This window comes from Roseovarius sp. E0-M6, assembly GCF_037083845.1.
GTDB lineage: Bacteria > Pseudomonadota > Alphaproteobacteria > Rhodobacterales > Rhodobacteraceae > Roseovarius.
The window spans coordinates 1-114,609 of sequence record NZ_JBAPLA010000009.1; the positions used below are offsets into that span (position 1 = coordinate 1).

Genomic DNA, 114,609 nt, shown 5'->3' on the forward strand with positions numbered 1-114,609 from the left:
CATACGGTCACACTTCGGTGAAGGTCAGGAAAACCGGGCTTTGCATCATCGCTCGCGCGATCTACATGTAACAAAAGCGACCGATCCCCGCTTGCCGGACCGGGCGCACCATGAAGGAGCCGATCACGATGCTGACACGCCGTCATTTCATCACCTCGGGCGCCGCCCTCTTTTCGGCAGCCGCGCTCGATCCCCTGCCCGCCTTCGCGGCCTCACAGCGGCAGAAATGGGCCGCATGGGATGCGCAGGTCACACCGCCGAACTATGATCCGGCCACGACAAACCCTTGGGGGCTGCATCCACGCTTCCTCCCGGTTCGGGTCGAAGCCAATGACGGGCTCACTCCGGGCGACATCCATGTCGATGCCACCGCGCGCTATCTCTATCACATTCAGGGCGATGGGACGGCGATGCGCTATGGCGTTGCCATCGGCAAGGGCGACCTTTACGAACCCGGCACCTACACGATCAGGCGCAAGGCGAAATGGCCCACATGGACACCGACCCCGGCCATGATCAAGCGCGAACCCGACCGTTACAAGCAATACGAGGACGGGATGGACCCCGGCCCCAACAACGCGCTCGGTTCGCGCGCGCTCTATCTCTATGTGGGCAACCGCGACACCTATCTGCGCATCCATGGCACACCCAATCCGCGCTCGATCGGAAGCCGGGCAAGTTCGGGGTGCGTGCGCATGGTTATGGCGCATATCATTGGTCTTTACGGTCACGTCGAGACAGGCTCGACCGCCCATCTCTACGCTCCGGCGACCTCTGCGACGGCCCTGAGCTAAGGGCTTTCGCCCCATCCTTGCGCATCTGCGGCCGATGTCTCAGGTGCGGTGTGACACGCTTGGGGCCGCGCGGCGGGCGGGCGGCCCACAGCCATCAAGACGTCACGGGCGGCGCCACCTGTCCCCCGCAGATATGGCCACCATCAGGCGTTCTCAGCGGAATAAGCGTGGTCTCGACCGGGCCGGAATGTTCATACCAATAGCACCCGTCCTCGGGCGTGTAACGCGCGGTCGAAAGATCCTGATACGCGGCCGCCATGGTCCGAACCTGGTCAGGGATAGGAGCCTGCTGGCCGCTCTGCCCAGTCGCGCCGTTCATCGGCTCTGCGCACGCTCCCATAAGAAACATCGCCGCCATTGTCACTGTTACCCGCGCCCGCATCATCACATGTCCTTACGTTCAGCTTTATTGCCAAGGACCATACCCGAACACGGTGCGGCGTCCAGCCCCGGAACGCCGCGAACCGCGCTGACCACGCGGAACATGCCCCCCGGTGTGACCAAATTCCCGCGCCAATCTCAAACAAGAAAGCAAACTCAAGCCCTAGACCGGGCCAGACTGGACCGGGGAAAAGTCATTATAGCATTTCTCGGCGGCCGCGCGGTTCTCTGGGAACATCTGTCAAAGATTGTTCACGGACCCGCCCGCAACCGGGCCGCGTCCCGGGCCAGAGTCTCGATGCCGGCCCAGTCTCGTGCCGCGACAAGGTCAGGCGGGGCCACCCAGCTGCCCCCGGCACAAAGCACGTTCGACAGCGCCAGATAGGTTGCAGCATTGTTCGGACCGACCCCACCGGTGGGGCAGAAACTGATCTGCGGGAGCGGCGCACCGATTGCCTTGATCGCGGCGGCCCCGCCCGAGGCTTCGGCGGGAAAGAATTTGAGCATGTCATAGCCACAGGCGAGAAGGCGCATGGCCTCGGTGGCGGTGGCCGCCCCGGGCAACAGCGGCAGGCTTTCTTCCGCGCAGGCGGCAAGAAGCGCATCTGTGGCACCCGGGGAGACCCCGAAAGTGGCCCCTGCGGCCTTGGCGGCGCGCACGTCGTCCGGCGTGATCAGCGTGCCTGCCCCGACATGCCCGCCCGGCACCCCGGCCATGGCCCGGATCACGTCCAAGGCTTCGGGCGTGCGCAAGGTGACCTCCAACGCGGGCAGGCCACCGGCAACAAGCGCCTCGGCCAGTGGCCGCGCCAATCGTGCATCTTCGATCCTCAAAACCGGGATGATCGGGGCAAGCGCGCAGATTTCTCGGGTCAACGCGCTCGCTTCGGCTGGCGTAAGGGACATTCGGTCACGCTCCAAAAATCGTTGCGCCGGCGGTGGCCGGGCTGACGGTATTGCGGAAACTCGCAAAAAGTTCACGCCCGATGCCCGCCTCGTTCGCGCTCAGATCGGGCATCGCCGCCGGGCGCTCGGTCACACCGGCGGTCAGGATGTTCAACTCGCCCGTCACGGCATCGACCCTAAGGCGGTCCCCGTCCTGCAACTTGGCAATCGGTCCACCATCCACCGCTTCCGGGCAGACATGGATCGCGGCGGGCACCTTGCCCGACGCACCGGACATTCGCCCGTCGGTCACAAGAGCCACTTTCTGCCCCCGCCCCTGAAGGATCGACAGCAAGGGCGTCAGGCTGTGCAGTTCGGGCATTCCGTTGGCTTTTGGCCCCTGAAACCGCACGACAACGATCACATCCCCGGTCAGATCGCCCGCCTTGAAGGCCGCCTTGACCTCGTCCTGGTCGTGGAACACCCGCACCGGGGCTTCGATCACCTGGTGTTCGGCGGCAACCGCAGACACCTTCATCACCGCAGTGCCCAGCGAGCCCGACAGCCGCTTGAGGCCACCAGTCGGCTGGAACGGGTCATGCGCCGGCCTCAGTATCTTGGTGTTCAGGCTCTGCCCACCCCCCTTGCGCCAGCACAATTCGCCATCCGCAAAGTAAGGATCGTGGGTATAATGACCAAGGCCCCTGCCCGCGACAGTTTGCGTGTCAGGATGAAGCAATCCGGCCTCAAGCAATTCCCCGATCAAAAAGCCCAACCCCCCGGCGGCATGGAAATGGTTCACATCCGCCAGCCCGTTGGGATAGATGCGCGCCGTCAAGGGTGTCACGTCGCTCAGCTCCGAAAAATCCTGCCAGTCCAATACGATCCCGCCTGCACGCGCCATGGCGACAAGATGGATAAGAAGATTGGTGGACCCGCCGGTGGCATTGAGGCCAACAATACCGTTCACAAAGGCTTTTTCATCAAGAACATGACAGACCGGCGTATAATCATTGCCAAGCGCGCTGAGTTTCAGCGCGCGCTTGGCGCCTTCGCGGGTCAGCGCGTCGCGCAGGTCGGTGTTGGGCTGAACGAAACTGGCCCCCGGCAGGTGCAGGCCCATGAACTCCATCAGCATCTGGTTGGTATTGGCCGTGCCGTAGAAGGTGCAGGTGCCGGGCCCGTGATAGGCTGCCATTTCCGCGGCCATCAACTCTTCGCGCCCGCATTCCCCGGCGGCGAATTTCTGCCGCACCTTGCTCTTTTCGTCATTCGGCATGCCGCTGGCCATCGGCCCCGCGGGTAGAAACACCGCCGGAAGGTGACCAAATGCCTGCGCGGCAATGACAAGGCCCGGCACGATCTTGTCACAGACACCAAGGAACACAGCGGCGTCAAAGGTATTGTGGCTAAGCGCGACAGAGGCGGCCAAGGCGATCACATCGCGGGAAAAAAGCGATAGCTCCATCCCCGCCTCGCCCTGCGTAACACCATCACACATGGCCGGAACCCCGCCTGCAAGCTGTGCCGTGCCGCCCCCGTCGCGCGCCGCCTCGCGGATAATATCCGGAAACCGCTCAAAGGGCTGATGCGCCGAGAGCATGTCATTATAGGCCGACACGATACCCAGATTGCCCGAGGCGCCACCCGCCAACTGGCCCTTATCCGGGCCCGACGCGGCATAGGCATGCGCCTGACCGCTACAGGAAAGATGCGCCCGCGATGGCCCCTTGAGCTTGGCCGCGTGCATCCGGTCAAGATAGCGGGACCGCGTCGGTTCGCTGCGTTCGATGATGCGGTCAGTCACACGTTGGACAGTAGAGTTCAGTGTCATGGCTCTGCCTTTCAGCCGATTTCGCGCCAGCGCCGCCCGTCACGGTGCAAGAGCATCAATGCGTCTTCCGGCCCGGAACTGCCGGCGTCATAAGGGGCTGGCGTCACGCGGGCCTCTTGCCAGCCTTCGATGATCGGATCGACCCAGGCCCAGGCAGCCTCGACTTCATCACCGCGCATGAACAGGGTCTGATCGCCCCGGATCACATCCATGATCAGCCTCTCATAGGCGTCCTGCGGTTCGGCATGGGTGTCAAGCGCATCCGCGAAGGTCATGTCAAGAGACACCTCGGTCAGCCGGAAACCGCCGGGCCCCGGCTCCTTGATGGTGTTGCGCAGGGTGATGCCTTCGTCCGGCTGAAGCCGGATGATCATCGCGTTGCCCCGCCGCGCTTCCATTTTCGGAAAGATCATGTGCGGCGGGTCACGGAACACCACCGCAATCTCGGACCTGCGCGTGCGCAGTTTCTTGCCCGTGCGCAGGTAGAACGGCGTCCCGGCCCAGCGCCAGTTGCCGATCGTCAGTTTCATCGCGACAAAGCTTTCGGTGCGGCTATCGGGATCGCCGGTATGGTCGCGGAAACTGTCGCCGCCCTCCCGGGCGCGGTATTGGCCAGCCACGATATCATCCTGTTGAACCGGCTCCAGCGCCTCGATCACCTTGAGCTTTTCGTCGCGCACAGCGGTTGAGCGAAATTTCGACGGCGGCTCCATAGCCGTCAGGCAAAGAAGCTGCATCAGGTGGTTTTGCACCATGTCGCGCATCGCACCCGACGCGTCATAGTAATCACCGCGCCCTTCGACGCCCAGACTTTCGGCCACGGTGATCTGCACATGGTCGATATGGGTCGAATTCCAAAGTGGCTCCCACAGGGCATTGGCAAAGCGCAGCGCCATCAGGTTTTGCACGGTTTCCTTGCCAAGGTAATGATCAATTCGGTAAATTTGGCGTTCCTCGAAGCACCGGCGCAGATCGGCATTGAGGGCTTTGGCACTCTTCAGGTCATGCCCGAACGGTTTTTCGACCACGATTCTGCTGTCTGGCGTGGCGATGCCATGGGTCGACAGGTTGGCGGCGATCGGTCCGAACAGGGCCGGTGACACCGAAAGATAAAACGCCCGGATGACATCAGACCGCAAGGATTGCGCCAGTTCGGTCCACCCCCGGTCAGCGGATGCCTCGACGCTGACATAGTCAAGCCGTTGCAAGAACTCTGACAACGTGTCCGCGTCATCCACCGACCGGGGGGCGAAATCTTCGAGGATGTGGCGGGCTGCCTCCGCAAAGGCCGCCCGGTCCATGTCCGACCGCGCCACACCGATAATTCGTGCGTCGTCCGGCATCTGCCCCACCGCAAACCGATGATACAGTCCCGGCAGGATTTTCCTGCGCCACAGATCCCCCGTGGCGCCGAAAACGACAAGGTCGAAGGTCTCAACCGGGATGACGCGCGACACCATCCTGTCAACTCGCCAGATTAAGGGCTTCTCCGGCATGGAGCAGCGCACCGATCCGCCGCCCGGTATCGATCATCCGATTGGAAAAGCCCCATTCGTTGTCATACCAACTGACCACGCGCACCATGCCATCTTCGGTCACGGTGGTTTGCGCGGCCGCGAAACAGGATGAATGCGGATCGTGATTGAAATCGACCGAAACCAGCGGATCTTCCTCATAGGAGAGCACACCGGCCAGTTCACCTGCGGCGGCGTCGGCCAATGCGGCGTTGATCTCATCTCGGGTCGCGGCACGTTCCGGCATGAAACTCAGATCAACGAGTGAGACATTCGGCGTCGGGATGCGCACGGCGGACCCCTCCAGCCTGCCCTTCAGACGCGGCAGCACCAACGAGATGGCTCTGGCCGCACCGGTTGATGTGGGCACCATCGACAGCGACGCGGCGCGCGCGCGGTAAAGGTCGCTGTGATTCGTGTCATGGCTCGGCTGATCCCCGGTGAAGGCATGGATCGTGGTCATATAGCCGGTCTTGATACCAAAGGCCCGGTCCAGAACCATCGCCACGGGCGCAAGGCAATTCGTGGTGCAGGACGCATTGGACACGATCACGTCATCCGACCTCAGGTCACCATCGTTGACTCCATACACAATCGTGCGGTCGACATCCTTGCCGGGCGCCGAGATAAGAACCCGCTTCGAGCCGTTTTGCAGATGCAGCGCCGCCGTGTCCCGGCTGGTGAACAGGCCCGTGCATTCAAAGGCGATGTCCACATCTTTCCAAGGCAAGTCCTCGGGGCTGCGAAGGGCAGTCAGGCGAATGCGCCGCGATCCCACGACAAGCTTGTCACCCTCAACCAGAACCGTCTCGTTGAGGCGGCCATGCACGCTGTCGTATTTCAACAGATGGGCAATGGTTTCGGGCGGGGCGAGGTCATTGATGGCGACAATGTCGATATCTCTGCCACCGCTTTCGACAAGGGCCCGCAGCACATTGCGGCCAATGCGTCCGAAACCGTTGATTGCAACCTTTAGGGTCATGATCCGCTCTCCTTTATCAAGTCGTGATCCGGAACTCGGTATCGGAACCGGTATCGTTACCGTTAACGATAACAATCACACTCGCAACCGAAAATCAACGATAAAACCCGAACTCCGGCCACCGCGGAATGCCCCTTGCGGGCCGGGCCGATCTGGCCAAAGGTCGACGCATGAAAAAAAGAGCGGTTCTGAAGGATGTTGCGCGGCGTGCCGGGGTCAGCGAAATGACCGCCAGCCGCGCATTGCGCGATGCCCCGGACGTCTCGCAATCCACCCGCGAGAAAGTGCAGCAGGCAGCCGTCGAAATCGGCTATGTGCCGAATCGCATCGCGGGCGCGCTATCGTCGATGAGTTCGAACCTCGTTGGTGTCGTGGTGCCGTCACTGGCCAGCTATGTCTTTCCCGAAGTTCTGTCGGGGATATCCCAAGGCCTGAAAGCCAGCCCGCTGAAACCGGTCGTCAGTGTGACGGGCTATGATCTCACCGAAGAGGAAAGCGTCATTCGCGAATTGCTGAGCTGGCGGCCATCGGGGCTGATCGTCGCCGGACTCGAACATAGCGACGCGGCCCGGTCCATGCTGGCCTCGGCCGACTGCCCAGTTGTGGAGATCATGGACACCGATGGTGATCCGGTCGAGCATTGCATCGGCATTTCACATCTGGAAGCGGGGCGCGAAATGGCCGCGACGCTACTGGACTGCGGGTATCGCAGGATCGGTTTCATCGGCACCAAAATGGCGCGCGACGTCCGGGCGCAAAAAAGGTTCACGGGCTTCGCAGAGCGCCTTGACCAAGCGGGAGTTGTCCTCACCGATCAGGAGCTTTACGAAGACCAGTCCTCGTTCGAGACGGGCCGCAACCTCACGGCGCGCATGCTTGAACGGTCGCCCGGTCTGGACTGTATCTATTACTCCAGCGATGTGATGTCCGTGGGCGGTTACATGCATTGCCTTGCCACCGGCCTGAACGTGCCGCAGGACATCGCCCTTGCCGGGTTCAACAACTTGCAAATCCTGCGTGGATTACCTCTGGAGCTGGCCACCACCGACGCACACCGTTTCGAAATCGGCGAAATGGCCGCCGAAATCGTCCTGTCCCACCAGCGGCACCACAAGAAAACACCCCCCGTTCTCAGAAGACTGCACCCAACCGTCTCTCTGGGAGGGTCCTTGGCGCGGGGGGGCTGACAAACGGGCACATCTCATCCCGCGTGATACTCTGCCAGACGCGCCACTTCGGCCGAGGATCCAAGAATGACAGGCACACGCTGATGATGGCTTTGGGGGGATATGGTGAGAATGCGGTCCTGCCCGCCGGTCGCCGCTCCTCCCGCCTGTTCGATCAGATACGCCATGGGGTTGGCCTCATACAAGAGGCGCAGTTTTCCGCCCCGTGCCCGGTTGTCGGCATCCGCAGGGTACATGAAAACACCCCCCCGCATCAGGATACGGTGGACATCGGCCACCATGGACGCGGTCCACCGCATGTTGAAATCGCGTCCTCGCGGCCCCTCTTGTCCGGCGAGGCATTCGTCCACATACCGCCGGATCGGGGCATCCCAGAACCGCTGACGCGATGCGTTGATCGCAAATTCCGAGGTTTCTTCAGGGATGCTCATGCGCGCATGGGTCAGGCGAAACTCCCCGGTGTCGTAATCGCAGGAAAACCCCAAGACGCCGGTCCCGACAGATAGAACCAGCATCATCGCGGGCCCATAAATCGCGTAACCCGCACAGCATTGCGCCGTTCCGGGCTTGAGCAGTTGGCGGTCCCCGTCCCGATCGACGCCGCAAACCGAGAAGATCGAACCGACCGACAAGTTCACGTCGATGTTCGAAGACCCATCCAGCGGATCACAGTACAAAAGATAGTCTCCGGCCTCTGGCGTCTTGAACCAATGGGGGTCTTCGCGCTCCTCGCTGACCAGGGCGGCAAGCGCCGGGGACGTCGCGCAGCTGCGCTGCATGATATCATCCGCGATCAGATCGAGTTTCTTTTGATCCTCGCCCTGAACGTTCGTGTTACCGGCCAGGCCATGCGCCCCCTCGAAGGCCGCATCACGAAGCCTGCTTCCGATCGTCCGACAGGCCGTGGCAATGTCCTCGATCAGGAAAACCAGCTTGGGGTCCAGCGACACCTGACCGGTGTGCCCGTTCAGAACTTGGCGCAATGTTGGCTGATCGGGCATCGCTCAATACCTCATCGTTGCATCGACCGCCCGCTTCCAGGCGCCGTATTTGCGGTCGCGTGTGGCGCTCGACATCTCGGGAGTGAAGGTGCGATCAACCCTCCAGCCCTTTGAAAATTCGTCCATTCCCGGATAAACCCCAGCCCGCTGTCCAGCAAGCCAGCCAGCGCCCAACGCCGTGGTTTCCAGGACTTCGGGCCGGTCAACAGGCGCGTCGATGATGTCGGACAGAAATTGCATCGTCCAATCACTTGCCGTCATGCCGCCATCCACCCGCAAGGTGGGTTGCACCCCTTCCCCCTGCCAGTCGGCATGCATGGCCTCCAAGAGATCGCGGGTCTGGTAGCCCACGCTTTCCAGCGCGGCACGGGCCAGTTCCTCCGGGCCCGTGGCGCGGGTCAGTCCGAATATGGCGCCCCGGCACTCGGCATTCCAATAGGGCGCGCCAAGCCCGACAAACGCCGGCACAAGGGTGACCTCCTGCGCCGGTTCGGCGTTCTCGGCCAAGGGCTGGGTTTCCTTCGCATCGCGAATGATCTTCAACCCGTCCCGCAACCACTGAACCACGGCACCGGCGATGAAAATGGACCCTTCCAGCGCATAGGTCGGTTTGCCGTCGAGTTGATAGGCAATCGTCGTCAGAAGGTGGTTCTGTGAGCTGACAGGCACGTGCCCGGTATTCAAGAGCGCAAAACAGCCGGTCCCGTAGGTGGATTTGAGCATGCCCGGTTGAAAACAGGCCTGACCCACGGTGGCGGCCTGCTGATCGCCCGCGACCCCCAGGATCGGAAGAGGCCGACCAAACAGGTCGGCACGGGTCATCCCGAAATCGGCCGCGCAATCCTTCACCTCGGGCAGCATTTCCATGGGGATATCGAACAGGCCGCATATGGTCTGGGACCAGCACCCTTTGTGAATATCATAAAGCATGGTTCGTGCGGCGTTGGTTGCATCCGTCACATGCGCGGCACCTGCGGTCATCTTCCAGATGAGCCAAGTATCCACCGTGCCAAACAACAACTCGCCCCGGCGGGCGCGGTCGCGGGCGCCCTCCACATGATCGAGAATCCACTTAAGCTTGGTGCCCGAGAAATATGGATCGGCAAGCAGACCGGTCTTGTCGGTAATCGTCCGGTCATGGCCCGCCGCGCGCAGATCGGCACAAAATGCCGCTGTGCGGCGGTCCTGCCAGACGATGGCGCGATGGATGGGTTTGCCCGAGGTCTTGTCCCAGACAAGCGTGGTCTCGCGTTGATTGGTGATCCCGATGGTCGCGATATCGGAGGGCGAAAGCCCGGCCTTTTCAATGACCGCGCGGCATGTTCCGGCGGTCGTCGCCCAGATTTCTTCGGGGTCGTGTTCGACCCAGCCACTTGCGGGATAGTGCTGCGTGAATTCTTCCTGCGCCGTTGCGGCAATCCGCATCTCGCTGTCAAAGACAATTGCACGGCTCGATGTGGTCCCCTGATCAATGGTCAATACAAAAGACATGGATCGCTCCTCCTGAGCGCGAACATAGGTCCTGCGCCAGCGGCGCCCGGATGTCGGAAAATTTCGTGATTGGCCGGAGCGCGAACGCTCCGGCCGAGGGACAGATCACTGCCAGGACTTGATCAGTTCTTCATAGCTGACCGTAACCGGCTCCGGATCTTCATCCGCAAGCTCCGGCTTGGGCGCGCCCGGCTGGCTCAGCCAGTATTCGGGATCACGCGGCTCGTTCATGACCGGGCCCAATTCTCCCTGCACGCCGGCACGTTCGAGGCGCTCAAGAACACGCTCCTGTTGGGCGCAAAGCGCATCAAGAGCTTCTTGCGGTGTCTTGGCACCCGACATGGCATCGCCGATATTCTGCCACCAAAGCTGTGCCAGCTTCGGATAGTCAGGCACATTCAGCCCGGTATCAGACCAGCGCACGCGCGCCGGTGACCGGTAGAATTCGACAAGACCGCCAAGGTTGGGGGCGCGCTCGGTAAAGCTCTCGTGATCAACCGTCGATTCGCGGATGAAGGTCAGACCGACATGCGATTTGCGCACGTCCACCGTCTTCGATGTCACGAACTGAGCATAAAGCCACGCGGCCTTGGCACGATCGACCGGGGTCGATTTCATGAGCGTCCATGATCCTGCGTCCTGATAGCCAACCTTCATGCCCTCTTCCCAATAGACGCCCTTGGGGTTGGGGGCCATGCGCCACTTGGGCGTGCCATCCTCGTTCACCACTGGCAGACCTTCACGCACCATGTCGGCGGTGAACGCGGTATACCAGAACGCCTGTTGCGCGATCCCGCCCTGTGCGGGAACCGGGCCGGCTTCGGAGAAAGTCATCCCCGCAGCGGCAGGCGGCGAATACTCTTGCAGCCACTTGATCGCTTTCTTGATGGCATAGACCGCCGCCGGAGCATTGGTCGCCCCGCCGCGCGCAACGCAGGAGCCGACAGGCTGATAGTCATCGTTGACACGGATGCCCCACTCATCGACGGGGAAGCCGTTCGGCTCACCCTGAGAGCCCATGCCGGCCATCGACATCCAGGCGTCGGTATAGCGCCAACCGAGGCTCGGGTCTTTCTTGCCGTAGTCCATGTTGCCAAAGACCTCACGACCGTCGATCGTGCGCCCGGTGAAAAACTCGGCGATGTCTTCATAGGCCGACCAATTGACCGGCACGCCAAGCTCATAGCCGTATTCCTCTTCGAAATCCGCCATGATCTCGGGATCGGTAAACCAGTCGTGACGGAACCAGTAGAGGTTCGCGAACTGCTGATCCGGCAACTGGTAAAGCTTTCCGTCCGGTCCCGTGGCAAAGGATGTGCCGATGAAATCGTCGATATTGAGCGTCGGGCTGGTAACGTCGGCCCCCTCGCCTTCCATCCAGTCGGTCAGGTTGCGCACCTGCTGATAGCGCCAATGCGTGCCGATAAGATCGGCATCATTGATCCAGCCGTCATATATGTTCTGGCCGGATTGCATCTGTGTTTGCAGTTTCTCGACCACGTCTCCCTCACCGATCAGGTCATGGGTCACCTCGATGCCCGTGATCGCCGTAAAGGCCGGTGCCAGCACGTTCGATTCGTACTCGTGGGTTGTGATGGTCTCGGACACAACGTTGATCTGCATCCCGCGGAAGGGTTCGGCCGCATCGACGAACCATTGCATCTCGGCTTCCTGTTCGGCCCGCGTCAGCGACGAAAGCTCGCCTATTTCCTCGTCAAGGAAGCTCTTGGCGGCCTCCATGTCGGCGAATGCCGGACTTGCCAAGGCCAGAAGCACAGCGGTCGCGGTGCCCCGTTCAAAATAGCGATTCATGTTTGGTTTCCTCCCTTATGAACCATGGTGCGAGGGGGCTTTGATCTGTGGCCGGCGCCCCTCCGTTTCCGGCCTCGACTGCTCCCCCTATACCCAGCGGAAAACCGCAAGGGCATATAGCAGGCAGAGAAAGAGGGCATATGGTTGATGCGCCTCTACGAGTCCGAGCCAGCCCAAATTGATAAAGGCCGAGCCCAGAAGAGTGATGAAAAGCCGGTCGCCCCGTGTGGTTTCGATCCTCAGAATGCCCGTTCTGGGCGTTTCCGGGAACTTGATCGCGAGCACCGCAAAGGTGATCAGCAACGCGGCGATGACCATGAAGAAAATCGCGGTCGGCCAGGTCCATGCCATCCAGTCCATTGGAAATCCTCCCCTTTCAAGCGTTACACGCGACCCAGGGCAAAGCCCTTGGCGATGTAGTTGCGGACAAAGTAGATCACGAGCGCCCCCGGCACGATGGTCAGGATGCCCGCCGCGGCCAGCACGCCCCAGTCGATGCCGGATGCACCTTGGGTCCGGGTCATGATGGCGGCAATCGGCTTGGCATCCACCGAAGTCAGAGTGCGCGAGAGCAGCAATTCCACCCACGAGAACATGAAGCAGAAGAACGCCGCGACCCCGATCCCCGACGCAATCAGCGGCGTGAATATCTTCACGAAAAAGCGGCCAAAGCTGTAACCGTCGATATAGGCGGTCTCGTCGATCTCCTTGGGCACGCCGCGCATGAACCCTTCGAGAATCCACACCGCCAGCGGCACGTTGAAGAGACAATGCGCCAACGCCACGGCGATATGCGTGTCAAAAAGCCCGACCGAGCTGTAAAGCTGAAAGAACGGCAGCGCAAAGACGGCCGGCGGGGCCATGCGGTTGGTCAACAGCCAGAAGAACAGATGCTTGTCGCCCATGAAGTGATACCGGCTGAACGCATACGCCGCAGGGAGCGCCACCGCGAGGCTGATCACCGTATTCATGACCACGTAAATCAGCGAATTCACATACCCCATGTACCAGGACGCATCGGTGAGGATCGTGGCGTAATTGGCAAAGGTCAGATCACGGGGCCAGAGCGTGAACTCGTTCAGGATCTCGGTGTTGGTCTTCAGGCTCATGTTCAGCAGCCAGTAGATCGGCAACAGCAGGAACAAAAGATAGAGCGTCATCACCACGGCGCGGGAATTGATCCGCATGTGGGCCCGGCGGTTGCTGCCGCGCGCGGTCAGCTTGCCGGGAATGTTTGAAGTCGCATCAGCCATGGCTTAGCCCTCCCGCTTATCAAGGTTGACCATCACGGTGTAGAACACCCACGAGATGAGAAGGATCACAAGGAAATACATGATCGAGAAGGCCGCCGCAGGTCCAAGGTCAAACTGTCCCAGCGCCATCTTGACGAGGTCGATCGACAAAAGCGTCGTCGCGTTGCCGGGGCCCCCGCCGGTGACGACGAACGGCTCGGTGTAGATCATGAAGCTGTCCATGAAGCGCAGCAGGATCGCGATCATCAGCACGCCCGCCATCTTGGGCAACTCGATGAAGCGGAACACCTTCCAGCGTGACGCCTGATCGATCTTGGCCGCTTGGTAATAGGCGTCGGGGATCGACTTAAGCCCGGCAAAAGCCAACAGCGCCACAAGAGAGGTCCAGTGCCAGACATCCATCACCACGATGGTGATCCAGGCCGCCAGCGTATCCTGCGTATAGTTGTAATTGATGCCAAGCGCGTCGAGCGTATATCCCAGAAGACCGATGTCGACCCGGCCGAATATCTGCCAGATCGTGCCAACCACGTTCCACGGAATAAGCAGCGGCAGAGACATCAGCACAAGGCAAAGGCTGGACCAGAAGCCGCTTTTCGGCATGTTCAGCGCCACGAAAATTCCCAGCGGAACTTCAATCGCCAGAATGATGCCCGAGAACATGAGCTGACGGCCCAGCGCGTTCCACATACGGTCCGAGTTGAGCATTTGCGTGAACCACTCAAGACCGGCCCAGAAGAACTGGTTGTTGCCGAACGTGTCCTGAACGGAATAATTGACCACTGTCATAAGCGGGATCACCGCCGAGAAGGCCACCAGAAGAAGCACGGGCAGGACAAGGAACCACGCCTTTTGATTCACTGTCTTTTCCATTACGCAGCCTCCCCGCTGACGCGCCAGTCATTGGCGTAGACATTGACATGGGCCGCATCGAAAGTGACCCGGTTCATATCGGCGCTGATGCGGTCATCCTCACCGGCGATGATGTTGATATCGTGTCCGAAAAATTCGGCCCGGATGATCTTGTGGCGGCCCACATCCTCGACTCGGCGCACCTTGACGGGCAGGCCCTCGGATTGGGACAGACGGGCGAATTCCGGGCGCACGCCGATCTCGACCTTGCCATCAAGCGGCTTGTATCCATGGGCCAGGTCCACGGATGAACCGTTCACATAGGCCTTGTTCCCGTCCACTCGCGCCGGGATCACATTCATACCCGGTGAGCCGATGAAATAGCCTACGAATGTATGCTCGGGACGCTCGAACAACTCATCGGGCGTGCCGATCTGCACGACACGGCCATCATACATCACCACCACCTTGTCGGCGAAGGTCAACGCCTCGGTCTGGTCATGGGTCACGTAAATCATGGTGTGACCGAAATCGTGGTGCAGCTTTTTCAACTGGGTGCGTAATTCCCATTTCATGTGGGGGTCGATCACGGTCAGCGGCTCATCGAAAAGCAGGGCATTCACATCCTTGCGCACCATCCCGCGACCCAGCGAGATCTTCTGCTTGGCATCCGCCGTCAGGCCGCGCGCCTTTTTGCGTAGCATGTCCTCCATGCCGATCATGCGGGCGATTTCCTGAACGCGCTCGGCGACATAGGCTTCGTCCCGGCCGCGATTGCGCAGCGGGAACGCCAGATTGTCATGCACGCTCATCGTGTCGTAGACGACCGGGAACTGGAACACCTGCGCGATATTGCGCTCGGCTGTGGGGGCGTCGGTCACGTCCTTGCCGTCGAAAAGGATACGACCCTGTGACGGGTGCAAAAGCCCCGAAATGATGTTGAGCAGCGTGGACTTGCCACAGCCCGACGACCCGAGAAGCGCATAGGCCGCGCCATCTTCCCAGTCGTGATTCAACTCCTTCAGCGCAAAATCGTCTTCGCCGCCCGGATTGGGCAGGTAGGAATGCGCAAGGTTATCAAGTGTGATCTTGGCCATGATGTCCCCCCTCAGGCCGCGAGCGCATAGGCGGCAGGCGCCACGAGCTTGCCGTCTTCGCCGAAAATATAAACATGCCGCGGGTCAAGCCATACGCTCAGCTCGTCGCCAAGGGTCAGGTAATGCACCCCATGGATCAGGCCCACCCAGCGTTCGCCATGGTGATCAAGATGCACAAAGGTCTCCGATCCGGTCAGTTCGGTCACGCTCAGCGTCGCCTTGAATTCCATAGCGTCCGCCGCATGCTGACCGATCTCAAGATGGTTGGGCCGAAACCCGGCGGTATAACGGCCATCGGACAGTTCGGCGATCTTGCCAGTGGCCGCCGTGCTCTGGCCGTTGCCAAACATGATCCGGTCGCCGGTCTTGGAAATCGGCAGGAAATTCATCGGCGGATCGCTGAACACCCGCGCCGTCGTGGCATCCACAGGCTGGCGATAGACCGAGGGCGTCCGACCGAACTGGGTGATGCGCCCCTCCCAAAGCGTGGCGACATTGCCCCCCAAAAGCAGCGCCTCTTCGGGTTCCGTCGTCGCGTAGACAAAGATTGATCCCGACGCCTCAAAGATCTTCGGGATCTCGACACGCAACTCTTCGCGCAGCTTGTAGTCCAGATTGGCCAGCGGTTCGTCCAGAAGCACCAGCCCGGCATTCTTGACCAGCGCGCGCGCCAGCGCACACCGCTGCTGTTGCCCCCCCGAAAGCTCGAGCGGCTTGCGGTCAAGCATCGGAGCAAGCTTCATCAATTCGGCGGTTTCGCGCACGCGGCGGTCGATTTCGGCCTTGTTGGCCCCCATCAACTTCATCGGCGAGGCAATGTTGTCATAGACGCTCATCGACGGATAGTTGATGAACTGCTGATAAACCATCGCCACATCCCGGTCCTGAACGCGCAGGCCCGTCACGTCCTTCCCCTGCCACAGAACCTCGCCGCTGTTCGGCACATCCAGCCCCGCCATCAGCCGCATCAGCGACGTCTTCCCCGAAAGCGTCGGCCCGAGCAGCACATTCATGGTGCCCTTTTCAAGCGTCAGATCGGTCGGGTGGATATGGGTCTGCCCATCCACGGTCTTTGACACGCCCCTCAGTTCCAGCGTCATCTGGTTCTACTCCTTATTCCGCCGCGGCCATTTGGCCCGCGCGCTCACCCATCCACTCGTCCAGCGCCCTGACCTGTGGTGTGTCCAACCGCAGGCCCAGCTTGTTGCGGCGCCAGATCACATCATCCGCACACCGGGCGTATTCTCGTGTCATCAACCACCGGACTTCGGCTTCGGTCAACGTCGCACCGAACTCAACACCCAGATCCTCGGCCCGCGTCGCATCGCCCAGCATCTCTCGCGCTTCGGTGCCATAGGCCCGCACAAGCCGCAGCGCCCAATCGGCCCCAAGGAACGGATAGTCCCGACGCAAGGCCGCACGCAAATCCTCGACCCCGTCCACCGGGAAATCCCCCCCCGGCAGCGGCACCCCGGCGGTCCATCGTCCCTTCTCCACAGTCAGATGGTTGCCGACCTTTACCAAGACACTTTCGGCCAGCCGCCGGTAAGTCGTGATCTTGCCGCCAAACACGTTCAGCATTGGCGCCCCGCTCTCGGTATCGACCTTGAGCGTATAGTCCCGCGTCGCCGCCGTGGCACTGCTGGCGCCATCGTCATAAAGCGGGCGCACGCCGGAATAGGTCCAGACAATGTCGTCATCGCTCAGTTGCTGTTTGAAATACTCGTTGGCAAAGTTGAGCAGATAGTCCCGCTCCTCGGGCTTGCATTCGGGCGTCAGAGACGGATCGGCATGTTCCGCATCGGTGGTCCCGAGCAGGGTAAAATCCCGTTCATAGGGAATGGCAAAGATGATCCGCCCGTCCGTGCCCTGAAAGAAATAGCACTTGTCATGATCATAAAGCTTGCGGGTCACGATATGGCTGCCACGGACAAGCCGGACCCCCTCGCTCGAATTCAGCCGCACCTTGGTCTGGATGATATCGCCCACCCACGGGCCGGCGGCGTTAATCAGCATCCGGGCGAAATGGGTCGCGGTGTCGCCGGTTTCGGTGTCGCGGGTCTCGATCCGCCAACGATCCTCTTCGCACACGGCGCTTGTGACTTGGGTCCGGGTCATGATTCGGGCGCCACGCGCTTCGGCGTCGCGGGCATTCAAAATAACCAGTCGGGAATCCTCGACCCAGCAATCGGAATATTCATAGGCTTTGACAAACCGGTCCTGCAACGGCGCCCCTTCCGGGGCATCACGCAAGTCGAGCGTCGACGTGGCAGGCAGAATCTTGCGCCCACCCAGATGGTCATAAAGGAACAGGCCCAACCGGATAAGCCAAGCGGGGCGGCGCCCCTTGGTCCACGGCATCACAACGGCCAACAATTTCGATGTTGGCGTGTCCGCCTCGAACCGCATATCCTTATGATACGGAAGCACAAACCGCATGGGCCAACTGATATGCGGCATGGCGCGCAGCAGGGTCTCACGCTCGATCAGCGCCTCGCGCACCAATCGGAACTCAAAATACTCCAGATACCGCAGCCCCCCATGAAACAACTTGGTAGAGGCCGAGGACGTGGCCGAAGCCAGATCGTTCATTTCCGCCAGCGTCACCGACAGACCGCGCCCCGCCGCATCACGGGCGATGCCACACCCGTTGATGCCGCCACCAATGACGAAAAGATCGGAAACAGTATTCTCTGAACGATTATCCACGCAGCCCTCCCAAGCGCGATTCATCTATTTATGCTCACACTCGCCCTAAAACGCAAATATTTATTTTCGTTTTCTTTCGTTACAGTAAAAATGATTAGTTTTCTGAAACTTAGCGAACACAAATTGCGCCCATCTTTCTGAGAAACCGGTGTTTGCACTCGTTTTGCGTTGCTATTTGCGATCTACATGCCGATTATTTTCTGCAAAACGCCCAAAGACACAAAAACGCGGAGAAACCGAAAGGACATCGAACTTGTCACAAACGTTCCGGCATCCCGAAATATTGGAGATCGCCCGCAAGGACGGCAAAGTCACGGTTGAGGGGCTGGCCGCGCATTTTGGCGTCACCCTGCAAACGATCCGCCGCGACCTGACCGACCTGGCCGAAGCCGGACGGCTCGAGCGGGTGCATGGCGGCGCGATCCTGCCCTCCGGCACAAGCAATATCGGCTATGAAGAGCGTCGCGCCTTCAACGAGGATGCCAAACGCGCGATCGCCCGAGCATGTGCCGCGGAAATTCCCAACGGGATATCCGTTTTCCTCAATATCGGAACCACAACCGAGGCCGTCGCACAGGAACTTCTTCACCACGAAGACCTGATGGTCGTCACCAACAACATGAATGTGGCCAATATCCTCGCGGCAAACCACGAGTGCGAGATCATCGTGACCGGTGGTCAATTGCGCCGCGCCGACGGGGGCTTGGTCGGCACTCTCGCCGCGGGAACGATCCGTCAGTTCAAATTCGATATTGCGGTGATCGGCTGCTCTGCCCTCGATCACGAAGGCGACCTGCTCGATTTCGACATTCAGGAGGTCAGCGTCAGCCAGACGATCTTGCATCAGTCGCGCCGAACGTTTCTTGTTGCCGATCACACCAAGTTTGCCCGCAGCGCGCCGGCGCGGATTGCGTCCCTCGCTGATGTGGATGTCGTCTTTACGAACAAGGCGCTTCCGGCGAACCTCTCGACGGCATGCAGCGCGTGGAAAACACAAGTGATCTGCACCCCCTGACCACGTGGCGGCGATCATTGGGGGGCGGGCCATATGACCTGCCTGATCGCCCCATGAAAATCCGCGCCAAATTTTCACGGAGACGCCCCAACCCCACCGGGCGGTGCGTTAACGGCGGGGGGCACCGCTCAAACGCACCGACGTGATACCGACGTGAATGCCGACGTGGATACCGACACGAGGTTTTGCGCAATTTCAGTGCGTTAACCACGATTCGCCGCGCCTTTGGCCCGGATGCGCGTCACCTCGCGGAAAACGGGGCTTCCCTGCCCCGCGCGGACATGCCAGTCTCTGCCCGATCCATCACCAAGGGGCGCCGCATGTTCCAGACCTTCACCGAAACCGCCTCGCCCGATCAGGGCCCGCCGCGTCTTGCACAGCTGCGCGCGGCGATGGCCTCCGAACGGCTTGACGGCTATCTCGTGCCGCGCGCGGATGCCCATCAGGGGGAGTATGTGGCACCCGGCGACGAACGGCTGGCGTGGTTGACCGGGTTCACCGGATCGGCCGGGTTCTGCATTGTTCTCAATGATTTGGCCGGCGTTTTCGTGGATGGCCGCTACCGGGTTCAGGTCAAGGCCCAAGTCGATACGAACCATTTCACGCCGGTGAACTGGCCCGAAATGAAACCCGCCGACTGGCTCCGCGCCAACCTGCCTGATGGTGGCGGGGTGGGCTTTGATCCTTGGCTTTACACCCCCGAACAGATCGACGCGATGGAGGCCGGGCTCAAGGATAGCGGCATCAGCCTCATTCCCTGCACCAACCTCGTCGACCGCATCTGGCCCGACAGGCCCGACCCGCCCAAAGGCGCGATCCGCCCCTACCCCGAGGCGCTGGCCGGTCTGACCCACGCCCAGAAACGCGCCACCCTCGCCGCCGAACTCACCGCCAGCGCCCAAGCCGCCGCAGTCATCACGCTGCCCGATTCCATCGCTTGGCTGCTCAATATTCGTGGCTCCGACATCCCGCGGAATCCGGTGCCGCACGCGTTCGCAATCCTGCATGCCACGGGAAAGGTTACGCTTTTTGTGGACCCGGACAAGCTTGATGATCATGTGCGCACGCATCTTGGCGGGGATGTGGTCCTGCGTCCCCCTTCGGCCTTTGGCCCCGCTCTTCACAGTCTCGGCGGGCCGGTTCGCCTTGATCACAAGAGCGTGCCGCTCTGGGTCATGCACGAGCTTGATCAGGGCGGCGTGATCCGGCACTGGGGCGATGATCCGTGTATCCTGCCCAAGGCCTGCAAAACCCCGGCCGAGATCGACGCCACCCGCGAAGCCCATCTTCGCGACGGGGCGGCAGTTTGCGAATTCCTCACGTGGTTCGACGATCAACCTCATGGAAGCATTACGGAAATCGACGTGGTGCGAAAACTTGAGGACTGCCGTCGTGCCACCGGCGTGCTGCTCGATATAAGTTTCGATACGATCGCGGGGTCCGGGCCGAACGGCGCCCTCGCGCATTACCGGGTCTCGACGTCCAGCAACCGGCGCCTCACGTCCGGTGACCTTCTGGTGCTGGATGGCGGGGGGCAGTATCTCGACGGAACCACCGACATCACCCGCACCCTGCCCGTCGGTCCCCCCGGCGATGCCGAGCGCACGGCCTTTACCCGTGTTTTGCAAGGCATGATCGCCATGAGCCGGGTGCGGTGGCCCGCGGGCCTTGCGGGGCGCGACCTTGACGTGCTTGCACGCTATCCGCTCTGGCTGGCCGATCAGGACTATGCCCATGGCACCGGTCACGGGGTCGGCGTCAATCTCTGCGTCCACGAGGGCCCACAGCGTCTGGCCCGGATATCCGAAGTCCCGTTGCGCCCCGGCATGATCCTGTCGAACGAACCCGGCTACTACCGCGAAGGCGCCTTCGGCATCCGCATCGAAAACCTGCTTGTGGTCCATGACGCGGCGCCCCTGCCCGGCGGCGATATGGCCGGCAAGCTTTGTTTTGAAACGCTTAATTTCGTGCCCATCAACACCCGTCTCGTGATGTCTGATATGCTCACCGAGGACGAGCGCCGCTGGCTGAACGAGTATCACGCCACCTGCCGCGCCAAAATTGCCCCTCGGCTTGGCGACGCGGGGCGGCTATGGTTGGAAAAAGCGACCGCGCCGGTCTGAGACCGGACCGGCCGGACAATGACAGACCGAGACCGGCACTGAGGTCATCCAAGGGAGATAGGAAATGTCACAAATCACGATACGCAAAGCACCGGGAAAATGGGTCGTGCGCGCGGGCGGTGCCGTGCTGGGGGAAACCGCTGACGCGCTCGAACTGACCGAGTCACCCTATCCGCCGGTCATCTACTTCCCCCGCAAAGACATCGCGATGGCCTTCCTCGACGCGACCGCCCACAGCACCCAATGCCCCGAGAAGGGCACCGCCAGCTACTATTCCATTGTCACCAAAAGCCAGACACTCGAAAACGCTGCGTGGAGCTATGAGGACCCGAAAGACGACGTCAAACGGATCAAGGATTACCTCGCCTTTCACCCCGGCGACGATGTTGTCGTCGAACAGGTCTGAGCCCTGAAGCCGCATGGAACACAGCCTTTCCGCGGCGCGGGCGGGCTTCTTCTTGCTTGAAATATCCCGGGGTGAAGATTGAATTTTCCCTGAAAATTCAATCTGAGGGGCTGGCCCCTCTCCGCCGCTCTCAGCTGTGCTCCTCCTCGGACACCGCGGCCAAGGCCCGGTTATGCGCCTTGAGCGCGTCCACATGGAAAAGGGCCCCGCGAAGCTCGGGCGCGGCCCCGTCACCAGCCAGCGACACGACCGGCACATAAAGCACGCCCGCCCGGTCAAAGATCGGCATCGCAGCCTCAAGCGTCGCCCCCACATCGACATAAACACCATCCTCGATCAGCTTCCAGCACGCGTCTTCGGGCGCGGCCTTGGGGTGCTGGGGCGTCCGCATCAGGCTTTTGACCGACTGGATCGACAGCAGATAGGCATGCGGCCCCGCCGCGAGATGCACTCCCCGCCGGGCAAGCTGGGTCAGGAAGAATGACCGCTTCACCATCCGCGATGCCAGCGCGGTCGAGGTCGAGACCGCGACCATGACCGCAAGCCCCGTCTGCCAATCCCCGGTCAGCTCAAAGACGATAAGCGTGGTTGAAATGGGTGCGCCGAGAACCGCCGCCGCGACCGCCCCCATACCGGCCAGCGCATAAAGCGTGTGCGCCCCCGACACCTCTGGAAAGATCGCCGTCGCGATCAGACCGAAGGCGAGCCCGGTCAACGCCCCGAGCATCAGCGACGGTGAAAAGACCCCGCCGCCCATACGCCCACCCAACGTCACCGACACGGCAGCCACCTTGAGCATTGCGAACACGATCGCTTCGTGCAGCACCAGCTTGCCGGTCAACGCCGCCGAGGTCGTCTCATAGCCCACACCGATGATGTGGGGAAATCCCAAGGCCATGACACCCAAGGCAACCCCCGCGATCGCGGGCCTGAGCCATCGCGGCAGGTGCAGCCGGTTCTGTATCCAGTCCCCCATGTCCTCGGCGAAAAAGATCGACCGCATGAGCACCGTCGCCACCACGCCGCAGACCAGCCCCAGCAAAAGAAACGCGGGCAGTTCGGCATAAAACTCAAGCACCGTTGCCGTTGGCAGGACGAATTCGGTGACATCCCCGAATTCCAGCCGGTTGATCACCGTGCCCGCCACGCTCGCGATCACGATGGGCGCGAAAGCATGCACAGCGAAATGGCGCAAAATGACCTCGAGCGCGAAGAGCGCGCCTGCGATGGGCGCGTTAAACGAAGCCGAAACCGCCGCCGCGACAGCACATCCCAAAAGGTCGCGTCCGGTGATGCCGTCGGCATTGATGCGTCGGCTGACCCACCCCGAGATAAGCCCCGCGATATGCACCACCGGCCCTTCGCGCCCCGACGATCCGCCCGTGCCCAGCGTGATCATCGCCGCGATCGCCGAGGCAAAGCCGGCGCGCCGCTCGACACGGCCATCACGCAGCGCGGCCCCCTCGATCACGTCAGAGACCGACCGGGCCCGCCCGTCAGAGGTATACCGGTTGAGAACCAGTCCCACCAAGAGCCCCCCCAATGTCGGGGCGAGGATGATCCAGTACCACTCAAGATCGATGATATGTGTGTGCAACCGTGTGGGATCCTTGGTTCCATAGGCCAGCCGCTCAAGCGCCTCGATTCCCTTGCGAAACAGCAGCGCGGCAAAGCCCGCAGCGATACCGATCAGCAAAGCGATCAGCCAGAACTGGAACTTGCTGGGTCCGCGCGTCAGAAGGATATGCCACCCACGGCGCAACTGCGCGCGTGCGCCATGCCATGCGGCCCGCACCGGATGAGCGGACGGGTCAGCCATCCCTGCCCCTCTTCCCGTCCTTTCCCGTCCAAGCCGATTGGCCTAGGTTGAACGGAAAGAAGACATATGAGGGCGACATGGGCACCAATGAGGCTATCGAGGCTTTGACCTCATCTTTAGGGCAACGTGTATCGCGGTCCAAGTCCGATCTCGAGATGCACGGCGCGAGCGAGACACATTTCGCGCCGATGCCTCCCGATGCGGTGGTTTACCCAGACTGCACCGCACAGGTCGCCGAGGTGATACGCATCTGCGCCGCGCATCGCTGTCCGGTGATCGGCTGGGGCACCGGCACCTCGCTCGAGGGGCACGCGTTGGCGGCGCGCGGGGGCGTGACCGTGGATTTCCGCGATATGAACCGCATTCTCGACATCCGTGCCGACGATATGGACGTCCGCGTTCAGCCCGGTGTCACCCGCGAGGCGCTCAACACCGAGCTGCGCGCCACCGGGCTCTTTTTCCCTGTCGATCCCGGCGCCAACGCCTCATTGGGTGGCATGGCCGCCACGCGCGCCAGCGGCACGACGGCAGTGCGTTATGGCACGATGCGTGATCATGTTCTCGGGCTTGAGGTCGTGACCGCCACGGGCGAGGTGATCCGCACCGGCACCCGTGCGCGCAAGTCCAGTTCAGGCTATGATCTCACCGCGCTTTTCGTCGGGTCCGAAGGCACGCTGGGGCTGATCACCGAACTGACGCTGCGCCTGCACGGTCAGCCCGAGGCGATCGCCGCCGCGGTCTGTGCCTTCGATGACGTGGCCGGTGCGGTCGCCGCCACCAATGACGCCATCCAGCTCGGGCTGCCCATGGCGCGGATCGAGCTTTTGGACCGGGCCAGTGTCGCGGCGGTGAACGCCTATGCCGGATCGGACATGCCCGAGGTGCCACACCTACTGTTGGAGTTCCATGGCACCGAGGCGGGTGTGCGCGAAACCTCCGAGACGTTCGGTGAGGTCGCGGCAGGTCACGGCGGACGTGATTTCGAATGGGCCACCCGCCCCGAGGATCGAAGCGCCCTATGGGCCATGCGGCACAACGCCTTTTATGCGATATTGGCGAGCCGGCCCGGCACACGATCCCTTGTCACCGACGCCTGCGTGCCCATCTCGCGGCTTGCCGAAACGATCAAGGCCACGCAGGAGGATTTCGCCCATCACAACCTTACAGGGCCGATTCTCGGCCATGTGGGCGACGGGAACTTCCATGCCGTCCTTTTGTTCGACGAAAATGACACCGGGGCCGTGACACGCGCCCATGAGGCCGCGCACCGGTTGGTCGAGCGCACGCTCGACATGGGCGGCACGGCTACGGGCGAACACGGCATCGGCATGGGAAAAATGCGCTATATGGCACGCGAGCACGGCGGCGGCTGGGACATGATGGGGCAGATCAAACGCGCGCTCGATCCCGACGGAATCATGAACCCCGGCAAGCTGGTGCCGCCGGGAAATTGATCGCGGCGTCCGGGGTCAGCGCGCCCGCCCCGGACGCAAAACCCCCGCAAGCCGCGCGAGCGGACCGGGCGCGCGTCGCGGTGGCTTCGGAAGTGATCCGGTCGGATCGGGATCAACCTTTGGCGCCGCGGCCACAAGCAGGTTCGACACAATCGCCTCGTCGAGAACCCACCGACCGGAACTGTTTTCGCGGCGGTCGATTTTCTGCACGGCCAGCCATTTCTCAAGCCGCTCCGCCGCAACTGGCGTCCGGTCCTCACGCAGCAGGTAAAAGCCGCTATTGACCCGCAGGCAAATATTATCCAGCACCCGGCAGGTGCTTTGAAACTCAGGGGGTACCTCACGCTTGTGCAGGTAATTGAATCTTTCCGGGCAGCCCCCGTAGAACGCCGCGAGCGCCGTATCGAGATCCACACATTTCTGCGCCATGATCCAGCCCAGCACAGTTTCCGGGTATTTATCCCAGTCATAGTTGCGCGCGGCCTCGACGATCCCGCGTTCCGTCAGCCTGCGCACCCTTGCAAGATGCGTTCCCGCATCGCCCGACGTCCAATCCATAGCAGTCATAAGATCTCCTGTGACCTTGCATGCAAACATCCCAACACCCTCGAACATGCCCTCGGAAGTGGTGTTTTCTTTGGAACAAATGTGGCCGTCCTGCGGCTTTACTTTCGCGTCACGTGAAAAACCCGTGACCGCCTCTTGTGCCGCCCCGCAGGCGCCCCTAATCTCGGTCCATGCTGTCCAGATTGTTTTCATTTCAGACCGCCGCGCATGACGCCGCCCCGCCCGAGCCCGACGAGAAGATCGCGCTCGGCGCGCTGATGGTGCGGGTGGCCAAATCGGACAAGGACTACAAGTTCGAAGAGATCAGCGCGATTGATTCCCTTCTGGGTCGCATCTTCGATCTGAACCCCGTGCAAGCGGCCAAGCTGCGCGCCACCTGCGAGAAGGTCGAGGCCAACGCGCCGCCGACCGATGAATTCGGCGACATCATCCGGCGGCACGTGGACAACGAGCACCGGATCGAGGCGCATGAGGCCCTTTGGCGCGTGATGCTTGCCGATGGCGTGCCCAGCGATGTGGAAATGGACATCGTGCTGCGATCGCGTGAGGCGCTTGGCCTGACGGATGCGGAATGCGCCGACGCTCGGGCGCGGGTTGTGGGGGCTGACGCATGATTTTTGCCCGTCTTGTCGATGCCCTGACATCGCCCGAACCCGAACCGCTTTCGGACACCGATGCGCGGCTTGCGCTTGGTGCGCTGCTGGTGCGTGTGGCGCGAACCGACGGCGACTATGACGCCACCGAATCGCACCGCATCGGGCGCATCCTCGCCACGCGATATGACCTTTCGGAACCCGAGGCCGACAGTCTCAAGACCGATGCCGAGGCGCTTGAGGCCGAGGCACCGGATACCGTCCGCTTCACCCGCGCCATCAAGGACGCCGTGCCCTACGATGATCGCATCGCGGTGATCGAAGCCTTGTGGAAGGTGGTTCTGGCCGATGGCGTGCGTGACGATGAGGAAAACGCGCTTCTGCGGCTTGTCGCCAGCCTGCTTGGCATCAACGACCGCGACAGCCACATCGCCCGCAAACGCGTCGAGGACGCCGGCACGTGATTGCCAGCCTGCCGATGTATGACCGGCCCGAAACGGTCGACGCGACTGACAGGTTCTGGAGCGAGATTGCCGCGAGACTTGATCAAGCCCCGGATGCACTGAGCCGCGAAGGCGATCTTTGGGATCAGTGGCTTTCGCCCGATCTCGTCCTGTCCCAGACCTGCGGCTTTCCCTACCGCGCACGCCTGCATGATCGCGTGACCCTGATCGGGACGCCGGATTACGGCCTGCCCGGCTGTCCGCCCGGTCACTACAACAGCGTTCTGGTGGTGCGCGACGATGATCCGCGCGAAACGCTGGCCGATTTTGCGGGTGCGCCCTTCGCCTATAACGAACCCATGTCACAAAGTGGCTGGGCCGCGCCCGCGACCCATGCCGCGGCCCAAAATCTCAGCCTCAACCCGGCCCTGCAAACAGGCGGCCATGCCCGCTCCGCCGTTGCCGTCGCCGAAGGGCAGGCCGATCTGGCGGCCATCGACGCGATGACATGGCACCTGATGCTGGCGTATGGCGACTTCACGGGCAAGCTTCGGGAATTGTCGCGCACCGAGCCGACGCCCGGCCTGCCCTATATCGCGGCCATGGGGGCCGACCGGGACGCCACGTTCAACGCCATCACCGACGCGATTGCCGCCCTGCCCCCCGATCTGCGCCAGAGCCTCGGCCTCAGGGGGCTGGTGGCCATACCACCCGAAGACTATCTGGCCGTGCCGACCCCGGACGCACCTGCCGGACCAAAAGGCGCATAGGTTCCGTTCCGGGGTTCCCATACGTCAATACGGCGGCGAATCTCCTGATTCATCCCTTTTGCAAGTTGCATTGTGACAAAATTTCAGCCCTAGTGTGTGTCGGATTGGCCTACACGAGTGAACTGGACAGCCTTTGACAGACGCAACACCCGTCATTGAAATCAAGGACCTCCACAAAGCCTATGGCGCGCTCGAGGTGATCAAGGGCGTGGACATCACCGCACATAAGGGTGACGTCGTTTCGCTCATCGGCTCGTCCGGGTCGGGAAAATCTACCATCCTGCGCTGCGCCAACCTGCTTGAAGACAGCCAGCAGGGCGAGATCATTTTCAAGGGCGAACCGGTCAAATGGCGTGGTGAGGGGCTCAATCGTCACCCGGCCGACGGGCAACAGGTTCTGCGCATCCGCACCAACCTTTCCATGGTGTTTCAGCAGTTCAACCTCTGGGCGCATATGACCATTCTGCAAAACGTGATGGAGGCCCCGGTCACCGTGCTGGGCCGCCCCCGCGCCGAGGCCGAAGAGGCCGCGCGCGGCTATCTCGACAAGGTGGGCATCGGCGACAAATGCGATGTCTACCCGGCGCAGCTTTCGGGCGGCCAGCAACAGCGCGCCGCCATCGCCCGTGCCCTCTGCATGGAGCCCGAGGCGCTTCTCTTCGACGAGCCCACCTCGGCCCTAGACCCTGAGCTTGAACAAGAGGTGATCCGCGTCATCAAGGATCTGGCCAATGAAGGCCGCACCATGATGATCGTCACCCACGACATGAGCATGGCCCGCGACGTGAGCGATCACGTCATTTTCCTCCATCAGGGCCTGATCGAGGAAGAAGGCGCGCCCGACGCGCTCTTCGGCGCACCGAAATCTGAGCGGCTACAGGGCTTTCTCAGCTCCACCATGGCCGCCTAAAGTCAACCAACCAAAGGGAGAAACCACTCATGAAAAAACTCATGCTTTCCACCGCCGCCTTCGCCATGATGGCGGGTATGGCCATGGCGCAGGACGTTGTCCGGCTCGGCACCGAGGGCGCCTACCCCCCGTGGAACTTCATCAATGACGCGGGCGAGGTCGACGGCTTCGAGCGCGAGCTTGGCGACGAGCTCTGCGAGCGCGCCGAGCTTAACTGCGAATGGGTGACGAACGATTGGGACAGCATCATCCCCAACCTCGTCTCGGGCAACTATGACGCCATCATCGCCGGCATGTCGATCACCGACGAGCGCGATCAGGTGATCGACTTCACCCAGAACTACACGCCCCCCGATCCCTCGGCCTATCTTGCCATGTCCGAGGGCGTGGACGTGACCGGCGGCGTGATCGCGGCCCAGACCGGCACCATTCAGGCGGGCTATGTCGCCGAATCCGGTGCCACACTGGTCGAATTCGCCACACCCGAGGAAACCATCGCCGCCGTCCGCAACGGTGAGGCGGATGCGGTGCTGGCCGACAAATCCTACCTCGCGCCCATAGCCGAGGAAGACCCCGACCTGATGTTCGTGGGTGAAGACGTGGCCCTTGGCGGCGGCGTCGGCATGGGCGTGCGCGAATCCGACACCGAGCTGCGCGAGACCTTCGACGCGGCGATTCAGTCGATGAAGGATGACGGCTCGCTCAACGAAATGATCAAGAAATGGGAAGTCTCCTCGACCTTCGAGTGATCCAATCTCGCCCCCGCGCGCCCTGCGCGGGGGCCTCTCCGCCCGAGGGAGGCCGCCATTTTTTCCTTCTGCGCCGATCCATCGAGTCTTGAGGGCCTGAAATGGCTGTCGTGCTACCTCACCACGGGCAAGCACGCCAATCTCTATATCGCCACCGGCACCGTTCTGCTCTTGCTGGCGATCACCGCGCCCACGGCGCTGGCCTTCGGCTTCGGCGGGGCAATGGCGGCGCGCTCGCGCTTTACACCGCTCAGCTGGTTCGGCAAGGGTTATATCGCCATCGTGCGCGGCGTGCCCGATATCGCGTTCTTTCTCTTCTTCGTGATCGCCCTCGATCAGCTTTTCGAGGCGATCCGCCACAAGATCAAATGCCCCGACTGGGATCAACCGATATGGCAGGGCAATGATTTTGTCGTCTGTCGGGCAGCCAAGCTGCCCTTGGGCAACGATCCGCAATGGATACACGAAACCTACGGCTTCTTCCTCGCCGTTCTGACCTTCGCCATCGTTTTCGGGGCCTTCGCCGCCAACGTCCTCTATGGCGCCATGCGCGCCGTCCCGCATGCCCAGCTTGAAACCGCCGCCGCCTATGGCTTCTCGCGGCGTCAGACCTTCTGGCGCATCCTCGTGCCGCAGATGTGGGTCTACGCGCTGCCGGGGCTCAGCAACCTCTGGATGGTGCTGACCAAGGCCACACCGCTCCTGTTCCTGCTGGGGATCGAGGATATCGTCTACTGGGCGCGCGAATTGGGCGGCACTGCCAACCCCCGCTTTACCGACTACCCGCACGGCGACTGGCGGATGTGGTATTTCCTCGCCCTCATGGTCTTCTATCTCGGCCTCACCCGCATCTCCGAGATCTACCTCGAACGCCTGATGCAGCGGCTCACCCATGGACAGGCCACGACAGGCGGCGAAGCGCAGAGGAAAGCGGCATGAGTTGTTGGCAGACCGTTCAGGACTACGCCTTCCGCTCCTTGGGCTATGGCGAACGCCTGCTCCCGCGTGAGGGTTATACGCTGTGTGAGCATTTCACCCTGATCGGATCGGGGATGATCTGGAACGTCTATTTCGGCGTTCTGGCGCTTATCTCGGGGTTCTTCTTTGCCAATGCGCTGGCTGTGGCCAAGGGCGCGCGCAACCCGCTGGTCCGCAAGCCCGCCGAGTGGTTCATCTTCGTGTTTCGCGGCTCACCGCTCTTTATTCAGTTCTTCTTCGGCTATTTCTTTTTCCTGACGCTCAAGCAATCCTTTCCGATCTTCGAACCCTTCACCGCCGCGTGGCTTGGTGCTCTGGTCGTGCTCTTCCTCAACACCTCGGCTTATTCCGGGGAAATCTTCTATGGCGCGCTACGCTCGATTCCCAAGGGCGATGTCGAGGCGGCGGATGCCTATGGCTTCTTTGGCTGGCCGCGCTTTCGCCGGATCATCTGGCCGACGATGATGCGTCTGGCCTGGCCTGCCTACACAAACGAGGCGATCTTTCTCTTCCATGCCACGGCGCTTGTCTTCTTCTCGGGTTTTCCGACATGGCAACAACGCGGTGACGCGCTGTATTATGCGAACTATTTCGCGGACAAGACTTTCAACCCGTTTGTCCCTTATCCGATTCTGGCGGGATACTTCATCCTTCTCACGCTTGCGGTTATCGGTGTCTTCGGCTTCTTCAACCGCAGGCTCAACCGTCACCTTCCACAGGAAGCACGGCGCAAGATGAAGCCTGGGATCAACCTGTTTCGCTGAGGATCGCACGGCGCCGGGCAATTTTTTGATCAAATTATGTTGCCTTGCCGCGAATCCCGGCCTAGGGTCGCGCAAATTCATCGAATGAACGGGTCGGCCATGTCCAACGATCCCCTTACAGTGCGTGTCGCGGTGAGCGACCTCAACGGCGTGATGCGCGGCAAGCGCGTGCCGGCCTCCTATGCGTCCAAGCTCGGCAAAGGGGCGATTCAACTGCCCCTGTCGGTGATCAACGTGGACGTGACAGGCGGCGATATCGAAAAAAGTCCGCTGGTCTTTGAAACCGGCGATGCCGATGGCGTGCTCATGCCCACCGGGCGTGGCCCGGTCCCGCTGCCTTGGTTGACAGAGGAACAGCCGCTTTATCCGATGGAACTGAGGTGCAGCAAAAGCGAGGCATTCACCGCCGATCCGCGCCGCGCCTTGCGCAAGGTGCTCGACCGTTTCAGCGACAAGGGCTGGACGGTTCAGGCCGCGACCGAGCTTGAGTTCACTCTGGTGGACGATACGGGCGAGGCGCTGGATGTCGTCCGAAACCCCCTCAACGGTCAGCCGGTCAGGATGCCCGAGATCCTCGCGCTCGGCCACATGGACGCGTTCGACGCGTTTCTCAGCGACCTTTACGCGGGCGCCGAGGCGATGAGCATTCCGGCCCAGACGATCACCTCCGAATCGGGCATCGGCCAATTCGAGATCACCCTGCACCACCAAGATGCGCTACGCGCCGCCGACGATACATGGCTTTTCAAGGAACTTATTCGCGGAACCGCGCGCCAACATGGCATGGCCGCGACATTCATGGCCAAACCCTTTGCCGATGATGCAGGCAACGGCATGCATGTGCATTTCTCGATCTGGGACGACGCAGGCAACAATATGCTCGATGAACGCTCGGAGGGCGGTCAGGCGCGGCTTGACGCCGCGATCGCGGGCACGCTTGAGGGGATGGTCGGCGCCACGCTCATCTTTGCGCCCCATGCCAATTCCTATGCGCGGCTGGTGCCGGGTGCGCATGCGCCCACCGCCGTCTGCTGGGGCCACGACAATCGCACTGCGGCGCTGCGCATTCCACGCGGCGGGCCTGAAACGCGGCGCCTTGAGCATCGCGTGGCGGGGGGAGATACCAATCCCTATCTGACCATCGCGGCCATTCTCGGGGCCGCGCTTTACGGGATCGAGGAAGGGCTCACGCCGCCCGCCGCCATAGACGGCAACGCCTATGAACAGGATTGCCCGCAACTCGCGCCGGATTGGGCCACCGCCATCACCGCGTTCGAAACCTGCCCGGTCATGGCATCCATCTTTCCGCCGCTGCTGCGGGATTGTCTCCTGCGCTGCAAACGCCAAGAGCTGGCGCTGATGGACGGCATCCCGACCGAGGCCCACTGGAAAACCTATCTCGACACGGCCTGAGCCCCCGCGCTACGGTGCCGGAGCGGCGCGTCACGGCCCGCTTGCGCCCGCCTCTTGGTGCGGATAGACTGAATTTGATCAAATTAAGGTGCAGACGTGAAAATCGGAATCCTCCAAACCGGCCATGGCACGCCCGAGATGATCGCGGCCCAAGGCGATATCGACCGTATGTTCGTCAAGCTTCTGGCGGGGCGCGGGTTCGACTTCGCGACATATCCGGTGGTTGACGGCACTTTCCCCGCAGGCATCGACGCGGCGGATGGCTGGCTCATTACCGGGTCCAAGCATGGCGCCTATGAAGATCACCCGTGGATCCCGCCACTGGAACGGTTCATCCGCGATGTCTATGCCGATGGGCGCCCGATGATCGGGGTGTGCTTTGGCCATCAGATCATAGCACAGGCCCTTGGTGGCAAGGTCGAGAAATTCGGCGGCGGCTGGTCAGTCGGACACCGCGACTACGAGATCGAGGGCGAGACATGGTATCTCAACGCCTGGCATCAGGATCAGGTAGTCGAGGTTCCCGAGGATGCCCGTGTCATCGGACACAACGATTTCTGCACCAACGCCGCCATGCTGTATGGCGACCGTATCCTCACGATTCAGCCCCACCCCGAATTCGACAGCGAAGTCATTGACCTTCTGATCCGCACCCGCGGTGCCGGGGTCGTGCCTGACGCGCTTCTGGCGCGGGCCAATGACCGGCTTGACCAACCTTCCGACAACGATCGCTTCGCCGATCGCATGGAAGCATTCTTCAAACGAGGTTCCTGATGTCCACCTGGATCGACGCCCTGCCCGAGGCCGCCCGCATCTATCTTGAAGGGCGCAAGCTCGACGAGGTTGAATGCATCATCTCGGACCTGCCGGGAATTGCCCGAGGCAAGGCCGTGCCAGCATCGAAATTCGCAAAGCAGGACTATTTCCACCTGCCGGATTCGATTTTCTATCAGACCATCACCGGCGATTGGGGTGAGGCCGCTGGAGAAGACGGGTTCATCGAAAAGGACATGGTGCTGCGCCCGGACATGACCACCGCCACCGCCGCGCCATGGACCGGCGACTGGACCCTTCAGGTCATGCATGACGCCTATGACGGAACCGGCGCGCCGATCCCCTATTCCCCGCGCAACGTGCTTAAACGCGTGGTCAAGCTCTATCACGATATGGGTCTTGAGCCGATTGCAGCGCCTGAGATGGAATTCTTCATCGTCGCGCGCAACACCGATCCCGCCAAGGAGATCGAGCCGATGATGGGCCGGTCGGGCCGCCCCGCCGCCGCGCGGCAGGCCTATTCGATGACCGCCGTCGACGAATTCGGCCCGGTCATCGACGACATCTACGACTTTGCCGAGGCGCAGGGCTTTGAGATCGACGGCATCACGCAGGAAGGCGGCGCCGGACAGCTTGAGATTAACCTGAACCATGGCGATCCCGTGGCTCTTGCCGACGAGGTGTTCTTTTTCAAGCGCCTGATCCGCGAAGCCGCATTGCGCCACGGTGCCTTTGCCACCTTCATGGCCAAGCCCATTGCCGATGAGCCCGGCAGCGCCATGCATCTCCACCATTCGGTCATCGACGCCAAGACCGGGCAAAATATCTTCTCGGACGAGAGCGGTGGCGAAACTGAGGCCTTTCGGCATTTCATCGGCGGTATGCAGAGACACCTACCCGCAGCGATCGCCGTTATTGCGCCCTATGTCAACTCCTACCGGCGCTACGTCAAAGACCACGCCGCACCGATCAACCTCGCTTGGGGGCGGGACAACCGCACGACCGGTATCCGCATCCCGATTTCGGGCCCCAAGGCGCGACGCGTGGAAAACCGTCTCGCCGGGATGGACTGCAACCCCTATCTTGGCATCGCCGTCAGCCTTGCCTGCGGTCTTCTGGGCCTCAAGAACAAGATCGAACCCGAGCCGGAATTCAAGGGCGACGCCTATGAGGGGAGCGGTGACGTCCCGCGCACCCAAGGCGAGGCGCTCGCTCTTTTTGATGAGGCCACGGAACTGCACGAGATCCTGCATCCCGAGTTTGCGCGCGTCTACTCTATCGTGAAATCGGCGGAATATGATGAATTCCTGCAAGTGATTTCACCGTGGGAGCGTGAACATCTGCTGCTGAACGTCTGATCCGATGAACCTTCTGCACGCCAATGATCGCCCCGGCGAATACCCCCAAAGCTGGTATGCCGCCACGGCCGACGCGCTCGCCCCTTTCGACGTGTTGCGCGGCGAAACGCGCGCCGATGTCTGTGTCGTCGGAGCCGGGTTCACCGGGCTTTCGGCGGCGCTGCACCTGGCCGAGGCCGGTCTCGACGTGGTGCTGCTCGAGGCGCAGCGCGTGGGCTTTGGGGCGTCGGGCCGCAATGGCGGTCAACTCGGAAGCGGTCAACGGCAGGACCAGCACAGCCTTGAAAAGATGGTGGGCAAAGAGGACGCGGCGAAATACTGGACCCTTGCCGAGGATGCCAAGAACCTCGTCAAGTCGCTCGTGTCACGTCACAAGATCGACTGTCACCTCAAGCCGGGGGTCGCCCATGCCTGCTTCTCCGCCGCCGAAATGGAGGAGGAACACACCGACGCGCGCCACCTGCGGGAAGCCTACGGGTATGACCAGATCGAGACGCTGGACCGCGACACCTTTCGCGCGCTCTGCCCGTCCCCCGCCTATCACGGCGGCACGCTCGACATGGGGGCGGCCCATCTTCACCCGCTGCGCTTCGCGCTTGGACTGGCCCGGGCCGCTCGCGACGCTGGCGTGCGGATATATGAGCGCGCCGAGGTCCATGACATTGCCGAAGGCGTGCCCGCCACCCTGCGCACCGCACAAGGACAGGTTAGCGCGGATCATGTGATCCTAGCCTGCAACGGGTATCTGGGCGGTCTGAACCGCGCCGTCGCCGCGCGGGTCATGCCGATCAACAACTTCATCCTCGCCACCGAACCTCTGGGCGATGACGCGGCCCGCGTGCTGACCCGGGACGTGGCAGTGGCCGACACGAAATTCGTCGTGAACTATTTCCGCCTCAGCCATGATAAGCGCCTGCTTTTCGGTGGCGGCGAAAGTTATGGCTACAAGTTCCCGCGCGATATCAAGGCGACGGTGATGAAGCCCATGCTGGAGATTTATCCGCATCTGCGCGATGTGCAGGTCGACTACACGTGGGGCGGCACCCTTGCCATCACCATGAAGCGCCTGCCCTATCTCGCCCGGCTTGGCCCCAACATGCTCAGCGCGTCTGGCTATTCCGGTCACGGCGTCGGCACGGCAACCCATGCCGGGCGTCTTATGGCCGATGCGGTGCGGGGTGAAGCATCGGGTTTCGAGACGATGTCGCGCCTGCCGGTCACGCGCTTTCCGGGGGGATCGGCCCTGCGGTCGCCCCTGCTGGTGCTCGCCATGAGCTGGTATGCGATGCGCGACCGCCTCGGCGTCTGAGCCCGGGCGCGTTCGGGGCTCCCCGTCGCCGCGTCAGTCGAAGGTTCCGACCACGTCATACATCACCGGCTCAAAGCTGCGGCACATCGCGTGAATATCGCGATTGCGGCGTCGCATTTCGTCGCTGCGCAACATCGCCTGAAAATCCTCGCGACGTTCCCATTGCGAATAATTGGCGATCCGGGTCTGGGCATCGTTCACATGAAGCCCCGCAGCGACAAAGCCCGGCTGCTTGGAGATGAAGTTTCTATAGGCATCGGTCAGCGCCTCAAGCAGATCCTGACAGGTTCCGGGCGTCATCTCGAACGTGGTGATGACCGTCTGATGGGTCGGAGATGCGGTGATCTTTGGCATGGTCTGGCTCCCTTTTGCGCCAAGCCTAACAGCAAGCCGCGCACGGACAAACTCCTCTTCCTTTAACCTTGCGTTTACCAATTTTAACGACAGTCCTGGCAGGACGGTGCCATGCTGCGACTGCTGCTCATTTGGATATGCCTTGCCGGCCATGCTCAGGCCGGGGCGTGGCCACGGGATGTAGGTGACGGCTTCCTGTCCTTTTCCACCATCACGAAAGAGCCACGAAGCCTGAGCGATCCGATGATCTTATCCTCGCTTTATGCCGAATACGGGCTTCACCCCGGCCTCACCCTTGGTCTCGATGCCGGCTATGACGATCTGGGGCAATACAAGGCCATCCTTTTCGTCACCCTCCCGATAGATGCGATGGGCGACAGGACAAAACTTGCCTTCGAGTTTGGCGCAGGCGCTGTGAACAACCGCTTCGTGCTGCGCCCCGGCCTCTCGATCGGGCGGGGTGTCACACTCTGGCAGAATCCGGGATGGCTTGCGCTCGACACCCGCGCCGAGATTAGACCCGACACGGGAGATGTCCTGCTTGCCTCGGACATCACTCTGGGGGTGTCGCCGTGGGAAAAATCGAAGATCATATTTCAGATTCAGGCAGGTGGCACATTCGAAAGCCCGCCCTGGATCCGATTCGCTCCGAGCTTCGTTCACGAGATAAAGCCCGGCCGCCACCTCGAAATCGGGGGGACGGCCGGCCTGCAAAACGCCGAAAGCTTCGGCTTCAAGATCGGCTTCTGGCGCGAATTCTGACCAAGGTCACGGAAGGTCGTCCATCCGGACCCGCAGTGACACGGTGCCACGCACCGCCGTTTCCCAACGCAAGCGAATGCGGTCACGGTTGGCCCCTTGCTTGGCCTGATAATAGGGCGACGCGAACACCACCGCCCCCGCGCCGGAGATAAGCGGCCCTGCTGGCAACACCGTCTCGACGGTTTGCGGCCACCCGTTGAACGGAAGCCTGTCAGTGAGGCTGATCGTCCAGTCATCCGAGGCGCTCGTCTGTTCGTATTCCATGCTCAGCGGGCTTGCGACCGGATTCTGGATATTGTTGAAGGTGTTACCGGTGAAATTCACCCCCCTGAACCGATTGTGGTCAAGTTCGGCAAAGGTGGTATCCACGAAATCCGCACGCTCGATCGGGTCATCAATGATCCGAAACGAATTGTTGGTCACGTTGAGACCGTTCAGGTAATGCCCCGCGCCATGCGGCTTGACCACGAGAAAGTTGAACCACGGCGCGACGTTACCGGCAAGGAACACGTTGCCCGAAATATTGAGCGCACTGAACGAGAATTCACTCGAAAATTCCGGCGCGCTGTCATGTTCGTTCGCCCATTCAATGAAACAGTTGTCGATATAGTTCGACGTGATCGTCGACCGCGAGTTGGTCCGCGTCAACACAAGGCCGGCGGTGCGCCCCGAATCATTCGATGTATCCCCCTGAAACCAGTGGTTGCCCGTCACGATATTGCTCGACCCGGCAAGAACGGCGAAGTGGCGGAAATGCGTGATCCGGTTGCCCCGCAATTTCACGTCATTCGCGTTGGCATTGAGCGCGATTGACGACCGGTTCAGCGCGAGCAACGGGCTTTCATTGGACAGAAACTGACACCGGTCCACGATCATCCCCTGATCGCCCTTGAAATACGACGAGATGCCGCGATCCAGCGGGCGCGAGATAAAGCAGTCGCGAAACTGAAAACTTGTCGCCGTGCCCGGCAGCATCACACCGCTGCAATCCCCCGAGCATTGAAACTCGATATTGACCAGAGCGAATTTGCTAAGCTTCTCAAACCCGCTGAAATCCAGAAGATATTTGAAGCGCCGGAAGGTGAATGTCTGCGTGCCTGCGGCATCATAAAGCTGCTGGCTAAGGGTGACCTCCTGCGCGCCAACATCGACCGCGGCGACATACACCTCCCGGCCAACGCCATTGCCCTCGACCAAAGCGCCTATAGGGATATTCGCCACGTTGCTCACATTGGTGAGTTTCAGACTGTTCGAGGGCGAATACGTGCCCTGTGACGTCTCGACCTGCGTGGCCCAGTCGCCGCCTCCGAACGCGCCAAGCTGACCATTCTTGATATACAGGCGCTGCGAATAGTTGTTCTTATTGTGCACCGCCGCCTGCATGTCCACGGGCTCGGACAAGGTTACCAAGCGCCCGCAAAGATCAAGCGACTCGTGTCCCGAGTTGTTCAGAAGCGCCTGAAAAGCCTTGCGAAACGCCAGTTCCTCGTCTCCGAACGCATCGATATAGGCCTTTAGGTTGTAATTTTCCGTCAGCGACAGAATTTTGTCCACGTCCATCGTGACCGTGCCTTCAAACCGCACCCGCGATTGAAACGTGACGCTATCAGCCAGCCGATAAACGCCTGCGGGAACCAGAACGTCACGCCCGTTTGCAGCGGCGTCGGCGGCCTCGAACGCGGCGTGATCGTCGGTCACACCATCGCCGATCGCACCATAATCGCGCACATCCACCCAATCCATGCTCTGTGCAAAGAAGACCGAGGTGACATCCTCGATCTGAATATCATCCACGCGGATGACGCCGCCATTCGGCCCGGTGATGTCGATGCCGAAATGGCCATAGAGCGCGTTGCGCCCCCAAACCATGTCTACGCCGCTGCGATTTCCGGCACCGACGATGGCGCTGATCTCGACCACTTCACCATAGTTTTGAAGGGGTGTCTCAGGGCCCTGTTCGACCACGCCCGAAATATGCGTCCCACCGGCTCCGCCCGCCCATGCGGCAATGCGCACCGTGGGAAAGTTGCCCGAGATCACTTTGACCCGCGCCACCACCCGCAAATAACATCCCGGCAGAATGGGCGTTTCACCCATGTAACGAAGCCGTTGCGTGGTTTGCGTTTTCTGAAGCTCGAGCGCGCCGCCAAAATCCTGATCGGCGGCCACAATGCCCGCATTGGTCGCGCCCTGATACGTGTCCGATCCCGGCGTTCCATCGCCGCTCGACCAAACGTCGAGGCCGCCTGCGAAGGTAGGCGGCATGAAGACCACGCCATCGGTAATTGCCTTGTTCATCCAATTCCCTTTCCGCGTCCCCGGCTGCGCGGACCACTCAGGGTGCCCTCGCCACGGAACAGCATTCGTTTCGCCAGCCCGGGCTACGGCCCCGGTGACGAAGGGAATTATCAATCATGGGTTAACGGTCTCGGGCCATACCGTGACGGTGGTCGCCTCGATCACGCGGCTCGCAAGGGCCGGCAAGACCGGATCAGGCGGTGCCGTCCTGCGCCGGTTTCATCCGCACACCGTTGATTTTCCAACCGCCATCGCCCTCAATCATATCGTATTCCAGGATATGCAGGCGACCATCCCTATCCCGGATCATGACGTCCTGAACCAAGCTGTCGCCCCTCGGCTCCACGCCGAGAAAACGCACGTCGTCGGGACGCCACACCATCGGATAGCCGCGCTGCACCATCTGACCGAACTTCTCGGATGTGCCGAAAATCCGTTGGATCAGCGGGCTGGCATGGGTAAAGGCCTGGTCGAAATCATCGGCCTGAAACGCAGTGATCTGTGCGGTGATCACAGACTGAATGTCATCCTCCTGAGCGTGGGCCGCGGGGACGAGACCGCTCATCAATAGAGTGGCTGCTGCAAAAATCATACGCATGAAACCCATCCTCCTGAGAAAAGAGAATAGCGCGCCTCTATCGGGGGTCAAATTCCATCCCTTCACCGCACTGGTGCCCGGCGCACTTACATGCAACTCTCGCGCCAAACTGACAACTACGGAGGGCACCCATGCCCCAGACCAGCCTTTATGCTCTCATCATGCTTCTTGCCGGGATCGGCATCCCGATCCTTGCCGGCCTCAATGCCGCATTGGGCACGCGGCTCGGCTCTCCCGCCGCCGCCGCGGCCATCCTTTTCGTGATCGCTTTCGTCCTGACGATGATCGTGCTGACGGTTCTGGGCAATCCCGCGACATTGGCCAACGTGACGTCGGCGCCCAAGCATCTGTTTTTCGCCGGTTTCTTCGTCGCCTTCTACGTCCTGTCGATCACTTACGTGGCACCGCATTTCGGTGTCGGAAATGCGGTATTCTTCGTTCTTTTGGGACAATTGATCAGTGCTGCGGCCATCGACCATTTCGGCCTCTTCGGCGCACAAGTCTCCCCGCTATCGATGACACGGATGGGGGGCATCGCCCTCATGGCCGCCGGGGTTTTTGTCACGCAACAGGTCTGATCTCGCGAACGGTCAGTTAACCTGCGCAAAAGACACTACACCGCGCACCGACGCGATACCGATGTGAATACCGACGTTCCGTTCGGCGCGTTAAGAATCAGGATTAACCCATGTAAAACGGTGGGTTGGCGGTCAACTCGCAAGCTGCTGCAACTGCGCCCAAACGGGCTCTTCCAATTGCACCGGATCCTGCTCTTCCTTGCCCTGTCCAGGCATCCGCGCCCCTTCGTCAAGCGCGACACCCGCCGTGATCTGTGCAAGGCGGCCGGCGAATTCGCTTGATGTGGACGGATCAATCAAAAGGTAGAACTGACCCAGATCGTGCGGCGCGCCCTCGGGTGCTTTCAAAGGGTTCACATCACGGCTTACCACCCCGCCGGTCATGCCTGCCGCCAGAATCTCGACCATGAGGCCAAGCCCCCATCCCTTGTAGCCCCCCATGCTGACAAGCGAACCTTTGAGCGCCGCCTCCGGGTCGGTCGTGGGCTTGCCCTCGGCATCAACCGCCCAGCCTTCGGGAATACGCTCGCCTGCTGCCTTGGCCATGGTGATCTTGCCAAGCGCCACGGTCGTGGTCGACTGATCAAACTGCATCGCCACGCCGCCGTCGTCACCAGGCACGGAAAAGGCAAAGGGGTTCGTTCCGATCACCCGCGTCTTGCCGCCGGGCGGGGCCACGATGGGTGACGCGTTGGTCATGCCCAAACCGATCATACCGGCCTGCGCGATCTGACGCGTGAAATATCCCAGCGACGTGCAGGTATGCGCATGCCCCACGGCAAGGCTTGCCACGCCGCACTCCCGCGCGGCCGCAAGCGCGGGCTCAAGCCCCCGGGCAAAGGCAGGTTGCGCAAATCCGAACTTGGCATCGACTTTGACGGTGCCGGGGCGGGGGCGTGACACCTCCGGCTCCACAGTGCCCTTGACCCGGCCAGAGTTCAGCTGAAGGCAATAGCTCTCAAGATAGTAAAGACCGCAGATCCGGTTCCCCACCGCCTCGGCACGGGCAATCGTGTCGGCCACATGCGCCGCCACCCAAGGGGCCGCACCGTGGTTCTCAAGCGCCCTTTGCGACAGACGTTCAATCTCGGACAGGGATACTTCGGGCATAATGTCTCTCCTATAAATGTCAGTCGGGCACAACAGCCCCTGCCTCAAGCCGCACAACGCGGTCCATACGCGCCGCAAGCTCAAGGTTATGGGTGGCAATCAACGCCGAAAGCCCGGTTTCCCGCACCAGTTCCATAAGCCTGTCAAACACCCTGTCGGATGTGGCGGGATCAAGGTTTCCCGTCGGCTCATCAGCCAGAAGAAGCTTGGGCCCGTTGGCCAAGGCCCGACAGAATGCCACGCGCTGCTGCTCTCCGCCTGACATGGCCGAGGGGCGATGCGCGGCGCGGTCTTCAATACCAACATGCGACAGAAGTTCGCGCGCCCGCGCCTCGGCCTCGCGGCGTGGCGTGGCATTGGCCAGTTGCGGCAGAACGACGTTTTCCAAAGCGCTGAATTCAGGAAGCAGATGGTGAAACTGATAGACGAAACCGACCTCGCGCCGCCTTGCCACGGTCCGCCGTCGATCGCCAAGGCCGGTCATGTCCACACCGTCGATCTCGACCTTGCCCGTATCCGCGGTGTCCAGAAGCCCGGCGATATGCAGCAGCGTGGATTTACCGGCACCCGAGGGTGCGACCAAGGCCACGATTTCCCCGCGCCCAAGGCTCAGCCCCGCGTCATCAAGCACCGTCACCTGATTTTCCCGGTCCTTGTTATAGGTCTTGGAAATGCCCGAAAGGGTCAGCACCGCATCACTCATAGCGCAACGCCTCAACCGGGTTCATCCGGGCCGCGCGCCGCGCCGGAAAGATCGTGACGATGAAACTCAGGCCAAGGGACAGCCCCACCGCCGACATCACATCCCAAAACTCGAGCCTTGCAGGCAGGTAGTAGATGCCGCGAATGGCTGGATCCCAAGCCTCACCTCCGGTCGCCCCGTTAACCAGCGCGAAGATCGGATCGATATAGATGGCAAAGAGGCAGCCCAGAATGACCCCCGCCACCGTCCCGATGATACCCGTGAACGCGCCACACACGAAGAATATCCGCAGAATCGAGCTTTCAGTGAGGCCCATCGTGCGCAGGATACCGATATCGCGCCCCTTGTTCTTGACGAGCATGATCAGGCCGCTGGTAATGTTCATCGCGGCGATCAGCACGAGGATCGACAGGATCACGAACATCACCCGGTCCTCGATATCGAGCGCATCAAGAAACCCCTTGCTCGCATCGCGCCATGTCCACAAAAGAGCGCGCTCTCCCGCAGCGGCAATCAACTCGTCGGTCAGTGCATCCACGTGATCGGGCTCAGCCACCATTACCTCAAGCTCGTCCGCCCGCCCCTCGCGGTTGAAGAACGATTGCGCCTCGGCAAACGGCATGTAGACGCGCACCTTGTCGATGTCATAGCGCCCCGCCGAGAAAATATAGCTTACATCATAACTCTTGACCCGCGGACTCGATCCAAGGGGGGTCTTGACTCCCCCGGGCAGGATGATCTTGACCGTATCGCCAAGCGCGACACCCAACTCGCGGGCCACGCCGCTTCCGATGGCGATCCCCTGATCGAAATTGTCGATATCACCCGTGGCCGTGGCGGGGTCCGCGATACGCGGGATCGTCTTGAGGTTTTCTTCGGTGATACCAAAAACCTCGACGCCCGCGTTGCGGTTGCGCGCATTCGCCAGAAGCTGACCGCGGACAAGCGGCGCGACCCGTGTCACACCGTCGACCTCGCGGATGCGGGCCGCCATTTCCTCGTAATTCTCGAGCGTCCGGTCGATCCGGCCGGTCTGCGGGTCCGCATGGCCCGCGCTGTAGACGGTCACATGCGCGTTCGCACCCAGGATCGTGTCCACGAATTCGGCGCGAAAGCCCGAGCGCACGGCCAACGTCACGATCAGCGCGAACACTGCCAGTGTGATGCCCACAAGGCTGATCCACGTCATGACGCTTACGCCGCCTTCGGCACGCTTGGCGCGAAGATAGCGCCACGCGATCATCCACTCGAACGGGGCGAAGGGGGCCGGTGTGCCTGCCATGTCAACTTTCCGAATTCCGGTTCGCGCGCAACCTGCTGCGTGGGCCTCACAGGGTCAAGCCTTGTTCGCTATGGCGCGCGGCTTTCGACGCAGGAAAATCAGGCGCACAAGCGCCCAAACCGCCGCGATCCCACCAAGCCCGGCAAGAAATCCGGTTCCGCCGAAAACCGCCCCCTCAAACGTCAGCGGCATCGCAGGCTTGTAATCGGCCCATGCCGCCCTCGCGATCTCGGGGTCACTGAACCGCGCGGCGTGGTAAGCTCTTGTAAACGGTCCCGCAGACCTGACCGTGGCAAGATCGGCTCGCAGGCGGTCAAAGCGGATCAGCGTTCCGCGCAGTGTCTCGGCGCGTGCCGTGCCCATGGCGCCGCCCTGTTCCAGATCGGTCAACGCCTCCTCACGGCTAAGGTTCAGCTTGGCCGCGTCCGCATCGAACTCCGCAACAAAGCGGTCAAGCTCGTCCACGGCACCGCCAAGACGCTGCACATATTGCTGCGAATACTCGGGGAATTGCGAAAACGCCGCCGCCCCCGTCAACCCGGCCACCAGACCGAGCACCCTGCCCAACATGTGCCCTGCCCTTTATTGGTCCACTCCGCGCCATCATATTTATGGCTCGGATTTTTTCAAATCCCGTCGCGCACGGAGTGGCGGAAAACAGCCCCTTTCGGCTTAGACCCCCTTGCCCGGAAGGTCGACCTCGGCAAAGATCGCGGCGATCTTTTCGATGGTATCCTCGGGCGAAAGTTCCTCGTTTTCCCCGCTGCGGCGGCTGGTCAGTTCCACCACCCCGTTTTTAAGGCCGCGCGGGCCCACGGTGATGCGCCACGGTATCCCGATCAGGTCCATCGTCGCAAACTTGCCGCCCGCCCGCTCATCACGGTCGTCATAAAGCGGCTCAAGCCCCAACGCAGTAAGCGCAGAATAAAGCGCCTCGCATGCGCTATCGGTCTCGCTATCGCCTTGCTTGAGGTTGACGATCCCGACATGGAAAGGCGCTACGGCCTCGGGCCAGATAATGCCCTTATCGTCGTGACTGGCCTCGATGATCGCACCGGCCAGACGGCTTACGCCAATGCCGTGGCTGCCCATATGCACGGCGACCGGCTTGCCATCAGGGCCTTGCACCGTGGCGCCCATCGGCTCTGAATACTTGGTTCCAAAGTAGAAAATCTGCCCCACCTCAATGCCACGCGCCACGCGGCGGCGGTCTTCGGGGATCTGATCGAAGGCCTGTTCATCATGCGTTTCGTCGGTTCGTGCATAGCGGCTCGTGAATTCTTCCAGAACCGCCTGACAGGCCGCGCGGTCATCATAGTCTATCTCGCGGTCGCCGAATTTCAGGTCCGTGATTTCCTTGTCATAGAACACCTCGGATTCGCCGGTTTCCGCCAAAACGAGAAACTCATGAGTGTCGTCCCCCCCGATCGGGCCACTGTCGGCACGCATCGGGATCGCCTGAAGCCCCATGCGCTCATAGGTGCGCAGATAGCTGACAAGGTGACGGTTATAGGCGTGTAGCGCGTCTTCCTTGGTCAGGTCGAAATTATAACCGTCCTTCATATAAAATTCGCGGCCGCGCATCACGCCAAAGCGTGGCCTGATCTCATCCCGGAACTTCCATTGAATATGATACAGCGTCATGGGCAGATCTTTATAACTTCCCACATGCGCTCGGAAAATATCCGTAATCAGTTCCTCGTTCGTCGGCCCGTAAAGCAGGTCGCGCCCCTGCCGGTCGGTGATCCTGAGCATCTCTTCGCCATAATCGTCATAGCGCCCGCTCTCGCGCCAGAGATCGGCGGATTGCAAAGTCGGCATGAGCATCGGAATATGACCCGCGCGGCGTTGCTCTTCGTGCACGATATTCTCGATGTTTCTCAGCACCTTGAACCCCAAGGGAAGCCAAGAATAGATACCTGCCCCTGCCTGTTTGATCATTCCGGCGCGCAGCATCAGCCGGTGGCTTGCAATCTGCGCCTCCGAGGGGGTTTCTTTGAGAACGGGCAGAAAATAGCGGCTCAGGCGCATGGACGAACCTTTCGGCATGGTGTCATATGAACATCTCCGCGCACGTCTAAGACAAAGATCGCGCACAGGCAAGCGCGCGCCGGCGCGAGGAAACCCCTTGAAACGTGGAGCGCGATAGGCAATCTCTGTGCGACCGCGCGGAAAGGAACATGCCGTGGCCCTGCCAGTCAGAACACAGTTAACATACTGGAGCATCGCCGCGGCGGGGTTCTTTGTTATCTTGTGGTTCCTCGGGGATGTGATCCTGCCGTTTGTTCTGGGCGGGGCGATTGCCTATTTCCTCGATCCTGTGGCCGACAGGCTTGAACGCCTTGGCCTGTCCCGCGCATTAGCTGTGGCAACTATAACTCTGATTGCGCTCGTCATTTTTATACTTATGGCGCTTCTTGTGGTGCCCACGCTGATCAATCAGGCCGTCGCATTGTTTGACACGGCCCCGCAACTGACCAGTGATCTGCAGAAATTTCTGACCCGGACATTTCCGCAATTGGGCGATACCGACTCAACCCTACGCAAATCGCTTCTGGTTGTCGGCGAAACGATTCAGGCCAAGGGCGGTCAGCTTCTCGAAACCGCGATCGGGTCGGTCTCGTCCCTGATCAACTTGGTTCTGCTTTTCGTGATTGTTCCCGTCGTGGCCTTTTACCTGTTGTATGATTGGGACAACATGATGGTCGCGGTCGATGATCTTTTGCCCCGTGATCATGCCCCCACGATCCGCCACCTTGCGCATCAAATAGATTTGACACTGGCCGGGTTCATCCGCGGGATGGGCACCGTGTGCGTGATCCTCGGCACCTACTATGCCGTGGCGCTCATGACCGTGGGCTTGCAGTTCGGCCTTGTCGTCGGCGCCTTTGCGGGGCTGATCACCTTCATTCCTTATGTCGGCGCCCTCTTGGGTGGCGTGTTGGCGATTGGGCTGGCTCTGTTTCAATTCTGGGGGGATTGGCTTTCCATTGGTCTTGTCGCTGGAATTTTCGTTGTAGGTCAGGTAATTGAGGGTAACTTTCTCACCCCAAAACTGGTTGGTAATTCGGTCGGGTTGCACCCTGTCTGGCTTCTTTTCGCCCTGTCGGTTTTCGGCGCTCTCTTCGGGTTCGTCGGGATGCTCGTCGCCGTTCCGGTTGCGGCAGCACTCGGCGTTTTGGCCCGCTTTGCTTTCCATCAATACAAGCATAGCCTGCTTTACAGGGGCGTTTCGGAGCAGGACAACACCTGATGCCCAAGCAGCTAAGCTTTGACCTGCCGGCCCGACCGGCGATGGGGCGCGACGCGTTCTTCGTCTCGAGTTCCAATGCCAATGCTGTCGCGATGATCGAAAGCTGGGCGTCATGGCCCGCCCGCAAGCTCATCCTGCGTGGACCCGAAGGCGCGGGCAAAACCCACCTCGCGCATGTCTGGGCAGCACTGTCCGGCGCCCGGATCGTGACCGCGTCCGAGATTGAGACCGCAGACATACCCGACCTCGCCCGAACGCCCGTCGCGGTCGAGGATATCTGGCAGATTGCGGGACAACCCGATGCGGAGCGCGCACTCTTTCACTTGCATAATCTGGTTCTCGCCGAGGGGCATTCGCTTCTTTTCACCACACGCGACGCGGTGCCGCTGGCCGGGATCGGTCTGCCGGATCTGGCAAGCAGACTGGAAGGCACGCCCGAAGTCAGGATCGAAGCGCCGGACGATGCTTTACTTGCATCCGTTCTAATGAAACTATTTTCTGACAGACAGTTACGGCCCACACCCGAGACGATACCTTACCTTGTTCCAAGGATTTCCCGCAGTTTCTCGGCGCTTCCGGCGCTCGTTCAACAGCTAGACGAGATGTCACTGGCGACGGGCCGACCGATCAATCGCAAGCTCGCGGCGCAAGCTCTGGACAATTGACGGCGACAGGGCCAGACTCTGTCACTGAACTGTTGCAAAGGCGTCCTATAGCCCGCTCATGACACAAGCAGATTTCCTTAAATCCGATTTTGCCCCCGCACAGGATGTCGTCGGCCTCGATCTTGCTGGACCGGGCCGTTTTTTCAATCGAGAACTAAGCTGGCTTGGCTTCAACTGGCGCGTGCTCGAAGAGGCGCAGAACACCAAAATCCCGCTCCTTGAACGGCTGCGGTTTCTCTCGATCTCGGCCACCAACCTCGATGAATTCTACAATGTCCGCGTGGCCGGGCTGCGCGAGTTGGCCCGCGCGGGCAACACGATGCCCGCCGCAGATGGGCTTACGCCCGCGGAACAACTTGTCCTGATCAACGAGAATGCGCGAAAGCTACTGTCAAGCCAGCAGGAGACGTATCAGAGTTTGCGTCTGGAGTTAGAAAAGGAAAACATACTGATACTGGACAGAAGTGATCTTGATGACGACGATCGAAGCTATCTTGACGAGATTTTCCTGCACAAGGTGTTTCCGGTTCTGTCGCCATTGGCCATTGATCCAGCCCATCCGTTTCCGTTTATTCCCAATCTCGGGTTCTCCCTCGCACTTCAGCTCGAACGGCGCGCAGACAAACGCACGCTTCAGGCGCTGCTGCCTATCCCGCAACAAATCGCCCGCTTCGTGCCGTTGGCCGCCCGCGATGGCGCTGTGCGCGTCCTGCCGCTCGAGGAGCTTCTGCTCGAGCATCTGGGTAGCTTGTTTCCCGGCTATGCTTACAAGGGGCATTGCGCATTTCGTGTGTTGCGCGACAGCGATCTTGAGGTCGAGGAAGAGGCCGAAGACCTGGTCCGCGAGTTCGAAGTTGCATTGAAACGACGGCGACGCGGTGAAGTCGTCCGCATGAAGATATCTGCGGAAGCACCTGAAAACCTTCGTGAACTGGTGATGGCCGAGCTTCACGTCATTCCCGATGAGGTTGTTGAGGTGGACGGTCTTCTGGGGCTTGCAGATCTCAAGGAACTGGTGCTGGACAATCGGCCCGATCTGCTTTGGCCGCCCTTCACGCCTCGCGTCCCCGAGCGGGTGCAGGATCACGACGGAGATATGTTCGCGGCGATCCGTCAGAAGGACATGCTTCTTCACCACCCCTACGAGACCTTTGACATGGTCATCCGGTTTCTGGCTCAGGCCGCGCGGGATCCCGATGTCGTGGCGATCAAGCAAACGCTATACCGAACATCCAACGACTCTCCCATCGTGAGCGCCTTGTGCGAGGCCGCCGAAAACGGCAAATCCGTCACCGCTTTGGTCGAGCTCAAGGCGCGGTTCGACGAGGCCGCCAACATCCGGCAATCGCGGCGGTTGGAGCGGGCCGGGGCGCATGTGGTATACGGTTTTCTAAACCTCAAAACCCACGCGAAGATCAGCACCGTTGTGCGCCGGGAAGGTGACAGCCTCGTCACCTATACGCATTATGGGACGGGCAATTACCATCCCATCACAGCGCGCGTCTATACGGACCTCTCCTTCTTCACCTGTGATGCGACCCTTGGCCGGGATGCAACCAAGGTTTTCAATTACTTGTCGGGATATGCTCAACCAGAAAAACTTCAGAATCTCGCAATTTCACCGCTGACTCTCAAGCCACGGTTGCTTGAGATGATTGCCGCCGAGGCCGAGCACGCAAGGGCCGGGAAACGCGCCGAGATCTGGGCCAAGATGAATTCGCTTATTGAGCCGGATGTCATCGACGCGCTCTATGCAGCGAGCGAGGCCGGTGTGAAGATCAGCCTCGTGGTGCGGGGCATTTGCGGCCTGAGGCCCGGCGTGAAGGGCTTGTCGGAAAATATCCGCGTCAAATCCATTGTAGGCCGTTTTCTCGAGCATTCGCGCATCGTCTGTTTTGGCAACGGGCACGGGCTTCCGCACAAGAAAGCGCGGGTTTTCATCAGCTCGGCCGACTGGATGGGCCGCAACCTGAACCGGCGGGTCGAAACCTTGGTTGAGATCCAAAATGCCACCGTCAAGGCCCAAATCGTGAGCCAGGTGATGGCTGCGAACATGGCCGATGTCGCCCAAAGCTGGGTCATGGCACCGGACGGAAGCTTTACCCGTGAATTGCCAGCCGAGGGCGAATTTACCTTTAATTGCCATAGGTTCTTCATGGAAAACCCATCGCTCTCGGGCCGCGGATCGGCCGGGGCGGCGGATGTGCCGAAACTAACTCATACCGAAGATTGACCACCCAAGTCCGCTGACGCATAAGGGGGCGAGCTGCTCTTGGGAACCTTATGACTCAGCGCCAAACCGCCTCCAATCCCCCATTCGGACGTCCCCTTTTCGACAAGCCTTCGGCCCGTGCGCTACGCAGGGTCGGAGTCGTTGATGTCGGCTCGAACTCGGTCCGTTTGGTGGTGTTCGATGGGGCCGCGCGGTCACCTGCGTATTTCTTCAATGAAAAGATCATGTGCGCCCTTGGGGCGGGCATGTCGGAGACTGGCCACCTTAATCCGGAAGGACGAAAAAGAGCACTCAATGCATTGAAAAGGTTCAAGGTTCTTGCCGAGCGCATGGACACGGGCCCGTTGACCATCGTGGCCACTGCCGCCGTGCGACAGGCCAAGGACGGACAGGCGTTCTGTGACGAAGTGATGGCCCAGACCGGCCAGAAAATCTGGGTGATCGATGGGCAAGAGGAAGCGCGGCTATCGGCGCAAGGGGTGCTTCTTGGGTGGCCCGGCTCTTATGGTCTTGTCTGTGATATCGGCGGATCATCCATGGAACTGGCCGAGATCAAAGGCGGCAAGGTCGGGCGCAGGGTGACGTCAGAACTTGGCCCTCTCAAGACCCGCGACATCAAGGGCGGTAAAAGGGAGAGAATTAAATATATCAAGCGTGTAGTGTCCGATCTTCATGAATACATGGGAGACCAGAACGATCGGCTTTTCCTTGTTGGGGGATCGTGGCGTGCGATTGCGCGGATCGACATGGAACGGCTCGGATACCCGCTGCACGTGCTGCACGAATACCGCATGAACGCCAAGGCGGTTCGCGAAACCGCCAAGTTCATTGCCGCGCATGACCCCGACGAACTCAGGCAGCGCTGTGGTGTGTCAGCGTCGCGTATGGCGCTGGTGCCCAATGCCATCGAGGTTCTGAAGGAGGTGGTGCGCAAGTTTCGCCCCCGGGATATCGCGATCTCGAGCTATGGCATCCGCGAGGGGATGCTGTATGAACAGATGCCCCAGCGGCTCAAGGATCGGGATCCGCTGATCGAGGCGTGCCGCTATGCCGAACATAAGGACGCGCGCGTGCCGGGCTTTGGCAAGGTGGTCTACACGTTTATACAGCCATTGGTTAAGAATTGGCGACCAGAGCGGCGACGCCTGATCAAGGCGGCCTGCCTGTTGCATGACGTAAGCTGGCGGGCGCATCCAGACTATCGCGCCGAGGTGTGTTTCGACAATGCGACTCGCGCCAATCTGGGCGGCCTCAAGCATTCCGAGAGGGTGTTTCTCGCGCTCGCCCTGATGTACCGCTATTCGAGCAAGCACGACAATGCGCGCTTTGCGCCGCTTCTTGAACTGATCGACGCGAAGGCGCGGCACGAGGCCGAAATTCTTGGCAAGGCCATGCGCTTTGCCGCGATGCTATGGCTGGAGAAAGATGCCGAACCGGGCGAAATGCGGTGGTATCCCAAGAAGAAAATTCTTGAACTCAGACTGTCGAACGCGGCCAAAGACCTGTTCGGAGAGGTCGCGCAATCGCGCTTTGACTCTCTGGCCAAGACATTGGAAGCCGACACGAAGATTATCGCGTAACCAGTTGCATAACTTTACGTTTTTCGCGGAAATGTAGCGCGGCGTCCGATCATTGCGCGCGCTTCGCTTTTCGCTGATATCTCAGGATAAAGGCGAACCCTTCAATGAATCAGCGTTAGATTTCTATCTCTTCATCCTCGTGCGGGATGGCCATCTCGACGGGTGTCTTCTTGCGGATGATAATATCACCGTTGGGGAGCATCTCTGGCGGGTGGTAGTTCGAAATATCCTCGATCTGGCCGAGGATATCGGCCAGCGCGGGCCCCATCTCGGCCACGAATGCGCGCATCCCCGGTTCAAGATCGCGGGCCAGATCGCGCAGTTCCTGCATCGCCGGGGCCATCTCCTGAGCCAAACCTTCGAAGAGCATGCGCGCGCCCTCCTCCATGAGAGAGAGCCCGTCCTTGGCCTCATCATCCTGAGCGAAAGCAGGCGTGGAAAGCCCAATCGCGAGGGCAGTTGCTGTGGCGGCGATGAAACGTCTCATGTCATGCATATAGGAGCGATACGGGACATTTGAAGGTTACGCGGCGCAATTGAGCACGATCACAGGTTAACGGCCTTATATGACAGGAATTCGACGTCGGTAGTTACGTCGGCATACACGTCGGTATCACGTCGGTGCATCGGGACGGTGCGTTAGGGCGTAAACGCACCGCGCAATTCAAAGGTCGATGTCGAGCGTGACCGGGAAGTGATCGGACGCGGTGATCAGCGCATCGCACAGATCGGGCACCTTCCAGCAATCGGGGTCGTCAAACGGATGCCAGATGCGCCAGCTTGGCCCTCGGGCGGCAAGATCGGGCGAGACCATGATGTAATCCAGTAGAGCCTGCATATACCGCTTGGTGTCAGACAGATAGAAGCGCGACGTCGTGTGGATCGGCGCAAGTTTGCGCGTGAGGGCATCATGGGCGTGTGGCTCAATCAGGCGTTGGACGCCTTCGCCCATCACGATTTCAATCGAGGATCGTCCGAAAAGATGTTCATATTCATCAAGGCCGGGACCGTCATTGAGATCCCCCATCACGATCAGCGGTTCGCGGCGTTCAAGATGGTCCACGACCCGGCGGCGCAGCCAGATTGCCTGAGCCAACTGCTTGCGCCGATTGGCGATGCTGATGCGCATCGCGGCTTTTTCGGTGGTGGCACCATGCGGCATCTTGGACTTGAGATGCGCCCCGATCATGCGAAACTCGGTTCCGGACGCGCTGCGCGCAGCCAATTCCAGCGGCGGCTTTGAGAATTGCACCACGTCCTCGGTCGCGTCGACGTCGAGGTCAATGCGGAACACCCCGTCAAAGCGCGGTGCAGCACCCGTGGCCTCGCCGCGTGGATCATGCGTGAGCGTGAGCACGTCTGGATCGTAGAGCGCGGCGATTTCCTGTTGGGTTTCGTTTTCGAAGCCCATGACAGCGCAGCGGGTGCGCAGACCCATCTTGGCCGCGAACCCTTCGAGCGCGCGCACGGACGAGCGGTGACGGCTTTGATCGGGGGCCTCGATGATCATGATCGCGTCGGCATTGAGCGCGGTCAGCACGATGCCAATTGCGGTGATCTGCTCGGCACGGGTGACTTTGTAACGCGCCGACCACTCCGCATCTTCGAGCAACTGCCCGTCATCGTCAAAAAGCCCGTTGAACCATTCGATGTTATACGTCGCGATCCGCATTGGCGTGGTCCTCACTGATCTCTTCCCACGCGCGGTTGATGTCGACCATTCGCTTTTCCGCCAGCTTGATCGCCTCTTCGGGGACGCCGCGGGCAAGCATCTTGTCGGGATGGGTGTCGCGCACCTGCCGCCGCCAAGCGCGTCGAACCTCGTCGTAGGAGGCATCGGGAGAAACCCCAAGCACGGCGTAGGGATCGCTCGGGGCGCCCTGAACGAAACGTGCGCGGATGGCGCGAAAATCCGCATCGGGAAGCTCGAGGATTTCGGCCACACGCTCAAGAAACAGTGCCTCGTTCGGATGATAGACACCATCGGCCATAGCGATGTGAAAGAGCCCTTCCATCAGGTCGCAAAGCGCCGCGCGTTCCCCATCGAACATATCGCGGATACGGACGGCATATTCCTCGAAACCGGCGACGTCCTGACGGGCGAGATTGAAGACGCGGGCCGCCCCCGCCTCGTCGGCGCGGGCGATCTGAAACACTTCGCGGAAGGCCGTCACCTCGTTGCGGGTCACAAGGCCGTCGGCCTTGGCCATCTTGGCCGAGAGCGCGATCACGGCAATGGTGAAAGCCACGCTTCGTTCCGGGGGGGCGCGCAGGCGGTCAAAGACAGCCGTGAGGCTTTCGCCAGCGGCGAGCGCGGAAATCGCGTCGGAAATGCGGGACCACAGGGACATAGGGCCAGCCTAAACTGTTTCGGCGCGATTCTGGATCAGCAAATCGTCGCGCCCTCGGGGTTCGGCGCGCGATAGAGGTATTCGCAACAAATGGAAAGGCCCACGGGGTGTTGGCCCCGCATGGATCAGAGCAGACGGTGCAGGATGACGAGGTTCATGAAGCGACCGAACTTGTGCCCCGCCTCGGGCAGAAACCCCGCGCGCGCAAAGCCCATGCGTTCGTGAAAGGCGATGGCGCCGGGGTTTTCGGCGCTGACGCAGGCCACGAGGACGTGGCCGCCGGCGTTGCGCGCGTGATCCATCATCGCCTCCATCAGGGCGCGGCCCGTCCCCTGCCCGCGCGCCCGGTCGTGCAGGATGATCGTGTGTTCGAGCGTGTGGGCATATCCGGTGCCGGGGCGGAACTGCGTGTAGGTGGCAAAGCCCAGAAGGCCGCGCCCGTCTTCGGCCAGCAGAAAAGCCCGACCGGCGCTGGTGCGGGTGTGGATATCGGCGGCGAGGGCATCCACGGATTTTTCGGCGGCGTTGAACGTGACCGACGTGTCGCGGATAAGCGGATTCCAAAGCAAGGCGAGCGCAGTGGCATCCTCCGGGATGGCGGGCCGCAGGATCATCCCAGGTGGCGCGGGCCGGAGGGTGTTTCGAAGGTGGCGCGCAGGCCGGGCGCGCCGACTTCGTAGCGCAGAGCCCCCTCGTCGAGAAGGGGGGCCAACCGGGCGGATATCTGTGGTGCGTGCGGATGCGAGATCACCAACTCGGACAGGCAGCATCCGCTTTCGGGCAGGCGCGCGGCGGGGTGCAGATCACCGTCCCATGCCATGATCGCCGGGTGGCAGTTGTCGAAAGGCAATATCCCGGTTTCCGGCACCGCCATCCGCCAGCGCAAATCGCCACGCCGAAGTTCCACCGGGTTGCCCGCGCCGGGCAAGTGTTCAAGATCAGAGAGAAGGGCATCCGAACGGCATATCCAGTTGCCGATGCGGGGTGGCCCGGAAAATCGGTCGAGATCGAACCAACGGGGCCGGGCCGCACCTGTTGCGCCAGGGTTGATGGCGATCACCTCAAGGTAGAGACCGTCGGCGAGGCCAAGAAGCAGGTTATGCGTGCCGAAATGCGCGTGCTCGCCACCCGGCGCAAGCGAGACGCCAAGCGCATCTTCGACCCATCCCCGCCCCTCATCGAGGGTTTCACAGGCAACGGCGATGTGATCAAGAGCTAGCATGGCGATGGTCCTGTGTTGCGTTTTCGTCGGAGCTGCGTCTGCCGCGCCCCAGTGTGAGGATGGGCAAATCCACAGGGCTTGGCAATGCTGCGTCTTGTGCGGATCACCCCGTCCGCGATCACCTCAGCCGGCAAATCCCGCAAGCGCACCGAGCGCCCAGAGCGCAACAAGCACGGTGGGATAAAAGCTTGCTGCGAAGCCAAAAGCCCGCAGCGGTGGCGAGATGTGATAGCCCACCCAGAACACAAGCCGGGCCACAGCAAAGCCCAGTCCGAGCGCCATGATCACCCCCGGCCCCTGTCCGCCCAGCAGCACCGCCGCCGCGGGCCAGATCGCGAGGGCGAGCACAAGTTGCTCGGTCGTGTTGGTGAGGACACGCTGATCAAGGGCGGCGGGGTGGCCGGGCGGGATTGGCCCGCCGTCAATCAGCGCGTCGTCAAAGAAGCGCCGCTGCGCCAGACGCCCGATCACAGCAAGCAGGACAAGACCCGGCGCAAGAAACGCTGTCATGATCACCGGCATCAGGGTGAATACCGGCAGGGTCAAATGCCAGCCTCCGATCCAGAGGAGAAGCACGGCCCAGAGCCCCCCACCCGCCATGCCGATCGCGATTGTCCTGCGTTTATCCATCAATCAGCCCGCCATGAGGGACGTGGCCGCGGCGCGGGCCTCGTCGGTGATCCGGTCGCCAGACAGCATGCGCGCGATTTCATCCACACGCTCGGCCTTGGCAAGGGGGACGACACGGGACAGGGTTTCATCGTCGCGTGTTTCCTTTTCGACCCGCCAGTGATGATCTGCCAGTGCCGCGACCTGTGGCGAATGCGTGACGACAAGCACCTGCCCCGACTCGGCCAGCGATGCGAGCCTGCGGCCCACCGCATCGGCGGTCGCACCACCGACACCGCGGTCGATTTCATCGAAGATGAGCGTGAGGCCCGAGGCCTCGCCGACGAGACAGACCTTGAGTGCGAGCAGAAAGCGGCTGAGTTCGCCGCCCGACGCGATCCGGTTCAGGGGGCCGGCGGGCGCGCCGGGGTTCGTGGCCACTTCGAATGTGACTTCATCGGTGCCTGTCGGACCGGGTTCGGCGGGCGTGATCCGGGTGGTGAAGACCGCGCGCTCCATCCTGAGCGGTGCGAGTTCCTCGGTGACGGCGCGGTCCAGGCGGGACGCGGCCTCGATCCGGGCGTCTCTGAGGCGGGTGGCGGCGGTGTCATAGTCGGCCTCAGCAGTGTTTAGGGCGGCGCGCATATCCGCCACATGCCCATCGCCCGCATCGAGCGCGGCAAGCCGGGTGCGCAAGTCTTCGGCAAAGCCGCCAAGATCATCGGGCGCGACGCCATGTTTGCGGGCCAGCGCGCGAATGGCGAAAAGGCGCTCTTCGGTCTCCTCAAGCTCGTGCGGATCGAAGGCAAGCGCATCAAGGCAGGCGGCGACACCACGGGCCGCCTCGTCAAGCTCGACCATGGCACGCCCGATGGCCGCCATAGGCTCATCGAGTTGGCCCTCGGCCGCGTCGGCCGCCCCCTCAAGCCAGCGCAGCGCATCGCCCGAAGCGCCCTCGGCGCCCTCGTGGCCAAGAGCCGTTGCCGCGCGCCCGATATCTTCGCGAATCTTCTCGGCCCCCTGCATGAGGCGGCGGCGTGTGTCGAGCGCCTCGTCCTCTCCCGGTTGCGGATCAAGCGCATCAAGCTCGGCCACCGCGTGACGCAGGAAATCTTCCTCGGCGCGCATCGCGTCAAGATCGGCCTGAGCTTTGGCAAGGGCTTTGGCCGCGGCGCTTCGTGCGCTCCAAGCGGTGCGAAGATCGGAAAGCAGGGGGTCAAACCCGCCATAGGCGTCAAGCAGGGCACGGTGGCCGCGCGGGTTCAGCAGGCCCCGGTCGTCATGCTGTCCGTGCAGTTCAATGAGCGTGTCGGACAATTGTCGCAACACCTCGCCCGAGCAGCGGCGGTCATTGACCCACGCGGTCTTGCGCCCGTCGCGGGTGTTCACGCGGCGCAGGATGAGCGTATCGTCATCAGGCAGGCCAGCCTCTTGCAGGATGGCACGGGCGGGGTGATCCTTTGGTAGGTCGAACTCGGCCAGCACTTCGCCCTGATCGGCACCTTGGCGCACGAGTTCGGCCCGACCGCGCCAGCCCAGCACGAAACCGAGGGAATCGAGCAAGATCGACTTGCCCGCGCCGGTTTCGCCGGTCAACACATTGAGACCGGCGCGAAACTCAAGCTCGAGCCGGTCGATAATGAGCATGTCGCGTATGTCGAGACTACGCAGCATTGGCCAACCCCGTAAGGCGGGGCCTAGCCCGCCACCCTTGTCAGAGCCATTGGCCCTTGATCATCTGGCGATAAACCTTGCGCAACCAATTGTCGCCCGCCGGTTCCGGGCGCAGGCCACGGGCCGTAAGAAGCGCATAGCTATCTTCATACCATTCGGTCGCGCGGAAATTATAGCCGAGGATCGCCGCCGCTGTCTGCGCCTCGTTGTTGAGACCCAGCGAAAGATAGGCCTCGACCAATCGGTGCAGCGCTTCTGGAGTGTGCGAGGTGGTTTGGAAATCCTCGACCACGACCCGGAAGCGGTTGATGGCGGCGGTGAAATGATCGCGGCGCAGGTAGTAGCGGCCGACCTCCATTTCCTTGGACGCGAGATGATCGAAGGCGAGGTCGAACTTGAGGATGGACGACCGGGCGTATTCGCTGTCGGGATAGATTTCGATCACCTTACGCAGCTCTTGCAGGGCGAGGAACGTGAGCCCCTGATCGCGGCCAACTTCGTCGATCTGGTCATAATAGCTGAGCGCGAGGAGATACTGCGCGTAGGCCGCATCTTCGTCTGTCGGATAGAAATCTATATAGCGTTGCGCCGCGGCGCGGCTTGCCTCGTAGTCCTTTTCCAGATGGTAGGAATAGGCCTGCATGATGACCGCGCGCTTGGTCAGTTCGGAATAGGGATAGAGACGTTCGACCTCGGCAAAGCTCTGGGCCGCGAGTTCGAAATTGTTCGACGCCAGATCATATTCGGCGCGTTCGAAAATCTGTTGCGCGGTGTAGTTCTCGTAATCCAGTTCACCGCGCTCGACGCGACCGCGCACGCTGTTGCAACTGGCGAGGAATGCAACGAGCACAAGACCCCCGATCATCTTTGCCCGGAACGTGCCGACTGTCATTCTGGATGCGCCCCCAACTCACGTCACTTGCGGGTGTTTACCGCATAGATCATCCCGGTGCTAGCACAGAAATCCGCGGGGCAAAACGGGTTTGGCGCATTTTCGCACCATCGGCGCGAGATCACGGGGCCACGCCGCTTTCGCGGGCGGAAAAGCACGTCTTTTCAACGAGAAGTTTGGATCGATAGGGATGCCGTCACGGGCGCGTCGCGGGCCCTGCCCTTCAGGCGACTGCGGGAATTTCGCCCCAATGCACGCCCGCGCCGGGAAGCCGGGCGGCAAGGCGCGCGTCACACTCAACCCATTCGACCGCACCGGGCGTTGCAAAGAGTGTGCGCAGAAGTTCGTTGGTGAGAGCGTGACCGGCACGCGATCCTTCGTAATGGCCCAGAAGCGGCGCCCCGGCCAAGGCCAAGTCGCCAAGGGCGTCGAGCATCTTGTGGCGCACAGCCTCGTCGGCGTGGCGCAGGCCACCGGGACTGAGAACCTTGTCGCCGTCCACCACAACGGCGTTGTCGAGCGTGCCACCGCGTGCCAGCCCATTGGCCAGCATCGCGTCGATGTCGGCCTTGCGACAGAAGGTTCGGCTGTCGCTCAGTTCGCGCACGAAGCTTCCGTTCGACATGTTGAGCCGCTTTTTCTGAATTCCGATGGCCGCGTCTTTGAAGTCAATGTCGAAATCAATGAGTAGCGTATCATGAGGCGAGAGGCGGGTCCGTGCCTCACCGCGGGTGACTTCCACCGGTTTGAGCACGCGCAGGACACGGGCGGGCACGTTCAGCTCAGTCAGGCCGACGGACAAGATACCGCGCACGAAGGACACCGAACTTCCGTCGAGAATAGGCACTTCGGGGCCATCCACCGTCACCAGGGCGTTATGTATACCACACCCCATGAGCGCGGCCATCACATGCTCGACCGTGGAGACGGTCATGCCATGGGCGTTTTCAAGCCGGGTGCAAAGCGGGGTTTGGATCACGTGATCCCAGCGGGCCGGAATATCGGCCTGTTCAGCGGCCACATCGACACGACGGAAAAGAATGCCCGCATTCGCGGCGGCGGGCCGGATGACCACACGCGCCGGGGCGCCGGAATGCAATCCGACCCCTTCAAATGCCACGTCCTGTCCGATCGTTGTCTGCAAGTTGCCTCCGGTTGGCACTTCGGCTTGTCGCCCATTTATATGAGTAGGGCGGGTGTAGAGGGCCGGTCCGCAACGCTCAACTCAATCTTTGCAACGAAGTGAAACATGTGCCTGCACCATGGTGGCAAGATTTTGCCGATCAGGCCCGAGCCCAGCCTCAAAGGCCATTGCAATAACAGAAAAGACCGCCCGAAGGCGGCCTTTTAAAAGATGTAACCATTTGATTTCAGGTCAGTTCGCCTGACGACGCAAGAAGGCAGGGATTTCGATCTGCTCATCCTGTTCAGGCTCGGGTTCGACCGGCGCGGGCTGTGCCTGACGGGCCTGAAGTGTGGGCTGATGACGCTGCGTCCGCTGGGTCTCCTGTTCGCTCGAGTGTCCGGTCATCCGGTTCAGGAGCGAATTGATTCCGAAACGCGGGCGCTCGGACTGGTGCTCCTCGGCGGGGGGCTGGGCCTCCTGCTGGGCGGGCTGAGGGGCTTGCTGAGCGGCGCGTTCCTGCTGCTGACCCGGCGCGCGACCAACGGCGGCATGCAGGCGAGCCATCGCCTCGGGCGACGGTGTGCCGGCCGCGGGGGCCTTGGGCGCGACGAAGGCCTCAAGCTCGGGCTCGGGGGTGTGCTCGGGTTCCGGCGCGGGTTGATATGCCGGGGGCGGAAGGTCGTTTGTGCTATCCTGACCGGCTGTATCGTTGCCGAAGATGTCTTCCATCTGATCCTCTGCGGCGGCGCGCTCGGCCTCAAAGCCACCAAAGAGCGAGGGCTCCTCGGCCCGTGCCGCGACTTGCTCGGGCATGGGGTCGGCTTCGGGTGCGGGAGTTTCGGCCACAGCGGCGTCGTCGTGCGACTCAAACGAGGTCGTGGTAGCCAGAGGTTCGGCCAATGAACGGCGCGGCACGGGGATATCAGACTTCTCGGTCGAGACGTCGATGCCGGTGGCGACGACGCTGACGCGCATGGCGCCTTCCATGGAGGCATCAAGGGTCGAGCCCACGATGATATTGGCTTCGGCGTCCACTTCCTCGCGGATGCGGTTGGCGGCCTCGTCAAGTTCGAACAGCGTCAGGTCATGCCCACCGGTGATGTTGATCAGCACGCCGCGCGCGCCCTTGAGGCTGATTTCGTCGAGCAGCGGGTTGGCGATCGCCTTTTCGGCGGCCTGAACTGCGCGATCTTCGCCCGCGTCCTCGCCTGTGCCCATCATCGCCTTGCCCATTTCGTCCATCACGGCGCGGACATCTGCGAAATCGAGATTGATCAGGCCCGGACGGACCATCAGGTCAGTCACACCTTTGACGCCCTGATAGAGCACGTCATCGGCCATCGAAAACGCCTCGGTGAAGGTCGTTTTTTCGTTGGCGAGGCGGAAGAGGTTCTGGTTGGGAATGATGATCAGGGTATCGACCACCTTTTGCAGGCTTTCAACACCGTCTTCGGCCTGTTTCATCCGCTTGCCGCCCTCGAATTGGAAGGGCTTCGTGACGACGCCGACGGTCAGAACGCCAAGTTCACGCGCCGCCTGTGCGATGATCGGGGCCGCACCGGTGCCGGTGCCACCGCCCATACCGGCGGTGATGAAGCACATATGCGCGCCCGCAAGATGATCGACGATCTGTTCGATGCTTTCCTCGGCAGCGGCGGCGCCGATCGCGGCCTTGGCCCCTGCGCCCAACCCTTCGGTCACCTTCACGCCAAGCTGAATGCGGCTTTCGGCATTCGACTGGCTCAGCGCCTGTGCGTCGGTGTTGGCGACGACGAAGTCAACGCCATCGAGTTCCTTTTCGATCATGTTGTTGACGGCATTGCCGCCTGCCCCGCCGACACCAAAGACGGTGATACGGGGTTTGAGTTCTTCACGACCGGGCACGGTAAGATTCAATGTCATCGCTCTGTCCGCCTGATGTTGCGCCCGCTACCGGGCCGTTTTTCTGCCTATTGGCACCAATATTAACGACAGCACGCCGCAGCGTCACCTAAAAACTGCCGAAAAAACACAAAATATAGCCGCTTTTTCAGCGTTTTTCGCGGGATTTCGCCGATTGCACGACATGTTGCGTTTACCAGTTGTCCTTGAACCATTTGACTGCTCGCTTGAAGGACCGCGCGGGATAGCGGTCGACAGGAAGTTCGAAGTCCCACCATTCGTCCTGCGGGTTCGCCGCAAAGAGGCAAAGCCCCACCCCGCTGGCGAAGCCCGCACCGGTGGCGGCCTGCGGCAAGCCGTTCACTCGCATTGGTCGGCCAAGGCGCACCTGTTGGCCCAGAATGCGCGACGCGAGGCCGTCAAGGCCGGGTATCTGGCTTCCGCCGCCGGTGAGCACGATTTGCTGACTGGGCAGGTGATCGAATCCTGCGGCGTCAAGGCGGGCGCGGACCTCTTCGAGGATTTCCTCGACGCGTGGCCGCATGATGCCGATGAGTTCGGCACGGCTTACGGTGCGGCGGTCATGTTCGTAATCGCCCGTGTCGCCGCCGATCTCGATCATTTCCCGGTCGTCCATTCCAGTGGCCACGACACCGCCATAGAAGGTCTTGATCCGTTCGGCCGTCGCGGTGGGCACCGAAAGGCCCATCGAGATGTCGCCCGTGACATGATCGCCGCCCATGCGCACGCTGTCGGCATAGATCATGTGTTTCTTGATGAAGATCGAAATCCCCGCCGTGCCGCCGCCAAGGTCGACACAGGCGGCCCCCAGCTCCTGTTCATCCTCGACCAGCGAGGAAATGCCCGAGACATAGGACGAGGACGCGATCCCGGCGAGTTCCAGATCACAGCGTTTGACGCAGTGGGCCAGATTCTGAATCACCGCCGCATCGACGGTGAGCATGTGCATGTCGGTGGCCAGCGTCTGACCCAACTGACCCCGCGGGTCGATGAGGCCGGAGCGGTGATCGAGGGCGAAATTGACAGGCTGGGCGTGCAGCACCTCGCGGCCGGCGCCGTAATCGGGGACATCGCAGGCCGAAAGCACGCGGCTGATGTCATGTTCGGTGACGACGTGCCCCTCAAGATCGACCGAGCCGGCAAGACCGTAGGAGCGCGGCCCGGCACCAGAGAAACAGGCGATCACGTGATCGACCCGGATATTCGCCATCTTCTGTGCGGCCTGAACGGCGGTGCGGATGGCGCGCTCGGTTTCTTGCATGGCCGAGATTTCGCCGAAACGCACCCCGCGCGACCGGGTGGTTGCCGCACCTATGACGCGGAACCCCGCCTGCCCCGCCATGGAGCCGACGCCGTCAGCCTCAAGCCGGTCGGTTCCGTCGAACCGCAGCACAAGACAGGCGATCTTGGAGGTGCCCACGTCGAGCACCGCCACCACGCCCCGTTGCATCGCTGCCTTGCGCATGTTGCGCATGGCTCTTTGGGTTTCATACAACTCGATCATTCTTCGCTCACCCCTGCACTCGAATTACGCACCTGCCACCATGCTTTCACGGCGCGCTCTCTCATTCTGATGGCGGGCCGTTCGGCCAACCGCATGTCCACGACCGCGATATCGCGTTCGAGCATGTCCTGTGTCTGATCCAGCACGATCACGCGCTCGAGCGCGCGCACCGGCGCGGTCTCTGGCAAAAGGATGCGTTGATCGCGGTCAAGCACCACGTCCCAGCGGCGCTCTCCGCGGCGCACGAACCCCAGCACCCGCCCCGCGAGCGGCCCGGCTGCGGTATCGAGTGCGAGCACCTGAGGCACGTGGTTCTCGGCGCCCTCGCCCGTCAGCAACGGCAGGTCCATGAAATCCGACAGCGCCTTGACCTCGGCGATGGCCACGCCTTCGGCGTCGATCACGCTAAGCCCTTCGCGGGTGCGCAGAATGGCGGCGGGTGCGCGCTCGGTCACGGTGAGTTCCAGCACGCCGCCCTGACGCAGCCGGACCGCCGCGGCCTTGACGGCGGGTAGCCCCTCGATCGTGCGCCTGAGGTCATCAAGGTCGATGTCAAATGAACTGGCCGGAAGCGGCACCGGGAAAATATCGCGGATACCGGTGGCCACGTCGTCGCTGGCGCCTTGGATGGAGAGCAGGCGCACCATGAATTCCGGGCGCTCCTCGATCTGCTTGCGGATGTCGGCGGCGGACTGCATGACCTTTTGCTGCACCGCCGGGTCCGACAGCCAGAAGCTTGCCGCCATGAAAGTAAGACCGAAGGGCAACCCCACGCGCAGCAACCGCCGGAACAGCGGCGTCAGCATCAGGCGCTGCATGCGGTAATTAAGCCGTGACGGCGCGGGATCGCTGCGTGGCTTTACCTGTCGCATGACGCATCCTCCACGATCCAGCGACAGAAGGCGCCGAAGCTCATGCCGACCGCCCGTGCCTGTTCGGGGCTGAGCGATGTGGGCGTCATGCCGGGCTGTGTGTTCGTCTCAAGCAAGATAAGGCCATCGAGACCGCGCTCCTCATCCCAGCGGAAATCTGTCCGGCTGATGCCGCGACACCCAAGCACATCGTGGGCACGTTGCGCATATGCCATGCAGGCATCGAAAATTTCCCGCGGAACATCCGCAGGCACCACGTGGCGCGAGCCACCTTCGGAGTATTTCGCGTGATAGTCATACCAGCCATCGGTGATGATATCCGTCACGGTGAGCGCGCGGTCGCCCATGACCGTCGTCGTCAGTTCACGCCCCGGCGCATACGCCTCGACCATGACCGTATCAGGCATGTCGGGGGCAAGTGTCGGCGGGCCGTTGGCCGTATCCTGCACGATGTAGACACCGACGGAGGAGCCTTCGTTGAAGGGTTTGACCACGTAAGGGGGCGACATCATATGCGCGGCTTCGACCGAGGCTTTGTCGGCCAGAATGCTTTGCACGGAGGGCAGGCCAGCCATCGCATAGACATCCTTGCACCGCTGCTTGTCCATCGCGAGGGAGGACGACAGAACGCCGGAATGGGTGTAAGGAATCCGCAGCCACTCAAGAAGCCCTTGGACGCAGCCATCTTCGCCCCAGCGGCCATGCAGCGCGTTAAAGACCACATCGGGAGAAATATCGCCGAGACGCGCAGTGAGGTCGCGGCCGGCATCGACCTCGACCACCTCGAATCCTTCTTCCCGCAATGCGGCGGCGCATTCGCGTCCACTAGACATGGACACTTCGCGTTCGGCCGAAGGTCCACCCATGATAACCGCCACTTTGGGGGTGCTGCTGCTCGCGTGACCCACCTTGTGCCTCAATGTCCCGGGCCGTTCAGCGACCCTGAATTATCGTTCATGGACCGTAATCGGCCCTTGTTTTTATGGTTGACCCGAAGGGCCCTGACTGCCTTTGTCCGGGGTCGGTTCGCCGACCCTCATGATTTCCCAGTGTAACTCTATTCCACTGGTTTGGAAAACCTTTTTTCGCACCTCTTCACCGAGTCCTTCGAGGTCGGCGGCGCTGGCTGTGCCGGTGTTGACGAGGAAGTTCGGATGTTTCGGGCTCATTTGCGCGCCGCCGCGTGTGGCGCCGCGCATCCCCGCCTCGTCGATGACCTTCCACGCCTTGAGCTCATGGGTGTCATCGGCGCGCCCGGTGCTGGAAAATCCCGCCGGGTTGCGGAAGGTCGAGCCGGCGGTGCGATCCTTGGTCGGCTGCGTCTCGTCGCGTTTGGCCAGTTGCACGGTCATGCGTTCGTGCAGGGCCTCGGGCGCGGCGCGGGGCGCCTCAAAGGTGGCGCGGGTGATGACGCACCCCTCGGGCAGGTCGGTCTGACGATAGCGGAAATCAAGATCGGAGGCGGTGAGCGTCACCACCTTGCCCGTGCGCGTCACCGCCTGCGCCTCGACGAAATGGTCGGCGGTGTAGGTGCCGTAACAGCCCGCATTCATCCGCACGGCACCACCGATGGCACCGGGGATGGTGCGCAGGAAGGTCAGGTCGAGACCGGCATCCGCGGCTTTGCGCGCCACATGGGCATCGAGTGCCGCCGCGCCGGCGGTGACGCGCGTGCCGTTGATCTCGATCCCGTTGAAGCCACGCCCAAGGCGGATCACCACCGCCCGCAGGCCGCCATCACGCACGATGAGGTTCGAGCCGACGCCCATGGGAAAGACAGTGATACCCGGGTCGAGCGCACGCAGAAACGCCGCGAGATCATCGAGATCGGCAGGCTGAAACAGCCAGTCCGCCGCGCCCCCGACGCGCAGCCAGGTCAGATCGCCAAGTGGGTGATCGGGGGTAAGCTTGCCGCGCGTGTCGGGCATGGTGGGCATGGGGGCTGCCTTCGGGTTCGGGACGTTCCGTCACGCTTAGCGCAGTCGCGGGTGAAAGGGAATCCCCCTACCGGTGCCAGAGGCACCCGACGATCATGCCCAGCCCGGCGCCAAGCAGGCCCGCAGGATAAATCAGCGCAAGGAACGGATAAAAGGCGGAGGGCACCCAGCCCAAGAACATCAGCGCCCACATGCCTATAAGGAGCGCCAGCGCCGCACCCCAGTTCAGGAGCAGGTGCAGGATGTCGCCAAATTCGGATTCGGTGAACATGATCCAGACGCCCGCCCCGAAGGCGATCAACGCACCCACACCCCAGAGCGCCACTTCTCCAAGCCAGATGGTTTCGCCCATCGCGTGGCCCCTCAGGTGAGCCTGTTGCGGAGCCAACGGCCAAGATAGATCACCGGCCAGCGGAGCATGCTCATACCCGCCGCCAGCACCAGAAGCCCGATCCATGGCCCGTTTTCATAAGTGACGTAGCCAATGAGCGGGATGCCGACGGCGATCAGAAAATAGGCCGCGCGCCAGTAATTGTCGCGACTTGGCAGCATGGCCAGCACATTGGCAAAAAGCACCCAAAGACAGGCGAGAATGAGCGAGACCGTCATGCCGCCGCCTCGCGCAGCCTGTCGGGCAAAGCGTTCGCCCATGTGCTGATCGTGCCGGCGCCGAGGCAGACCACGAGATCACCCGGCCCCGCCTCTTCGCGCACCATCCGGGCGAGACCATCCTCGCCGCTGAGGGCAAGGGCGCGGCGGTGTCCGTGCCGCGTGAGACCGGCGACGAGGTCATCGCGGCTGGCGCCTTCGATCGGGTCTTCGCCCGCGGCATAGACCGGGGCGATTGCCACCACGTCGGCCTCGATGAAGCAGGCGCAAAATTCTTCGAAATGGTGACTGAGGCGGGTAAAGCGGTGCGGTTGATGAATCGCGATGACGCGGCCTTCGGTCGCGTGGCGCGCGGCCTTGAGCACCGCTGCGATCTCGGTCGGGTGGTGGCCGTAGTCGTCAATTATCGTGACGCCATCGACCTCGTCCACCCGGGTGAAACGGCGATTGACCCCACCGAACTCGGCAAGTGCCTCACGGATTTCATCACGCCGCATGCCAAGATGGCGCGCGACGCCCACGGCGGCCAGCGCGTTCGAGACGTTGTGATCTCCGGGCATCGGCAGCACGCAGCCGTCGATGCGCTGCCCCTCGGCCTGAAGGATGATGTCGAAATGCGCCTTTCCGGCCTCGTAACTGAGGTTCACAGCTCGGATGTCGGCCTGCGCGTTGAACCCGTAGGTCACGACGCGGCGGTCGGTGATCTTGCCCACCAAGGTCTGAACATTCACGTCATCGGTGCAGCAGACCGCGAGACCATAGAACGGGATGTTCGAGACGAAATCATAAAAGCCGCGATGCAGGTTTTCCTCGGTTCCCCAGTGTTCCATATGCTCGGGGTCGATATTGGTGACGATGGCCACGGTCGCGGGCAGACGGTTGAAGGTGCCGTCGCTTTCATCGGCCTCGACCACCATCCATTCGCCGCCGCCGGTGCGCGCGTTGGACCCATAAGCGTGAATGATGCCGCCGTTGATGACGGTGGGGTCGAATTTCCCATGATCAAGAAGCGCCGCGACCATGGTGGTTGTCGTGGTCTTGCCATGGGTGCCCGCCACCGCGACGTTGTATTTCAGGCGCATCAGCTCGGCCAGCATTTCGGCGCGGCGCACGATCGGCAAGCCGCGGGCGCGGGCGGCGTCAAGCTCGGGGTTGCCGGGTTTGATCGCCGACGAGATCACCACCACCTCGGCCTCGTCTATGTTGCGCGCGCTCTGTCCCTCGAAGATGAGCGCGCCATTCTGGGCAAGGCGGTCGGTCATCGGCGTGCGCCGGATATCGGAGCCCTGAACCACATAGCCATGATCAAGCAGCACCTCGGCGATGCCGGACATGCCGATGCCTCCGATGCCGACAAAGTGGATCGGGCCCACGTCTCCGGGCAGTTTCGTCGCGGCGTTCATTCAGACGTCCCTTTCGCGGCAAGGGTTTCGACAAGTGCGGCCAGTCGGTCGGTCGCATCGGGCATCGCGCAAGAGAGAGCGGCGCGGGCCATCTGCGCGGCACCGTCGGGATTGTCCAGCACGCGCGCGATCTCGGCGGTCATCACCTCGACGCTGAGCGCGGATTCCGGGATGCGGATGGTGCCCCCCGCCTCGGTCAGCGCGCGGGCATTCGCGGTCTGGTGATCGCCGGTGGCAGCCGCGTAGGGCACCATGATCGAGGGGCGCCCGATGACCGAGATATCGGCCACCGAAGAGGCCCCTGCCCGGCTGATGACCAACTGCGCCTCGGAAATGCGGCGAGGCACGTCGCGGAAGAACGGCTCGACATCCGCGACGATGCCGTTGTCGGCATAGACCTGTGCCACCCGTGCGCCGTCCTCGTCCCGGGCCTGATGACTGACGCGGATGTTGCGCAGGATATGCGCCGGCAATGCGGCAATGGCGGGCGGCACCACGTCGGACATGATGCGCGCGCCCTGAGAGCCGCCCATCACGACGATCGACATCGGATAGTCACCGGGTGGGATATAACCCGCGCCGGCGCGTTCGATCACAGCCGCGCGCACCGGGTTGCCGACATGGGTAGCGCTGATCCCGCCGGGCATATCGGTCGGCCATGTGCCGCAGGCGACAGTATCCACGCGCTTGGCGAAAATGCGGTTCACGCGGCCCAGCACACCGTTTTGTTCATGCACCATCGACGGCACCCGGAGCAGGCGCGCGGCCGACAGCGCCGGGATGCTGGGATAACCGCCGAAGCCCACCACGACATCCGGCCGGTCGCGCATCATGCCCCAGGTTGCGGCCAGCGCCCCGCCCGCGATGCGACCCGGCACGAGCGCCTTGGCCACAAGACCACCGCGCGCGAACGTGGCCGAGCGGATCTGCTCGATCTCGACCGAATGCGGAAAGCCGCCGGTATAGCGCGCGCCGCGCGCATCGGTCGAGAGCTTCACCCGCCAGCCTTTGCGCAGCATGTGTTCGGCCAGCGACTGAGCGGGGAACATATGACCGCCGGTGCCGCCCGCGGCCATCACCAGAAGAGGAGTGCCTTCGGTCATCGCAGCCGTCCGCGCAGGATGTCGCGGATTTCGCCCTGTGGGCGCGAGCGGGTGAAGGCGAAAAGCATACCGACCGCGATGCCCCCCGCGATAAGCGACGAGCCGCCATAGCTGACGAAGGGAAGCGTCATGCCCTTGGCCGGCAGGAGCCGCACGGCAACACCCATGTTGATCATCGCCTGCACGCCGAACATCGCGGCAAGGCCGGTGCCCGCAAGGCGGATGAAGGGATCGCGTTCGCGCATGAGCCGCACCAGCGAGCGCACGACGATCATGCAGTAGACCGCGATAATCGCCAGCACGAGCACGAGGCCGTATTCCTCGGCCGCGACCGCGATGATGAAATCCGTATGCGCGTCGGGCAGCGACCATTTCACCGTGCCCTCGCCCACACCGACACCAAAGAAACCACCCTCGCGGATGGCGTTGGTGGCAAAGCCAAGCTGCGTGGTGGGATCGACCTCGGGGCTGAGAAAGCCATCGATGCGGCGGGCGAAATGTTCGGAGTTGGCATAGGCGACTGTGCCTGCGATCACCACCGCACCGGCCATGCCCAACAGGAGCATGATGGGGGCGCCTGCCACGAAATACATCACACCCCATCCAAAGAGCACCAGCGCCGCCTGACCGAAATCGGGCTGCATGGCAAGGAACGCCACGATCAGCAGCGCAAGGCAGAACGACATCATGAGGCCCGGCGGGCCGTTGATCTCGCGGCTGGCGGCGATCATCCATGCGGCGACCACCACAAAGCCCGGCTTGAGAAACTCAGAGGGCTGTATGCTGGCGAAGCCGAGGCTGTACCAGCGCACCGCGCCCTTGCCAAAATCGGTGCCCATGAAGGGCAGCATGACAAGCGCGCCAAGCGCCACGACAAAACCCAGCACGGCCAGCCGCCGCACGAGTGTCGGACTCATCATCGAGGTCAGGATCATCGCGATCATCGCGAGACCGCCGAAAAACATCTGGCGCTGAACGTAATGAAACGGCTGAAATCCGTTCTTTTCGGCCAGCGGCGGCGACGCCGCAAAACCAAGGAGCAATCCGATGCCGAACAGGATCAGCACCCCGGATATTGCCCATCTGTCGATCGTCCGCCACCATTTGGGGAGGATCGGTTCGCCGTCCCGCAGGGGGACCGCCCCATACACCATCTCTGTCATGACACCGCCACGTCTGCCTCGTTGATGTCCCGTTTGCGGGATCTTGAGAGCAGTCTAGCAGGTTGTGTGCCTCCTGCAAAGCGCCAGCAAGGCCATGAACCACGCCATCGGCGGACTTATTCATGGTTTTTATGCGCTGCGGCCCCGGATCGGCCCCGAGGGCTGTGGTTCCGACGGACACCTGACAAAGCCGGGTTGACCGGCCTCCGGGTTTGCGGCAACCGCTGCTGCATGGAATTCGACACGCTCATACTGGGAGCCGGGGCCGCCGGGATGATGTGCGCGGCGCATGCGGGGGGCCGTGTCCTATGCGTCGATCACGCGCGCGCACCGGGCGAGAAGATCCGCATTTCGGGTGGCGGGCGGTGCAATTTCACCAATCTTTACTGTGACCCCGAGGCCTTCTTGTCGGGCAATCCGCATTTCTGCAAATCCGCGCTCAGCCGCTATAGCCAATGGGACTTCATCGACCTTGTGGATCGGCACGGTATCGCGTGGCATGAAAAGACGCTTGGCCAGCTTTTCTGTGACGGTTCGGCGCGCGAGATCATTGCGATGCTTCGGAGCCTGATGGACGCGGCAGGGGCCGAACTCTGGCTTGGGACAGAAATCCGCGAGGTGACGCGGCGAGACGGGATGTTTCACGCGACGCTACACCGCGAGGGACGGACCGAAACGGTGCGGGCCCGGCAGCTTGTTCTGGCGACGGGTGGCAAATCCATTCCCAAGATGGGCGCGACTGGCCTTGCTTATGATCTGGCGCGGCACTTCGGGCTGAACGTGACGGAAACGCGGCCCGGGCTGGTGCCGTTCACATTTTCCGACAAGCGGTTTGCGCCACTTTCGGGGGTGGCGGTGCCCGCGCGGGCCAGTGCCGGCGCCGGCGCGTTCGAGGAAGCGGTGCTATTCACGCATCGCGGACTTTCGGGGCCGGCCATGCTTCAGATATCGTCCTATTGGCGCGAGGGGGAGGAGATCGTGATCGACCTTGCCCCGGATGGCGGCCTATTCGAGGCGTTGCGCGCCGCGCGGGCAGACACAGGCCGCGTGAAGCTTAAGACCGAGCTTGCCCGGCATCTTCCCCAGCGGCTTGTCGACGCTCTTCCCGAAATGGTCGGGGGCAGTGTTGTTGGCAACCTTGGCGACCAGAGCGACGCAGCCCTTCAAACGCTTGTCGCGCAACTCAGGGACTGGCGGCTCAAACCGGCGGGCACCGAAGGATACCGCACCGCCGAGGTGACGCTGGGCGGGGTGGATACGGACGGGCTGTCGTCACAGACGATGGAGGCCCGGGGCTGTGCCGGGCTTTATGTTATCGGTGAGGCCGTGGATGTGACCGGCTGGCTGGGCGGCTACAACTTTCAATGGGCGTGGGCCTCGGGGATGGCCGCAGCCCGCGCCATCAAAGCCGGTGCCGCATCTCAGTCCCAGGTGGGATGAAACTTCGCGTCCGGGGACAATGTGAAAATCTCACAGCCATCCGCGGTTACGCCAATCGAATGTTCGAACTGCGCCGAGAGGGATTTGTCGCGGGTGACCGCGGTCCATTCATCCGAGAGCACCTTGGTTTCCGGGCGGCCGAGATTGACCATGGGTTCGATCGTGAAGAACATCCCCTCTTCAAGCACCGGGCCACTACCGGGGCGGCCATAGTGCAGAACATTGGGCGGGGCATGAAACACACGGCCCAGACCGTGACCGCAGAAATCGCGCACCACCGACATGCGGCGTTCCTCGACATAGGTTTGGATGGCATGACCGATATCCCCGAAGGTGTTGCCGGGCCTGACCGCCTCGATCCCGGTCATCAATGCATCGTGGGTGACGTCAATCAGCTTTTCGGCATAGGGCTTGGGCTTGCCAGCGACATACATGCGGCTGGTGTCTCCATACCATCCATCCACGATGACGGTGACATCGACGTTGAGGATGTCGCCGTCGCGCAGGGTGTCGTCGTCGCGGCGCCCGGTGTCATTTTTCCATTTGCGAATCTTGTCCCCGGGAATGCCATGGCACACGACATGGTTCACACTGATGCAGGAGGCGTGCTGATACCCCTTGTAGCCGATCGTGGCGGATTTCGCGCCCGCCGCCTCGATCCGGTCCTCGATCAGTTGATCTATGGCCGATGTCGTCTGACCTACGTGGACGTTCCGGCCCACCGCATCAAGGATTTCGGCCGCCAGATGGCCGGCTTTGTGCATACCCTTGAAATCCGCCGTTTCGTGTATGCGTATCCCGTCGCGGGTCAATCTGCCACGGTGCTGATCGTTCATGCGGCGCCTCGTTCTGAAATCTGGTGGTCATTTGGCATGATGGACCTCTATCTAGGGGCAAATTCCCTGAAGGGCCAGAGGGGGATCGTCAATTCCCCTTGATCACGCCCCCGGAGCAGGCGTAACCGGCGGCACGATTAAACCATGACATGACGCCGCACGGAAATGCAAAGGAGCTTGTAGGGAAAATGGACAGACTGAAGGACCTGCTACAGACAGAAATCTACAATGAACAGTCGCTGGGCGATCTTGTGACACTCGAGATCGTGACCTCGCTGCTTGGGAATGTGGTCACCGCGCTTGTGATCCTCCTTTTGGGGTTCCTGATCTCAGGCTGGGTCAAGCGGCGCATTCTGGCATTGAGAGGGCGCAACAGGCGGCTGGATGAGACGCTGTTTCAGTTTCTCGGTGATATCGCGCGATACACCATTCTGGTCTTCACCTTCCTGTTCGTCCTGAACACGTTCGGCGTTGAAACCACGTCGATCATCGCGGCGATCGGTGCCGTGGGTCTGGCCATCGGTCTGGCGCTTCAGGGGACATTGTCGAACGTGGCCGCCGGTGTGATGATCATTCTGTTCCGCCCTTTCAAGATGGGCGATTTCATTGCAGTGAACGGCGAGATGGGCACGGTCAAGGACATCACCCTCAACGTGACCGAGCTGGCCAATATGGGCAACGTGCAGACGATCATTCCCAATTCGCAGGTCTGGGGCAACACGATCACCAACTATTCGACCTATGAGCTGCGCCGCGCGGAATGGACCTTCGGTGTTGGCTACGGTGTCGATCTGGGTCGGGCCGAAAAGGTCATACGCGAAACACTCATGAGCGACGAGCGCGCGCTGCACGAACCAGAACCGTTCATACAGGTCAACAACCTCGGGGACTTCTCGGTCGATTTCCTCGCGCGGGTCTGGGTTAGTTCCGCGGATTACTTTCAATATCAGGCCGATATGAAACGGGCGGTCAAAGAGGCTCTGGATGCCGCCGACCTCGACATTCCGTTCCCCACCCGGACCATCGTAAGCGCGGCATAAGCCCGCAGAGCCCCCGGGGAGGGCAATTTCAGCTTTCCCCGGACTCAAATGTCTGACAATTCTATCAGCACAGAGTGTCACGACAATTTGAAGGGGTCCACGATGGCCGATATCGACAGCATCCTGAGCGCCGCGCGACAGCATTGCGTGGAAGAGATCGTTCCCAATGTTCACGCATGGAATGACGCGGCGAAATGGCCGCGCGCAGCCTCGGACAAGGCGGGCGAGTTGGGATTGACCGGGCTTTACGCGCCCGAGGCGTTCGGCGGTCAGGGCCTGCCGCTCGGAGAAGGTATCCGCGTCTACGAGGAACTTGGACAGGGGGACGGCGCTTATGCGTTCGCGCTTTCGATGCACAACATCTGCACCTTCGCGGGCTGTGGATACGGCACCGACGCCTTCAAGGAGGCGTGGGCGCGTGATTTGACGTCAGGGCGCAAACTGGCCAATTTCGCTCTGACCGAACCGCAATCGGGATCGGACCCGATGAACATGCAAAGCCAGGCCACGATCAACGGCGATGGCACATGGACCATCAGCGGCGCGAAAGCGTGGGTCAGCCTTGCCACCGAGGCCGATATCTATTTCACCGTGGTCAAGACGAGCGACGCGCCCGGCCACAAGGACATGGCGATGATCGCCATCCCGGCGGATGCCGAAGGGCTGAGCTTTGGGCCGCTTTACGATACGCCGTCCTACCGCTTTCTGCCGATGGGCGAGATGTACATGGACAAGGTGGTGGTCAGCGAGGACAACATCATCCTGCCGCCCGGTCAGGGCCTTCAGGGTTCGCTCATGGCGATCGACATCGCACGGGTTTCCATCGCGTCGGGTTGTTGCGGCCTGATGCAAACCGCGCTTGACGTGGCGCTGGCCTATACCGGCAACCGCAAGATGTTCGGCGGCACCGCGCTTGATCAGGACGGGATGCAATGGATGCTGGGCGAGGTCGCGACCGACCTTGAGGCCTCTCGGCTGCTTTATCGTGCGGCGGCCAACGCGCTTGGCACGCCCGAGGGCCCGGTGATGGCGGCGCACGCGAAACGCTTTGTGCCGGATGCGGCGGTGAAGGCGGCGAACACCTGCACGCAGGCATTGGGCGGCATGGGGCTTTTGCGGTCCTATGACATGGACCGGCTGTCGCGGCTGGCCCAGATGCTGAGGATCGTGGATGGCACCACCGAAATCAGCCGCGTTGTGATCGGTCGCAGCCTGAAGAAGCGTGCCGCCGACCTGCCGGTGCCGCCGATTCCGAAAGGGTTCGGTGAGGCCGGCTGAGCCGAAGACCTGAAACACTCTCCGCGCGAGGCGGCGCGGGGAGTGCGCGTGTTTACCGCAACGGAAGGGCGCGGCCGATCTCGATCTCCCGCGGGGTGATCGTGCAGCCATAAGCCAGAACCTCGACCCCGGCGAGCCGCGCCATGAGAACGGCCTCGGCATAGGCGGGGTCAATATCGGCGGCGACGGTCACGACCGTGCAATCTGTGCGCTGAACGAGGTAAAGAAGAACGGCGCGATGCCCTGCCTTTGCCATCTCGGCCAGTTCGCCCAGATGCCGTGTGCCCCGCGCGGTCACACTGTCTGGAAATTCCGCGCGCCCCGCTTCGCGCGAGAGGGTGACAGACTTCACCTCGACATAAGCGTCGGGCAGGCCCTCCTGCTTGAGGAGGAAGTCGATCCGGCTTCCCGTGCCATAGCTCTGTTCGGGCAGGACCGTTTCATAGGCCGCAAGCTCGTCTATCTCGCGGTTTACCAGCGCCTCGCGCAGGGCCCGGTTGGGAACGGACGTATCCACGCCGGTGAAATGCCCATTGCCATGATCGACCAGCCGCCAGCCGTATTTGAGCTTTTTCTTCGGATCGTCGTTGGGTTCGACCCAGATGCGCGCGCCGGGTTCGGCCAATCCGGTCATCGCGCCGGGGTTGGCGCAATGGGCCGTGACCTCGCGCCCGTCTTCAAGCCGGATGTCGGCGAGGAACCGTTTGTAGCGGCGGATGAGGGTGGCAGGCACAAGATCGGTTTGAAAGCGCATGATGTGCGGCCTATACCCTTGACACGACGCAATCAAGACGAGGCCGTTCCCATGTCCAACCCCACCGCCGCCATGCTTGTCATCGGGGATGAGATCCTCTCGGGTCGAACCCGCGATGCGAACATGCATCATCTGGCCTGCGCGCTGACACGACATGGCATTGATCTTCGCGAGGTGCGGGTTGTTTCGGACGACGCCGATGCGATCACCAAAGCGGTGCGCGCCCTGAGTGGCGGGTTCGATCACGTGTTTACCTCGGGCGGAATCGGGCCCACGCATGACGACATCACAGCCGACAACGTGGCGCGCGCCTTCGACAGGCCAATCGGGGTGCGCGACGATGCGCGTGCAATTCTCGAGGCGCATTACGAGCGCCAGAAGACCGAGTTGAACGAGGCACGGCTGCGCATGGCACGCATCCCCGAGGGAGCGACCCTGATCGACAACCCGATCAGCGCCGCGCCGGGATTCAGCATCGAAAACGTGCATGTCATGGCAGGTGTGCCGGCGATTTTCGAGGCGATGGTGGCCAGCGTCCTGCCCACGTTGACCGGCGGTGCGCCGATGCTTTCACAATCGCTTGAGGTGTTTCGCGGTGAGGGGGATGTGGCGGGCCCGCTACGCGAACTGGCCGAGAAACATCCCGGTCTGTCCTTTGGCTCCTACCCGTTTCAGCGCAATGGCGCCTTTGGTGCGCAGGTCGTCGTTCGGGGGCAGGATGCCGGGGAGCTTGACGCGGCGATGGCGGAGCTCAACCGGCTTTTTCCGGGATGACCGGCACCACATCCGCCCTGCCCGACCTTGCCACGCTTTATGATGTGGTCGAGCATACATGGCCTGCCGCCACGCTGTGCGAGGCCGGGCCATGGACCCTGCGCGAGGGCGCGGGTGGCGGCAAGCGGGTGTCGGCGGCCACGGCACGGGCGCCTTGTGACGCCGAGGATGTGCCGCTTGCCGCCGAGCGGATGCGGCAGATGGGACAGCCCCCTCTTTTCATGATCCGACGGGGGGAGGACGCGCTCAATACCATGCTGGCGCAGCTTGGCTATGAGGTGATCGACCCGGTCAACATATGGGCCTGTCCGGTTGCCGCGCTCTGCACCCATCGACCGCCGCGCACGACAAGCTTCAACCTATGGGAGCCGATGGCCATTCAGCGCGACATATGGGCCGATGGTGGGATCGGGCCGGGGCGGATCGCGGTGATGGAGCGGGCGCAGGGCCCCAAGACCGCGCTTTTCGGGCGGCACGAGAACCGTCCTGCCGCCACCGGTTTCGTGGCGATACACGCCGGGATCGCCATGGTGCATGCATTGGAGGTGCGCAGCCCCCACCGGCGGGCGGGCATGGGGCGCCACCTGATGATCGAGGCGGCCTTCTGGGCCAGGGATCAGGGTGCCGCGCATCTTGCGGTGATCTGCACCAAGGCCAATACGGCCGCCAATGCCCTCTACACTTCCCTCGGCATGGCGCTTGTGGGAGAGTATCATTATCGTATCCTGAAGGAGGCCCGCGTATGAGTGATACGCCCACCGCCCTTGACCTGCCGATGGCTGACCCCCTGCCCGAGCAGACACGGAAATATTTCGACGTCTGCGAGGACAAGCTCGGGATGGTCCCCAATGTCCTGCGGGCATATGCCTTCGACATCGAGAAGCTGAACGCCTTTACGGCCATGTATAACGATCTGATGCTGGCCGATAGCGGGCTGAGCAAGCTGGAGCGCGAGATGATCGCGGTCGCGGTCAGTTCAATCAACCGCTGCTGGTATTGCCAAGTCGCGCATGGCGCGGCCGTGCGGGCCCTCTCCGGCAAGCCCGAACTTGGCGAGGCGATGGTGATGAACTGGCGCATGGCCGATCTTGACGAGCGGCAGACCGCGATGCTGAACTTTGCCGAGAAGGTCACGATTGAGAGCAGCAAGATCACCGAGAAAGACCGTCAGGCACTTCGGGACGTCGGGTTCAGCGACCGGGACATCTGGGATATCGCGAGTGTTACCGGCTTTTTCAACATGTCCAACCGCGTGGCCAGCGCAACCGCGATGCAGCCCAACCCGGAATACCACGCGCAGGCGCGCTGATGACCCGCGCCCGCGCGCTGGTCGGCTGGATACTTGCCGCGATGGTTACCGCTCTGCCGGCCCGCGCGCTTGACCTTGACCTTGACCTTCCCGGTGACGGCACGCTCACCCGGCAGATCAAGCGCAGCAGCGACAGTTACGAGGTGCCGATCGGGCCATGGTCCGGCGGGTTTGCACCCGGCGTTACGGTCAAGGGCGACATTACCTTTCAGGCCTGGCGCCTCGACACGCAGGGGCAAAGCACACTTTCCATTCTGTCCGATCTTGCCAATCAGCTTTCTGCGGCGGGCTACGAGACGCTTCTGCGCTGTGCGGGCCGGGAATGCGGCGGGTTCGACTTCCGCTTTTCGACCGAGGTGCTTTCGGCGCCGGACATGTTCGTCGATCTCTTTGACTATCGCTTTTTGTCCGCGCGCCTGAACGAGAACGGTGCGGCGGGTTATGTCACCATCCTCGTCAGCCGGTCCGAGCGCGCGGGCTATGTGCAGATCGTGCTGGCCGATCCGCGGCGCGGCTCAAACCTGTCGGTGTCAGCGGGCAAGACACCGAGCGGTCAGCCCAGCCCGACGACCGAGGACATCGGGGACACCTCCCCGCCCCGACAAGAGACGCCGCTGGATGCGGACGCGTTGCAAGACGCGCTTGTCACACGCGGTCACGTCATTCTGGACGATCTGGAATTCGCCACGGGCGATTCCGCACTTGGCAACGGGCCGTTTTCGTCGCTCGAGGCGCTGGCCGCGTTCCTCGGGGTCGATCCCGAGCGCCGGGTGGCGTTGGTCGGGCATACCGATGCGACCGGTGGTCTTGACGTGAACATCGCGCTTTCGCGTGACCGCGCACGCGCGGTTCTGGAACGGCTGGTCGCGGCATATGACATACCGCGCAATCAGCTTGAGGCGCAGGGCATGGGCTATCTTTCGCCTGTCGCGCCCAACCTGACACAGGCCGGGCGCGAGGCGAACAGACGTGTTGAGGCGGTTCTGCTCAATACCGAGTGACCGCCGCGACGGGCCGCTTATTCTGCCGCCTGTGCGGCGGCGGTATCGGCATTGAATGTGAAGAGGGTTTCGCCGTTGATCGTGTAGGAATTGATCAGACCGGCGGCACGCTCGGATACGAGCCACTCTTCGACTTGCAGCGCCAGATCATTTTTGACGTGGTCATGCATCTCGGGGCTGACTGGCAGATAGGCATATTGGTTGAAGAGCACCGGATCGCCGGAAAACAGCAGCGCGAGGTCGCCCTTGTTGCCGAAGTTGAGCCAGCTTGCGCGATCGGACATGATGTAGGCATTCAGCCCGGACGCGGTATTGAGCGCCGCCCCCATGCCTGCGCCGACCTCCTTGTACCAGTCGCCGAATGTTTCGGGATCAAGCCCGGCAGAGGCCCAGAGGCTCAGCTCTTTCTTGTGGGTGCCGCTGTCGTCACCGCGGCTGACGAAGGGGGCCTTGGTCTCGGCGATGCGGGTCAGGGCCGCTTTTGCATCCTCGGCGGCGGCGACCGCAGCTTCATCCCCTTGGGGTCCGATGAATACGAAGTCATTATACATGATCTCGCGGCGGTGGGTGCCATAGCCACCCTCAAGGAACTTTTCCTCGGCTTTGCGCGAATGAACGAGGATCGCATCCACGTCGCCCGCCTCGCCGAGGCGGATCGCTTGGCCTGTCCCTACAACGAGAAGCTGAACCTCGATGCCGGTGTCCTCCTTGATGGCGGGCAGAAGGATGTCGGAAAGCCCCGAGTTGTGGAACGAGGTCGTGACGGCCATCTTCATCTCCTCGGCCGCAACCGCGCCCGCGGACATGACACTCATGCAGAGTGCGAGAATACCTTGTTTCATTCTACGATATCTCCTTTCAGAAACGCCAGTGCCTGCGGGCTGTGGGGTTTGGCAAAGAATTCGGTCGCGCGGCGATGCTCTTCGATCAGGCCCCCGCGCACGAATATCACCTCATCGGCCAGGCGTTTGGCCTGCCCCATGTCATGTGTGGACATTATGAGCCGCGTGCCGGTGTCGCGCGCGCGCACGAGGATATCCTCGATCTCGCGCATGGCGCGCCCATCGAGCGCGGCAGTCGGTTCGTCCAGGAAGATCACGTCGGGCGCACGGATCAGCGTGCGGGCCAGCGCAAGCTTCTGCCTCTCGCCGCCCGACAGCACCGGAGCGGGCCGGTCCAGCATGTCACCCAGCCCGACGCGGCGCGCCCAATCGGCGGCGCGCGCGCGCGCTTCGGCGCGGCGCACCCCAAGAAGGCGCAAAGGATAGGCCAGATTATCGCGCACCGACCGGCGCAGCATCACGGGCGTCTGAAAGACAAACCCTTGTCGCGCACGCGCCTCCACCTCATCGCAGGCCCATCGGATATCACCCTGTTGAACCCGCGCAATGCCATGCAGCATCTTGAGCAACGTCGTCTTGCCGGCGCCGTTGGGGCCGATAACAACGGTTACGCCGCGGGCCTCAAGCGCGAGGTCGATGGGCCCGGCGATCACCTTGCCGCGCACGCGGGCTACGGCCCCCGAGGCCACAAGCGGAAAGAGATCGGATGGCATGTCGCTCACCAGCGGCCCTCCCGTTCGGTCCGTCCGAGCCAATGGATCGCGAGGTTGACCCCGATGGCCATCGCGATCAACACGAAGCCAAGTGCCAGCGCGAGAGCGAATTCGCCCTTTCCGGTTTCAAGCGCGATGGCGGTTGTCAGGACGCGCGTTGCGTGGTCGATATTGCCACCCACCACCATGATCGCGCCCACCTCGCCGATGGCGCGCCCGAACCCGGCAAGTGCGGCGGTCAGCAACGCACGCCGCCCGTCCCAGATAAGCGCCGCCATACGCTGCCGTTTGGAAGTGTTCAGCGAAATGAGCAGATCATGATATTCGGCCCAGAGGTCGCGCAGGGCCTGATGGGCGATCGAAGCGATGAGCGGGACGATGATGATAACCTGCGCGATGATCATAGCCGTAGGTGTAAAGAGCAGGCCCAGCACCCCGAACGGCCCCTGCCGCGACAGCATGACATAAACCACGAGCCCCACCACCACGGGCGGCAACCCCATCAAGGCATTGAGAACGGCGATGGTGATACGGCGGAAACGGAAACGCTTGACCACCAGAAGCGCGGAGAGAGGCAGGGCAATCAGGCAGGCGATCACCAAGGCGCTGAGCGTCACCTGAAGTGAGCGCAGGGTGATCTCGACCAAGTCGGGATCAAGTGTTGCGACCAGCCACAACGCCTGCGCCAATCCATCCCAGAGATCGCCCATGCGAAATATCGCCTTTCAAAACCCTTACGAGCCGCAGGCAAAGCACAAAGCATCGTCATGAAAAAGGTTAAATTGGCTGCGGAGTGTCTGTTCGTGCGATGGCCTGTCGCGGAAACGAGACAAAATGTCGGGAAATACGCAGGGCGCGCCTATGGTTCGCGCAGGGCTTCCTGACTTTTGTAGAGCGGCTTGAGCAGATATTGCAGCACGGTCTTCCGGCCCGTGTGCAACTCGACCTCGGCGAGCATGCCGGGGCGCACATCAATCCGGGACTGCCGCGGCGTCAGCGCGGACCGGTCCACACCCAGCGTCACCTTGTAGTGCGGATTGCCATCCGGGTCGCGGGCGCGCTCATCCTTGAACGTGTCGGCGGAAATGAAATTGACGCGGCCTTTGAGTGTGCCGAAGATCGTATAGTCATACGCCGTGAGCTTGATCGTCGCCTCCTGTCCTTCACGGATATTGGCGATATCCTCGGGGGCCACCCGCGCCTCGACGAACAATTCCTCGTCGAGGGGGATGATCGACAGGATCTGCTCGCCCGGGCGCACCACCCCGCCGATCGTCGTGACGTTGAGATCATTGACGATACCGCGCATCGGGCTGTGAAGCGTCGTGCGGTTGAGTTGATCGAGGCTGGCTTCGAGGTTCTGGCGGAGCGTCGCAAGTTCCTTGAGCGTATCGGAATAAGCCTCGGCACGCTCAAGTTCGGTCTGGGTCACGATCTCGTCATAGCGTGTCTTGGCGTCCGCATGGGACTTGCGGGCACGCGTGACTTCGATCAGCGCCACGATCTTTTTTTCCAGAAGGTTTTCGAGAAGCCTTTTTTCCTCGGTTGCCTGTGCCAACACCGCCGCCGCCCCTTCGGCCCGTTTGACGTAATCGGCCTGACGCGCCTTGAGAAGCGCGCGTTCGGAGGCGACGATTTCCGGGCTGCGGCGGGTCAGATCATCAGAAACGTTGAAATCGAACTGACCGGCCAGTTCGGCCTCAAGCCGCAGTTGCCGGATTTCCAGCGCGGCGATCTGATCGCGCAGATCCGCGACCGAGGATTTGAATTGCGTTCCGTGCAACCGCGCCAGCACATCGCCGCGATTCACCACATCGCCTTCCTCAACCATCAGTTCCGAGAGAATTCCGCCCTCGAGGTTCTGAATGATCTGCGGGCGCGACGACGAGATGAACGAGCCTTCGGCGCGCACGATCTCGTCCAGCCACGCAAAGGCCGCCCACAGGATAAAGCGCCATACGGATATCGCGCAAAGCCAGACCGTAAGGCTCGGCCCTTTCATCCGGGCGCCAAGCTGTGCGGTGAGATTGGTCGTGCCCACCGCCATCATGCGTCTCCTCGGGACAGATGGGCGAGCACCTGATCACGCGGTCCGTCAACCGCCATCCGGCCCTGTTGAAGGATCATCGTCCGGTCCGCCAGCGCGACTATCGGCATCCGGTGCGTGGCGATCACCGCGGTGCGCTCCGCGAGCCATGTTTCCAGCCGACTGATCAAGGTGCGTTCAAGCGTCTGATCAAGCGCGGCGGTGGGCTCGTCCAGCAGGCATATCTTGGGATCCTGCAGCCAGAGCCGCGCCCATCCGATGGATTGGCGCTGTCCTTGGCTGAGGCCCTGCCCGCCATCGAGAATATCGAGATCAAGGCCCTTGGGATGCCCGCGAACGAATGGACCGAGCCCCGCAAAATCGAGCGCCTGCATGAGCCGGGCATCATCACGTTCAAGCAGCGTCAGGTTGAGGTTGTCGCGCAAAGTCCCCGAGAAAAGCCGAACGTCCTGACCGAGATGGCCGATGAGCCGGCGCAGATCGCGGGCATCGATCTGTCCCATGTCGGTTCCGTCAAGCATCACCCGCCCGCTGTCTGGCACGTAAAGGCCCGACAGCACCTTGAGCAGCGTCGTCTTGCCCGAGCCATTCGCGCCCAGCACCGCGAGTGTCTGCCCCGCCGGGATAGCCAGCCCCGCGATATCGAGTGTGGGGGCGCCCTCGGCCCCGTCATAACCAAAGCGCAGGTCATGAATTTCAAAGCCGCCCGCTGTGGTCTCCCGGCGCAGGTAGCTGCGACCGGCCTCGCTATCTTGTGGGGCAAGTGCCACGCTATCGAGCCCCTCAAGCGCGGATTTGACATTGCTCCAGCGCGCCATGATACCCGCGATCTGGGTCAGCGGGGCGAGTGTGCGACTGGTCAGGATGGAGACCGCGATGATCGAGCCCACGGTGAATTGCCCCGCAAAGACGAAGTAAGTGCAGACCACGATCGCCACCACATATGTGCCCTGCTGAAGGGCCTGGCTCCAGAAGGTGAGCACCGAGGCAAGCTTGCGCTGATCGCTGGATTTGAGCGCCGAGAGCGTTGTCAGCTCGGCCCAGAGACGGCGGAACCGATCCTCGGCGCGTTGGGTCTTGACGGTGTCCAGCTCGAACACCGCCTCGTGCAGAAGTCGCGAGGCCTTGGCCCCGGCCCCTTGGGTTTCCTGCGTGAGCCGCATCATCCGCTTTTGCAGGAAAAGGCCCGGCAGGATCATCAAGATGCCACCGATGATCAGCACCCAGACCACGTTCCCCGCAATGGATGCCACGAGGATCAGGAACACGAAGAGAAACGGAATATCGGCCAGTGATCCGATGGTCGACGCGGTGAAAAATTCGCGCACCGAGCCAAACTCGCGCATCGCGCTGAACAGGCTTGACGGGGCCCGCCCGGCCGTGGCCGAACGCATGCCCAAAAGCCGGTTCATGAGGACGCGCTGAACATTCACCTCTATCTGACGCCCGACCCCGTCCATGAGGTGAGAGCGGGCGATCTTGAGAAAGCTTTCCAGCAAAAGCGCCATAGCCGCCCCCGCCGCCAGCACCCAGAGCGTCGCCTCGGATTGATGTGGAATGACACGGTCATAAACCTGAAGCGAAAAAAGAGCGACCGACACGGCCAGAATGTTGGCCACGAAGGAGCCGAGCGCGATCTCGGCCACGTGGCGGCGGAAGTGGCGGAATTCGCCCCAGAATCAATGCGCCGACGCCGCGGCAGGCGCATGGCTCTGGGCGATGTCGTCAAGTGTGGATTCCGCCGAAAGGATACAGCCGCCAAAGAACGGCGTGAACTCGGCAAGGGTCACACGCGCGCGATTGTCGGTGCAACTATGATCGTAAACGACCAACTCGTCCCCTGACTGTTCAAGCACGAGAACGAACTGCCCGCTGGTCATGTGGGCAAGGGCGGGCCAATGGCTTGGCTCCGGCGATGCCACGCGCCGCACCTCGCTCAGCAATCCGCAGGTGGCGAGAGCCTCGGCAAGGATCGCCGGTTGCGCATCATCCGCGCCCGCGCCGCCGTCGGGCATCGCCTCGAGCAGATCGCGCGGGATCACCTCGCATCTCATAAGCCCGGCATAGACCGCCGCGAGGTCGGCGCGTCCGCGTGCCGAAGGATCAAAGCGCGTGTCACCCCCTGCGGAATTGGGCGGGGCATCGGAATTCGACACCACGCCGGGCCGCGTCGCGGTTTTGCCGGTGATCGTGAGCGCGATGGGCTTGCCGGTCAAATGTCGCTCCCGTCCGCCAGAAGCCCAAGACGCCGTGCCAGTTCAAGCCGTGTGCGCGCGAGTTCGTATTTCAGGTCAACCGCCGCCGACTGACGGCTTGCATAGGTCTCGTAAACTCCGACCACATCCATCACCTGCCGCTGGCCCGCATCATATTGTGATTGAAAGAGATCGAGATTGGCCTTGGCCTGTGTCTCAAGCTGTCTGGCCTCGCTTGCCTGACGCTCCAGCGCGACAATGCGCGCCTCGAGCCGCCGTTCGGCGCGGGCGGCATCTTCGGTCGCTTGTCCGACGCGGCGTTGGGCCGTGTCCTTGGCCATTTCAATGGCCTTGAGGTTCGCCCCGGTTCCAAACCCGATAAGCTGCCCGCCGCCGACGGTGACGTCGGGGCCGTCGGAGGAACTTCCGGTGGTGCCGCTGGCAGTAAGACCCGGCAAAAGCCCGGCGCGATCCACCTGCGCCTGCGCGATGTCGCGGTCACGCTCGGCCTCGGCCCGCAGGACGGCAAGCGATTTGACACCGCGCCCCGCCACGCCAAGCGCATCAATGCCGGTCACATCGTCAAGCGGCACACCCGACATGGCGTTCAGCTCGGCCATGGCGGTGACGCTCGCTTCTTGGGCGGCGGCCTGACGGGCGCGTATTTCAGCAAGCTTTTGATTCAACACGTTAAGATCAGAGCGATCCGACACGCCGCCCTGAACACACTCGTTCATGACCCACTGAAAATGGCTCATGTCTTTGAGCGTCCGCCCCTCGAGTGCAAAGCGTTCACGGGCCTCGGCGGTATCGAGGTAAAGCGAAAGCGCGGATTCAAGCCGTTCATTGGTGTCCTGAGCCAGCCCGACCGCCGCCACCTCGACATCGGCCTTGGCAAAGAGGCGTTCGGACCTGAGGCGGCCGTGATCGAAAAGAACCTGTTCTACGAAGATGGTCGCAACCACCTCAGAGAGGCTGGTCAGGCTGATGTTCGGGCCGATCTTGGGCAACCAGTTTTTCGAGGCGGCCTCGGCGCGCAGACGCGCGGCGCGAAGCTCGGCCTCGGCGGTGCGGCTATTGGCGGCCAGAACGGCGCCCGCGACTTGGTCATAGCTGCCCCCCGGCGGCAGGATGCTTTGGCGGCCCTGAAGCGCGGAAATAACGGCGCTTCGGCTTTCGTCCGTAGCTTCGGAGCCGATGCCGCCGCCTGCACCGATCGCGCCAAAGCGCGACACGGTTTCGTCGTCGCCAGTTCCCCCGGGTGCCATGCACCCAGACAGAACGAGACAGACCGCAACACACGCCGCCCATCGCCCCGGTCCGTTCCACTGCCCCATTTCATGCCCCTTGGTCGGTAGCTTCTTGTTGTGTGGCGCGCGCCCGCCCGGCGGGTACGCGCCGGATTCAGATGACGGTGCTGATGTCGTCGTCCACCACGACCGACGTGCCGTTATCGAAGGTGTAGACCGTGTGTGCCTCACCATCGACAGAGCGTTCTCCACCTTTGGTTGCGCCCTGAATGGTGAGCGTGTCATCGGCCCCGCCGCGCACCAGAAGCGTGTCGGCGGTGTCAGACAGGCCATCGAGCAGGGTTTCGTCGATGGTGAGCTTCGACTGGTCTCCGAAGCGCAGATCGACCGTTTCGATGTTGAACTGACCCAGATTTCCATTGCCGAGATCGACGACATTGGTGTTCACCTCGTCGAGGACGACATAGGTGCTGGCCGCATTGCCGGCGGTATCCTGTCCAGTGATCACCAGCTGCGAGCCATCGGGAATGGTCGTGGGCGCGCCTGCCCCGTCGAGGAAGTGATACGTGGTTTCACCAAGGAACGCATCCGCGCTTTCGTGTACAGCCATGCGGTTGACTGCGCCGTTCGCTTCGACCTGATCGACGGTGACGTCGTCTTGGGTGGTCTCGATCGTGGCGTTGCGATAGCCGTCCACTTGCCGGAAATAGCCCACGATGTCCGGCTGATCCGGCACGAGCGTGTCAATCACCAGAGTGTCGTCGATGCTGCTTGAGTTGCCAGCACCATCGGTGGCGGTGATCTTCATCGCAAAGGTCTCGTCGGCGGAGGGAATGTCGGCTGCGGGAATGTCCACGCTCCAGTTGCCAGCGGCATCGACAGCGGCGGTATAGGTCTTGCCCAGCACCTCGACCTTGACGGTGGACCCCGGTTCGACCTGACCGGTGATGGTTGCGCCGTCGGTGGCTTCGGACGCGTTGACGATGTTGTCCGCCTCAACCGGTTGCGGCCCCTTGGAGAGGGCGTTGACCCGCGTGTCCACGCGCACCGTATCGGAAACCGACAAGTCGTTGCCCGCGGCATCCACCACGTTGACCACCAGATCGGCGTCATATTCACCGTCCGGCACCACGCCGGGGCCGAAATTGGCGGTCCAGTTACCCGCCGCATCGACAGTTGCCTGCCGGGTCACGCCGCCAAGGGATACCGAAACGGTCGATCCCGGCTCAACCGTGCCGGTGATGTCGAAACCGCTGGCGGCGACGGCCCCGTTGATTACGCCAGTGCCGTCGGTCGCCGTCGCAAGGCTCGGCGGGGTCAACGCGAGATTGTCGACCAGAGTGTCGACGCGCCCCGCGCCGTCGACCGACCGGGTATTGCCGGCTGCATCGGTTATCGTCGCGGTTACCGCGGGTGTGTGTGTGCCCGGCGTGATCTCATGGCTGGCATAGGTGGTGGACCATGTGCCATCGCCCCCCGTCACGGCCTGGTGCGTCACACCGTCAAGCGTCACGACAACCAGCGCGCCGGGCTCGGCTGTGCCGGTCACGGACACACCGGCCTGCGCCTCGGCGTTGTTGATTATCCCGTCGCCGCCGATCTGATCCGCATTAAGCGTGAGCGTGCCAGCCTCGGTGTCGACGGTGACCGTGTTGGTAAGCGTGCGCTGATTGCCCGCAACATCCGTGGCAAGCGCCGTGAGCGTCATATCGTAGGTGCCCGCCGCGATCTGTGCCGCGCTGAACGTCGCTGTCCAGCTGCCATCGGCCGCGACCGTGGCATTGACCGTCTCGGCCCCCAGCGTCACGACAACGGTCGAACCCGGTTCGGTGGTGCCAGTGGCGACAAAGCCGGACTGTGCCTCGGTGCCGTTGATCACGCCGTCATCACCGCCCGATTGTCCCGTGATTGCGAAGTTATCAACCTGCGTATCCACCCGGACGGTGCCGGAGGTCGCGTTCGTATTGCCCGCCGCATCGGTCGAGGTTGCCGTCACCTCGGCGTCATATGTGCCGGGCGCAAGCGTGTCCTTGTCGAAGGTCGCGCTCCAATCGCCCGAGCCATCGGCGGTGACGGTCAGGGTCTTGCCTGCCATCTCGACCACCACCTCGGCGCCCGGCGTGGCAGTGCCGACCACCGTCACGCCATCCTGGGTTTCGGCGTGGTTGATGGTGCCGTCACCTTCGATCTGCGTCGTGGAGATGGCGACATCGTTTGCCACCGTGTCGATCACGACCTTGTCTGTCACGGTCGTGCTGTTGCCGGCCGCGTCGCGGCTGACCACGGTGACCGTCGTTTCGTATTCGCCCTCGGGCAAGGTGCCCTTCTCGAAGGTCACCGTCCATGTGCCGTCAGAGCCGACCGTCGTCTCGCGGGTGACGTCCTCGATTATGACGTCTATCGTGGCGCCCTCTTCGCCAGTGCCGCCGATTTCGATACCTGCCTCGAACGCCGCCGCGTTCGAGATGTCTCCGGCGCTTTCGGTGCCCGAAGAGATCGCGGTGTCAGGCGGCGTCGTGTCGATCACGACGTCGGGGCCGGAGAGCTCGGTGGTCGTGCCGTTCTTCTCGGTGACGACGACCGTCACTTCGTGCTCTCCGTCGGCGGGGAAATCATCGCCGGTGAACTCGACTTCCCAATCGCCGTTCTTGTCGGCCTCGCCCTCGACAGTCTTGTCCCCGATGGTGACCTTGACGTCCGATCCGGGGTCAGCCTTGCCGGAGATGGTGATCGTGCTGTCATCGGCGTTCGCGTCATCTCCGCCGATTTCGATAACGGTATCCTGATCGACACTGGGTGGAATACGTGCCGGACCATCGTCCTCACCGGGGATGACCGCAGCCGCGGCCACCGCCGCGGCGCCCGCACCTGCCGCTGTCAGAGCACCACTACCGCCGAGTATGCCAGCGCCCAGCATGCTGACGGTCTCTTCGCCGCCGCCCTCAGCAGCCGCAAGCACCACCTCTTCATCGTCGTCCAGAAAGATCAACTCGTCCGACGGGCTCCATTTGCCCCATTGTTCGGTCGGGCCGTATTGCGCATAGATCGCCCCGTCTCCGCCATCGACCAGCGTCACCTCATTGAGATATCCGTCCGCGGAAATGAACAGACGGCTTTCCGCTTCGCCCGACGGAGCGAAGTAATCCTCAAGAACAATCGTTCGCCCATCCGTCAATGTGATCTGAAGATTGTTGCCCGACCGGGAATACCCGTCAATTTCGATCTGCCGCAGGTTCAACGACAATTCGAGGCCGGGTTCGGTGGGAATTTTGGAAAATTGCTCGTCGGCGGAAATCGCGCCATATTGTGTTGCACCCGCACGTGTACGGGTGACGAAATCTATCGTCTTCATGAATGCCACCACTCTATCTCAATGGACCCATGCTTTGCGCACGGTTATCTTATTGAGCAATAACGTATTCTTGTTGGCAAAAAATCGCCACAATTTTTTCCCAACACCGCCATCATTTTAATAATGGCTTTGGTTTCGGCGGTTTTTTCCAGTCACGTCGCGTGAAATACAGTCATGCCCTTGGGGTTGACCGATTTTCCGAGTCAAATCTGCAACAGGTTTTTCCACCAAAAGCTCAGGTCAGCGCAACGTGCAGCCCCGAAAAAACGGCGCTTGACCCTGCCGCATCCTAAGTCGCAATGTCGCGGCATTGATACATTCGACGGATTTGCGCATGGCGTCCCATCTCGATCACACAACCGAACTCCTTTCGCGTCTCATCTCTTATCCCACCATCTCGGATCAGAGTAACCTCGACATGATCGCCGAGTTGTCCGAGAGGCTCGGGGATGCCGGCGCACGGGTGGACGTCTGGTATGACGAGACCGGCGCGAAGGCCAACCTCTTTGCCACGCTTGGGCCAGAGGGTGATGGCGGTATCGTGCTTTCGGGACATACAGATGTGGTGCCCGTGGCCGATCAGGAGTGGACCAGCGATCCGTTCATCGCGGAAACGCGGGACGACAGGGTTTTCGGACGCGGCAGCTGTGACATGAAAGGCTTTATCGCCGCCTGCGTGGCACTCGCCCCCTATTTTGCCCAAAGGGCCCGGCACCGCCCTGTGCATTTCGCCTTCACCTATGACGAAGAAACGGGATGTTTCGGCGGTCAGGCCCTTATCGAAAGCCTCAGGGAGAAGGCATTGCGCCCGAGCCTTGCCATCGTGGGAGAGCCCACGTCGATGCGGGTGATCGAAGGGCACAAGGGATGTTTCGAATACAGCACGCATTTTCACGGCCTTGCGGGCCACGGGTCGGCACCCGATCGCGGCGTGAACGCCGCCGAATACGCCGCGCGATATGTGAACCGCCTTCTTGACCTGAAGGACGAGTTGCGCGCCCGTGCGCCCGAAGGTGGCCGGTTCGATCCGCCGTGGACGACGATCAACACCGGGGCGTTCCACGGTGGTGTGGCACATAACGTCATTCCAAGCGCGGCGCGCGTCGATTGGGAAATGCGCCCGGTTCAGGCGTCGGACGCGCATTTCGTCAAGGACAACCTGCGCGACTATTGCGAACGTGTGCTCTTGCCTTTGATGCGCGCTGTAGACCCCGAGGCGCGGATCGATACCGAAATCATCTCGGAGGTGACGGGACTCGAGCCCGCCGATGCAAACGAGGCGCGGGCGATCATGATGGAACTGACCGGCGCCGAGAAAAGCGATCTCGTGGCCTTCGGCACCGAGGCCGGACTGTTTCAGCAATATGGCCTTTCCGCGGTGGTCTGTGGTCCCGGCTCGATCGAGCAGGCGCACAAGGCGGACGAGTTCATCGCACTCGATCAGTTGTCGCAATGCGTGGGTATGCTGGAGCGCCTCGCAGATAATCTCGGGTCGTGACACACCGCGCTATCAAACACTCTTCACGAACCGGTCACGGCATCGTTTAAGGCCCTCAGGTCGTGTCTCCGTTAGTTTCCTGACATTGGGTTAGGAACTGCGGTTACACTTATGGCCAAGAGTGAAAAGAGACCGTTTCAAACCGGTCATTCGCGAAAATTCTCTACGTCTCGTGCCGGGTCTGCCCGTCCGGAAAACACCCGACACGCTTCGACGGCTTGTCGCGCTCTTTCAGGCTCAACGCCACACAGATCTATTGCGCGACTCCACTGCCGTGCGGCTTAGGTATCCGCGCTCGCTCGCCCTGCTTAGCTTGATGGCCGGGGCCCATACCGGCCTTGGCGAGTTCAACGCCGCGCTGGCCTGCTTGGATGAGGCATTGGAACTCGCGCCCGAAAATGCCGAAATGCATTATAACAAGGGTGTCATACTGAAAAAGGCGGGCCACCCCGATGCGGCCATACGCAGCTATGAAACGGCGCTGCGCCATGAACCGCGTCACGCCGGTGCCGCCAACAATCTCGGCACCCTGCGCAAAGATAGCGGTGATCTACAGGGGGCTGTGCAGGCTTACCGCAAAGCTATTGGGCTCAAACCCGACACTCCGGCTGCACATAACAATCTCGGCGCGCTCTATCAGCAACTTGGTCGGCCCGGCGACGCGTTGCAAAGTTATCTGTCGGCACATCGTCTCGCTCCGGGTGATGCCGACATCCGCCGAAATATCGGACGTCTTCTCACCGGTCATTCCCTTCCGGACCCTGTCGAGAGGCTGGCTCCTCTGCTGATCGAATTGCTGAGCGATGATGACGGCCCTCGTCCGGCCGATATCGCTCCGGTCGTCTGTCGCGTGGTTCTGAATGATCCGGCCAGTGCGCAGGCGCGCGCGCAGATTGACCAAGACCTGCCCGGCGCGCTCGATGTTTTGTCAAGGATGCCGCTTCTCCTGCGGATCATGAGACTTTGCCCTCTGCCTGACCTGACCCTTGAAGAGATGCTTGTTCGGCTGAGGGCGGCACTTCTGCTCGCGTTTTGGGGCGTGCCGTTGAACAAGAAATGCGCCGAGGTGCAATCCGCGCTCGCGGGGCAATGCTTCATTAATGAATACCTCTACCCGATCACCCCCGAGGAGAGCCGCGCATATATCCGCCTGAAGGTCGAAACCGAAGCCAAGATTGACGCAGGCGTCCAGCCCGATCCGCACGCTATTTTGTGCCTCGCAAGCTATGCCCCCCTCAGCAGCCTGAAATTCTTTGATCGGCTCGACCCCGATAGCCTGCCCGAGGATCTTTGCCGTATGCAGGTCACCGAAACCAAGAAGGAGCGGGCAATCCGCGCCGCTTTGCCAACTTTGGGCAAGGTCGCGGATGCCGTGTCATCGGCCGTGCAGACCCAATACGAGGACAATCCCTATCCCAGATGGATCCGGGCAGATCACGGGCATCCGAGCATCACCCTTACTCAACTCACCGATCATCTTGGGCTTCGCCTGTCGCATCCCGCGATTCGTAACACCTCAACTCCAAGCATCCTGATTGCCGGGTGTGGGACCGGCCAGCAATCCATCGAAACGGCCTTGCGGTTTTCCAATTGCCGGATCACCGCCATCGACCTGAGCCGCGCCAGCCTTGCCTATGCCAGCCGCAAGACGGCAGAGCTCCAGCTTTCAAATATCGACTATATTGAGGCCGACATTCTTGATTTGGATCTGCTCGACCGTAAGTTCGATTTGGTGATCTCGACAGGAGTTCTGCATCACATGGCCGATCCGGTCGCCGGATGGGCATCGCTTTGCCGCAGACTGAAACCGAATGGATTGATGAAGATCGCGCTATACAGCGAACGCGCGCGACAGGATATCGTTCATCTGCGCAACCGGATAGCCAAAGAAGGCGTTGGCACCGATGCCGCCGCGATGCGCAGCTTTCGCGCCGCGCTGTTGCAAGACCGCGACGCGCTCGGAGTGGATATTACGGGGGCCAATGACTTTTACAGTCTGAGTGCGGTGCGCGATCTGCTGTTCCATGTTCAGGAACATCGCTTCACCATTCCGCAGATCGCCCACGCTCTCACACAGCTGGGTCTTGCTTTCTGCGGATTCGAGCCGACCGATCCGCGCATGATGAGCCGCTTTCGGGCGCGCCACCCCGCGCCGGAGGCGGCCTGCGATCTTGGTCTGTGGCACGCTTTCGAAGAAGATCACCCGAGCACCTTCTCCGGCATGTATCAATTCTGGTGTCAGAGAACCTGAAGTGGTCGCACCGGCATGGGCAGGCGTGCTTGAATACGTGGCTCAGGTCCGGCGAAACGTCAGGTAATGAGGCACCCGCCCCTCGCGCAGGGCCTTCTTTTCATAGCGCGTCGATTGCCAGTCCTCCCAGGGTTCGCGCCAGTCCGCCGGGCGTTTGGCAAGCCATTCGAAGCCGTGGCGCGGCACCTCTTCAAGGGTTTGCCGCACATAATCGGGAATATCGGTCGCCACCCGCAGGATCGCCCCCGGTGCCATGACCCGCGCCAAAGGCCCAAGGTGTTCGGGCGTGACAAAGCGCCTGCGGTGGTGGCGCTTCTTGGGCCATGGATCGGGGTATAGAAGGAAGGCACGCGAAATGCTAGCATCGGGCAGGACGTCGAAAAGATCGCGCGCGTCACCCGGATGCACCGCCAGATTGGCAACACCCGCGCGCCGTATCTTACCCAGAAGCATCGCGACGCCGTTAATGAACGGCTCGGCCCCGATGATCGCGACGTGGGGGTTTTCCGCCGCCTGATGCACGAGATGCTCACCCCCGCCAAACCCGATTTCAAGCCAGACGGGGCGCGCACCGAAACGCGTCTCAAGATCAAGAGGCGTGCGGTCGGGATTTTCCTCCCAACCAACGGGGCCGGGCGAAAGCGCGGCGAGGTCTTCTTCAAGATACCGCTTCTGGCTTGGCTTGAGCGCCTTACCCTTTAACCGGCCATAGAAGTTTCGCCAAGGCGCACCCGAGGCATGAGCGTTCTGATCATCGTTTGTCATGGGGCGGCGATGTAGCCTCCGCAGATCGGGGTTGCAATGCGGCGATGCGCGTTTCCTCTCAGAGAGCAGTTCCGCCGCCACCATGACCGCCGCCTTGCCCACCTCCGCCCGGTGCCCCGCCAGCCGCAGCCGTGGCCGCAATCCCGCGCTCTTGCCCGGTTATGAAACCGACGAGGGCGGGAATGCTCGGGTTGTTCGCTTCGACAAACGCTTTGGTGCGGCGCATCGCGGCCCGCATCTGGACTGGATTCTGTTCGGCCGGTTCAAAGGATGGCGTGCCCGCCACCGCCGCCGGTGCGGCAAAGGCCAGCGCCCCACCTGTTTCTGGCCGCCCCCCGGGCCAGCGTGGCCCGCCCAGCCAGACCGCGGCGAACATCACCTTGGCCTTGATTTCAGGCACGCCGCCCACGCGCAGCGCGTCATAGAACATGACATGCACATCGTGCCACGGGGCCGTGTGATAGTTTGGCCCCTCTTCGTTGCCGATGCCACAATACGCGTCATGAACCGCCGCGGCATTGATGAATTCGGGTGACGTCGGGTCGCCCACGATCGACACGAAGACCGGCGGGATCGACGCGCCATCGGTCACGATCCCCTCATGCGCGACCCAACGCGACCCTGTGCCATCCACGAAATCGACCTGTTCGGTGGTGGGATAGAACGGCACATCGCGGCTGGGAATAACAAGCAGTCTGGACCGGTCCACTTTGACCGGGCTGTTGACAAAATGGCAGTTGGCACCGGCTTTGCAGGTCGGGTTAACGGGCACACGTGCGCCCTCGGGCGATTTGACGGTGAACTGCGCACAGCCGGCAATCAGCACGAAAGCGAGACAGGCGATAAATCTCATTCGAAATCCAAACGGTTGCTTTCAATGGCGAGAGCGTAACGCTTGCCAGCCCGCTTTGACAACACCCGGTGCAAGCGTGTTCCAGGAGCTTTGCCTCTTCATTCCGGGAAAATGCTGTCGTCTTCCACGACGCCAAAACAAAAACGGCGGAGCCCTGCCCCGCCGCTTTTTCTTGGTGTCTGATCGTGTTTCAGATCGCCTTTTTCAGAACTTCGGCCAGATCGGTCTTTTCCCAGCTGAACCCGCCATCGGCCTCGGGCTCGCGCCCGAAATGGCCATAGGCCGCCGTGCGCTCATAGATCGGCTTGTTGAGCTGAAGTTTCTCCCGGATACCACGCGGCGTTAGGTCCATGGACTTGCGGATCGCCTTTTCGATATCGGCGGGATCGACTTCGCCGGTGCCATGGGTATCCGCATAAATCGACAGTGGGTTCGACACGCCGATCGCATAGCTTAGCTGAATCGTCACACGCTCGGCCATGCCTGCGGCCACGACGTTTTTGGCCAGATAGCGCGCGGCATAGGCCGCCGAGCGGTCCACCTTGGTCGGGTCCTTGCCCGAGAAGGCTCCGCCGCCATGCGGGGCCGCTCCACCGTAGGTATCAACGATGATTTTGCGACCGGTCAGGCCCGCGTCACCATCAGGTCCGCCAATGACGAATTTGCCCGTCGGGTTGACGTGCCATTCCGTCTCTTCGGTGAGCCAGCCATCGGGAAGCACCTCGCGGATATAGGGCTCAACGATCTGGCGGATGTCGGCGCTGGTCAGGCTTTCGTCCAAGTGCTGTGTCGACAGCACAAGAGAGCTGACCGACACCGGTTTGCCGTTCTCATACAATACCGAAAGCTGACTTTTGGCATCCGGGCCGAGCACCGGCTCGGTGCCGTCTTTGCGCACTTCGGCAAGACGGCGCAAAATCCTGTGGCTGAATTGGATCGGCGCCGGCATCATCGCATCGGTTTCATTGGTGGCAAAACCGAACATGATGCCCTGATCACCTGCGCCCTCTTCCTTGTCAGCCGCTGCATTCACGCCTTGGGCGATATGCGCGGATTGTTCGTGGAGAAGGTTGGTGATCTCGCAGGTTTGCCAGTGAAATTTGTCCTGCTCATAGCCGATATCCTTGATGCAGGCGCGCGCAATATCTTCGATGCTGTCCATGTATTCGGCCAGTTTCGCCTGATCGCGCAGACCCACCTCACCGCCGATCACGACGCGGTTGGTTGTGGCAAATGTTTCGGCTGCGACACGCGCCTCGGCTTCCTCGCTCAGGAGTGCATCGAGAATTGCGTCAGAAATCCGGTCACACACCTTGTCGGGATGCCCCTCCGACACGGACTCGGAGGTGAAGGTGTAATTCTTTCTTGTCATGGGAACGCTCCATTATGAGTTACCCCGTCACGCCAGGAAGCCGTTGTGACAGTTGCATCTCCGTTACGCCGGGAGCGCGGAATGGTCAATCGCGAAGCCGCCTCCGATACGACATACTGATGAAGAACCCGACCAATAGACTCAAAAGAGCCACAGTGAGCACCGGCCAATCGCCGTTTTTCGCATAGACCGTCCGGGGCAGCGTGGCGGGCAGTGGCGTATCAAGAAACCCCGTTTCACCCAGCCCGATCCGCGCAGTGACCTGCCCGCGCGCATCAATCATGGCCGAAATGCCGGTATTGGCCGCGCGGATCATCGGCAGGCCCGTTTCGATGGCGCGCATGCGACCGTGATCAAGATGCATATAGGGCATCGTCAGCTTGCCGAACCACGCGTCATTGGTCACCAACACGATCCAGTCGGCCCGCCCCTCGAAACCGCGCAGGTCATGCGGGAAAATCCCCTCGTAACAGATGAGCGGAAGCCCCTTTCCCAAGGGGCCAAGGTCGATGAGCGGCTGACCCTCGGGGCCGGGCGCGTAGCCATAGCCCTGCGCCGAGGCGAGATGCGTGATACCAAGCTCGCTGAGGACGTCGCCATAGGGCACGTATTCACCGAACGGCACGAGGTGACGCTTGTCATAGACCTGCAAGCCGGTTTCTGTATTTGCCGCCAGCGAGTTATAGTAAAGCGGTCCAATATTGCGCTGAACGCCGAAAACCAACGGCACACCGCCGGCGGCCTCATCCATCGCGGTGAGCAGGTTATCGGCGTGACCAAGAAGGGACGGCACCGAGGTTTCAGGCCAGACGATCATGTCAGGCTGTTTCGTGCCCTCGGCCGCAGCCGCCGTGAAATCAAGTGCCCGGTTGAAAAAAACGGGCATGTAGTCGGGGTGCCATTTGAGATGCTGAGGTGCGTTGGGCTGTACGATGCGCACGATCCGGTCGGTCGGGGCGGGCGTGTCGGCGACGCGGCCCGCGCCCCAAACCCAGAGCCCGCCGACCACGGCCAGAGCCAGCACAGACACCCCGGCCCGCATGCGGCCAGTGCATGCGAGGGGCCCAGCGATCAGGGCCAGAGACAGCAATGTGAGACCGTGAACCCCGACGACCGAAGCAAGCTGTGCCAGAGGCGTTTCAAGCCAGACCGACCCGATCGGGGCCCACGGAAATCCGGTCAGCGCATAAGCGCGGAAAAGCTCTCCCAGCGTGAGGGCGGGAACCAGCAACAGAAGCCATGCGCGCGACACGCCGCCTGACCATCTTGCAAGGGCTGTGGCCGCGCCCCAGATCAGGGCCATGCCCGCCGCCAAGCCGATGATGGCGAAGGGCGCCATCCAGCCATGGCGGACCGCATCCACGAAAAACGGATCGACAATCCAGAAATGTGTCGCCGCGAAATACCCTACCCCGCCGAACCAGCCCCGCCAAAACGCCACGCGCGTGCGAATAGCATCGCGGCCAAGCACCCATAACAGGCCGACAAGTCCGGCAAGCGCAAGCCACCAGAGCGAAAGCGGCGCCTGCCCCGCCCCCATCACAATGCCGCAAAACAGCGCCAGCCAACGCAGGCGCCACTCAGTCACCAGCAGAGTCCGTTAACCGCACGCGCAGCCGCTTCACCCGGCGGGGGTCGGCTTCGACCACCTCGATCACGGCGCCTGTGGGGTGTTCGATCACTTCGCCGCGCACCGGCACGCGGCCCAGCATCATGAAAACAAGTCCGCCCAACGTGTCGATCTCTTCCTCGTCCACGTCGTCCATCTCGGTCAGGGACAACCCCGTTTCGGTCTCGAATTCCTCAAGAGGTGTCTTGGCCAACGCGATGTAGCAACCCGGCTTTTCCTCGGTCCAGTAATTCTCGTCGTCGATATCGTGCTCGTCCTCGATCTCACCGACCACCTGCTCGATCAGGTCTTCGATGGTGACAAGGCCATCAACGCCGCCATATTCGTCAATGACAAGCGCCATATGCCGCCGCTCGCTCTGCATTTTCGCCATGAGCACACCGATCGGCATGGAGGGCGGGACATAGAACATCGGGCGCAGCATCCGCTTGAGCGAAAAGCGCCCGCCGGACCCATTAAAGCCGTGCTTGAGCGCGAAATCCTTGAGGTGGACCATGCCAAGCGGCGTATCCAGCGTGCCCTTATATACGGGCAGCCGCGACAGCCCGCTCTCGCGGAAGACCTGAACCAATTCATCCTTGGTGATCGTCGAGGGAACGCTCACGATATCGGCCTTGGGAATGGCCACATCCTCGACCTTCTTACGGCTCAGATTGACCATGCCCGGCACATCTGAGGCATGTGGCGCGGGAGAGTCTTCATTGTCGTTTTCGTCTTCTTCACCGGGTCCAAACGAGCTGAATATCCGCGAAAAGAATCCGCCCCGTTCTTCTTCGTCTTCCGACCCTTCGGTCTGCGCGCCACGCGCTGCAATAGAAGACCCGTCTGTGCTGTCGCCCATTTCCATCTTTCCAAATGCGCGGGCCGCTTGCCCGCCTCAGCTGTGATAGGGGTCTGATATCCCCAATGTGGCCAGTATCGCAACCTCGATACCTTCCATCAAGGCGGCATCTTGCCCGGTTTTATGATCATAACCGAGAAGATGTAATACCGCATGAACGACAAGGTGCGTCACATGGTCACCGAATGGCTTTTGCCCCTCTTCGGCTTCGCGCGCGCAGGTGTCATAAGAGATGGCGATGTCCCCTAGTTCGGCATCCATCCCCGGACGGGGCGCCGCAGGTTGCGCGCCGGGGCTGGCCGCCGCGCGGTCCCCGCTGGGCCAACTCAGGACGTTCGTGGGAACCGGCTTGGTCCGAAACTCGGCATTGAGCGACGCGATACGTGCGTCATCGCAGCCCAGCAGGCTGATGTCCCACAGCTCGGGATCAAGCTCCAGATACGCGAGTGTCGCCGCGGCGGCCCGCTCAGCCAGCGGCTCAAGCCCCGCCGCGTTCCAACGGGAATCTTCAGAGATCACGTCCACGCCCATCTCTAGACCTCTGCCATGGCGTGATCGTCGACAAACGCCTCAAGCCGTGCAAGATCGGCCTGACGCCACGCGCGCTTTGCGGGGCCTGTATTATCCATCAGCACTGTGGCCAGCACGCTCATCCGTAGCTTGGCCATGGCTCCACGCTGATAATCCGCGATCAGATCATCCCGGTCATACCCCCGCACACCGCCCGCATGCAGGGCGGTCAGATAGCTGTTCAGCAACGCCCGTTCGTGTTTTCGCCGGGTTGCCGGATCGAGCGACCCGGCAAGCAGATAGGCGACGTCGCCGGCGCCACATCCACGCCCTGCGAACTGCCAGTCGAAAAGTAGCGCGCGCCCGTCCGAGAAACGGATATTATCGGCCTGCGCATCGCCATGGCAAAGCGTGACGGGTCTGTCCGGGGATGTCTCACCGGAGGCGAGGACATCGCCCATCCGGCGAAGTGCGGGGCTGAGAGGAAGGCCGGGAAGGATGTCGGCCAGACGGGCAGGATATTCCTGCCAGCACCGGGCGAAATCACCGGGCGCAACCTGTGCGGCAAGGTCGTCGCGCGCCCAGTGCGCCGCATGCACCTGTGCGAGCGCAAGAAGCGCAGACACGGCCCGCGCCTTGGGCAGCCCCTTGACGAACGGCACGGCGTCGGCGGAAGCAAGATCCTCAAGAACGAGAAGACTGTTGCCGAATTCGGCATCCGCATCCGCAAAATAACAGGCCGGACCCGGCAGTGACGCCCCTTGGTCCCGATAAATCGCAACCTCGCGCGCATTGGCCGTGGAAAAGCGTAGACGCTGTGCGGCGTCTTCGGGTGCAAACTTGAGCACGACACTCCCCCCCGCCGACAAAGCCGCACGATAGAGCCGCCCGCCCGTGAACCCTTGCGCCGCACCGATCCGCGTCAGCGAAACCTCGCCCACGGACCGGCCCAGCACCGCCTTGAGCCAGCCGCGCGTTACCGCGCGGGGGCCATCGGGCAAGGGCTTTGGTGTCATGCCGGCTGATCGGCGTCGTAAGCCTCGATGATCGCCGCGACGAGGGGGTGGCGCACCACGTCCTTGGCGGTGAAGTAGTTGAAGCTTATGCCGTTTATTCCCTCGAGCAGGCGCTCGGCATCACGTAGTCCGCTGGTCACCCCGCGCGGCAGGTCGACCTGACTGCGGTCGCCGGTGATCACCATGCGCGAGCCTTCGCCCAGACGCGTCAGGAACATCTTCATCTGCATCGAGGTGGCGTTCTGCGCCTCGTCAAGAACGACGAACGCGTTGGCCAGCGTGCGGCCCCGCATGAACGCCAATGGTGCGATCTCGATCTTCTTTTCCTCGATCAGCTTGGCAAGTTGCTTGCCCGGCAGGAAATCGTTCAGCGCGTCGTAAAGCGGCTGCATGTAGGGATCGATCTTGTCCTTCATGTCGCCGGGCAGATAACCGAGCTTCTCGCCCGCCTCCACCGCCGGACGACTGAGGATGATCCGGTCCACATGCCCCTGAATGAACATGCTCACCCCGACAGCCACCGCAAGATAGGTCTTGCCGGTGCCGGCCGGGCCGATGCCGAAGGCCATTTCATTGTTGAAAAGCGAGAGAACATAGGCCTTTTGCGCATCGGTGCGTGGCTCGACAAGCTTCTTGCGGGTCTTGATCTCGACGGGGCCGCCCTTGAACATTTCAAGCTGGTCCCCCGACTTGCCGGTTCCGGGTGCCGGGCCGGACGCCCCCATGCGCAACTCTCGGTCTATATCACCTCGCTCAAGGCTTTTGCCGCCTTCAAGCCGGGCATAGAGCGCGCGCAGCACCTCGACCGCCTCGGTGCGCGGCGCCTCCTCTCCGAAAACCGCAAGCTGATTGCCGCGGCGCAGAATTTGCACCCCGGTGGCACGTTCGACCTCGGCCAAGTTGCGGTCATGCTCGCCACACAGGTCGATGAGCAGGAAATTGTCAGGAAATTCGACGACCACTTCGCCCATGGCGGCTTGGTCGGGGTCGGGCGTCAGCGTGGTCGTGGCCAATCACAGCTCCTGCAAAGAGGGTTACACCCTATCGTGCCAACTCCGGTCGGGCTGTGCAAGTGCGGCACGACGTCCGGCGCCGATACCGGCATGAAAAAACCGCAGACCCTTGGGCCTGCGGTTTCAATCCTGCCAGTCGATCCGCGAACATCAGATCGGATCGGCAATCGGTGTGCCCTTGTTGAACGGGCCGACGGCGGTGTTTGGCGGCGCCACGCCCGAGCATACGGGCTTGCCGTATTTATCGAGCCGCTGCGAAAGATAGCCTTCGATACCGTCGTCGATGATCCAGTGGTCGCAGCCGTTGGGATCGACCCAGATACCGGCCTTGAGCTGACTCAGGTGTTTGCTGTCGACAAAGCGATCCACGGTTTTGTCGCGCTTGTCATCGACGCATCCCGAAACAGCAATGGCCGCCGCGAGGGTGAGCGTGAGTTTTGCAATTTTCATAATCTTCCCCTCAGCGGATGCAAATGATTTCAACACGGCGATTCGCCTGCATGCCGGCGGCAGTGTTGTTCGGAGCCTTGGGCATACGCTCTCCATAGCCGCGCACATCAGCGATGCGCGCACCGGTCGAGGCAGCGACCCGGGCGACCGAGTTGGCCCGGCGCAGCGACAGGTTCATGTTGTATTGATCCGATGCCCGGCTGTCGGTGTGTCCCGTAATGATGTAGGACACCGCATTCGCCTGCCGAAAGAAATTGGCCAGATGCTGACGGCCCGATGAGCTTATCCGGGCGCTGTCCGTCGCGAAAAGCTGATCCGTGTTCATCACACCACAGACATTGCCCCGGCGGCAGACCGGAATGCCCTGACGGTTGGTGTGGGGCGACATGTAGCCTTCCCACCCGTCATCCATGACCCAGTGTTCGCACCCGTCCGGGTCGACCCAGATCGTCGGTGTGTAATCTTTGCCCACCACCGTGACTTGTTGAGCCGCAACAGGCCCCCCGGTCGCGAGGACAGCAACACTCAGAGCGACGGCAGCTATGCCGCTCATGGTGCTGCGAATTGACGTCAAAATTCTCCGCGTCACAGCCTCTATCCTTTTCCTGTTCCCCCACGGGCTCCCATTGTTGAAATACGGGTAGCCCAGCAATTTATCCTGCAACCCTAGCAGCTTTGCCCGACTTGTGAAGGGAAAATAGAGGCAGGATGACCAGATCGGAACCATGGATGGCGCTGAGCAGGGTCACGACAACAACATCGTGGGGCAAAGACGCGTTCGGCACGACGGCGATTCGGTAAGAACCGGCCTGCTGAGAACACAACTGTGGAGCGCGTTCAGTGCGTCAGGCAAGCTCTCCGGCAAGCGAATTGGTTCCGCTTTCGGTGATGCGCACACGCCTGAGTTCACCCACGGAAAGGCTCGCGTCGCGCACATGCACGGCGTGCAGGTGATCGGACTTGCCAGCCATCTGACCGTCAAGGCGACCGGGCTTTTCAAATAACACCCCCACCTCGCGTCCGACCATCGCATCCTGAATGGCGCGTTGCTGTTGGGTGATCAAGTCTTGCAGACGGTAAAGCCGCTCGGATTTCACGTCCTCGTCGACCTGCGCGCGCTCGGCCGCGGGGGTGCCGGGACGGGTCGAATACTTGAAGGAATAGGCGTAGCCGTAATTGACCTCAGCAACCAGATCCATCGTTGCCTGAAAATCCTCCTCGGTCTCTTCAGGGAACCCGACGATGAAATCACCCGAAAGCAAAATATCAGGGCGCGCCTCGCGAATGCGTTCGATCAGGCGGAGATAGCTTTCGGCGGTATGGCTGCGGTTCATCCGCTTGAGAATCCGGTCGCTTCCCGATTGCACGGGCAGGTGCAGGTAGGGCATGAGTTTATCGCACGTGCCGTGCGCCTCGATCAGGTCATCATCCATGTCGTTGGGATGCGACGTCGTGAACCTGATCCGCTCAAGCCCATCGACATCATCAAGCGCCCAAATCAGCCGAGCAAGGCTCCACTCATCGCCATCGGGGCCCGCGCCGTGATAGGCGTTGACGTTTTGCCCCAGAAGGGTGATCTCGCGCACGCCGCGCTCGACAAGGTCGCGCGCCTCCGAGAGCACGGTTTCGACCGGGCGGCTATATTCGGCTCCGCGTGTGTAGGGCACCACGCAAAAGGCACAAAACTTGTCACACCCTTCCTGAACGCTGAGAAAGGCGGTCGGTCCGCGCGCGGCCTTGGGCCGGCCTTTGAGTTTGGCGAACTTGTCCTCTTCGGGGAAATCCGTGACCAGCGCCTTTTCGCCTTTGCGGGTCTTGGCCTCCATCTCGGGAAGGTGATGATAGCTTGAGGGTCCGACCACCAGATCGACCAGCGGCTGACGGCGCATGATCTCCTGACCCTCGGCTTGTGCCACACAGCCCGCGACCCCGATCTTGAGGTCGGGTTTGGCAGCCTTGAGCCCCTTGAACCGGCCAAGTTCGGAGTAGACCTTCTCGGCGGCCTTCTCACGGATGTGACAGGTGTTGAGCAGGATCATGTCGGCGTCATCGGGGGTTTGCGTTTCCACATACCCCTGACCGCCCAGCGCTTCGGCCATACGCTCACTGTCATAGACGTTCATCTGACATCCATATGTCTTGATGTAGAGCTTCTTGGGGTCGGACATGATACATTTCTCCGGGCCACGGGTTCGGGCGCCTGCTATACCAGATAGCGCCTCACTTGCAATGGACGCGCTTTTGGCACACCCTGCGCGCAAAAAGATCGGGCAAATCACACAGATGCAGCACGCAGACCTTACCGCATTCCTGTCCAACAGCTCGAGCCTTCTTGCCAAGGGGCCGATCGCGATGATCTTTGCCGAAGATCCGGTCGAGTTGGATTCGACCCTGCGGCACCATCTTGATGCCGGCTTCCGCGAAGTGCTTGCTTTCATGCCTGACAATTTCGCACTGGCCGAGGATGTGGCGGGCGCGGTTCACAGGATCGGTTTCGATCGCGCGCGCGGTGACAGTTTCGTGGACGCCGTGAACCGCGTTATCGCCGCCGCCCCCGGTCAGTGGCTGTATTATTGTTTCAACGCGGAATACCTGTTCTTTCCATTCTGCGAGACCCGCACCATCGGCGAGATGCTGAGCTTTCACGCAGAGGAACGGCGCGACGCGATGCTCACCTATGTGGTCGATCTTTATGCGGGGGATCTGGATCGTTATCCCGACGCCGTATCGATTGAGGAAGCGCACCTTGATCGGACCGGGTATTATGCGCTGGCGCGGCCCGACGCGGCAAACCACAACTATCCCAAGGAGCGGCAGCTTGATTTCTTTGGCGGCTTGCGCTGGCGGTATGAGGAACACATCCCCGCACCGCGCCGCAAGATCGACCGCATCGCGCTTTTCCTCGCGAAGGAAGGGCTTGAACTTCGCGAGGATCACACGTTTTCAGACGAGGAATACAACACCTATGCCTGTCCGTGGCACAACAACCTGACCGCCGCCATCGTATCGTTCCGCACCGCCAAGGCGCTCAAGCTGAACCCCGGGTCCACTTTCGACATCGAGACCTTCAAGTGGCACAACTCCGCGCCGTTCGAGTGGCATTCGCGGCAGTTGCTTGACCTTGGCCTCATGGAGCCGGGGCAATGGTTCTGACGACAGCCATCAATCAGCACTGTCGGCGCCGCGCTGTCCGGCTTTTTCGCGCGCACTGGGGTGTTGTGACGCCTTGAACGGCACGTCCACCACTTCGGCCGCGACACGACGCGAGGGGTCATCGACATAAGCCACGGGCAGCTCGACAGAGAGCGGCGTGCCCACCTCGCTCAGTCGCCATGGAACGTAACCCAACGCGATGTTGGTCCCAAGATCGGGCGACCACCAAGGCGACGTGACATAACCGCACCGAGCCCCTTCAGAATCAGAGATAAGCCAGAAATCAGATGCGTAATCGGTAATCGGTGCCCCCCCGAGCCTCATCCCGACAAGGCGCAGGGCGAAGGGTTCTTCACCGGCCTCGATCCGGGCACGCTGATCCTCGAGCGCGGCGCGACCGATATAGTCCGCTTCTTTCTTGCGCGGCACCTGATAAGCAAGGTTGACCTGAAAGGGTGAGGTTTCGGCGTCCATGTCCTGACCCCAACTGAGGATCCCCGCGGCAATGCGCCGATGATGGCCCGGTGCGATGACCCGAAGCCCGTATCGGGCCCCGGCGGTGCGGATCGCATACCAGACACGCTCGGCGTTGAGGCTGGCGTCGCGCACATAGACTTCATACCCCTTTTCCCCCGAAAAGCCGGTTTGGCTGATCAGGACGGAAGCGCCGCCGATCTTGGCCTCCATAAGGCCGTAATAGGGAATATCGGCCAATGTATCACCGGCCAGCTCGATCATCAATGCTTCGGATCTGGGCCCCTGAACCTGAAGCGGGGCAACGTCGATCTCGGCGATCTCGACATCCCAACGGCGCGGCGTGTTCACACCTTGCAGCCACAACATGATATCGCTGTCCGAAAGCGAGAACCAGAATTCATCCTGCGCCGGTCGCAAGAGCACCGGGTCATTGAGAATGCCGCCCGCCTCGTTGCACAGGATCACGTATTTCCCGCGCATCGGTGCGATCTGGGTGGCATCGCGGGTGATCACGTGATTGACGAACGCTTCGGCGTCGGGGCCCTTGACGCGGATTTGCCGTTCAACCGAGACGTCCCAAAGCGTCACACGGTTCACCAGCGCATCGTATTCCGCCATGGCACCGCCCTCTTCTGGACGGACATAGCCGCGCGGATGATACATCCGGTTGTAAACCGTCGCGCGCCAACAGCCCGCTTCGATGGCAAGGTGCCAGAATGGGGATTTTCGCACGCGCGTGGACACAAGCATCTGAACCGGAGTTTGTCCCGACTGTCGGAGATTGACAGGAACGAGCCGGTCCGACTGATCGACTTCGGGGACATTGGGGTGCGCCTTGGCTTGGGCTGTCATGGCATCTCTCCTTTTGTGAACGGGTTGCGGTGTGACGGCCTGAGCGCGGTGCTCCTTGTATGCCTCAGGCCAAATCCTCTTCGACGATCTGATCAGATTCGACACCGATGTCGTGCAGGGCGGTGCGCACCGCCTCCATCATCGGGGGCGGACCACAAAGGTAGCAGCGCGTCTCCGGCTCGACGAATTGTCGAAGATAATCGCGTGTGAGACGCTGTTGCGGCACGTCGGCGCCGGGGCTGTCCACCACGAACGCCGTGGTCAGGCCATCCATCGCCTCGAACTTGTCGCGCCAGATGATGTCATCGGCTGTCTTGTTCGCGAAAACGAGGGTCGATCCGTCAAGTGTACCGTTCTCGTCAAGCCGTTTGCGCAGGATTGCGATCATCGGCGTGACACCGGCGCCACCGGCGATGAACACCCCCGGCCCCTCATCCGAGATCGCGCCGAAAGGCCCTTTGATGCGGACTTTGTCGCCGGGTGACAGCTTGCCGATTTGTTCGGTGACTCCATCGTGTTCGGGATAAGATTTGATCACGAACTCAAGGGTTTCCTCATGCGGCAAGGTTACGGGCGTGAAAGGGCGGCCTTCGTCCTCCCAGCCTGCTTTCAATACGGAAAGTTCGACCCCCTGCCCCGGCTTGTATTCGAACCCGTCGGGACGGTCGAAGACAAGATGATGGGTGTCATGGGTAACAGGCTCGATGCTCCTGAGTGTAAGATCGTGGGACATCTCGTGTCGGCTCCGGTTGACTGACATCTGCCTGAGATCTGGACATCCAGACTCCGGCCTCGATCAGTCAACGCGAACCGAAAGGCGCCGGTTCCTTCACTGCAAACGCGGGCCTTGGCCCGACGATTCAGAGGTTTTCGGCCTGCGGCATTCCGAGGATATGAAACCCGCCATCGACTCGGATGATCTCGCCCGTGGTGCAGGCCCCTGCATCAGAGGCAAGATAGACAGCCGTGCCTCCCACTGCCTCGAGCGTGGCATTGGCCCGCATCGGCGCGTTCAGATCACAATGCTTGTAGGTTCGGCGGGCACCGCCGATGGCCGCTCCGGCAAGTGTTTTCATCGGACCGGGAGAGATCGCGTTAACGCGAATGCCATCAGGGCCCAGATCATTGGCCAGATAGCGGGTCGCGGATTCGAGCGCGGCCTTGGCCACCCCCATCACGTTGTAATTGGGAACAACCTGGTTCGAGCCTTGGTAGGTCAGCGTGATGAGCGTGCCGCCATTGTCCTTCATCAGGGGATGGGCGCGACGCGCCACGTCAATGAAGCTGTAGGCGGATATATCAAGCGAGTGCTTGAAGTTCGTGCGGCTGGTGTTGAGAAACCGGCCCGTCAGTTCGCCCTTGTCCGAGAACGCGATGGCATGGACCACGAAGTCTATGGTTGGCCAGCGCTCGGCGAGACCTTCGAACGCGGCATCAAGCGATGCGTCGTCGGTCACGTCCACATCCACCATGAAATCCGATCCGACGCTTTCGGCCAGTGGCCTGAGCCGGGCGCCAAAGGCGTCGCCCTGATGGGTAAAGGCCAGTTCGGCACCGGCCTCGTGCATGGCTTTTGCAATGCCCCACGCGATGGAGCGGTCATTCGCCACCCCCATGATCAGGCCTCGTTTGCCCTGCATTGCGCCCATGATCCCGTCCCGTCCGCTTGAGTTAACCGTGATACTTGCTGAGAAGCATCGACCCGTTCGTGCCGCCAAATCCGAAACTGTTCGTCATCACCGTATCCAGCCCGGCATCGTCAACACGCGCTGTCGCGATCTCGGCAGGGTCAAGCGCCGGGTCGAGCGTTTCGACGTTGATCGAAGGTATGATGAAATCATGTTCAAGCGCCAGCAGGCAATAGATCGCCTCCTGCGCGCCGGTCGCACCCTGACTGTGACCTGTCATCGACTTGGTCGAACTGATCGGCGGGGTGCTGCCTTCGCCAAAGATACGGCGGACCGCTTCGACTTCGCCGACATCGCCCACCGGGGTCGAGGTGCCATGTGCATTGATATAGCTGACCTTGCGGTCCTCGGGAAGCATATCCACGGCGAGGCGCATCGCGCGCTCACCGCCCTCACCCGAAGGAGCGACCATATCGGCCCCGTCGGATGTGGCGCCATAGCCCGTTACCTCGGCATAGATTTTCGCGCCCCGCGCCTTGGCGTGGTCAAGTTCTTCGAGAACGAGGATGCCGCCACCTGCGGAAATGACGAAGCCGTCACGCTCGGCATCGAAGGCGCGCGAGGCTGTGTCCGGCGTGTCGTTGAATTTCGATGACATGGCGCCCATCGCGTCGAAGAGACACGACAGCGTCCAGTCAAGCTCTTCTCCGCCACCGGCGAACATGACGTCCTGCTTGCCCATCATGATCTGCTCGGCCGCGTTGCCGATACAATGCAGCGAGGTCGAACAGGCCGAGGTGATCGAATAGTTGATCCCCTTGATCTGAAACGCGGTCGAAAGGTTGGCAGAAATAGTCGAGCACATGCATTTCGGCACGGCGAACGGCCCGATCCGCTTGGTCCCGCCGGTTTTGAGCACGGTCTGATGCGCGCTGAGCATCGCGCTCGTCGAGGGGCCGCCCGAGCCCGCGACAAGCCCAGTGCGCGGGTTCACGATATCGCTTTCACCAAGGCCCGCATCCGCGATAGCCTGGCTCATGGCGATATGAGCATAAGCCGCACCCGGCCCCATGAAGCGGAGCGTGCGCTTGTCCACATGCTCTCTCACGTCAAGGTCGATAGCCCCCGCGATCTGGCTGCGGAACCCGTGTTCGGCCATTTCTCCATTGAAAGTGATGCCGGACTTTCCGGCTTTGAGCGAGGCCAGAACTTCCTCGGCATTCGTGCCGATCGAGGAGACGATCCCCAATCCTGTCACGACAACGCGGCGCATGGCGTTCTCCCTTATTCGGTTCAAGCCCTTGTGTAAGGCAGGGCTGGCAGTTGGCGCAACCACTTAAGGATGATCGCGCGTGGCAAAGTCAACACGCAGCTGACATGGTCGGCACTGTCGGCGGGTCACTGAATTCAGCACCGGGCCGACAAATTCGTAACACTGTGTGGTTGAAAGGCTTTCATCCAAGACACCTCAGAACGTATCGACGCATTGGCGAGGTATCGCGGCAGCGGCTCATGTCTCGCTCAGCGCGACTTTCATGTCCTTGACTTGATAGATCTCCTCGCCGTCGGCCTCGACCCGGCCATCGGCCACCCCCATGGTCAGGCGGCGGGTTTGGACGGCCTTGGTGAAATCGACGTAATACGTGAGCATCTTGCGATCAGGACGCACCATGCCGGTCAGCTTCACCTCGCCCACACCAAGCGCATAGCCCCGCCCTTGCCAGCCGCGCCAGCCAAGGTTGAAGCCGGTAAGCTGCCACAGTCCGTCAAGCCCAAGACAGCCGGGCATGATCGGGTTGCCGGGGAAATGGCACTTGAAAAACCAAAGGTCCGGGTGGATGTCGAATTCCGCAACCACGTGCCCTTTGCCATGCGCCCCGCCATCGCCCGAGATATCGGTGATCCGGTCCATCATGAGCATCGGAGGCTCCGGAAGCTGGGCGTTACCCGGCCCGAACAGCTCGCCGCGCGCGCATTTCAGCAGATCGTCCTTGTCGAAGCTGCTTGGATAGTTGGCCATGAAGGCGGTCCTTCCTGATGGTCTGGGTCAGTCCCGCCCCCTGTAACACCGGCCCGCGCGACCTTGCAAGCACGTCCAATTGGCAACAGAGATGGAATTTTGTTTGAATTCCCCCCGGCCTCGCCCCTATATTCTCCGGGAGAGAAAGGACGCCAGCAACCATGACCTCGCAAGCGACAGATCGCGGAACCAACTGGCTCACCGGTGCAGGGCTCAGACCCACGCGGCAGCGCGTGGCGCTGGCCAATCTGCTTGTGGGCGACGGACAGCACAGGCACGTGACCGCCGAAAGCCTTTTTTCGGCGGTAAAGGGCAATGGCGACAGCGTGTCGCTGGCCACCGTATACAACACGCTGCGCGCCTTCTGCGACGCGGGGTTGTTGCAGGAAGTCATGGTCGACGGTGCCAAAAGCTATTTCGACACCAACACCCATGATCATCCGCATTTCTACTGGGAAGACGAGCAACGCCTGTCGGACGCCCCTGCCGAAGAACTGGACATCGCCAGTATCCCGGACGCGCCCGAAGGTGCCGAGATCGCGAAGGTCGATGTGGTCATCCGCCTACGCAAGAAAAGCTGATCCAGCCCGTTGCGTGCCGTTCATTATAGCCGTTTTGGCCCCGCAGCCGACGTTCTTGAGCCCGGAGAGGTGCCCACACCCGAGGCCGGCCAGGGCGAAGTTCTCGTGCGGGTGGCCTATTCCGGGGTCAATCCCTCAGATGCCAAGGCCCGCGTCGGATCACGCCCCGGCGTAACAAAGCCCGCGTATGACCGCATCATCCCCCATTCAGACGGTTCAGGCGTGATCGAGGCCGTGGGCGAAGGGGTTGCGCCCGACCGCGTGGGCGAGCGTGTCTGGATCTGGAACGGCCAGTGGCAGCGCCCCTTCGGCACCGCGGCCGAGTTCATTGCCCTTCCCGCAGCGCAAGCGGTCACGCTTCCAGAGTCCGTGTCTCTGCAAGCGGGGGCGACACTTGGCATTCCCGGCCTGACTGCGACACAGGCGGTGTTTGGCAACGGCGATGTGGCAGGACAACATATCCTTGTCAGCGGCGGCGCGGGCGCGGTAGGCCACAATGCCGTGCAATTGGCCAAATGGGGCGGCGCACGGGTGCTGGCCACCGCGTCCTCCGCCGCGCATGACCGGGTGCGTGCCGCAGGCGCAGATCATGTGTTTGATTATGCCGACCCCGATCTTGCCGCGAAGATCGACAGCGCAACCGACGGTCAAGGCATCGACCGCGCGGTCGAGGTCGAATTCGGTCAAAATGCCGCCCTGCTGGCCGAAATCATGCGCCCCAACGGGACGATCTGTGCCTATGGCTCGGGCAAGGAGATGACCCCGACCCTGCCCTTCGGGCCGTTTCTCTTCAAGGCACTGACGCTTGATATCTTGCTGATCTACATCCTTGCGGACGGCCCCCGCAAGGCCGCGATAACGCGGCTGCACAAGGCGCTTAGCGAAGGCGGTCTCAGCCCCGCAATCGACGCGGTCTATCCGCTCGAGGCATGCGCCGCGGCCCATGAAGCCGTGATGACCCCCGGACGTGCGGGCGCGGTTCTGCTTGAGCTTTGACAGGATAAAGCGGCCCGCGAAATCCTGAGACGCGGCTGTCGCCCCGCGCTCTTTCCGCTTCGTTACACATATCCGCAGAACACACAAAAAAGCCCGCCACGCGTTTGGCGTGGCGGGCTCTTTCCGGCAACGCCGGCATGATTATTCAGGCGATCGCGACCAGTTCGATATCGAAGGTCAGATCCTGGCCTGCAAGCGCGTGATTGGCATCGAGTGTCACGACTTCGTCGGTCACCTCGAGAACCGTCACGGGCAGAACCTGCCCACCTTCGGTCTGAACCTGAAGCTGCGTGCCCGGATCGAGCGGGATGTCGTCCGGGATGCCTTCGCGGGGCACCTGCTGACGTGCGTTGGGATCGACCTGACCGTAGGCGTCATCTGCGGGCACTTCGACGGTTTTCTTTTCACCGACTTCCATGCCGGGCATCGCGTTGTCGAGGCCGGGAATGATCTGGCCCGAGCCCACTTCGAACTTGAGCGGGTCGCGGCCTTCGCTGCTGTCAAAGACGGTCCCGTCGTCCAGGGTGCCTTTGTAATGTATGTGTACGGTGTCACCCGATTTCACTTCGGTCATAATGAGACTCCAGTCTTTTGGCGGTATTGGGATGAGAGTGTGTTGCAAGGCCGCGCGCCGCGCGGGTGCTTGTGCGAATCTATCCGAAGGCTAGCAAGCGTGGCCGCGAGTTGCAAACAGACCACACGCGCACGCTTTTCGGGCCTTCCAAGGCGCGCGCATACATGACAGTTTGAATGCGCTGAAAACCGGAGGGCGCCATGCCGATCACCACCTGTATTTTCGACGCCTACGGCACTCTTTTCGATGTGGCCGCAGCCGCCCGCCGCGCGGCACACGAGCCGGGACGCGAAGGCTTTGCCCCGCACTGGCCGCGCATCGCCGAGAACTGGCGCCTCAAACAGCTTCAGTATAGCTGGCTTCGTGCGATCACCGGGGATTATTGTCAGTTCTGGGTCGTCACCGAGGAGGCACTTGATTGGGCGCTTGAGGCCGAGGGGCTGGATGGTGATGGCGAGTTGCGCGACCGGCTGCTGCAACTCTATTGGGAACTTGAGGCCTATCCGGAGGTGCCCGACATGCTGCGCAAACTCAAATCGCAAGATCAGACCACGGCGATTCTCTCGAACGGATCGCCCGCGATGCTTGATGCCGCGATCCAATCCGCAGACCTGCACGCCTGCCTTGATGATTGTTTGTCGGTCGAGGCGGTGGGCGTGTTCAAGCCCGACCGGCGCGTCTATGACCTTGTTGGACAACGGTTTGGCTGTGCCAAGAATGAGGTGCTTTTCGTATCCTCGAACGGATGGGATGCGGCCGCCGCCGCTGGCTATGGTTTCACGACCGTCTGGGTCAATCGTGCGGGAGACCCGGTGGACCGCCTGCCGGCGCGGCCGCATCACGTGCTGAGCGACCTGACCGCCATTCCCGACTTGGCCGCCCGCTGATGCCCACGTTCACGAGCGCGGACGGCCTCAGCCTTCATTACGAGGATCACGGCACGGGCCTTGCGGTGCTGTGTCTTGCCGGGCTGACCCGCAACAGCGGGGATTTCGAATTTCTGATGCCTCATCTGAGCCATGTCCGCGCGATCCGCATGGATTACCGGGGACGCGGACAATCGGAGTATGCCGAAGATTTCATGACCTATTCCATCGTGCAGGAAGCCGAGGATGCGGTCGCGCTTCTTGATCATCTTGGGATCGAGCGGGCGGTCGTCATCGGCACGTCACGCGGTGGGCTGATCTCGATGTTCCTTGCCGCACTGCACCCCTCAAGGCTTCGCGGTGTGGTTCTGAACGATATCGGGCCGGACATCGCGGAACTGGGACTGACCCGGATCATGGAATATCTGGGGCGCGAGCCGCAATTCCCCGATCTTGATGCGGCGGGCGAAGCGCTGCACGCCGTTTATGCGCCCGATTTCCCCGGTGTGCCGGTTAGTCGTTGGCGCAGACAGGCCGAACTGATGTGGTATGAAAAACCCGAGGGTGGCCTTGGTCTGCGGTATGACGCACGTCTGCGCGATGCGATGATCGCACAGGCCGAGGCGGGGCCCGCGCCGGATTTGTGGCCGCTTTTCGATCAACTGGCAGAGGTGCCGCTTTGCGCGCTGCGCGGTGAAAATTCGGACCTTCTGACACCGGCCACGTTTGAACGGATGCAGGCGCACGCCCCTGATATGCACGCCGTGACCATTCCCGACCGGGCGCATGTGCCCTTTTTGGATGAACCCGAGGCCGTCGCCGCCATTCACGCCCTCTTGGAGCACTGTAAATGACCGATATCTCGATGATCCGCGCCGCCGCAGAGCGCCTTGCGGGGCATGCAAGGCGCACCCCGCTTCTCAACTCGCCGTTTCTGGACGAGATTGCGGGCCGTCCTGTCTGGATCAAGCCCGAATGCCTGCAACATACCGGCAGTTTCAAGTATCGCGGCGGCCGCTCGGCCGTGTCCGCGCTTGACCCCGAGACCCGCGCCAAAGGCGTGATCGCCTTCTCGTCAGGCAACCATGCACAGGGCGTGGCCCGAGCGGCGCAGGAATTTGGCGTGCCCGCTGTCATCATCATGCCGATGGACGCGCCGAAACTAAAGGTTGCGAACACGCGCGCCATGGGGGCCGAAGTGGTGCTTTATGATCGTGCCGGAGGAGAAAGCCGTGAAGACATTGGCGATACGCTCAGGCGTGAACGCGGTCTCACACTGATCCGGCCCTATGACGAGCCGCAGGTGATCGCAGGTCAGGGCACCACCGGGCTTGAGATCGCTGAACAGGCGCGCGCCGAAGGTATAGATGCGGCGGATGTGCTTGTCTGTTGCGGCGGCGGCGGCCTCACCTCCGGCATCGCGCTCGCGCTTGAGGCCGAGGCGCCGGGCCTGCGAGCCCGCCCGTGCGAGCCCGAGGCGTTCGATGACGTGGCCCGGTCGCTTCGCCATGGCCGGATCGAGAGCAATCCGCCGGGGGCGGGCGGGCTTTGTGACGCGGTTCTGACGCCGCAACCGGGTGATATCACGTTTCCCATCATGAAGCGTCTCTGCGGGCCCGGAATGGTGGTCAGCGACGACGAGGCGCTGCGCGCCATGGCGCTGGCCTTTCAACGGCTCAAGCTGGTGGCCGAGCCGGGCGGCGCGGTCGCGTTGGCGGCAGCACTTTTTCACGGCGCCGAGATCGACGCACCCGCCGTGATCTGCACGATCTCGGGCGGCAATGTGGATCATGACATTTTCGAGCGTGCCCTCGAAACCCTAGCGGAGTAGCCAATGACCCAATTCACGATCGCCAGCTTCAACGTCAAAAACCTGATTGGAGCAGACAAGGAATATTACGAATTTCAGACCTACACGCCCGAGGAGTTCGCGTGGAAAGAGGACTGGATGGCCGATCAGCTTATGACCATGGATGCCGATATTGTGGCCTTTCAGGAGATTTTCGAGGAAGACGCCCTGCGCGCTGTCATCCGCGAAACAGACGCACGGGCGGAGACGCTCAACAGCGCGGTCATTCCCGGCGACTCAAAGCCCTATCGCCGCAAGGTGATCTTTCGCAAGCTCAAGGTCGAACCCTATTCTGACGCCGCCCTCGCGTTTGCGCCCAATGCCGCCGACACCGGCGAACCGGGCAAGCGCAGGCCCGGCGTCGCGATCCTGTCGCGGCACGGGTTTGAAGGCACACCCGAGATCATTCAGGATCTGGCCCAACCCCTTGATATCCCGTTTCAACCGCTGCGCGGGTTGGACGGCGACAAGGATGCAGGGTTCTATCGCATTCACCGGCTATCCCGGCCTGTCCTGAAGGCGCGCATCCGCGTGGGGGACACAGTGATCACGGTGTTCAACTGCCATCTCAAATCCAAGCTGGGCGAGCATATCAAACCCGAGGGCGCGGAGTTCGCCCCCGAGGAAGACCTCACGCAGTATGATCCGGTGGGCCGCGCCCTTGGTTCCTTGCGCGCCGCCCTGCGCCGCATGGCCGAAGCCTGGGTTCTGCGGTCCGAGATCGTGAAAGAACTGAACGCGGGGCACCCGGTCATGGTGCTGGGCGATTTCAACGATGGCGAACACGCGGTCAGCAGCGAGATTGTAACAGGCGAGACACCGTTCAAGAATTACGGCTGGATGCTACGCCACGATGCGCAGGACCGGCGTGACCGCTATAGTGAGGAAGAGCACGAGAAGATCACCGAAGATGTCGAGCGCGTGCGCCTGCATTCCGCCGAAAAGCTTTTTGTTCGCAAGTCCTTGCGCGACACGGTCTATACCTCGGCCTTTGGCGGCAACTATGAAAGCATAGACCAGATCTTCATGTCGCGGCACTTTCACCCGGACAACCCCCACCGGCTCGGCGATATGACCTATTTCAGCGTCTTCAACGATCACATCACCGATGGCAGCCACCCTGAGGCCCCCTATAACAAGCTTGCTTCGGATCATGGGCAGATCATGGCCCATATCACGCTGCGCTAAGACAGATGGACACGCGATTGGTGGATACCGGCGGCGCGATGATCGCGTGCCGCGAAGACGGCGCTCGCGCTGGTGCCTCTGTGGTGTTTCTGGCTGAGATCGCGACCGACATGCGGGTGTGGGACACCGTCCTGCCACACCTTCCCGACAGGCTCAGGGTGCTGCGCATGGACATTCGCGGGCATGGCGCATCGAGCGCCCCGCCGGGGCCCTATTCGATGGGTGCGCTGGTTCGCGATGCCGAACGGGTGATGGACACCTGTGGCACGGCGGATGCGGTCGTGGTCGGATGTGGCCTTGGCGGCATGATCGCACAGGGCCTCGCGGTGAAGCGGCTCGATCTGGTCCGGGGGCTGGTGCTGGTGAACACGGCTG

Annotated in this window: 108 protein-coding genes, 1 pseudogene and 1 riboswitch (1 of these 110 only partly in view); of the genes and pseudogenes, 40 read left to right on the forward strand and 69 right to left on the reverse strand. The window is 61.8% G+C overall.

What is annotated here, in order from left to right; translation table 11 throughout:
* The first annotated feature begins 128 nt into the window (after positions 1–128).
* Positions 129–794, forward strand: coding sequence for a L,D-transpeptidase (locus V8359_RS17395; protein ID WP_336430374.1), 666 nt, complete (start codon positions 129–131; stop codon positions 792–794).
* Between the two features lie 94 nt (positions 795–888).
* Here the strand turns inward: V8359_RS17395 and V8359_RS17400 are convergent, their stop codons facing one another.
* From V8359_RS17400 to gap, 5 genes are all read right to left on the reverse strand, one after another.
* A complete protein-coding gene (locus V8359_RS17400) occupies positions 889–1,053 on the reverse strand; it encodes a hypothetical protein (RefSeq protein ID WP_336430375.1) in 165 nt (54 codons plus the stop codon).
* Between the two features lie 374 nt (positions 1,054–1,427).
* Positions 1,428–2,081, reverse strand: a complete 654-nt coding sequence (gene eda, locus V8359_RS17405; protein ID WP_336430377.1) for a bifunctional 4-hydroxy-2-oxoglutarate aldolase/2-dehydro-3-deoxy-phosphogluconate aldolase — start codon at positions 2,079–2,081, stop codon at positions 1,428–1,430.
* A 4-nt stretch (positions 2,082–2,085) separates the two neighbouring features.
* Positions 2,086–3,894: a phosphogluconate dehydratase gene (gene edd, locus V8359_RS17410; RefSeq protein ID WP_336430378.1), complete on the reverse strand. Its 1,809-nt coding sequence runs from the start codon at positions 3,892–3,894 to the stop codon at positions 2,086–2,088.
* 11 nt (positions 3,895–3,905) lie between these two features.
* Positions 3,906–5,354 (reverse strand): glucose-6-phosphate dehydrogenase, encoded by a 1,449-nt coding sequence (zwf, locus tag V8359_RS17415; RefSeq protein ID WP_336430379.1) that lies wholly within the window; start codon positions 5,352–5,354, stop codon positions 3,906–3,908.
* Positions 5,355–5,358: 4 nt separating this feature from the next.
* Positions 5,359–6,390 carry a type I glyceraldehyde-3-phosphate dehydrogenase gene (gap, locus tag V8359_RS17420; RefSeq protein WP_336430381.1) on the reverse strand — a complete coding sequence of 344 codons (1,032 nt, stop codon included), beginning with the start codon at positions 6,388–6,390 and terminating at the stop codon, positions 5,359–5,361.
* Positions 6,391–6,560: 170 nt separating this feature from the next.
* Here gap and V8359_RS17425 point away from each other — a divergent pair, with 170 nt between their 5' ends.
* The gene (locus V8359_RS17425; RefSeq protein ID WP_336430382.1) at positions 6,561–7,577 is read left to right on the forward strand and encodes a LacI family DNA-binding transcriptional regulator; all 1,017 of its coding nucleotides are present in this window, start codon (positions 6,561–6,563) and stop codon (positions 7,575–7,577) included.
* 14 nt (positions 7,578–7,591) lie between these two features.
* Here the strand turns inward: V8359_RS17425 and V8359_RS17430 are convergent, their stop codons facing one another.
* The 9 genes from V8359_RS17430 to glpD form a co-directional block, all read right to left on the reverse strand.
* Positions 7,592–8,578 carry a class 1 fructose-bisphosphatase gene (locus V8359_RS17430; protein WP_336430383.1) on the reverse strand — a complete coding sequence of 329 codons (987 nt, stop codon included), beginning with the start codon at positions 8,576–8,578 and terminating at the stop codon, positions 7,592–7,594.
* A 3-nt stretch (positions 8,579–8,581) separates the two neighbouring features.
* Positions 8,582–10,069, reverse strand: a complete 1,488-nt coding sequence (gene glpK / locus V8359_RS17435; RefSeq protein WP_336430384.1) for a glycerol kinase GlpK — start codon at positions 10,067–10,069, stop codon at positions 8,582–8,584.
* A gap of 105 nt (positions 10,070–10,174) precedes the next feature.
* Positions 10,175–11,881: an ABC transporter substrate-binding protein gene (locus V8359_RS17440; protein ID WP_336430385.1), complete on the reverse strand. Its 1,707-nt coding sequence runs from the start codon at positions 11,879–11,881 to the stop codon at positions 10,175–10,177.
* An 87-nt stretch (positions 11,882–11,968) separates the two neighbouring features.
* Positions 11,969–12,241 carry a DUF2160 domain-containing protein gene (locus V8359_RS17445; RefSeq protein WP_336430386.1) on the reverse strand — a complete coding sequence of 91 codons (273 nt, stop codon included), beginning with the start codon at positions 12,239–12,241 and terminating at the stop codon, positions 11,969–11,971.
* Positions 12,242–12,264: 23 nt separating this feature from the next.
* Positions 12,265–13,134: a carbohydrate ABC transporter permease gene (locus V8359_RS17450; RefSeq protein WP_442970399.1), complete on the reverse strand. Its 870-nt coding sequence runs from the start codon at positions 13,132–13,134 to the stop codon at positions 12,265–12,267.
* A gap of 3 nt (positions 13,135–13,137) precedes the next feature.
* Complete coding sequence (locus V8359_RS17455) at positions 13,138–14,007, reverse strand: carbohydrate ABC transporter permease (protein WP_336430387.1); 870 nt, start codon at positions 14,005–14,007, stop codon at positions 13,138–13,140.
* Positions 14,007–15,083 carry an ABC transporter ATP-binding protein gene (locus tag V8359_RS17460; protein ID WP_336430388.1) on the reverse strand — a complete coding sequence of 359 codons (1,077 nt, stop codon included), beginning with the start codon at positions 15,081–15,083 and terminating at the stop codon, positions 14,007–14,009. The genes V8359_RS17455 and V8359_RS17460 overlap by 1 nt, the downstream gene beginning before the upstream one ends.
* Positions 15,084–15,094: 11 nt before the next feature.
* Positions 15,095–16,183 (reverse strand): ABC transporter ATP-binding protein, encoded by a 1,089-nt coding sequence (locus V8359_RS17465; RefSeq protein ID WP_336430389.1) that lies wholly within the window; start codon positions 16,181–16,183, stop codon positions 15,095–15,097.
* A gap of 13 nt (positions 16,184–16,196) precedes the next feature.
* Entirely contained in the window at positions 16,197–17,792 is a 1,596-nt protein-coding gene (glpD, locus tag V8359_RS17470) for a glycerol-3-phosphate dehydrogenase (protein ID WP_336430390.1), read from the reverse strand.
* A 253-nt stretch (positions 17,793–18,045) separates the two neighbouring features.
* Between glpD and V8359_RS17475 the strand changes: the two genes are divergently transcribed.
* The 3 genes from V8359_RS17475 (at position 18,046) to V8359_RS17485 (ending at position 21,336) form a co-directional block, all read left to right on the forward strand.
* Positions 18,046–18,807 carry a DeoR/GlpR family DNA-binding transcription regulator gene (locus V8359_RS17475; RefSeq protein ID WP_336430391.1) on the forward strand — a complete coding sequence of 254 codons (762 nt, stop codon included), beginning with the start codon at positions 18,046–18,048 and terminating at the stop codon, positions 18,805–18,807.
* Between the two features lie 320 nt (positions 18,808–19,127).
* Positions 19,128–20,930, forward strand: coding sequence for an aminopeptidase P family protein (locus V8359_RS17480; RefSeq protein ID WP_336430392.1), 1,803 nt, complete (start codon positions 19,128–19,130; stop codon positions 20,928–20,930).
* A 64-nt stretch (positions 20,931–20,994) separates the two neighbouring features.
* Positions 20,995–21,336, forward strand: a complete 342-nt coding sequence (locus tag V8359_RS17485; protein ID WP_336430393.1) for a DUF427 domain-containing protein — start codon at positions 20,995–20,997, stop codon at positions 21,334–21,336.
* Between the two features lie 130 nt (positions 21,337–21,466).
* On the opposite strand, the gene V8359_RS17490 is transcribed toward V8359_RS17485, so the two are convergent.
* Positions 21,467–23,155, reverse strand: coding sequence for a chloride channel protein (locus V8359_RS17490; protein WP_336430394.1), 1,689 nt, complete (start codon positions 23,153–23,155; stop codon positions 21,467–21,469).
* 77 nt (positions 23,156–23,232) lie between these two features.
* Between V8359_RS17490 and V8359_RS17495 the strand changes: the two genes are divergently transcribed.
* Positions 23,233–24,609, forward strand: coding sequence for an FAD-binding oxidoreductase (locus V8359_RS17495; RefSeq protein ID WP_336430395.1), 1,377 nt, complete (start codon positions 23,233–23,235; stop codon positions 24,607–24,609).
* 15 nt (positions 24,610–24,624) lie between these two features.
* On the opposite strand, the gene V8359_RS17500 is transcribed toward V8359_RS17495, so the two are convergent.
* Complete coding sequence (locus V8359_RS17500; protein WP_336430396.1) at positions 24,625–25,176, reverse strand: hypothetical protein; 552 nt, start codon at positions 25,174–25,176, stop codon at positions 24,625–24,627.
* A 170-nt stretch (positions 25,177–25,346) separates the two neighbouring features.
* Here V8359_RS17500 and V8359_RS17505 point away from each other — a divergent pair, with 170 nt between their 5' ends.
* The 11 genes from V8359_RS17505 (at position 25,347) to V8359_RS17555 (ending at position 35,237) form a co-directional block, all read left to right on the forward strand.
* Positions 25,347–25,790, forward strand: a complete 444-nt coding sequence (locus V8359_RS17505) for a tellurite resistance TerB family protein (RefSeq protein WP_336430397.1) — start codon at positions 25,347–25,349, stop codon at positions 25,788–25,790.
* The gene (locus V8359_RS17510) at positions 25,790–26,233 is read left to right on the forward strand and encodes a tellurite resistance TerB family protein (protein WP_336430495.1); all 444 of its coding nucleotides are present in this window, start codon (positions 25,790–25,792) and stop codon (positions 26,231–26,233) included. The genes V8359_RS17505 and V8359_RS17510 overlap by 1 nt, the downstream gene beginning before the upstream one ends.
* Positions 26,230–26,982, forward strand: a complete 753-nt coding sequence (locus V8359_RS17515) for a phosphate/phosphite/phosphonate ABC transporter substrate-binding protein (RefSeq protein ID WP_336430398.1) — start codon at positions 26,230–26,232, stop codon at positions 26,980–26,982. The genes V8359_RS17510 and V8359_RS17515 overlap by 4 nt, the downstream gene beginning before the upstream one ends.
* Before the next feature lie 133 nt (positions 26,983–27,115).
* The gene (locus V8359_RS17520; protein WP_336430399.1) at positions 27,116–27,892 is read left to right on the forward strand and encodes an ABC transporter ATP-binding protein; all 777 of its coding nucleotides are present in this window, start codon (positions 27,116–27,118) and stop codon (positions 27,890–27,892) included.
* 29 nt (positions 27,893–27,921) lie between these two features.
* Positions 27,922–28,641 carry a transporter substrate-binding domain-containing protein gene (locus tag V8359_RS17525; RefSeq protein WP_336430400.1) on the forward strand — a complete coding sequence of 240 codons (720 nt, stop codon included), beginning with the start codon at positions 27,922–27,924 and terminating at the stop codon, positions 28,639–28,641.
* Between the two features lie 57 nt (positions 28,642–28,698).
* Entirely contained in the window at positions 28,699–29,580 is an 882-nt protein-coding gene (locus tag V8359_RS17530) for an ABC transporter permease (protein ID WP_336430496.1), read from the forward strand.
* Positions 29,577–30,383, forward strand: coding sequence for an ABC transporter permease (locus V8359_RS17535; RefSeq protein ID WP_336430401.1), 807 nt, complete (start codon positions 29,577–29,579; stop codon positions 30,381–30,383). The genes V8359_RS17530 and V8359_RS17535 overlap by 4 nt, the downstream gene beginning before the upstream one ends.
* A 99-nt stretch (positions 30,384–30,482) precedes the next feature.
* Positions 30,483–31,796, forward strand: a complete 1,314-nt coding sequence (locus V8359_RS17540; RefSeq protein WP_336430402.1) for a glutamine synthetase family protein — start codon at positions 30,483–30,485, stop codon at positions 31,794–31,796.
* A gap of 96 nt (positions 31,797–31,892) precedes the next feature.
* On the forward strand, positions 31,893–32,570 hold the full coding sequence (locus tag V8359_RS17545) for a type 1 glutamine amidotransferase (RefSeq protein ID WP_336430403.1): 678 nt from the start codon (positions 31,893–31,895) through the stop codon (positions 32,568–32,570).
* Positions 32,570–33,928: a glutamine synthetase family protein gene (locus V8359_RS17550; RefSeq protein WP_336430404.1), complete on the forward strand. Its 1,359-nt coding sequence runs from the start codon at positions 32,570–32,572 to the stop codon at positions 33,926–33,928. The genes V8359_RS17545 and V8359_RS17550 overlap by 1 nt, the downstream gene beginning before the upstream one ends.
* A 4-nt stretch (positions 33,929–33,932) precedes the next feature.
* The gene (locus V8359_RS17555) at positions 33,933–35,237 is read left to right on the forward strand and encodes an NAD(P)/FAD-dependent oxidoreductase (RefSeq protein WP_336430405.1); all 1,305 of its coding nucleotides are present in this window, start codon (positions 33,933–33,935) and stop codon (positions 35,235–35,237) included.
* A gap of 33 nt (positions 35,238–35,270) precedes the next feature.
* Here the strand turns inward: V8359_RS17555 and V8359_RS17560 are convergent, their stop codons facing one another.
* The gene (locus tag V8359_RS17560) at positions 35,271–35,591 is read right to left on the reverse strand and encodes an antibiotic biosynthesis monooxygenase family protein (protein WP_336430406.1); all 321 of its coding nucleotides are present in this window, start codon (positions 35,589–35,591) and stop codon (positions 35,271–35,273) included.
* A 111-nt stretch (positions 35,592–35,702) separates the two neighbouring features.
* Between V8359_RS17560 and V8359_RS17565 the strand changes: the two genes are divergently transcribed.
* Positions 35,703–36,353 carry a hypothetical protein gene (locus V8359_RS17565; RefSeq protein WP_336430407.1) on the forward strand — a complete coding sequence of 217 codons (651 nt, stop codon included), beginning with the start codon at positions 35,703–35,705 and terminating at the stop codon, positions 36,351–36,353.
* Between the two features lie 6 nt (positions 36,354–36,359).
* Here the strand turns inward: V8359_RS17565 and V8359_RS17570 are convergent, their stop codons facing one another.
* Both V8359_RS17570 and V8359_RS17575 read right to left on the reverse strand, forming a co-directional pair.
* Entirely contained in the window at positions 36,360–38,651 is a 2,292-nt protein-coding gene (locus V8359_RS17570; protein ID WP_336430409.1) for a glycosyl hydrolase family 28-related protein, read from the reverse strand.
* Between the two features lie 193 nt (positions 38,652–38,844).
* On the reverse strand, positions 38,845–39,249 hold the full coding sequence (locus tag V8359_RS17575) for a DUF4864 domain-containing protein (RefSeq protein ID WP_336430410.1): 405 nt from the start codon (positions 39,247–39,249) through the stop codon (positions 38,845–38,847).
* A gap of 131 nt (positions 39,250–39,380) precedes the next feature.
* Between V8359_RS17575 and V8359_RS17580 the strand changes: the two genes are divergently transcribed.
* On the forward strand, positions 39,381–39,827 hold the full coding sequence (locus tag V8359_RS17580) for a DMT family transporter (protein WP_336430411.1): 447 nt from the start codon (positions 39,381–39,383) through the stop codon (positions 39,825–39,827).
* A gap of 132 nt (positions 39,828–39,959) precedes the next feature.
* On the opposite strand, the gene V8359_RS17585 is transcribed toward V8359_RS17580, so the two are convergent.
* From V8359_RS17585 to proS, 5 genes are all read right to left on the reverse strand, one after another.
* On the reverse strand, positions 39,960–40,937 hold the full coding sequence (locus tag V8359_RS17585; RefSeq protein WP_336430412.1) for an Ldh family oxidoreductase: 978 nt from the start codon (positions 40,935–40,937) through the stop codon (positions 39,960–39,962).
* A 19-nt stretch (positions 40,938–40,956) separates the two neighbouring features.
* Positions 40,957–41,640, reverse strand: coding sequence for an ABC transporter ATP-binding protein (locus V8359_RS17590; protein ID WP_336430414.1), 684 nt, complete (start codon positions 41,638–41,640; stop codon positions 40,957–40,959).
* Positions 41,633–42,922, reverse strand: a complete 1,290-nt coding sequence (locus V8359_RS17595) for a lipoprotein-releasing ABC transporter permease subunit (protein WP_336430415.1) — start codon at positions 42,920–42,922, stop codon at positions 41,633–41,635. The genes V8359_RS17590 and V8359_RS17595 overlap by 8 nt, the downstream gene beginning before the upstream one ends.
* Positions 42,923–42,976: 54 nt before the next feature.
* Positions 42,977–43,492: a DUF2937 family protein gene (locus V8359_RS17600; RefSeq protein ID WP_336430416.1), complete on the reverse strand. Its 516-nt coding sequence runs from the start codon at positions 43,490–43,492 to the stop codon at positions 42,977–42,979.
* 102 nt (positions 43,493–43,594) lie between these two features.
* Positions 43,595–44,953, reverse strand: coding sequence for a proline--tRNA ligase (proS, locus tag V8359_RS17605; RefSeq protein WP_336430417.1), 1,359 nt, complete (start codon positions 44,951–44,953; stop codon positions 43,595–43,597).
* 154 nt (positions 44,954–45,107) lie between these two features.
* On the opposite strand from proS, the gene V8359_RS17610 reads away from it, so the two are divergent.
* The 4 genes from V8359_RS17610 to V8359_RS17625 are packed head-to-tail and all read left to right on the forward strand — an operon-like array spanning position 45,108 to position 50,653.
* Positions 45,108–46,175, forward strand: coding sequence for an AI-2E family transporter (locus tag V8359_RS17610; protein ID WP_336430418.1), 1,068 nt, complete (start codon positions 45,108–45,110; stop codon positions 46,173–46,175).
* The gene (locus tag V8359_RS17615) at positions 46,175–46,840 is read left to right on the forward strand and encodes a chromosomal replication initiator DnaA (protein ID WP_336430419.1); all 666 of its coding nucleotides are present in this window, start codon (positions 46,175–46,177) and stop codon (positions 46,838–46,840) included. Before V8359_RS17610 ends, V8359_RS17615 begins: the two co-directional genes overlap by 1 nt.
* Positions 46,841–46,898: 58 nt before the next feature.
* The gene (locus V8359_RS17620; protein WP_336430420.1) at positions 46,899–49,073 is read left to right on the forward strand and encodes an RNA degradosome polyphosphate kinase; all 2,175 of its coding nucleotides are present in this window, start codon (positions 46,899–46,901) and stop codon (positions 49,071–49,073) included.
* 50 nt (positions 49,074–49,123) lie between these two features.
* Positions 49,124–50,653, forward strand: a complete 1,530-nt coding sequence (locus tag V8359_RS17625) for a Ppx/GppA family phosphatase (RefSeq protein WP_336430421.1) — start codon at positions 49,124–49,126, stop codon at positions 50,651–50,653.
* A gap of 115 nt (positions 50,654–50,768) precedes the next feature.
* Here the strand turns inward: V8359_RS17625 and V8359_RS17630 are convergent, their stop codons facing one another.
* From V8359_RS17630 to ftsW, 19 genes are all read right to left on the reverse strand, one after another.
* Positions 50,769–51,140 carry a hypothetical protein gene (locus V8359_RS17630; protein WP_336430422.1) on the reverse strand — a complete coding sequence of 124 codons (372 nt, stop codon included), beginning with the start codon at positions 51,138–51,140 and terminating at the stop codon, positions 50,769–50,771.
* Between the two features lie 177 nt (positions 51,141–51,317).
* On the reverse strand, positions 51,318–52,325 hold the full coding sequence (locus V8359_RS17635) for an endonuclease/exonuclease/phosphatase family protein (protein ID WP_336430423.1): 1,008 nt from the start codon (positions 52,323–52,325) through the stop codon (positions 51,318–51,320).
* Positions 52,306–53,004 carry a molecular chaperone DjiA gene (locus V8359_RS17640; RefSeq protein WP_336430424.1) on the reverse strand — a complete coding sequence of 233 codons (699 nt, stop codon included), beginning with the start codon at positions 53,002–53,004 and terminating at the stop codon, positions 52,306–52,308. Before V8359_RS17640 ends, V8359_RS17635 begins: the two co-directional genes overlap by 20 nt.
* 125 nt (positions 53,005–53,129) lie before the next feature.
* On the reverse strand, positions 53,130–53,618 hold the full coding sequence (locus V8359_RS17645) for a GNAT family N-acetyltransferase (protein ID WP_442970401.1): 489 nt from the start codon (positions 53,616–53,618) through the stop codon (positions 53,130–53,132).
* A complete protein-coding gene (locus tag V8359_RS17650) occupies positions 53,615–54,226 on the reverse strand; it encodes a VOC family protein (RefSeq protein ID WP_336430425.1) in 612 nt (203 codons plus the stop codon). Before V8359_RS17650 ends, V8359_RS17645 begins: the two co-directional genes overlap by 4 nt.
* Positions 54,227–54,349: 123 nt before the next feature.
* Positions 54,350–54,856, reverse strand: coding sequence for an MAPEG family protein (locus tag V8359_RS17655; protein WP_336430426.1), 507 nt, complete (start codon positions 54,854–54,856; stop codon positions 54,350–54,352).
* Positions 54,857–54,859: 3 nt separating this feature from the next.
* Complete coding sequence (recN, locus tag V8359_RS17660; protein ID WP_336430427.1) at positions 54,860–56,509, reverse strand: DNA repair protein RecN; 1,650 nt, start codon at positions 56,507–56,509, stop codon at positions 54,860–54,862.
* Positions 56,510–56,549: 40 nt separating this feature from the next.
* Complete coding sequence (locus tag V8359_RS17665; protein WP_336430428.1) at positions 56,550–57,401, reverse strand: outer membrane protein assembly factor BamD; 852 nt, start codon at positions 57,399–57,401, stop codon at positions 56,550–56,552.
* Positions 57,402–57,624: 223 nt separating this feature from the next.
* Positions 57,625–58,545, reverse strand: a complete 921-nt coding sequence (lpxC, locus tag V8359_RS17670; protein ID WP_336430429.1) for a UDP-3-O-acyl-N-acetylglucosamine deacetylase — start codon at positions 58,543–58,545, stop codon at positions 57,625–57,627.
* A 231-nt stretch (positions 58,546–58,776) separates the two neighbouring features.
* On the reverse strand, positions 58,777–60,429 hold the full coding sequence (gene ftsZ / locus V8359_RS17675; RefSeq protein WP_336430430.1) for a cell division protein FtsZ: 1,653 nt from the start codon (positions 60,427–60,429) through the stop codon (positions 58,777–58,779).
* 172 nt (positions 60,430–60,601) lie between these two features.
* A complete protein-coding gene (ftsA, locus tag V8359_RS17680; RefSeq protein WP_336430431.1) occupies positions 60,602–61,933 on the reverse strand; it encodes a cell division protein FtsA in 1,332 nt (443 codons plus the stop codon).
* The gene (locus tag V8359_RS17685; RefSeq protein ID WP_336430432.1) at positions 61,930–62,805 is read right to left on the reverse strand and encodes a cell division protein FtsQ/DivIB; all 876 of its coding nucleotides are present in this window, start codon (positions 62,803–62,805) and stop codon (positions 61,930–61,932) included. Before V8359_RS17685 ends, ftsA begins: the two co-directional genes overlap by 4 nt.
* Positions 62,793–63,671 carry a D-alanine--D-alanine ligase gene (locus tag V8359_RS17690; RefSeq protein ID WP_336430433.1) on the reverse strand — a complete coding sequence of 293 codons (879 nt, stop codon included), beginning with the start codon at positions 63,669–63,671 and terminating at the stop codon, positions 62,793–62,795. The genes V8359_RS17685 and V8359_RS17690 overlap by 13 nt, the downstream gene beginning before the upstream one ends.
* Before the next feature lie 114 nt (positions 63,672–63,785).
* Positions 63,786–64,742 carry a UDP-N-acetylmuramate dehydrogenase gene (murB, locus tag V8359_RS17695; protein WP_336430434.1) on the reverse strand — a complete coding sequence of 319 codons (957 nt, stop codon included), beginning with the start codon at positions 64,740–64,742 and terminating at the stop codon, positions 63,786–63,788.
* A 67-nt stretch (positions 64,743–64,809) separates the two neighbouring features.
* Entirely contained in the window at positions 64,810–65,094 is a 285-nt protein-coding gene (locus V8359_RS17700; protein ID WP_336430435.1) for a hypothetical protein, read from the reverse strand.
* An 11-nt stretch (positions 65,095–65,105) separates the two neighbouring features.
* Positions 65,106–65,351, reverse strand: coding sequence for a DUF2484 family protein (locus V8359_RS17705; RefSeq protein WP_336430436.1), 246 nt, complete (start codon positions 65,349–65,351; stop codon positions 65,106–65,108).
* Entirely contained in the window at positions 65,348–66,754 is a 1,407-nt protein-coding gene (gene murC / locus V8359_RS17710) for a UDP-N-acetylmuramate--L-alanine ligase (protein WP_336430437.1), read from the reverse strand. The genes V8359_RS17705 and murC overlap by 4 nt, the downstream gene beginning before the upstream one ends.
* On the reverse strand, positions 66,751–67,857 hold the full coding sequence (locus V8359_RS17715) for a UDP-N-acetylglucosamine--N-acetylmuramyl-(pentapeptide) pyrophosphoryl-undecaprenol N-acetylglucosamine transferase (RefSeq protein ID WP_336430438.1): 1,107 nt from the start codon (positions 67,855–67,857) through the stop codon (positions 66,751–66,753). The genes murC and V8359_RS17715 overlap by 4 nt, the downstream gene beginning before the upstream one ends.
* A complete protein-coding gene (gene ftsW, locus V8359_RS17720) occupies positions 67,854–69,020 on the reverse strand; it encodes a putative lipid II flippase FtsW (RefSeq protein WP_336430439.1) in 1,167 nt (388 codons plus the stop codon). The genes V8359_RS17715 and ftsW overlap by 4 nt, the downstream gene beginning before the upstream one ends.
* 231 nt (positions 69,021–69,251) lie before the next feature.
* On the opposite strand from ftsW, the gene V8359_RS17725 reads away from it, so the two are divergent.
* Entirely contained in the window at positions 69,252–70,460 is a 1,209-nt protein-coding gene (locus V8359_RS17725) for an NAD(P)/FAD-dependent oxidoreductase (RefSeq protein ID WP_336430440.1), read from the forward strand.
* Here V8359_RS17725 and map read toward each other — a convergent pair.
* Complete coding sequence (map, locus tag V8359_RS17730; protein WP_336430441.1) at positions 70,442–71,296, reverse strand: type I methionyl aminopeptidase; 855 nt, start codon at positions 71,294–71,296, stop codon at positions 70,442–70,444. The two genes, V8359_RS17725 and map, sit on opposite strands and share 19 nt — an antisense overlap.
* A gap of 188 nt (positions 71,297–71,484) precedes the next feature.
* Here map and V8359_RS17735 point away from each other — a divergent pair, with 188 nt between their 5' ends.
* Both V8359_RS17735 and V8359_RS17740 read left to right on the forward strand, forming a co-directional pair.
* Positions 71,485–72,336 carry a mechanosensitive ion channel family protein gene (locus V8359_RS17735; protein ID WP_336430442.1) on the forward strand — a complete coding sequence of 284 codons (852 nt, stop codon included), beginning with the start codon at positions 71,485–71,487 and terminating at the stop codon, positions 72,334–72,336.
* 102 nt (positions 72,337–72,438) lie between these two features.
* Positions 72,439–73,614 (forward strand): acyl-CoA dehydrogenase family protein, encoded by a 1,176-nt coding sequence (locus V8359_RS17740; RefSeq protein ID WP_336430443.1) that lies wholly within the window; start codon positions 72,439–72,441, stop codon positions 73,612–73,614.
* 52 nt (positions 73,615–73,666) lie between these two features.
* On the opposite strand, the gene sfsA is transcribed toward V8359_RS17740, so the two are convergent.
* Positions 73,667–74,368 carry a DNA/RNA nuclease SfsA gene (gene sfsA, locus V8359_RS17745; protein WP_336430444.1) on the reverse strand — a complete coding sequence of 234 codons (702 nt, stop codon included), beginning with the start codon at positions 74,366–74,368 and terminating at the stop codon, positions 73,667–73,669.
* A gap of 51 nt (positions 74,369–74,419) precedes the next feature.
* Here sfsA and V8359_RS17750 point away from each other — a divergent pair, with 51 nt between their 5' ends.
* The 4 genes from V8359_RS17750 to V8359_RS17765 are packed head-to-tail and all read left to right on the forward strand — an operon-like array spanning position 74,420 to position 77,452.
* Positions 74,420–75,142: a competence/damage-inducible protein A gene (locus tag V8359_RS17750; protein WP_336430446.1), complete on the forward strand. Its 723-nt coding sequence runs from the start codon at positions 74,420–74,422 to the stop codon at positions 75,140–75,142.
* Entirely contained in the window at positions 75,139–75,888 is a 750-nt protein-coding gene (locus tag V8359_RS17755) for a GNAT family N-acetyltransferase (protein WP_336430447.1), read from the forward strand. The genes V8359_RS17750 and V8359_RS17755 overlap by 4 nt, the downstream gene beginning before the upstream one ends.
* A complete protein-coding gene (locus V8359_RS17760; RefSeq protein ID WP_336430448.1) occupies positions 75,885–76,451 on the forward strand; it encodes a peroxidase-related enzyme in 567 nt (188 codons plus the stop codon). The genes V8359_RS17755 and V8359_RS17760 overlap by 4 nt, the downstream gene beginning before the upstream one ends.
* Complete coding sequence (locus V8359_RS17765; protein ID WP_336430449.1) at positions 76,451–77,452, forward strand: OmpA family protein; 1,002 nt, start codon at positions 76,451–76,453, stop codon at positions 77,450–77,452. Before V8359_RS17760 ends, V8359_RS17765 begins: the two co-directional genes overlap by 1 nt.
* Positions 77,453–77,469: 17 nt before the next feature.
* On the opposite strand, the gene V8359_RS17770 is transcribed toward V8359_RS17765, so the two are convergent.
* The 7 genes and pseudogenes from V8359_RS17770 to V8359_RS17800 form a co-directional block, all read right to left on the reverse strand.
* Positions 77,470–78,294 carry a substrate-binding domain-containing protein gene (locus V8359_RS17770; protein WP_336430450.1) on the reverse strand — a complete coding sequence of 275 codons (825 nt, stop codon included), beginning with the start codon at positions 78,292–78,294 and terminating at the stop codon, positions 77,470–77,472.
* On the reverse strand, positions 78,291–79,007 hold the full coding sequence (locus V8359_RS17775) for an ATP-binding cassette domain-containing protein (RefSeq protein ID WP_336430498.1): 717 nt from the start codon (positions 79,005–79,007) through the stop codon (positions 78,291–78,293). The genes V8359_RS17770 and V8359_RS17775 overlap by 4 nt, the downstream gene beginning before the upstream one ends.
* A gap of 5 nt (positions 79,008–79,012) precedes the next feature.
* A complete protein-coding gene (locus V8359_RS17780) occupies positions 79,013–79,717 on the reverse strand; it encodes an ABC transporter permease (RefSeq protein WP_336430451.1) in 705 nt (234 codons plus the stop codon).
* Positions 79,718–79,866: 149 nt separating this feature from the next.
* Positions 79,867–81,054 carry an HlyD family efflux transporter periplasmic adaptor subunit gene (locus V8359_RS17785; protein ID WP_442970402.1) on the reverse strand — a complete coding sequence of 396 codons (1,188 nt, stop codon included), beginning with the start codon at positions 81,052–81,054 and terminating at the stop codon, positions 79,867–79,869.
* Positions 81,054–83,270, reverse strand: a pseudogene (locus V8359_RS17790) (ATP-binding cassette domain-containing protein). Before V8359_RS17790 ends, V8359_RS17785 begins: the two are co-directional and overlap by 1 nt.
* Positions 83,267–84,586 (reverse strand): TolC family protein, encoded by a 1,320-nt coding sequence (locus tag V8359_RS17795; protein ID WP_336430453.1) that lies wholly within the window; start codon positions 84,584–84,586, stop codon positions 83,267–83,269. The pseudogene V8359_RS17790 and the gene V8359_RS17795 overlap by 4 nt, the downstream one beginning before the upstream one ends.
* Positions 84,587–84,653: 67 nt before the next feature.
* The gene (locus V8359_RS17800; protein ID WP_336430454.1) at positions 84,654–87,851 is read right to left on the reverse strand and encodes an Ig-like domain-containing protein; all 3,198 of its coding nucleotides are present in this window, start codon (positions 87,849–87,851) and stop codon (positions 84,654–84,656) included.
* 334 nt (positions 87,852–88,185) lie between these two features.
* On the opposite strand from V8359_RS17800, the gene argE reads away from it, so the two are divergent.
* Both argE and V8359_RS17810 read left to right on the forward strand, forming a co-directional pair.
* Positions 88,186–89,349, forward strand: coding sequence for an acetylornithine deacetylase (gene argE / locus V8359_RS17805; protein ID WP_336430455.1), 1,164 nt, complete (start codon positions 88,186–88,188; stop codon positions 89,347–89,349).
* 121 nt (positions 89,350–89,470) lie between these two features.
* Positions 89,471–91,600, forward strand: coding sequence for a tetratricopeptide repeat protein (locus tag V8359_RS17810; protein ID WP_336430456.1), 2,130 nt, complete (start codon positions 89,471–89,473; stop codon positions 91,598–91,600).
* A 42-nt stretch (positions 91,601–91,642) separates the two neighbouring features.
* Here V8359_RS17810 and trmB read toward each other — a convergent pair whose 3' ends face one another.
* The 11 genes from trmB to miaB all read right to left on the reverse strand — a co-directional run bounded on the left by trmB (position 91,643) and on the right by miaB (position 102,218).
* Entirely contained in the window at positions 91,643–92,365 is a 723-nt protein-coding gene (trmB, locus tag V8359_RS17815; protein ID WP_336430457.1) for a tRNA (guanine(46)-N(7))-methyltransferase TrmB, read from the reverse strand.
* A 58-nt stretch (positions 92,366–92,423) separates the two neighbouring features.
* On the reverse strand, positions 92,424–93,218 hold the full coding sequence (locus V8359_RS17820; RefSeq protein WP_336430458.1) for a DUF1353 domain-containing protein: 795 nt from the start codon (positions 93,216–93,218) through the stop codon (positions 92,424–92,426).
* 190 nt (positions 93,219–93,408) lie between these two features.
* Entirely contained in the window at positions 93,409–94,590 is a 1,182-nt protein-coding gene (gene metK / locus V8359_RS17825) for a methionine adenosyltransferase (RefSeq protein WP_336430459.1), read from the reverse strand.
* 5 nt (positions 94,591–94,595) lie between these two features.
* Positions 94,596–94,645, reverse strand: a riboswitch (SAM-SAH riboswitch).
* A 30-nt stretch (positions 94,646–94,675) separates the two neighbouring features.
* Positions 94,676–96,178 (reverse strand): apolipoprotein N-acyltransferase, encoded by a 1,503-nt coding sequence (gene lnt, locus V8359_RS17830; RefSeq protein ID WP_336430460.1) that lies wholly within the window; start codon positions 96,176–96,178, stop codon positions 94,676–94,678.
* Positions 96,171–97,061: a hemolysin family protein gene (locus V8359_RS17835; protein WP_336430462.1), complete on the reverse strand. Its 891-nt coding sequence runs from the start codon at positions 97,059–97,061 to the stop codon at positions 96,171–96,173. The genes lnt and V8359_RS17835 overlap by 8 nt, the downstream gene beginning before the upstream one ends.
* Positions 97,062–97,097: 36 nt before the next feature.
* On the reverse strand, positions 97,098–97,592 hold the full coding sequence (gene ybeY / locus V8359_RS17840) for an rRNA maturation RNase YbeY (protein WP_336430463.1): 495 nt from the start codon (positions 97,590–97,592) through the stop codon (positions 97,098–97,100).
* A gap of 2 nt (positions 97,593–97,594) precedes the next feature.
* Positions 97,595–98,587 (reverse strand): phosphotransferase, encoded by a 993-nt coding sequence (locus tag V8359_RS17845; protein ID WP_336430464.1) that lies wholly within the window; start codon positions 98,585–98,587, stop codon positions 97,595–97,597.
* On the reverse strand, positions 98,584–99,600 hold the full coding sequence (locus V8359_RS17850) for a PhoH family protein (protein WP_442970403.1): 1,017 nt from the start codon (positions 99,598–99,600) through the stop codon (positions 98,584–98,586). The genes V8359_RS17845 and V8359_RS17850 overlap by 4 nt, the downstream gene beginning before the upstream one ends.
* Before the next feature lie 150 nt (positions 99,601–99,750).
* Complete coding sequence (locus tag V8359_RS17855; protein ID WP_336430465.1) at positions 99,751–100,050, reverse strand: hypothetical protein; 300 nt, start codon at positions 100,048–100,050, stop codon at positions 99,751–99,753.
* 10 nt (positions 100,051–100,060) lie between these two features.
* Entirely contained in the window at positions 100,061–100,603 is a 543-nt protein-coding gene (locus V8359_RS17860) for an OmpA family protein (protein ID WP_336430500.1), read from the reverse strand.
* 292 nt (positions 100,604–100,895) lie between these two features.
* Positions 100,896–102,218 (reverse strand): tRNA (N6-isopentenyl adenosine(37)-C2)-methylthiotransferase MiaB, encoded by a 1,323-nt coding sequence (gene miaB / locus V8359_RS17865; RefSeq protein WP_336430466.1) that lies wholly within the window; start codon positions 102,216–102,218, stop codon positions 100,896–100,898.
* Positions 102,219–102,333: 115 nt separating this feature from the next.
* Here miaB and V8359_RS17870 point away from each other — a divergent pair, with 115 nt between their 5' ends.
* A complete protein-coding gene (locus tag V8359_RS17870) occupies positions 102,334–103,203 on the forward strand; it encodes a hypothetical protein (protein ID WP_336430467.1) in 870 nt (289 codons plus the stop codon).
* 9 nt (positions 103,204–103,212) lie between these two features.
* On the opposite strand, the gene V8359_RS17875 is transcribed toward V8359_RS17870, so the two are convergent.
* From V8359_RS17875 to fabA, 5 genes are all read right to left on the reverse strand, one after another.
* A complete protein-coding gene (locus V8359_RS17875) occupies positions 103,213–104,532 on the reverse strand; it encodes an aminomethyltransferase family protein (RefSeq protein WP_336430468.1) in 1,320 nt (439 codons plus the stop codon).
* 64 nt (positions 104,533–104,596) lie between these two features.
* A complete protein-coding gene (locus V8359_RS17880) occupies positions 104,597–105,265 on the reverse strand; it encodes an FAD-binding oxidoreductase (RefSeq protein ID WP_336430469.1) in 669 nt (222 codons plus the stop codon).
* 127 nt (positions 105,266–105,392) lie between these two features.
* Positions 105,393–106,172, reverse strand: a complete 780-nt coding sequence (locus V8359_RS17885) for an enoyl-ACP reductase FabI (RefSeq protein WP_442970404.1) — start codon at positions 106,170–106,172, stop codon at positions 105,393–105,395.
* 31 nt (positions 106,173–106,203) lie between these two features.
* Positions 106,204–107,433: a beta-ketoacyl-ACP synthase I gene (fabB, locus tag V8359_RS17890; RefSeq protein WP_336430470.1), complete on the reverse strand. Its 1,230-nt coding sequence runs from the start codon at positions 107,431–107,433 to the stop codon at positions 106,204–106,206.
* 237 nt (positions 107,434–107,670) lie between these two features.
* On the reverse strand, positions 107,671–108,180 hold the full coding sequence (gene fabA, locus V8359_RS17895; protein WP_336430471.1) for a bifunctional 3-hydroxydecanoyl-ACP dehydratase/trans-2-decenoyl-ACP isomerase: 510 nt from the start codon (positions 108,178–108,180) through the stop codon (positions 107,671–107,673).
* Between the two features lie 161 nt (positions 108,181–108,341).
* Here fabA and irrA point away from each other — a divergent pair, with 161 nt between their 5' ends.
* Both irrA and V8359_RS17905 read left to right on the forward strand, forming a co-directional pair.
* Positions 108,342–108,761, forward strand: coding sequence for an iron response transcriptional regulator IrrA (irrA, locus tag V8359_RS17900; protein ID WP_336430472.1), 420 nt, complete (start codon positions 108,342–108,344; stop codon positions 108,759–108,761).
* A 9-nt stretch (positions 108,762–108,770) separates the two neighbouring features.
* Positions 108,771–109,757 (forward strand): NADPH:quinone reductase, encoded by a 987-nt coding sequence (locus V8359_RS17905; RefSeq protein WP_336430473.1) that lies wholly within the window; start codon positions 108,771–108,773, stop codon positions 109,755–109,757.
* 145 nt (positions 109,758–109,902) lie between these two features.
* Here the strand turns inward: V8359_RS17905 and V8359_RS17910 are convergent, their stop codons facing one another.
* Positions 109,903–110,331, reverse strand: coding sequence for an FKBP-type peptidyl-prolyl cis-trans isomerase (locus V8359_RS17910; RefSeq protein ID WP_336430474.1), 429 nt, complete (start codon positions 110,329–110,331; stop codon positions 109,903–109,905).
* A gap of 200 nt (positions 110,332–110,531) precedes the next feature.
* Here V8359_RS17910 and V8359_RS17915 point away from each other — a divergent pair, with 200 nt between their 5' ends.
* The 5 genes in view from V8359_RS17915 to V8359_RS17935 are tightly spaced (at most 5 nt apart) and all read left to right on the forward strand, a layout consistent with a single transcriptional unit that may run on beyond the window.
* Positions 110,532–111,218: a haloacid dehalogenase type II gene (locus tag V8359_RS17915; protein WP_336430475.1), complete on the forward strand. Its 687-nt coding sequence runs from the start codon at positions 110,532–110,534 to the stop codon at positions 111,216–111,218.
* A complete protein-coding gene (locus V8359_RS17920) occupies positions 111,218–112,051 on the forward strand; it encodes an alpha/beta fold hydrolase (RefSeq protein WP_336430476.1) in 834 nt (277 codons plus the stop codon). The genes V8359_RS17915 and V8359_RS17920 overlap by 1 nt, the downstream gene beginning before the upstream one ends.
* Positions 112,048–113,028: a threonine ammonia-lyase gene (locus V8359_RS17925; RefSeq protein ID WP_336430477.1), complete on the forward strand. Its 981-nt coding sequence runs from the start codon at positions 112,048–112,050 to the stop codon at positions 113,026–113,028. Before V8359_RS17920 ends, V8359_RS17925 begins: the two co-directional genes overlap by 4 nt.
* A 3-nt stretch (positions 113,029–113,031) precedes the next feature.
* On the forward strand, positions 113,032–114,234 hold the full coding sequence (locus V8359_RS17930) for an endonuclease/exonuclease/phosphatase family protein (protein WP_336430478.1): 1,203 nt from the start codon (positions 113,032–113,034) through the stop codon (positions 114,232–114,234).
* Positions 114,235–114,239: 5 nt separating this feature from the next.
* Positions 114,240–114,609 carry the 5' portion of an alpha/beta fold hydrolase gene (locus tag V8359_RS17935; protein WP_336430479.1) on the forward strand. It continues 428 nt past the right edge of the window, so 370 of the gene's 798 nt are visible here — the first part of the coding sequence; it begins with the start codon at positions 114,240–114,242; the stop codon falls past the right edge of the window.

Excerpts from the sequence above, each read along its gene's own strand:
- V8359_RS17565 (WP_336430407.1), top strand. The coding sequence starts at position 35,703 with ATGCTGCGACTGCTGCTCATTTGGATATGCCTTGCCGGCCATGCTCAG.
- V8359_RS17480 (WP_336430392.1), top strand. The coding sequence starts at position 19,128 with ATGTTCCAGACCTTCACCGAAACCGCCTCGCCCGATCAGGGCCCGCCG.
- argE (WP_336430455.1), top strand. The coding sequence starts at position 88,186 with ATGGCGTCCCATCTCGATCACACAACCGAACTCCTTTCGCGTCTCATC.
- miaB (WP_336430466.1), bottom strand. The coding sequence starts at position 102,218 with ATGTCCGACCCCAAGAAGCTCTACATCAAGACATATGGATGTCAGATG.
- V8359_RS17460 (WP_336430388.1), bottom strand. The coding sequence starts at position 15,083 with ATGGCCAAGATCACACTTGATAACCTTGCGCATTCCTACCTGCCCAAT.
- fabA (WP_336430471.1), bottom strand. The coding sequence starts at position 108,180 with ATGGCCAACTATCCAAGCAGCTTCGACAAGGACGATCTGCTGAAATGC.
- V8359_RS17655 (WP_336430426.1), bottom strand. The coding sequence starts at position 54,856 with ATGGATAAACGCAGGACAATCGCGATCGGCATGGCGGGTGGGGGGCTC.
- murC (WP_336430437.1), bottom strand. The coding sequence starts at position 66,754 with ATGAACGCCGCGACGAAACTGCCCGGAGACGTGGGCCCGATCCACTTT.
- V8359_RS17645 (WP_442970401.1), bottom strand. The coding sequence starts at position 53,618 with ATGATCCTGCGGCCCGCCATCCCGGAGGATGCCACTGCGCTCGCCTTG.
- V8359_RS17430 (WP_336430383.1), bottom strand. The coding sequence starts at position 8,578 with ATGCCCGATCAGCCAACATTGCGCCAAGTTCTGAACGGGCACACCGGT.
- V8359_RS17845 (WP_336430464.1), bottom strand. The coding sequence starts at position 98,587 with ATGACACCAAAGCCCTTGCCCGATGGCCCCCGCGCGGTAACGCGCGGC.
- V8359_RS17795 (WP_336430453.1), bottom strand. The coding sequence starts at position 84,586 with ATGGGGCAGTGGAACGGACCGGGGCGATGGGCGGCGTGTGTTGCGGTC.
- V8359_RS17780 (WP_336430451.1), bottom strand. The coding sequence starts at position 79,717 with ATGGGCGATCTCTGGGATGGATTGGCGCAGGCGTTGTGGCTGGTCGCA.
- glpK (WP_336430384.1), bottom strand. The coding sequence starts at position 10,069 with ATGTCTTTTGTATTGACCATTGATCAGGGGACCACATCGAGCCGTGCA.
- V8359_RS17500 (WP_336430396.1), bottom strand. The coding sequence starts at position 25,176 with ATGACTGCTATGGATTGGACGTCGGGCGATGCGGGAACGCATCTTGCA.
- V8359_RS17860 (WP_336430500.1), bottom strand. The coding sequence starts at position 100,603 with ATGAGCGGCATAGCTGCCGTCGCTCTGAGTGTTGCTGTCCTCGCGACC.
- gap (WP_336430381.1), bottom strand. The coding sequence starts at position 6,390 with ATGACCCTAAAGGTTGCAATCAACGGTTTCGGACGCATTGGCCGCAAT.
- V8359_RS17650 (WP_336430425.1), bottom strand. The coding sequence starts at position 54,226 with ATGCTAGCTCTTGATCACATCGCCGTTGCCTGTGAAACCCTCGATGAG.
- V8359_RS17555 (WP_336430405.1), top strand. The coding sequence starts at position 33,933 with ATGAACCTTCTGCACGCCAATGATCGCCCCGGCGAATACCCCCAAAGC.
- V8359_RS17685 (WP_336430432.1), bottom strand. The coding sequence starts at position 62,805 with ATGCGACAGGTAAAGCCACGCAGCGATCCCGCGCCGTCACGGCTTAAT.
- V8359_RS17835 (WP_336430462.1), bottom strand. The coding sequence starts at position 97,061 with ATGGGCGACAGCACAGACGGGTCTTCTATTGCAGCGCGTGGCGCGCAG.
- V8359_RS17445 (WP_336430386.1), bottom strand. The coding sequence starts at position 12,241 with ATGGACTGGATGGCATGGACCTGGCCGACCGCGATTTTCTTCATGGTC.
- V8359_RS17775 (WP_336430498.1), bottom strand. The coding sequence starts at position 79,007 with ATGCCATCCGATCTCTTTCCGCTTGTGGCCTCGGGGGCCGTAGCCCGC.
- V8359_RS17425 (WP_336430382.1), top strand. The coding sequence starts at position 6,561 with ATGAAAAAAAGAGCGGTTCTGAAGGATGTTGCGCGGCGTGCCGGGGTC.
- V8359_RS17495 (WP_336430395.1), top strand. The coding sequence starts at position 23,233 with ATGGGCACCAATGAGGCTATCGAGGCTTTGACCTCATCTTTAGGGCAA.
- recN (WP_336430427.1), bottom strand. The coding sequence starts at position 56,509 with ATGCTGCGTAGTCTCGACATACGCGACATGCTCATTATCGACCGGCTC.
- ftsW (WP_336430439.1), bottom strand. The coding sequence starts at position 69,020 with ATGACAGAGATGGTGTATGGGGCGGTCCCCCTGCGGGACGGCGAACCG.
- V8359_RS17915 (WP_336430475.1), top strand. The coding sequence starts at position 110,532 with ATGCCGATCACCACCTGTATTTTCGACGCCTACGGCACTCTTTTCGAT.
- V8359_RS17600 (WP_336430416.1), bottom strand. The coding sequence starts at position 43,492 with ATGTTGGGCAGGGTGCTCGGTCTGGTGGCCGGGTTGACGGGGGCGGCG.
- V8359_RS17760 (WP_336430448.1), top strand. The coding sequence starts at position 75,885 with ATGAGTGATACGCCCACCGCCCTTGACCTGCCGATGGCTGACCCCCTG.
- V8359_RS17490 (WP_336430394.1), bottom strand. The coding sequence starts at position 23,155 with ATGGCTGACCCGTCCGCTCATCCGGTGCGGGCCGCATGGCATGGCGCA.
- V8359_RS17570 (WP_336430409.1), bottom strand. The coding sequence starts at position 38,651 with ATGAACAAGGCAATTACCGATGGCGTGGTCTTCATGCCGCCTACCTTC.
- metK (WP_336430459.1), bottom strand. The coding sequence starts at position 94,590 with ATGACAAGAAAGAATTACACCTTCACCTCCGAGTCCGTGTCGGAGGGG.
- V8359_RS17880 (WP_336430469.1), bottom strand. The coding sequence starts at position 105,265 with ATGTCCCACGATCTTACACTCAGGAGCATCGAGCCTGTTACCCATGAC.
- irrA (WP_336430472.1), top strand. The coding sequence starts at position 108,342 with ATGACCTCGCAAGCGACAGATCGCGGAACCAACTGGCTCACCGGTGCA.
- V8359_RS17765 (WP_336430449.1), top strand. The coding sequence starts at position 76,451 with ATGACCCGCGCCCGCGCGCTGGTCGGCTGGATACTTGCCGCGATGGTT.
- zwf (WP_336430379.1), bottom strand. The coding sequence starts at position 5,354 with ATGGTGTCGCGCGTCATCCCGGTTGAGACCTTCGACCTTGTCGTTTTC.
- V8359_RS17640 (WP_336430424.1), bottom strand. The coding sequence starts at position 53,004 with ATGTCCCTGTGGTCCCGCATTTCCGACGCGATTTCCGCGCTCGCCGCT.
- V8359_RS17465 (WP_336430389.1), bottom strand. The coding sequence starts at position 16,183 with ATGACGCTGGAACTGAGGGGCGTGTCAAAGACCGTGGATGGGCAGACC.
- ybeY (WP_336430463.1), bottom strand. The coding sequence starts at position 97,592 with ATGGGCGTGGACGTGATCTCTGAAGATTCCCGTTGGAACGCGGCGGGG.
- V8359_RS17925 (WP_336430477.1), top strand. The coding sequence starts at position 112,048 with ATGACCGATATCTCGATGATCCGCGCCGCCGCAGAGCGCCTTGCGGGG.
- V8359_RS17615 (WP_336430419.1), top strand. The coding sequence starts at position 46,175 with ATGCCCAAGCAGCTAAGCTTTGACCTGCCGGCCCGACCGGCGATGGGG.
- V8359_RS17485 (WP_336430393.1), top strand. The coding sequence starts at position 20,995 with ATGTCACAAATCACGATACGCAAAGCACCGGGAAAATGGGTCGTGCGC.
- V8359_RS17700 (WP_336430435.1), bottom strand. The coding sequence starts at position 65,094 with ATGGGCGAAACCATCTGGCTTGGAGAAGTGGCGCTCTGGGGTGTGGGT.
- V8359_RS17820 (WP_336430458.1), bottom strand. The coding sequence starts at position 93,218 with ATGAGATTTATCGCCTGTCTCGCTTTCGTGCTGATTGCCGGCTGTGCG.
- V8359_RS17455 (WP_336430387.1), bottom strand. The coding sequence starts at position 14,007 with ATGGAAAAGACAGTGAATCAAAAGGCGTGGTTCCTTGTCCTGCCCGTG.
- V8359_RS17800 (WP_336430454.1), bottom strand. The coding sequence starts at position 87,851 with ATGAAGACGATAGATTTCGTCACCCGTACACGTGCGGGTGCAACACAA.
- ftsA (WP_336430431.1), bottom strand. The coding sequence starts at position 61,933 with ATGATCGAGTTGTATGAAACCCAAAGAGCCATGCGCAACATGCGCAAG.
- fabB (WP_336430470.1), bottom strand. The coding sequence starts at position 107,433 with ATGCGCCGCGTTGTCGTGACAGGATTGGGGATCGTCTCCTCGATCGGC.
- V8359_RS17440 (WP_336430385.1), bottom strand. The coding sequence starts at position 11,881 with ATGAATCGCTATTTTGAACGGGGCACCGCGACCGCTGTGCTTCTGGCC.
- V8359_RS17875 (WP_336430468.1), bottom strand. The coding sequence starts at position 104,532 with ATGACAGCCCAAGCCAAGGCGCACCCCAATGTCCCCGAAGTCGATCAG.
- V8359_RS17725 (WP_336430440.1), top strand. The coding sequence starts at position 69,252 with ATGGAATTCGACACGCTCATACTGGGAGCCGGGGCCGCCGGGATGATG.
- V8359_RS17580 (WP_336430411.1), top strand. The coding sequence starts at position 39,381 with ATGCCCCAGACCAGCCTTTATGCTCTCATCATGCTTCTTGCCGGGATC.
- trmB (WP_336430457.1), bottom strand. The coding sequence starts at position 92,365 with ATGACAAACGATGATCAGAACGCTCATGCCTCGGGTGCGCCTTGGCGA.
- ftsZ (WP_336430430.1), bottom strand. The coding sequence starts at position 60,429 with ATGACATTGAATCTTACCGTGCCCGGTCGTGAAGAACTCAAACCCCGT.
- eda (WP_336430377.1), bottom strand. The coding sequence starts at position 2,081 with ATGTCCCTTACGCCAGCCGAAGCGAGCGCGTTGACCCGAGAAATCTGC.
- V8359_RS17450 (WP_442970399.1), bottom strand. The coding sequence starts at position 13,134 with ATGGCTGATGCGACTTCAAACATTCCCGGCAAGCTGACCGCGCGCGGC.
- V8359_RS17750 (WP_336430446.1), top strand. The coding sequence starts at position 74,420 with ATGTCCAACCCCACCGCCGCCATGCTTGTCATCGGGGATGAGATCCTC.
- V8359_RS17620 (WP_336430420.1), top strand. The coding sequence starts at position 46,899 with ATGACACAAGCAGATTTCCTTAAATCCGATTTTGCCCCCGCACAGGAT.
- V8359_RS17770 (WP_336430450.1), bottom strand. The coding sequence starts at position 78,294 with ATGAAACAAGGTATTCTCGCACTCTGCATGAGTGTCATGTCCGCGGGC.
- V8359_RS17575 (WP_336430410.1), bottom strand. The coding sequence starts at position 39,249 with ATGCGTATGATTTTTGCAGCAGCCACTCTATTGATGAGCGGTCTCGTC.
- V8359_RS17920 (WP_336430476.1), top strand. The coding sequence starts at position 111,218 with ATGCCCACGTTCACGAGCGCGGACGGCCTCAGCCTTCATTACGAGGAT.
- sfsA (WP_336430444.1), bottom strand. The coding sequence starts at position 74,368 with ATGCGCTTTCAAACCGATCTTGTGCCTGCCACCCTCATCCGCCGCTAC.
- V8359_RS17855 (WP_336430465.1), bottom strand. The coding sequence starts at position 100,050 with ATGAAAATTGCAAAACTCACGCTCACCCTCGCGGCGGCCATTGCTGTT.
- V8359_RS17910 (WP_336430474.1), bottom strand. The coding sequence starts at position 110,331 with ATGACCGAAGTGAAATCGGGTGACACCGTACACATACATTACAAAGGC.
- map (WP_336430441.1), bottom strand. The coding sequence starts at position 71,296 with ATGAACGATCAGCACCGTGGCAGATTGACCCGCGACGGGATACGCATA.
- murB (WP_336430434.1), bottom strand. The coding sequence starts at position 64,742 with ATGCCCACCATGCCCGACACGCGCGGCAAGCTTACCCCCGATCACCCA.
- V8359_RS17740 (WP_336430443.1), top strand. The coding sequence starts at position 72,439 with ATGGCCGATATCGACAGCATCCTGAGCGCCGCGCGACAGCATTGCGTG.
- V8359_RS17635 (WP_336430423.1), bottom strand. The coding sequence starts at position 52,325 with ATGCGGATCGCGACGTATAACATCGAATGGTTCAACGGGCTTTTTGAC.
- V8359_RS17590 (WP_336430414.1), bottom strand. The coding sequence starts at position 41,640 with ATGAGTGATGCGGTGCTGACCCTTTCGGGCATTTCCAAGACCTATAAC.
- V8359_RS17550 (WP_336430404.1), top strand. The coding sequence starts at position 32,570 with ATGTCCACCTGGATCGACGCCCTGCCCGAGGCCGCCCGCATCTATCTT.
- V8359_RS17595 (WP_336430415.1), bottom strand. The coding sequence starts at position 42,922 with ATGGCAGGCACACCGGCCCCCTTCGCCCCGTTCGAGTGGATGATCGCG.
- V8359_RS17630 (WP_336430422.1), bottom strand. The coding sequence starts at position 51,140 with ATGAGACGTTTCATCGCCGCCACAGCAACTGCCCTCGCGATTGGGCTT.
- V8359_RS17870 (WP_336430467.1), top strand. The coding sequence starts at position 102,334 with ATGCAGCACGCAGACCTTACCGCATTCCTGTCCAACAGCTCGAGCCTT.
- V8359_RS17395 (WP_336430374.1), top strand. The coding sequence starts at position 129 with ATGCTGACACGCCGTCATTTCATCACCTCGGGCGCCGCCCTCTTTTCG.
- V8359_RS17735 (WP_336430442.1), top strand. The coding sequence starts at position 71,485 with ATGGACAGACTGAAGGACCTGCTACAGACAGAAATCTACAATGAACAG.
- V8359_RS17560 (WP_336430406.1), bottom strand. The coding sequence starts at position 35,591 with ATGCCAAAGATCACCGCATCTCCGACCCATCAGACGGTCATCACCACG.
- V8359_RS17585 (WP_336430412.1), bottom strand. The coding sequence starts at position 40,937 with ATGCCCGAAGTATCCCTGTCCGAGATTGAACGTCTGTCGCAAAGGGCG.
- V8359_RS17625 (WP_336430421.1), top strand. The coding sequence starts at position 49,124 with ATGACTCAGCGCCAAACCGCCTCCAATCCCCCATTCGGACGTCCCCTT.
- V8359_RS17400 (WP_336430375.1), bottom strand. The coding sequence starts at position 1,053 with ATGGCGGCCGCGTATCAGGATCTTTCGACCGCGCGTTACACGCCCGAG.
- V8359_RS17665 (WP_336430428.1), bottom strand. The coding sequence starts at position 57,401 with ATGACAGTCGGCACGTTCCGGGCAAAGATGATCGGGGGTCTTGTGCTC.
- V8359_RS17690 (WP_336430433.1), bottom strand. The coding sequence starts at position 63,671 with ATGGGTGGACCTTCGGCCGAACGCGAAGTGTCCATGTCTAGTGGACGC.
- V8359_RS17885 (WP_442970404.1), bottom strand. The coding sequence starts at position 106,172 with ATGCAGGGCAAACGAGGCCTGATCATGGGGGTGGCGAATGACCGCTCC.
- V8359_RS17540 (WP_336430402.1), top strand. The coding sequence starts at position 30,483 with ATGTCCAACGATCCCCTTACAGTGCGTGTCGCGGTGAGCGACCTCAAC.
- edd (WP_336430378.1), bottom strand. The coding sequence starts at position 3,894 with ATGACACTGAACTCTACTGTCCAACGTGTGACTGACCGCATCATCGAA.
- proS (WP_336430417.1), bottom strand. The coding sequence starts at position 44,953 with ATGCGCCTGAGCCGCTATTTTCTGCCCGTTCTCAAAGAAACCCCCTCG.
- V8359_RS17535 (WP_336430401.1), top strand. The coding sequence starts at position 29,577 with ATGAGTTGTTGGCAGACCGTTCAGGACTACGCCTTCCGCTCCTTGGGC.
- V8359_RS17785 (WP_442970402.1), bottom strand. The coding sequence starts at position 81,054 with ATGGCGGTGGGCACGACCAATCTCACCGCACAGCTTGGCGCCCGGATG.
- V8359_RS17715 (WP_336430438.1), bottom strand. The coding sequence starts at position 67,857 with ATGACCGAAGGCACTCCTCTTCTGGTGATGGCCGCGGGCGGCACCGGC.
- V8359_RS17505 (WP_336430397.1), top strand. The coding sequence starts at position 25,347 with ATGCTGTCCAGATTGTTTTCATTTCAGACCGCCGCGCATGACGCCGCC.
- V8359_RS17930 (WP_336430478.1), top strand. The coding sequence starts at position 113,032 with ATGACCCAATTCACGATCGCCAGCTTCAACGTCAAAAACCTGATTGGA.
- V8359_RS17755 (WP_336430447.1), top strand. The coding sequence starts at position 75,139 with ATGACCGGCACCACATCCGCCCTGCCCGACCTTGCCACGCTTTATGAT.
- V8359_RS17705 (WP_336430436.1), bottom strand. The coding sequence starts at position 65,351 with ATGACGGTCTCGCTCATTCTCGCCTGTCTTTGGGTGCTTTTTGCCAAT.
- V8359_RS17525 (WP_336430400.1), top strand. The coding sequence starts at position 27,922 with ATGAAAAAACTCATGCTTTCCACCGCCGCCTTCGCCATGATGGCGGGT.